We start from the raw sequence: 110,338 nt of genomic DNA, 5'->3' as shown, positions 1-110,338 counted from the left end.
GAAGTACGGGTCGACCTGCATCGAGCTGAAGGTGCCGCTGTCGCCCATGGTCTTCAGGCCGTCGAGGTAGACGTTGTCGACGCTGTTGTCGGCGAAGCCGCGCATCACGATGTAGTCGTAGCGGTTCGAGGCGCCCACCTGGCCGGTGAAGATACCGGGGGTGTAGCGCATGGATTGCTGGACGGTCTTGGAACCCTGGTCGTCGATTTGCTCGCGGGTGATGACCGAGACCGACTGCGAGGTTTCCATCAGCGATTTGCTGGTCTTGGTGGCGATCTGGCTGTGGGTGGCCAGGTAGCCGTCCTCGCTGCCCAGTGCGTTGCCCAGGGCGAATACCTGGGTGCTGGGCACTTCCAGCGCGCTGCCGGCCGGGGTCTCACGCAGCACGAAGCTGCCGCCACCGAGGTTCTCCGCCTGCAGGGAGGTTCCGTCGAGCAGGCGCGCGAGGCCCGCTTCCACCGAGAAGGTGCCGTTCAGGCCATTGCTGTTCAGTCCACGGGTCTGCGCCGGGGTGGCAGAGAGGTTGATGCCGGCCTCGCGGGCGAAGCGGTTCAGCGCCTCATCCAGGGCCCCCGCGGGGATGGCGTAGTTGCGGCTGGCGACGGCGGTGGCCTCTTCGGCGATGGCGGCGCTGGGCAGCAGCGGAGTGGCGAGGGCGACGGACAGCAGGGCGCTGCGAATGGCGACGGCAAGGTGGGAAGCGCGAGGTGCGGTCATGAAAGCATCCGTGGGGATCGGCAAAGGTTAATGGGATTCATTCCCCTTGCCGGGGCAGGCGGCAAAACCCGCCAAAAAAATTCAAATTCGTTCGAAGGCAAAACCTGTAGGGGCGATTTCAATCGCCAAGGGTGGCGCAGCTGCCCCAAAGGAGCTGGACAGGGCAGGCCTTCGGCCTGCTTGGCGAATGAATTCGCCCCTACAGGATCAGCGCCGCCAGGCGGTCAAGCCCGCGCCTCCACCCTCACCCACCACCGTGTGCGGTAGTGCAGTTGCACCGGCAGGGTGCGGGGTAACAGGGCCAGCAGCTTGTCGGTGTCATCCAGGCGGAACACGCCGGACAGGCGCAGATCGGCGATCGCTTCGGCGCAGGCCAGACGACCGTGGCGATAGCGCGCTACCTCGGCGAGGAAGTCCGCCAGGCGCATGTCGCGGGTGACGATCAGGCCGTCGACCCAGGCCCCGGCCTCCATGCCCAGCTCCCGCACCGGATGAATGCCATCCCGGCTCAGGTCGAAGCTCTGTCCCGCTTCGACGACCTGTTTCGACAGGCCATTGGCCGGGTTCAGCACCACGCTTCCCTGCAGCACGCTGAGCCGCGAGGCGGTTTTCCCCTGGCGCAGCACGAAGCGCGCGGCCTGGGATTCCACCAGGCCGTGGACGGTGCGCACGCGCATCGGTGTGGGCTGGATGGCGTTGCTGACGAGAATTTCCCCGCGCCGCAGGTCGATCAGTCGCTGCTGCGAATCGAAGCGGATATCCACCGCCGTGTCGGTGTTCAGTTGCAGTTGGCTGCCGTCGGCCAGTACCAGGCCGCGGCGCTGGCCCGTGGCAGTGGCGAGGTCGGCTGTGAGGCGTTCCCAAGGAGTGATGTCGCGGGTCAGCCAGAGTGCGGTGCCACCCACAGCAGCCCCGGACAGCAGCTTCAGCGCCTGACGCCTGCGCAGGCCGGCTCTGGCGTTATTCAGCACCAGGCCTGCGCCGGGCAGAGCCTTCAGGCCCATGCCCAGCTCGCGGTCGAGTTGCTGCACCCGCTGCCAGGCCAGCTCGTGATTGGCGTCCTGGCCGCGCCAGTGTTCGCACGCCTGCTGCAGCTCGGCGTCGCCATTGCCGCGCAAGCGCATCATCCACTGAATGGCCTGGCGCACTACCTGTTCATCGGGCGCGGTGGTTTGGTTCTGGGCACTCATTCTTCGAACCGCAGCAGGTAGCAGTGATAGAGGGCATCGGCCACATAGCGCTCCACCGAGCGCAGGGAAATGCCCAGGCGCGTGGCGACCTCCTTGTGGGTCAGCCCCTCGCACTGGGCGAGCAGGAAAGCGGTGCGCGCCTTGGGTTTGAGGCAGTCGAGCATCTGCGCGATGCGCTCCAGCAGTTCGAGGATCAGCTCGCGTTCCTCGGGGGAGGGCGCCTCGGCTTCGGGCAGCTGCGCCAGTGCTTCGAGGTAGGCGCGTTCCAGTTCCTCGCGGCGCCAGTGGTCAATCACCAGGCCGCGCGCCACGGTACGCAGGAAGGCGCGCGGTGTACGCAGCTCCAGGCTCTCGCCCTTGCCCATCAGGCGCAGGAAGGTGTCCTGGGCGAGGTCCGCCGCATCGGCGGCATTGCCCAGCTTGCTGCGCAGCCAGTTCTTCAGCCAGCCGTGGTGCTCGCTGTACAGCGCCCGGAGGGTGATGTGAGACGACATGAAGGCCACCGCGAGATGCGATAACAAATGAAAACTAATCGCATTTTCATGATGCGCCTCGGCTTTTGCAACAGCGACTGTAGGTCTTGCCTGATGCGGTCGTCGGAATACGGCACGTTTGTAGGAGCGAGCTTGCTCGCGAAGCATCGAGCGAAGCCTTTGTTCGCGAGCAGAGCTCGCTCCTACCTCTAGCGATACCAGCGCGGTGTGTAGACCCAGTCCTCGCCGTTGCCCTTCGGCACGAGCCGGGTCAGCGAGGAGCCGATGATCACCAGGGTGCGCATGTCCACCTGTTCCGGTGTCAGTTCGCCGAGCGTGGTGAGGGTCAGTTTCTCCGCCGGTCGGCCGATATCGCGGCCCAGCACCACCACCGTTTCCGGCTTGCGATGACGGGCGACGATTTCCAGGGCGCGCCCCAGCTGCCAGGGACGCGCCCTGGAAATGGGGTTGTAGAAGGCCATGGCGAAGTCGGCGGCGGCAGCGTGGTCGAGGCGGTTCTCGATCACGTCCCACGACTTGAGGTTGTCCGACAGCGAGATCAGGCAGAAATCGTGGCCCAGTGGCGCGCCGGCCTTGGCTGCCGTGGCGAGGGCGGCGGAAACCCCGGGAAATACCTGCAGCTCGACCTGCAGCCATTCCGGATCGCGGGATTCATCCAGCGCCTCCAGCACGGCAGCGGCCATGGCGAATACGCCGGGATCGCCGGAAGACACCACCACCACGCGGCGACCGCTGGCGGCCAGTTCGAACGCATGGCGGGCACGCTGCAGCTCTTCGCGGTTGTCGGTGCAATGCGCCACCTGATCGGGGCGCAGCGGCCCGGCCATGCGGATGTAGGTTTCGTAGCCAAGCAGGTCTTCGGCTTCATCCAGGGCCTGGCGCGTGGCGGGCACCATGAACTCGGCGGCGCCGGGGCCGAGGCCGATCACGGTGAGGCGCCCGCGCGGTTGGCCGATCAGGGCTGGGTCCAGCGGTTCGTTGGCGAGATGGAGGCGGATGCCGGCGACTTGCTGGTGCAGCGGCGGCAGCGCGGTCTCGTCGGTGATGAAACGCAGCGGCACGCCCAGTTCGACGGCGGTGGCGGCCAGTCCGGAATCGACCATTCGCGAGCGATCCGCCAACAGGCAGGCCAGGGACAGCGGCGCCAGTCCGGCGTCGGCCAGCGCCTGACGCACCGCTTGCGCGCTGGCCTCGCCATCTACGCGCGCAACGGTCACGCGAGGATGGATCAGCAGCTCATCCCTTGCCGCCGCACGCGCTTGGGCGGTGACGTGGATGACCCGTTGCGCCTCATCCGCCAGGGGCAGACGGACGTCGTCCAGCCAGGGCGCTTCGCCCTGCACCCGTACCGTTTGGCCGCCCAGCAGGTCGGAGACGAAACGCTTGCCCTGCTCGATATCGGCCAGGGCAAAGCCAGCCGGGGGTTCCAGCAGGCAGGTACCGAAACGAAGTTCGCCGCTGGTGGTGATGGCCGGCGCCACCTCCAGTGCGGCAGCGATTTCCCGCGCCATGCGGTTCACCCCGCCGAGGCCGCCGAGCAGCGGCACCACGGCGCTGCCGTCTTCGGCGACTGCCAGTACCGGCGGTTCGGCGCCCTTGCTCGTCAGCAGCGGCGCCAGGGTGCGGATCACGATGCCGGCGGCGCACAGGGCGATGATCGGCGTATCGGTGCGGTAGAGCTCGCGCAGGGTCTCGCCGAACTCCGCGTAGACGTCGTCGGCACGCTCGACGCGCCCGGCCAGACCGAGGATGCGCGCCTGTGGATAAAGCGCCTGGATGCTTCTCGCAATCGGCAGGCCGCCATTGCCGAGCAGGACGATGGCGGGGGCGTTGGACGGTTCCATCATCCCCTCCACTTCTGCCCGGGGATGACGATCATCGAGAAGTAGGGCGAGGCCATCGGGTCCACTTCATCCAGCGGCACGATGCGCTGGTTGGCCATGGTCGCGCGCTCCACGTAATGGGCGCGGCTGGCGATGCCGAGGTCCTGGAGGACGCGGCGTACCTTGTCGAAGTTGCGCCCGAGCTTCATCACCACGGCGGCTTCGGCGTCCGTCAGACGGTCCTTGAGTTCATCTTCCGGCAGCACGCCGGAGAGCACGGAAAGACTCTGGTTGCGGTACACCAGCGGTACGCCGAGCACCGCCGCGCTGCCCAGCATGGAGCAGACGCCGGGCACCACTTCCACTTCGTAGCGCTCGGCCAGGCGGTCGTGCAGGTACATGTAGGAGCCGTAGAAGAAGGGGTCGCCTTCGCAGATCACCGCCACGTCGCGGCCGGCTTCCAGATGCTGGGCCACCTGCTCGGCGGCGGTGTCGTAGAAGTCGCTGATCACGGTTTCGTAGGTCAGCGGCGGTTCCAGCTTTTCGGTGGTCACCGGGTACACCAGGGGCATGCGCTGCTGCGTGTCGGTGAGGTGCTGCTCGATGATGCCGAAGGCGTTGCCGCCCTGGCCCTGGCTGGCTTTCGCCTTGGCCACGAAGTAACCCACCACCTGCGCCGATTGCAGCAGGCGCAGGGCCTTGAGGGTAATCAGTTCCGGATCACCGGGGCCCACGCCCAGGCCGATCAGCCGTCCTTTACCAGTCATCACTCCACCTCCGTGGCCAGGGCGTTGACCGCCGCCGCCGCCATGGCACTGCCGCCGCGACGGCCACGTACGATCACATAGGGCACGCCACGGCTGTCGGCGGCGAGCATGTCCTTGGATTCCGCGGCGCCGACGAAACCCACCGGGAAACCGAGGATCAGCGCCGGTTTCGGTGCGCCGGCATCGAGCATTTCCAGCAGGTAGAAGAGCGCAGTGGGGGCATTGCCGATCACCACCACGCTGCCTTCCAGGTGCTCGCGCCAATGCTCCAGGGCCACCGCCGAGCGGGTATTGCCCAGCTCGCGGGCCAGCTCTGGCACGCCCGGATCGTTGAGGGTGCAGATGACCTGGTTGTTGGCCGGCAGGCGCGCACGGGTGATGCCTTCGGCCACCATGCGCGCATCGCAGAGAATAGGCGCACCGGCGGCGATGGCGGCGCGGCCGGCAGCTCCTGCACCGGGGGAGAAGCGCAGGTCTTCCACCACATCGACCATGCCGCAGGCGTGGATCACCCGCACCGCGAGCTTTTCCAGGTCGGCGGGAATGCCGGCGAGGTTGGCCTCGGCGCGGATGATGGAGAAGGAGTTGCGATAGATCTCCTGACCATCGCGGATGTACTCGATCATGGGGTGGAACTCCAGGTGTCAGGAGAGGCGGCCAGGCGTTCGCCGGCCTCTTGGATGCTGATATCGCGCGACAGCAGACGGCCGAAGCCGGCGCCACCGCGCTGGAAGAGATCGTAGCGGCCGGGGGCGACGGCCAGCAGGGTAAAGGGCGCCACATGGGCGGCGGCGCAGGAGCGCGGGCAGCCGCTGAGGTGGACCACCGCTCCGGGCGGCAGCAGCGGCGTCAGGGTCAGTGCATCGGCCTTGGTGTCGGCCAGGCCCTTGGCGCAGCCGGCGGAACCGGTACAGGCAATCAGGCGGGCCAGGGGCTCATGGGCATCGGTGGCGAAGCCCAGGTCCTGCATGGCGCGCAGGACCGCCTCGGCATCTTCGGCGTTGGGCAGCACGATCGATTGCCAGGGCGTCAGGCGCAGGCTGCCGTCGCCCTGCTGGTCAGCGACATCCGCGAGGGCGACGAGCTGCCCGGCATTCAGTCGGCCGAGGGTTGGCGCGCCACCGACATGGCGGCCCTCGCGAATACCCAGGTGAGCGAAGGGTTGCGGGGCAGCGCGTTGCCAGTCGCCGGCCGGCAGCAGGGGAAATTCCAGTCGTTGTTGCAGACGCAGCAGCAGGTCGCCCGGTGGGTGTCCAGCGAGCAGGTGGCGCATGCGTGTCTGCTCGGGCGTCGCCAGTTCGAGGAACAGTTCCAGCACGGCTTCAACCAGTGCAGGAACCTGGGCGCGCGGCACGGCGGCCAGGGCAGGCGTGTCGTCGCCGGATAGGGGCGGGCAGCCGGCAAGGCCAAAGGCGAACTGCGCGTGGTTGCCGTCACCCATGGCCGAGAGCCAGAGATCGTGGGGGTGTTCCAGCATCGCCATGGCCTCGCCGCCATCCAGCAGCAGGGCGAACTTGGGCGACAGGGCGTGGAAGTGCGACTTGTCCTGCAACAGGCTGAGGATCTGCTCGGCCAGTGGCGAGACATCCACCAGCGCACTGGAATCAAGGCCGGCCAGCGGGCTGACCATCAGGTTGCGAACGTCGTCGGCGCCGGGAGAACCAGCCCCCAGATCGGCGGCTAGCAGGGCGTCGATCAGCGCCGACTCGGCACCAGGCTTCACGCCGCGAATCTGCAGGTTGGAACGGTTGGTGGCCTCGATCACGCCGCCGGCATGGGCCGTCGCGGCGGCGGCCACGGCGCGGGCCTGGCTGGAACGCAGGCGGCCGCAGGGCAGCTTGATCCGGCAGATGCCGCCGTCCTTCGCCTGGACGATGCGCAGCAGCCCCGGGCAAGCCGAGGCGCGAACGGATAGCGATGTGGGTCGGGCGTGCTTCACTCAGGTCACCATGGTTGGCGTCGCGGCGACCCGGTTCCCTAGGCTAGGGACAACGTTGCACCGATACACCCCGCTCGATGCGTACACACGCGACTGGTTCCACCGGCAGGTCTCCTGGCTGGCAGGTCGTCGTCCCGTGCGGCCTTCCCGATAATTCAGTGGCCAGATTGCATGGACTCGCTGCTTACAGTTGCGGGGGCAGCCACGGCTCGACCGTGTTCCCTCTTAGGCTGGGGCTCGTCAGGTGAGCGCCAGCGACCGATGAAGGGCGCTATTATGCCCGCTTTGCCCGGACCGAGGAAAAGGCTGCCTGTCGGAAGCCGAATGACCTTGGCGTTTTCAGAATCGAGGAGAGCAAATGCAGCCCTGGCTGACAGTGGTGGGGATTGGCGAAGACGGTTATGCAGGCCTGGGCAAGGCTGCACGTCATGCCCTGCTGGGTGCCGCCGAGGTGGTGGGCGGCCCGCGCCAGCTCGACCTGCTGCCGCGCTGCATCCGCGCCCGTCGCACGCCCTGGCCCAGCCCCTTCTCGCTGGCGCCGGTGCTGGAACGGCGCGGCACGCCGATCTGCGTGCTGGCCAGCGGCGATCCCATGCTGTTCGGTGTGGGCGCCAGCCTTGCGCGGCAGGTGCCGGTGGAAGAGCTGCGCGTGTTCCCGGCCCCTTCGTCCTATTCCTTGGCGGCGGCTCGCCTGGGTTGGCCATTGCAGGACGTCACCCTGCTCTCGGTGGTCGCGCGTCCCCTGGCGGCCCTCAATGCCCATCTGCACGACGGCGCCCGTCTGCTGGTGTTGAGCAATGACGGCAGCAGCCCGGCGGCCATCGCTGCACTGCTGACCGAGCGTGGCTTCGGCCCCAGCCGGATCACGGTGCTGGAGCACCTGGGTGGCGAGCGTGAGCGACGCATCGACGGCATTGCCTGCGACTGGTCCCTCGGTGAGGTCGCCGCACTCAACCTGGTGGCCGTCGAAGTTCTGCCCGGTGAGGGCACCCGTCCATTGCAGCTGACCACCGGCCTGCCAGACGACGCCTATCGCCACGACGGCCAGCTCACCAAGCGCGACGTCCGCGCCGTTACCCTTGCGCGCCTGGCGCCGCGTCCCGGCGAACTGCTCTGGGATGTGGGCGCCGGCTGCGGTTCCATCGGCATCGAGTGGATGCGCGCGCACCCGGATTGCCGCGCCATTGCCATCGAGGCCAACGAAGGCCGCCAGGCTCACATCCGCCACAACCGCGATGCCCTCGGCGTGCCCGGCCTGCAACTGGTGGCCGGCCAGGCTCCTGCCGCGCTGGAAGGACTGCCCGCGCCGGATGCCATCTTCATCGGCGGCGGCGTCACCGAACCCGGTGTGCTGGACACCTGCTGGAACCAGCTCAAGCCCGGCGGCCGGCTGATCGCCAACGCGGTGACCCTGCAAAGCGAAGCCACGCTGGTGGCTTTCCGTGAGCGGCACGGTGGTGAACTCACCCGTATCGCCATCGCCCAGGCCCAGCCGCTGGGCGGTTTCGACACCTGGCGTTCGGCATTGCCAATTACCTTGCTGGAAGTGGTCAAGGATGCGTAGGTTGGCGCAGAGCGCAGCGAAGCCCAACGTATCGGGATACGGGATTACTCCGACATTGGGGCTCGTCCTCCCGGCGCCAGTCGACATCACCTCCTGAGCAGACCTTAGCCCCATGCGTGACGAAACCCCCGAACAACCCGCACCCCTGCGCAGTGGCTACACCACCGGTAGTTGTGCCACCGCCACCAGCCTGGCGGCGGCGCGCCTGCTGCTGGGCGGCGAGGCGGCCGATGCGGTGGAGATCGTCCTGCCCAAGGGCCAGCAGGTGCTGATGCGCCTGGAGTTCTGTCGCCTGAGTGACGACGGCGCCGAAGCCGGCACCCTGAAAGATGCCGGCGATGATCCGGACGTGACCCACGGCGCGCTGATCTATGCGCAGGTCCGCCTCGGCGCGGAGCCCGGCGTGCGCTTTCACGCAGGTACTGGCGTTGGCACCGTCACCAAGCCGGGCCTGACCCTGGCGGTGGGGGAACCCGCGATCAACCCGGTGCCCCGGCAGATGATGACCGAGCACCTGACCCGCCTCGCCGCCGAGTACCACTACCCCGGCGGCTTCGAGGTGACCATCTGCGTGCAGGGCGGCGCGGAGCTGGCGCTGAAGACCATGAATCCGCGCCTCGGCATCCTCGGTGGCATTTCCATCCTCGGCACCACCGGGATCGTCCGGCCCTTCTCCTGTTCGGCCTACATCGCGTCGATCCATCAGGGCATCGACGTCGCCCGCGCCAACGGTTTCACCCATCTCGCGGCGTGCACCGGCAATGCCAGCGAAGATGCCATGCGCCGTCGCTATCACCTGGATGACACCGCCCTGATCGAGATGGGCGACTTCGCCGGCGCCGTGCTCAAGCACCTGCGCAAGGCGCCTGTGGATAAGCTCAGCCTGTGCGGAGGCTTCGGCAAGATCAGCAAGCTCGCCGCCGGCCATATGGACCTGCACAGCCGCAGCTCCAGCATCGACCTCCCGCTGCTGGCGCAATGGGCTGCCGAACTGGGAGCCAGCGTCGAGTTGCAGGACGCCATGCACGGCGCCAATACCAGCCAGCTGGCGCTGGTCATGGCCCATGACGCCGGCATCCCGCTGGGCAACGCGGTCTGCGCCCATGCCCTGGCCTTCGCCCGCAAGACGGTGCCGGCCAGCGTGGCGCTGGAAGTCTTCGCCATCGACCGCCAGGGCAACATCGTCGGCGAAGCGGTGGAGCCGCGATGAAGCGCATCCTGCTGCTGGGTGGCGTTGCCGAAGCCCTGGCGCTGGCGCGCCGCCTGGGGCCTGAACACGTCTACAGCCTCGCCGGCCTCGGCAAAGTGCCGGAGGACCTCGACTGCCAGGTTCGCGTCGGCGGCTATGGCGGTGCCGAGGGGCTGGCGCGTTTCATCGCCGACGAGGGAATCGGGTTGCTGGTGGATGCCACCCATCCCTATGCCGCGCAGATCAGCCACAACGCGGCGGCGGCTGCCGGCATGGCCGATGTTCCCTGCTGGGCCCTGCGGCGTCCTGGTTGGCAGGCCGGCCCCGATGACGACTGGCGCAACGTGGCCGACTGGGCCGGGCTGATCGAGGCGCTGAAATCCTTCCACCGTCCTTTCTTCACCCTCGGCCGCGAACCGTTGGAGCACCTGCAGGAGATCCCACCAGAGCAGCACTGGACCGTGCGCTGTCTGCAAGGGCAACCAGCCGGGGAACGCTACGAGGTGATCGGCGCCCGTGGCCCCTTCAGCCTCGACGGCGAGCGTGAGCTGTTCCGCCGATTGTGCAGCGACGTGCTGATCAGCAAGAACAGCGGCAGCCAGTCCACTGAACCCAAGCTGCAGGTCGCCCGCGAGCTTGGGCTGCCGGTGCTGATCCTCGAGCGCCCGGAGCTGCCTGCCGTCACCCGCGAATTCGAATCTGTCGAGCGCCTCTGGCAGGCCCTCGCCACCTACCTGGAAACCCCATGAACGCAACACCCTACGCCCGCGTGCTGTTCGCCGGGCCGGACCTCGCCCAAGGCTCCTTCGCTGAGCTGTTCCGCCGTCAGCTTCTGGCATTGCGTGGCGGGTCAGCCTTGGCCGATATCGTCGACACCAGCGCCGGTCACGAACTGCTGTGGCGGCGCGTTCAGGCGAGTCCACGACCCTTGCTGGTGATCGACCTCGAACCGCAATCCTCGTCCCAGCACCTGGACTGGCTGCGCAGCGAGCTGGGCCGGTTGGATGCCCCTGAGCAGCTCTTCGTCGCCAGCCTGCTGGGCCAGTTCGACACCGACCCGGCCGGTGCCGCCTGCGCCCTGGCTGAACGCCGTGAACTGCATCTGACTTGCGTGGACGTAGCTGCACTGCCGGAGAGCCATTCCTGGTCCTGCATCCCGCCCCACGCCCGCCGTCTGCTGCTGTGCAACGGCCCGCGCTGCACCCGCCGGGGTGCCTTGCCGTTGTGGAAGAAAATGCGGGAAACCCTAAAGGCTGCCGGCAAGCTGGAGTGCGAAGGCGGCGTGCACATCACCCGCACCCAATGCCAGTTCCCCTGCGATGAAGGCCCAACTGCCAGCCTCTACCCGGAAGGCGAGTGGTACCGCATTCGCGATGAGGAAGAGGTGCTGCGCTGGGTGCAGGAGCGGATCGTCGAAGATCAGCAGGTGCCGGAGCTGTTGATGCGCTTGCGGTGACCGTCCGGCCCCCGGCTTTGACTGTCGTATTGCTATGCGCATAGGGTATGCGCATAGATTGCCTGGGAAACCTGCTCATGCGTCCCATCTACGATCCTCATGCTCCAAAGAAGGCCGCGAACCTCAGCATCAACAGCGACCTCCTCAACAAGGCGCGGGCGCTGGATATCAATCTGTCCGCCGCACTTGAACACGCCCTGGCGGAAGAGCTGAGGCTCAAGCAGCGTGAATCCTGGCTGGCTGAAAATCGCGCGGCGATTGCCGCCTACAACCAGTACGTGGAAGACGAAGGCGTCTTCAGCGACGATCTGCGGAGCTTCTGATGCCGCAATTCGCCGTTTATCTGAACGCCAATCCTTCGACCCGTACGACCATTCCTTACTTGCTCGATGTGCAGAGCGACCTGATCGCCGAGTTGAGTACCCGTGTCGTCGTGCCTCTCTATACGGCCGAGGTGATGAAGGACAAGGTGCTGAAGACCCTGATGCCGCTCTTCGAGGTGGAGGGAACGCCCGTCGTTATGCTCACTCCACTGCTGGCCGGGGTATCCAGGAAAGTACTGGGCAAGCAGGTCGCCGATCTCTCTGCCATGCGCAATGAAATCATTGCGGCTCTGGACCTGCTGATTACCGGGATCTAGTCCGCAGGATGGAGCGTGGGCGTTCTGCTGAGGAGCGATACCCATCGACTCACAGCTCGGAGATGACCCGGTACTCCGCGCCCAACTCCTCCGCCAACTTCTTCGCCCGCCCCAGCCGAATCGGCCCGCTTTCGATATCCACCAACAGCGTCGGGCAACCCGGCGGCTGCAGTGACGACCAGTCCTTCAAACGCCCATCGGTGAGCACCAGCAAACGCTGTTCCTCGGCCGGCTTCTGCCGCTGTCGGCGGGCCAGCCAGTGGGCGGATTGCTGTAGTGCTTCGATGACGGGCGTACCACCGCCGGCACCGAGTTCGGCGAGCCAGTGGTGCAGGGCGGGGGAGGCCTTCTGGCCCTGCCAGAGCCATCGGGGCTGGTGGCCGGTGGCGTGGAGTACGGCAAGGCGCGCGCGCTCGCGGTAGGCGGCTTCGAACAGATTGGCCAGCAACCCCTTGGCCTGGGCCAGGGCGCCGTGGCGGCGGGTGGAGGCGGAGGCATCCACCACCACCAGCCAGAGCTGGTCGGGGCGCTGGCTGCGTGGCGCACGCACCAGGTCTGAGGCCTTGCGCGGACGGCCACGCAGGAGCGTGGGCAACCACTGGATTGCGCCATTGGCACCCGCACGGCGAGCGCCGCTGCGGCCGTTGCCAAGAGTGCCGGGTCTGGGTTGGGCACCCGCCCCTGTGACCGTGCGCGGGCGGATGCTCAGGGCTTTTTTGGCCAGCGCGGCAGGTCGCGTCGCTCGCCGGTGGGTACCGCTTGCGCGGGCAGTTCGCCCCATTGGCCCTCACCGCCGGAAGCCTGCGACTGCGAGGCGGCCGGTGGAGCTTGCGGCGGCTGCGCGGCGGGTGGTGGCGTGTGGGTGCGACGGTGGGCTAGGGCGAAGTCTTCGACGGCGTCGATGTCTTCGGCTTCGATGCGCTCGGCGCCGCGCCAGGCAGCGTGGGCACGGGCGGCGCGCAGCCAGACCAGGTCGGCGCGCAGGCCGTCGACACCGGCGGCAAAACAGCGCTGGGCGATGTCATCGAGGGCGACATCGTCCAGGGGAATGCCGGGCAGGCGTGCGCGGGCGTCCTGGCAACGTCGGGCCAGGGCCTGTTGTTCGCCGTTCCATTGGGTGATGAAGGCCTGGGGATCGGCATCGAAGGCCAGGCGGCGGCGAACGATCTCGGCACGGTCGGCCGGTTGCGGCTGGCCGTCCTGGCGGACCTTGAGGCCGAAGCGGTCCAGCAGTTGCGGTCGCAGTTCGCCTTCTTCCGGGTTCATGGTGCCGATCAGCACAAAGCGGGCGGGGTGTCGATGGGAAAGACCATCGCGCTCCACCTGGTTCACACCGCTGGCGGCCACGTCGAGCAGCAGGTCCACCAGGTGGTCGGGCAACAGGTTCACTTCATCCACATAGAGCACGCCGCCGTGGGCCTTCGCCAGCACGCCGGGGGAGAAGCGCGCACGGCCTTCGCCGAGGGCGGCGTCCAGGTCGAGGGTGCCGACGATGCGCTCTTCGCTGGCACCCAGGGGCAGGGTGACGAAGGTGGCTTCCGGCAGCAGGTCGGCGATGCCGCGCGCCAGGGTGGATTTGGCCATGCCGCGCGGACCTTCGATCAGCACGCCGCCGATGGCGGGGTCGATGGCAGCGAGGTAGAGCGCCAGCTTCAGTTCGTCGGAACCGACGACCGCGCTCAGGGGAAAGTGGAGAAGGTCGGACATGGCGGGATCCTGGGAAAGCGTGTCGCGCATGGTAGCGAAAGGTCGGGGTGGCCGATAGAAATCAGTGATTGAACGGCGCGCGGCGATCCAGTAGGTTATCCAGCATTCGCTTTGGAGATTGTCATGCCGCAACTCGCTTCCACTTCGCTCACCGCTCGCCAGACTCAGGTCGTGGCGCGTGTGCGTGTGGCCGCTGCGGCCAGCTATTTCTATGGGTATTGGTTTAGCCACGGGCTGGCCTGATACCCAATCAGGCGGCCCACTCCAGCAGGGTCGCCGCCAAAGCTCCACGAAACCCCCGGTCGGCAACCCGACCGGGGGTTTTTGTTTTCCGGCCCACAAGGCCAAACACATGAGATTCGAGGATCGCACCATGATCAGCTACCGCACTTACCAGACCTATTACCGCAACTCCGACTGGCGATTTAGCCGCGCAGGCACCGCTCAGACACCGTTGAATCGAACACCCAGATAGCGCCGCGCGCGGATCAAGCCGCGCCGGCTGAGGATGCCAGTCATGAATTCGCACCAATCCGTTCTGCCCACCGCTGTACAGCCGCTCCATGCCATGGCGCTGGAGGCTGCCCTTCCCCCATCGCGCAGCACCCAGCCGCTGCCCACTCCCGCCGAACTGCGCCAGCGCCTGCCGCTGTCCCATGAGCTCGCCCATCAGATCCGCGCCCAGCGCGAGGCTGTGCGGGCCGTGCTGGATGGCGAGGATTCGCGCCTGCTGGTGGTGGTCGGTCCCTGTTCCATCCACGATGCCGATTCCGCCCTCGACTACGCACGTCGCCTCGCCAGGCTGGCGCCGGAAGTCAGCGACCAGTTGCTGCTGGTGATGCGCGCCTACGTCGAGAAGCCGCGCACCACCGTGGGCTGGAAGGGGCTGGTCTACGACCCGCATCTGGATGGCAGCGGCGACATGGCCGGGGGCCTGGCCCTGAGCCGCCGGCTGATGCTGGAGATGGCTGAGCTGGGGCTTCCGGTCGCCACGGAATTGCTGCAACCGCTGGTGGCCGGCTACCTGGATGACCTGCTGAGCTGGGCCGCCATCGGTGCGCGCACCAGTGAGTCGCAGATCCACCGCGAGATGGTCAGCGGGCTGGACCTGCCAGTGGGCTTCAAGAACGGAACGGACGGCAGCCTCGGTATCGCGACCGACGCCATGCGCTCGGCCGCCCATGCCCACCAGCATTTCGGCATCGACACCCTGGGTCGTCCGGCGCTGGTGCAGACCGCCGGCAATGCGGACACCCACCTGGTGCTGCGCGGCGGCCACAAGGGGCCGAACCATGATGCGTCGAGCGTGCAGGCGGCCCGCGAGGGGCTGGAGAAGCTCGGCATCGCACCGCGCATCCTGGTCGATTGCAGTCACGCCAACAGCGGCAAAGACCCGCTTCGCCAGCCCGCGGTGCTGCAAGATGTGGTCAATCAGCGCCTGGCCGGCCAGGACGCCCTGCGCGGCGTGATGATCGAGAGTCACCTGTTCGATGGCGCGCAATCGCTGTCCTGCGACCTGCGTTACGGGGTTTCGATTACCGATGGGTGCCTGGGCTGGGAAGGCACCGAGCGCATCCTGCGGGAGGCGGCGGAGCGGTTGCGCGGGTGAGGACCCGGCAGGTTTACCCTGTGGTCAATGACTGCCTTCCAGTAGGTGATGGGCAGAAGGCAGGACTGCGTCCTGCGTAGCGATTGAAATCGCCCCCACAGGGTTTGTGCCGATGGAATGGTGGGAGCCAGGTAGGGTGGATGTCGCTTTTCACATCCACCAACGAGGTCAGGCCAACCGACGATGGTGGATCGATGAAGCGTGATCCACCCTACGGCTTACAGGGTTGCTGCGCGATCCATCGCGAATGAATTTGCCCCACAGGTTGCCTGGACCTCAGTACGAATCACTGCTCCTCGATATCCAGCAACAGATTCTCGATCGCTTCGCGGTACTCCCCGGGGTTCTCCCACAACCCGCGCTGCTGGGCTTCCACCAGCCGCTCGGCGATGTCGCGCAGGGCTTCGGGGTTGTGCTGGCGGATGAACTCGCGGGTGTCTTCGTCCAGCAGGTAGGCATCGGCCAGCAACTGGTACTGGTGGTCGTCCACCAGTTCGCTGGTGGCGTCGAAGGCGAACAGGTAGTCCACGGTCGCGGCCAGCTCGAAGGCACCCTTGTAGCCGTGGCGCTTCATGCCGGCGATCCACTTCGGATTGGCGGCGCGGGCGCGGACCACGCGGCCCAGTTCTTCCTTGAGCGAACGGATGCGTGGCAGGTCCGGCTGGCTGTGGTCGCCGTGGTAGCTCGCTACCTTCTCGCCGCGCAGGGTTTCGGCAGCGGCGAGCATGCCGCCCTGGAACTGGTAGTAGTCGTTGGAGTCGAGGATGTCGTGCTCGCGGTTGTCCTGGTTCTGCAGGACGGCCTGCAACCGTTGCAGCCGCTGGGCGAAGCGTTCCCGCGCCGGGGTGCCGGCGTCCTGGGAGCCGTAGGCGTAGCCGCCCCAGTTGAGGTAGACCTCGGCCAGCTCGGCTCGGTCCTGCCACTGGCGCTCTTCGATGGCGCCCTGCACACCCGCACCGTAAGCGCCGGGCTGGGCGCCGAACACCCGCCAGCCGGCTTGCAGCCGCGCATCCTCCACGGCCAGCCCCTCGGCTGCGAGACGTTCGCTTTCCTGTTTCACCCGCGCGGCCAGCGGGTTCATGTCCTCGGGTTCGTCCAGTTCCGCGACCGCCTGCACCGCGGCATCGAACAGGCGGATGAGGTTGGCGAAGGCGTCGCGGAAGAAACCGGAGACGCGCAAGGTCACGTCCACGCGAGGCCGGTCCAGCAGGGACAACGGCAGGATTTCGAAGTCTTCGACCCGCTGGCTGCCCGCCTGCCACACCGGCCGCACGCCCATCAACGCCAGGGCCTGGGCGATGTCGTCGCCGCCAGTGCGCATGGTGGCAGTGCCCCAGACGGAAATGCCCAGTTGGCGCAGGTGATCGCCGTGGTCCTGCAGGTGGCGTTCCAGCAGCAGGCTGGCGGACTGGAATCCCAGGCGCCAGGCCGTGGGTGTGGGCAGGTTGCGCACGTCCACGGTGAAGAAATTGCGCCCGGTGGGCAGTACGTCGAGGCGTCCGCGACTGGGGGCTCCGCTGGGGCCGGGCGGAACGAAGCGGCCATTGAGTGCTGCCAGTACGCCGCCAATCTCAGCGCTGCCGCAGGCATCCAGGGTGGGGGCGATCACGGCCCGCAGGTTGTGGATAACCGCATCGCTGGCGGGACCGATGGAACCGAAATCGGCAGTCTCGATCAGACCCAGCGCCAACAATTCCAGGCGCTCGCGGGTGTCGCCGTTGCTGCGCCAGGGCTCATCGCTGACGGCCTCCAGTACCGCCGGGCGCGGACCTTGCCAAGGCTCGGCCCAATTGAGGTCGAGCGGGTCGGTGCCCAGTTGCAGATCGCTGGCGAGGGCGCGCAGCAGGCTGGCGTTGACCCCCTTGCCGTCGCCACGCGGAATGCGGACCAGGGAGAGCAGGGTGTCGTCGCGCAGGCGTCCGGTTGGGGATTCGCCGAACACATGCAGGCCGTCGCGGATCTGCGACTCCTTGAGGTCGCAGAGGTAGGCGTCCAACTGCGGTAGCCAGCTTTCCGGGTCATCGCTGATGGCGAGGTTCAGCTCGCGGTCCAGGGCGGTGGCCTTCACCAGTTCGAGGATTTCCCCACGCAGCTGCACGGCGCGGCGCGGGTCCAGCAGGGAGGCGTCGTAGTACTCGTCGGCCAGGCGTTCCAGGTCGCGCAGCGGGCCATAGTTCTCGGCGCGGGTCAGCGGCGGCATCAGGTGGTCGATGATCACCGCCTGGGCGCGGCGCTTGGCCTGGGCGCCTTCGCCCGGGTCGTTGACGATGAAGGGGTAGATGTTCGGCAGAGGGCCCATCACGGCGTCCGGCCAGCATTCGGCGGAAAGGCCGACACCCTTGCCCGGCAGCCATTCCAGGTTGCCGTGCTTGCCGACGTGGATCAGTGCATCGGCGGCGAACACTTCGCGCAGCCAGAAGTAGAAGGCGAGGTAGCCGTGGGGCGGCACCAGGTCGGCGTCGTGGTAGATGGCCGCCGGGTCGAGCTGGTAGCCGCGGGCCGGCTGGATGCCGACGAAGGTCAGGCCGAAGCGCAGGCCGGCGATCATCATGCGGCCACTGCGGAACATCGCGTCCTGCTGCGGTTCGCCCCAGCGTTCGCGCACGGCGCGCTGGTTGGCCTCGGGCAGGCGCGCGAAGCAGGTCAGGTAGTCGGCAAACGCGAGACTCTGGGCGCAAGGGCGCAGGTCGAGGCTATCCAGATCGTTGCTGACGCCACCGAGCAGGTTGTGGATAAGTGCTGTGCCGCTGTCCGGCAGGCCCGCGACCGGATAACCCTCGTCTTCGAGGGCGCGGAGGATGTTCAACGCAGCGACCGGGGTGTCCAGGCCTACGCCATTGCCGATGCGGCCATCGCGGGTGGGGTAGTTGGCCAGGATCAGCGCGACGCGCTTGTCGGCATTGGCCTTGCGCGCCAGTTCGCACCAGCGCCGCCCGAGTTCGGCAACGAAGTCCATGCGCTCGCCGTGCGGCAGGTAGCAGACGACGTCACTCTGGCTGCGCTCGCTGCGCCAGGCCATGCCCTTGAAGCTGATGGGGCGGGTGATGATGCGGCCGTCCAACTCCGGCAGGGCGATGTGCATGGCCAGGTCGCGCGGGCCCAGGCCTTGTGGGTTGTCGCGCCAGAGGGGTTCGTTGTCCAGGGAGCAGATGGCCTGCAGCACCGGGATGTCGCGGCGGAACGGGCGAAGGCTGGGGGCATCGGGGTTGGACTGGGCGAAGCCGGTGGTGTTGATGATCAACCCGGCTCCTGCGGCGTCCAGCCAGTTTTCCACAACCTCCAGGCACTCGGCTTCCTTGAGGCTGGCAACCGCGATGGGCAGGGGATTCAGGCCCTGGGCAGCCAGTCGCTCACAGAAGGCATCGATGAAGGCGGTATTCGCCGCCTGCAGGTGCGTTCGATAGAAGAGCAGGGCGGCCACGGGCTGATGCGACAGCCATTCGGCCTGCCAGTCCTGTAGTTGCGCAGGGCGGATGCGTGGGTGGTAGAGGGCGACGCGGGGCAGGACCTGCGGTTCGCGCCAGGGGTAATCACGCTCCAGCCAGCGAGTGGCCAGGCAGTTGAAGAGCTGTCGCGCGTTGTCCAGCCCGCCCTGGCGCAGGTACTGCCAGAGGCGTTCGGCGTCTTCCCCCGGGACGTTGCAGAGACCTGCCAGCTCGGGATCGGGGCGGTCGTCTCCGGGTACCAGGATCAGCGTTGCACCGCGCTCGGCCAGCGCCACCAGTTGTTCGATGCCGTAGCGCCAGTAGCCGACGCCACCGTGCACCGAGATGAGGATGACTTTCGCGTGCTGCAGCACCTCGTCGACGTAAAGGTCCACCGAGGCGTGATTCTGCAGCTGCATGGGGTTGGCCAGGCGCAGGCTCGGGTAGTCCTCCGGCAGTTCGCGGGCGGCTTCTGCCAGCAAGGCCAGGTGCGAATCGCCGCTGCAGAGGATCACCAGCTCGGCGGGTGTCTGAGCCAGGTGGGCAATGCCGTCGTCGGGGACAAAGCCGCCGGGTTGGGTGCGGAGGAGGTGCATGGATCGGACCTTATCGCTCGATGGCAGCACCCTCTCCCCAGCCCTCTCCCTGAAGGGAGAGGGAGCGGTTCGGCATGCGCGGATGGCTCTACGTAGGATGGGTTGAGCTTGCGATACCCATCGATATCGCCCGGTGGGTATCGCTCCGCTCCACCCACCCTACGGTCGTGGGTCAGGAGAGCGCGGTGCGCAGTTCGTTGGCGATGGCTGTCTGGTCCAGCTCCTGGCCGATGACCACCAGGCGGGTGCCGCGGGTTTCGTCGGTCAGCCACTTGCGGTCGAAGTGTTTGTCGAAGCGTTTGCCGACGCCCTGGATCAGCAGGCGCATCGGCTTGCCGGGAATGGCGGCGAAACCCTTGATGCGCAGGATGGCGTGGCGCTCCACCAGTTGGCCGAGGGCGGTGAGCAGCGCGGCTTCCTCGACTTCCGGCAGGTCGACGTGGAAGGAGTCGAACTCGTCGTGGTCGTGGTCTTCATGACCTTCGTGGTCGTGGTGGGTGGGGCGGCTGTCGATGTGCAGTTCGGCTTCGGCGTTCAGCCCGAGCAGGACATCGAGCGGCAGCTTGCCGGCGCGGGCTTCGACGATTTTCACCGCCGGCGGCAACTCCTCGGCCACTTCGGCGCGCACGGCGGCGAGGACTTCGGCGTCGAGCAGGTCGGCCTTGTTCAGCACCACTAGGTCGGCGCTGGCGAGCTGGTCTTCGAACAGCTCGTGCAGCGGGGATTCATGGTCGAGGTTCGGATCCTGCTTGCGCTGTTCGTCCACCTGCTCGGGGTGGGCGGCGAAGGTGCCGGCGGCCACGGCCGGGCTGTCGACCACGGTGATCACCGCGTCGACGGTGCAGGCGTTGCGGATTTCCGGCCACTGGAAGGCCTGCACCAGGGGCTTGGGCAGGGCGAGGCCAGAGGTCTCGATGAGGATCTGGTCGAGGTCGCCACGGCGCGCTACCAGCTCGCGCATCACCGGGAAGAACTCCTCCTGCACGGTGCAGCAGAGGCAGCCGTTGGCCAGTTCGAACACGCGGCCCGCGGCCTCTTCTTCGGTGCAGCCGATGGAGCACTGCTTGAGGATTTCGCCGTCGATGCCCAGTTCGCCGAACTCGTTGACGATCACCGCGATGCGGCGGCCTTCTGCGTTGTCGAGCATGTGGCGGAGGAGGGTGGTCTTACCGGCGCCGAGGAAGCCGGTGACGATGGTGACGGGGAGCTTTGCCAGGGTTTTCATGCGCGCCTCTGCGTGGTCGGTCGGCGGGCATGACGAACGCAGCGGGGCCGGCCCCGCGCAACGGATTCGCCACCGGATCACCCCGCCCGGTTGTCTGGAATGTCGTCGAGGCAGGTCTCCTGGCTCACGACCCTGCGCGTTGCGCGGCACCTTCGCCTTCCCGCTTGCGCAGTGGCATTTCGAAGGGCCTTGGGGGCGTTCACAGTTGCGGGGGCAGCCGTGGCCTTGACCACGTTCCCTCTTAGCTCCGGCGTATATCCGGAGAACCTCGAAAGGGCGAAGGCTACGCAGCGTGCCAGCAGCGGTCAATCGCAGCAGTTGACGCTTGGTCGGACTCGTGATGTCCTAGCACGGTTTTTTCAGGTGCCTTGCGTCGCCGTACGCGAGGTGAAACGGGAAATCGGTGCGTCCATTTTCGGACAAGTCCGACGCTGCCCCCGCAACGGTAAGCGATCGTAGGGTTAAGTACGCCACTGTGCCGGTTCGGCATGGGAAGGCATGCCCATCCAGCCCAAGGCTGGCGTCGCAAGCCCGGAGACCGGCCTGATCACGTTTTGGCAACCCGCGGTGGGCGGGCGCAAGCCGGAAATCTGGGCGCCCGTGCGTCCGCTTCCCTCGCGCGCGTTCCTCTGCCGGTATCACTAGCAACGCAGAGGGAACCTCCATGTCCAGCCGCACCCTGTCCCATTCCGCCGCTTCCTCCTCGACCCTGGCCCAACGCCTGGTGCTGGCCATCGGTGCCGGCCTGGTCGGCCTGTCCCTGGTGTACTTCGCCGGTTTCTCGCACGTCGAGGCCGTGCACAACGCCGCCCACGACACCCGCCACAGCGCCGCCTTCCCCTGCCACTGAGTGATGCATCCATGATCAAGCGCATCGCCCAGACCGCAGGGTTCGCCGGCCTCATCGCGGCCCTGGTGCTGACCCTGCTGCAGAGCCTGTGGGTCACTCCGCTGATTCTCCAGGCGGAGACCTATGAAAGCGCCGAGCCGGCCCCCGTCGAGCAGGTCCACGACCATGAACACGGCGGCGCCGCTGTTCCCCATGTGCATGAACACAATGACGAAGCCTGGGCCCCGGAAGATGGCTGGCAGCGGACCCTGTCCACGGGCGGCAGCAACCTGGTGGTGGCTGTGGGCTTCGCCCTGATCCTTGCCGGACTGTTCAGCCTGCGCGGTCCGACCCGCGCCTGGCATGGCCTGCTGTGGGGCCTGGGCGGTTTCGCCACCTTCGCGCTGGCGCCGTCCCTGGGCCTGCCGCCGGAGTTGCCGGGCACAGCCGCCGCCGAACTGGCCCAGCGCCAGACCTGGTGGATCGGCACCGCCGCCTCCACGGCCGTTGGCCTCGCGCTGATCGCCTTCGGCCGTCATTGGGGGCTGCGCGTGGCGGGCGTCGTATTGCTGGTTATCCCCCATGTAGTGGGCGCGCCGCAGCCGGAGGTGCACTCCAGCCTGGCGCCGGAAGCGCTTGAACACGAGTTCATCGCCGCTTCGTTGATCACCAATGCGGCATTCTGGGCCGTACTGGGCTGGGCGGCCGGTTGGCTGTACCAGCGCCACACCTCGCCCTCCGCTTGAAGCTGGTCGCCGGGCTGGGCTGCCGACGCGGCTGCTCGGCGGATGAGCTGCAAGGCCTGCTACAGCAGTGCCTTGCGGAGGCCGGTGCCTCACTCGATGAGCTGGTCGCCCTGGCCAGCAGCGAGGTGAAGGCGGCAGAGCCGGGGCTGATCGCCCTGGCCGAGCGATTAGGCCTGTCGCTGAATTTCCTGCCTGTGGATATCCTCGCAGCCCGTGAGACATGCCTGAGCCAGCCGTCCGAACGGGTGCGGGAAGCCGTTGGTAGTCCGGGCGTTGCCGAGGCGGCCGCCCTGGCCCAGGCCGAGGCCCTGTTCGGCGGTCACGCCACCCTGCTTGTCGATAAACGCTGCAGCGCCAGCGCCACCTGTGCCCTGGCCTGTGTCCCCCAGGAGGCTGAACAGCCATGACGGTCTATTTCATCGGCGCCGGCCCTGGCGATCCGGAGCTCATCACCGTGAAGGGGCAGCGCCTCATTCGGACCTGCCCGGTGATTCTCTACGCAGGTTCCCTGGTGCCAGAAGCCGTGTTGGCTGGGCATAGAGCCGAGCGGGTGGTGAACACGGCGGAACTGCACCTGGACGGGATCGTCGCCCTGCTTGCCGAGGCCCATGCCAAGGGGCAGGACGTGGCGCGGGTGCATTCCGGCGACCCGTCGCTCTACGGCGCCATTGGCGAGCAGATCCGCCACCTGCGCGAACGGGATATCCCCTACGAAATTGTGCCGGGGGTGACCGCCACTGCCGCGTGCGCCGCGCTGCTGGGATGCGAGCTGACCCTGCCGGACGTGTCGCAGACCCTGATCCTCACCCGTTACGCCAGCAAAACGCGCATGCCCGAAGGGGAAGCGCTGGGCGATCTGGCCCGGCATCGCGCGACCATGGCCATCCACCTGGGCGTGAGCCAACTGGCGAAGATCGTCGAAGAACTGTTGCCGCACTACGGCGCCGAATGCCCGATCGCCGTGATCCATCGCGCCAGCTGGCCCGATCAGGAGCAGGTCACCGGTACCCTCGGCGACATCCTCCCCAAAGTGGCGGCGCGGGACTTCCGCCGTACGGCGCTGATCCTCGTGGGCAAGGTGCTGGCAGCAGATGGCTTCACCGATTCCTCCCTCTACCGCGCCAGCCATGCCCATCTCTACCGCCCGGGCCAGGCGTAACCGCTACGCGGCTAGTGACGTGAGCCGGTGAAACCCGCAGAATGCGGCTCTTATGTGGCGGGCAATTTTCCCGCCAACTCCTTCTAACCGGCTTTAAGCGACCTTTTTCTCTATGCGAATGCGCTTGATGCTGTTGGGTGGCGGCAATTCACTCGGACAGGCGCTGATTCGCCAGGGTGCCGAGGAAGACGTAGGTTTTCTCGCTCCGCGTCCGCCTGAGCAGGGCTGGGACGCCGCCAGCCTGACCCAGCTGCTCGATGACACCCGGCCCGACGCCGTGATCAACCTCGCCTACTACTTCGACTGGTTCCAGGCCGAAGAAGTCAGTGACGTCCGCCTGGCAGCCCAGGAGCGCGGAGTGGAGCGACTTGCCGAGCTCTGCCAGCACCACGGCATCGTCCTGCTGCAACCTTCCAGCTACCGGGTATTCGATGGCTCCCGCGCCACGGCCTACAGCGAAAAAGACGAATCCGTTCCGCTCAGCGACCGTGGCCAGGCCATCTGGCGCATGGAGCAGAGCGTGCGTGCGGCCTGCCCCAAGCATGTGCTGCTGCGCTTCGGCTGGTTGCTGGACGACAGCCGGGAAGGCTCCCTGGGGCGCTTCCTCACCCGTGCCGAGCAAGCGGACGAGATCTGCCTGGCGGATGACCGTCGCGGCAATCCCACGCCGGTGGACGATGCCGCGCGCGTGTTGCTCGCGGTGATCAAGCAGCTGGATTGCCAGGCGCCGCTCTGGGGCACCTATCACTACGGCGGCCACGAAGCCACGACGCCCCTGGCCCTCGGTCAGGCGCTGCTCAGCGAGGCCCGCAGCCTGCACCCGCTGAAGGTGCAGGACATCACCCCGCAGGCCCACGCCGCCCGTCCCGATGCGGCGGACGAACCGCAGAACGCGGTGCTGGCCTGCAAGAAAATCCTCCATACCTTCGGTATCAAGCCGCGCGCCTGGCGCGCCGCATTGCCAACCCTGCTGGACCGTTACTATCGCCATGGTTGATTCCCCCATCCTCATCACCGGCGGCGCCGGTTTCATCGGCTCGCACCTGGCCGATGCGTTGCTTGCCAGGGGCCACGCCGTGCGTGTGCTGGACAACCTCTCCACTGGCAAACGCTCCAACCTGGCTCTGACCAATCCACGTCTGGAACTGATCGAAGGCGATGTGGCCGACGCTGCCCTGGTGGCTCGCGCCATGTCCGGCTGCAAGGCGGTGGCCCACCTGGCTGCAGTGGCTTCAGTGCAGGCGTCGGTGGACGATCCGGTGGCGACTCACCAGAGCAATTTCATCGGCACCCTGAACGTCTGCGAAGCCATGCGCGAGCACGGCGTGAAACGGGTGATCTTCGCCTCCAGCGCCGCGGTCTATGGCCAGAACGGCGAAGGCATGGCCATCGACGAAGACACGCCCAAGGCGCCGCTGACACCCTACGCGGCGGACAAGCTGGCGAGTGAGCACTACCTGGATTTCTATCGCCGCCAGCACGGTCTGGAGCCGGCGGTATTCCGCTTCTTCAACATCTTCGGTCCGCGCCAGGATCCGTCTTCGCCCTATTCCGGCGTGATCAGTATCTTCACCGAGCGCGCCCAGGCCGGGCTGCCGATCACTGTATTCGGCGATGGCGAGCAGACCCGCGATTTCGTCTACGTTGGCGATTTGGTGCAAGTGCTGGTGCAGGCGCTGGAAGCGGAATGGCTGGAAGCCGGGCCAGTGAACGTGGGCCTGAACCGTGCCACCAGCCTCAAGCAGTTGCTCGCCGCCATCGGTGATGTGCTGGGCGAAATGCCAACGGTGACCTACGGCGAAGCCCGCGCCGGGGACATTCGCCATTCGCGGGCCAACAACGCCCGCCTCCTGCTGCGCTACGAATTCCCAGTGGCGACTCCGCTGCGCGAGGGTGTGGCGCGTCTCTTGGGGCGTTGAGCAGCCAACCACGCTTTGCCTGAGCCTGTAGGGCGGTCGTACGCACTGGCAGGCTGGGCTGATCGGGAAGCGAGGTCGGTGCGCGCGGCGCACCCTACGTTAGGTCCCGATGAAGGACGCGGCCCCGCTTCCTCATAAATCTCCAGGCACAAAAAAAGGCGCCCGAAGGCGCCTTTTGGCGGGGGTGTTCCTCTCGTGGAAGAGCCCGCTCAGAACTTGTAGCCGACGCCGACCATGTATACCCACGGGTCCACGTCCACATCGACCTTGACCTTGCCCACGCCGGCCAGGTCGGTGGTGGCAGTGGTGTCGATATCGATGTACCAGACAGCGGCGTTGAGCAGGATGTTGTCAGTCAGCATGTAGTCCATGCCGACCTGCGCGGCCAAGCCCCAGGAGTCGTCCAGGTCCAGGTTGCTGAAGCCTTGGGCTTTGCGCGAGCTGGTCAGGTCTTCGTCGAAGAACAGGGTGTAGTTCAGGCCAGCACCGACATACGGCTGGAACGCGGAGTTCGGGTCCAGCGGGTAGTACTGGAGGCTCAAGGTCGGGGGCAGGTGCTTGATGTCGGCCAGTTTGCCGTCAAGGGCGCCGCCGAGGCCTTTCACGCCTACTTCGTGCTGGAACGGGGTGGCGGCCAGCAGTTCAATACCGACATGGTCGGTCAGCATGTAAGTACCGGTCAGGCCGAGCTGGGTGTCGCTGTCCAGGGTGGCTTTGGTGCCGCCGACCTTGGTGCCGGCCAGGGACAGGTTGGAGCTGTCCTCTTGCGGATCGACGGTGGCTGCGCCTGCGCGGATGATCACGTCGCCGGCCTTGTGGGCATGGGCCAGGGGGGAGGCGATGGCAAGTGCGAGCAGGGAGGCGGCGAGAAGAGGCTTGCGCATGGAAGGCTCCAATGAGTTCTAAATGTGTTGGACTGGAGCCAGTTTCGGTAATTAGGAAGCTTTGTATCTTGATCCAGAGCAATGTCGCGGACGGTCGACAGCAAAAGGCCCGGTAAGACCGGGCCTTTGTGCATTCAGGGATTGAGCGTCCAGGGTCAGTTGCTGGTGGACTCGTAGGGGTAAATCTTGCTCGCGTCCATCTGGTAGCCGGCTTCCGCCAGTTCGCTGCTGCTGGCTTTCACCTGCAGCGGGCCTTCAATCCAGAAGGGTTGGTAGAGGGCATCCATCAGCACACCGAGTTCGCTCTTCACGTGGACGATCTGGTTCGATGGCGGTGGCGGTACGTGGATGCAAGCGCCGAAATAGGGCACCAGGAGGAACTCGGTGACCCGGCCTTCCTCGGTCACATCCAGCGGCACGATGTAGCCCGGCAGCTTCACGTCCTGGCCATCCAGCGCCTTGACCACCGGTGCTGCAGGAGATTGCTGGCTCGCCGCCGGGCCAGCCTCGGCGTTGAGGGCGTCGGACAACTGCGAAAGGTCATGGATGGGGGCGGGCGGTGCGGGCGGCGGCGCGCCTTCCGGGATCATCTCCGCCCAGGTGAGCTCACGTGCCTCGCCGGCCCAGAGCGGGGAGGAAAGGGTCAGCAGCAGGGCCAGCAGGATGCGTCTCATGGGAGTCTCACAGGCGAATGGACAGGCCGTCGGCCAACGACTGCCGGTAGGCACGCCAGGCTGGCACCACGCCCATCAGCAGGGCGGCGGCCAGAATAGCGCCGAGCAGCGTCCACTCATAGGGGCTGGGCAGGGCCAGCGGCAGGTAGAGCCCATAGTTCGCCTGCACATAGCCCTGGCTGAGCCCGATACCGAGGTACAACAGCCCCACGCCCAGTACCGCACCCGCCACGGCCAGGGCGAAGGCTTCCAGCACCAGCAGACTGCCGACGTGCCAGGGCCGTGCGCCCACGGAACGGAGGATGGCCATCTCTCGGCGGCGTTCGTTGAGGCTGGTGAGGATGGCCGTGAGCATGCCGATCAGGCCGGTCAGCACCACGAACAGTGAGACCACGAAGAGCGCCTTCTCGGCCGTGCCCATCAGGCTCCAGAGTTCCTGCAGGGCCACGCCGGGCAGGATCGCCAGCAGCGGCTCGCCACGGTATTCGTTGATCTGCCGTTGCAGCGCGAAGGTGGCGATCTTGCTGTTGAGGCCGAGCATGAAGGCGGTGATGGCCTTGGGTTGCAGGTCCATGGCGCGGGCCTGGTCGGCGCTGACCTTGCCGGCGCCGCGCGCAGGCACGCCGTTTTGCCAGTCGACGTGCAGTGCCTCCATGCCCGCCAGGGAAATGTGCAGGGTGCGATCCACCGGCGTGCCGGTGCGCGCGAGGATGCCGACCACCGTGAACGGCTTGTCGTCGTGCTGTACCAGGCTGACGGTGCTGACGCCGTGGGCCAGCACCAGTTGGTCTCCCAGCTTGTAGTGCAGGGCCTCGGCCACTTCGGCGCCGAGCACCACCTCGAACATATCGGCGAAAGGCTTGCCCTCGGCCAGTCGCAGCGGCTGACTGCGGCCATAGCGGTAATGATCGAAATAGGCGCCGCTGGTGCCCATGACGCGGTAGCCGCGATGGGAGTCGCCTAGGGAAATGGGGATGGCCCACTTCACTCGCTTGTCCTGGCTGATGGCTTCGAAGCTGTCCCAGCGGATGTTGTTGGTGGCGTTGCCGATGCGGAACACCGAATAGAGCAGCAGGTTCACCGATCCGGAGCGGGCGCCGATGATCAGGTCCGTGCCGCTGATGGTGCTGGCGAAGCTGGCGCGGGCCTCGGTGCGCACACGCTCGACGGCCAGCAGCAGGCAGACCGAAAGGGCGATGGCGAAGACCGTCAGCAGGGCGGTGAAACGGCGGTTGGCGAGGCTGGCCAGGGCCAGGCGCAGCAGATACATCTCAATCCTCCTCAATGCGCGCGGCGTGGTTCAGGTCCGCCAGAGACAGGCTGCGGTCGAACAGCGATGCCAGGCTCTGGTCGTGGCTGACGAACAGCAGGCTGGAGCCGGCTTCACGGCATTCGGCGAACAGCAGTTGCAGGAACGCTTCGCGGGCGTCGGCATCCAGGGCCGAGGTAGGTTCGTCGGCGATCACCAGTTCCGGCTGACCGATCAGCGCGCGGGCAGCGGCTACCCGTTGTTGCTGGCCGATGGACAGGGCATCAGCGCGGCGTTGCAGCAGTTCTTCCTTCAGGCCGAGATGGCGCAGCAGGGTGGCGGCGGCCGCATCGACGCTGCCGTGGCGCTGGCGCGCACGTTCGGCGCGCAGACGCGAGAAGCGGCACGGCAGCTCGACGTTCTCGCGCACCGAGAGGAAGGGCAGCAGATTGAACTGCTGGAAGATGTAGCCGGTGTGGTCCACACGGAAATGGTCACGGGCGCTGGCCGAGAGCTTGGCCAGGTCCTGACCGAGCAGACGGATGCTGCCACGGCCGGGTTTCTGCACACCGCCGAGCAGGCCTAGCAGGGTGGTCTTGCCACTGCCGCTGGGGCCTTTGAGGAAGAGGCTTTCGCCGCGTTGCAGGCGGAACTCGGGAATATCCAGCAGTTCCGGGTGACCGGGCCAGGCAAAGCCCAGCCCCTGGAGTTCGATCAGTGTCTGGCTCATGGGAAAACGACCGGGTTGCCCCGGCCGGTTCTAGGGAATTAGAAGCTCAGGTTGGCGTTGGACTTGCTCAGTTCCGCGCCTTGCTGCCCGTTCGGGCCGATCAGTTGTACCTGAATTTTCTCGGTGGCTGGGAAGCGCTTGAACAGCCCGGCGAGGTCCAGGGACTTCAGCGCATCGGGGGTGGAGCACTCGAACCGGTAGTGGGCGTGGACTTCGCTGTGCTCGTGGTCATGGCCCTTGGCATGTTCGTCATGGTGATCGTCAGCGCCGAAGAGCGGGCTTTCCAGTTCCTGGGACGCGACCTTGCAGCTGGCCGCCTGGGGAAGGCCGAAGAGCGCCAGGGGACTTTCCAGCTCGTTACGGACAGCAGCGACTTTGGCTTTGTCGGCATCGCTGCTGGCGGCATGCTCGAAGCCCACCAGGTTCATCGCCGGGCTTTCCAGTTCCAGCTCGAGAGTATTGCCGTCCAGCGCGGCGTTCAGGCGCGCTACGCCGTGCTCGTGGGCGCCGAGGCTGTCGTGATCATGGTCGTGCTCGTGGGCCTGGACAGCGGCCAGGGGCAGCAAGGCGAAGGGCAGGGCAAGCAGCAGGCGGCGCATGGAGGTCTCCCGAGAGGGTTAAAAGATTTCGTTACGTTATAACAAATGTAGGCAGCCCGCCAGCGCCGTGGGAGCATTGCGCATTCGTTTCTGGAGGAGTTGGACATGCTGCGCATACGCGGACAGATCGGCGACTGGCCGGTGGACCTGACGGTCGAAATGGACGCCGAGGACTGGGACCAGTTGGCCAGTCGTCTGTCGCCGGAGCTGGTGGACGGGGCCCAGGCCGCGCCGAAAGCCCCAAGCGCCCCGCGCACCGATGCGCTCTGGGAGACCGCCCAGCAACTCCTGCGCGAAGCCGGACAGATGGAAGGGCCGCGATTGCTGGCCGAACTGGAAGCCCTGACCGGTGGTGTGGCGGCGGGAAAGCGTCTGCTGGTGCGTCTGCGCCACAGCGAGCAGGTGCATGTCGAGGTGCGGGAAGACGCGCCTCTCTATATCTGGCGGGGGTGATGAGCTGTGGGAGCGAGTTCAATCGCGAATGAAATCGCACCCACAGGGTAGAGCGGGTCAGTAGATGGCGTTGTACAGCTTGCGGCGGTAGGTGGTGACCAGCGGGTGGTCGTTGCCTAGCAGGTCGAACACCTGCAGCAGGGTCTTGTGGGGCAGGCCGCTTTCATAACTGCGGTTGCGCACGAAGAGCTTGAGCAGGCTGTCCAGCGCCGGCTCGTACTGCTGACGGGAAAGTTGCTGGATCGCCAGTTGGTAGACCGCTTCGTCGTCACCGGCATCTTGCGCCAGGCGCGATTTCAGGTCGGCGACTTCCGGCAGATCGGCAGCCTGGCGCAGGAAGGTCAGCTGAGCACGGGCACCCGCGATCGCCTGTTTGTGTTCGTCGCTCTTCACCGCATTGAGCACGGTTTCCGCTTCGCCCAGCTCACCGCGTTCGGCCAGGCAACGGGCATAGAGGATCAGCCCGGCAGCGTTGGTGTTGTCTTCGGTCAGCAGTTGCTTGAGCAGGTTTTCGGCTTCGCTGATGCGGCCTTCGCTGAAGGCGGCCTGGGCGGCGTCCAGCAAGTTGCCCTGGGGCGTGGCGGGCATCTGCACATGGGGTTCGAGCATGGCGCGGATAGCCGATTCCGGCTGCGCACCGGCGAAGCCGTCCACCGGCTGGCCGTCCTTGAACAGCACCACGGTGGGCAGGCTGCGGATGCCGAAGCGCATCACGATGTCCTGCTCGATATCGCAGTTGACCTTGGCCAGCAGCAGTTCGCCCTGGTAGGCCTCGGCGATCTGCGCCAGCAGCGGCATCAGCGCCTTGCAGGGGGCGCACCAGTCAGCCCAGAAATCCACCAGCACGGGCTTGTGGAAGGAGTTCTGGATCACCGCCTGGTCGAAGTCGGCGCCGGTGGTATCGAAGATGTAGGGAATGTCGCTCATCTGGGCTCTCGAAGGCACGAAAGGATGGGCGAATCATACGGCTGCCGGCCGGGGATGAATATGCCCTGCACGAGCGCCGGGCTTCCCTGCTACTCGGTCTGCTCTACCCGTAGGGGCGAATTCATTCGCCAAGCGCCCCGCAGGGGCGCCCCAACTCCGAGCTGTACCGGGACGATTCCTTACCTGAAAGGCTATGTCTGCCAGAAGTCAGGAGCCTTGTAGGAGCTAGCTTGCTAGCGAAAAAGGGCCATTCGCTGGCAAGCCAGCTCCTACGGGCGATGCACTGGCCCAGGCTCACCGAATCGCGTGATACAGGCTCACATTGCTGAATTCGGCAGGCTCCGCAAGGTCCGGCCAGGTGCAGGCATCCAGTACGGCGAGGCGGGTGTAGAGCGGGTGCTGGAAGTCACGGACCCGCGAGTCGGCCACCAGGGCCTGGCGGCCTCGGGTGAGGAAGTGGTCGAGCAGCGGCAGGTTGGCGCGGTCGTAGAGCACGTCGGCGACGATGATCAGGTCGAAGCGATCCTCTTCCTGAAAGAAGTCCGCCGAGTAGCTCAGCACCACGCCGTTCAGTTCGGCGTTGGCACGACAGGCTTCCAGGGCCAGCGGGTCTAGGTCGCACGCCACCACTTCAGCGGCGCCGGCCTTGGCTGCGGCAATGGCGGCGACACCCGATCCGGCACCGAAATCCAGCACACGCTTGCCGGCGACCCACTCGGGCTTCTCGGCCAGCCAGCGCGCCAGGGCCAGGCCGCTGGCCCAGCAGAAGCACCAGTAGGGCGGCTCTTCGAGGATGCGCCGGGTCTCTTCCGGGCTGAATGCACGGTCCATGTTGTCGGCGTCGATCAGCCAGAGCTTGAGGTCGGTGCCGGGCAGGGTTTCCGCGCTGAGGCTGGCGTCGCCGAGCAACTGAGTCAGCGCCTGCTGCAGCATCTTCGGGGCGGTCATGGCGCGGGGACCATCTGCAGCGGGCCGAGGGTCTGGCTTTCCGGCTGGAGAATGACGCGGGGTTGCAGCTTGAGGATCAGGCGTCCGGAGAGGCTGGCGCGACCACGCAGTTCCACGCGCTCGCCACGGGGGAAGGATTCCGGGTTGAACAGCAGGCGGAAGGGCAGCGGACCGCCATTGCCGTTCAGTACGAGATTGCCCAGCAAGCGCTGCGGACGGTCGCGGGAATCGATCGACATCAGCGCCAGCTCGACTTCACTGCCGGACGGAGGCGTCTGCAGCACGCCGATGAGCTCGCGCATATGGGCCGGCGTCGCTTCCACCCTGGGTTTCTGCGTCGGCGCGGGCTGTTGCGGGGCGGGCTCTTCGCTGGCACAGGCCGCGAGCATGGCGGCCAGGAGCAGGGGGAGGAGTGGGCGCATCTGGGCTTCCTGATACTGGTGCGCGGGCCTTATAGCGCAAAGCCGCCGGCTTGTCTTGCCTGGGGGATGCGCTACCATGGACCACCTTTTCCGCCGATGCCTCTTCTAACCCATGCACTGTCCCTTCTGCGGCGCCCACGATACCAAGGTCATTGATTCGCGGCTGGTTGCCGAGGGCGACCAGGTGCGCCGTCGCCGCGAGTGCCTGGCCTGCGAAGAACGCTTCACCACCTTCGAGACCGCCGAACTGGTGATGCCCCGGCTGATCAAGCAGGACGGTAGCCGCCAGCCCTTCGACGAAGAGAAGCTGCGTGCCGGCATGCAACGCGCGCTGGAGAAGCGCCCGGTGAGCGTCGAGCGCCTGGAAGCGGCCATCGCCCATATCAAGCACAAGCTGCGCGCCACCGGCGAACGCGAAGTGAAGTCGCGGGTGCTGGGTGAGCTGGTCATGGCGGAGCTGCAGAAACTCGACGAAGTCGCCTACATCCGTTTCGCGTCGGTCTATCGGCGCTTCCAGGACCTCAACGAATTCCGCGAGGAAATCGAGCGCCTGGCCCGCGAGCCATCGAAAGACTGATGGCCGCCAGCGATCAGGCCTACATGGCCCGCGCCCTCGAGCTGGCGCGCAAGGGCATCTGTTCCACCCATCCCAATCCGCGCGTCGGTTGCGTCATCGTTCGCGATGGCCAAGTCGTCGGCGAAGGCTGGCACGTCCGCGCGGGTGAGCCCCACGCCGAAGTCCATGCCCTGCGCCAGGCTGGCGAGCTGGCCCGTGGCGCCACCGCCTACGTCACCCTCGAACCCTGCAGCCATCACGGCCGCACGCCGCCTTGCGCCGATGCGCTGGTGGCCGCCGGCGTAGGGCGCGTGGTGGCGGCCATGCAGGACCCCAATCCCCAGGTCGCCGGCCGTGGTCTGAAACGGCTGGCCGATGCTGGCATCGCCGTCGAAAGCGGCGTGCTGGAGGCTGAGGCGCGAGCGCTGAACGCCGGTTTCATCAAGCGCATGGAGAAGGGACTGCCCTTCGTGCGGGTCAAGCTGGCCATGAGCCTGGACGGACGCACCGCCATGGCGAGTGGCGAGAGCCAGTGGATAACCGGCCCGGCTGCCCGCTCGGCGGTGCAACGCCTGCGTGCCCAAGCCAGCGTGGTGCTGACTGGCGCCGATACCGTGCTCACCGATGCCGCGCGCCTCACCGTCCGCGCCGATGAGCTGGGCCTCGATCCCGAACTCACCGCCCTCGCGGTTAGCCGTCCGCCGCTGCGTGTGCTGGTGGACGGTCGCCTGCGGGTGCCGCTGGCAGCGCCCTTCTTCCAGGCGGGACCGGCATTGGTGGCAACCGCCAGTGATTGCAGCTCGGACGCCTACGCGGGCCACGAACTGCTGGCGCTGCCCGGCGCCGATGGTCGCGTCGACCTGCGCAAGCTGTTGCAGGAACTGGCTAGCCGTGGCGTGAACGAAGTCCTGGTGGAAGCCGGCCCGAGCCTGGCTGGTGCCTTCGCCCAGGCCGGACTGGTGGATGAGTATCAGATATTCATCGCCGCCAAGTTCCTGGGCTCCAGCGCCCGTCCGCTGCTGGACTGGCCCCTGGCGCGGATGGCGGAAGCGCAAGAACTGAACATCGTCGAAATGCGCGCTGTGGGCGACGACTGGCGAGTCATCGCGATACCCCGCGCCACTGCCTGATTTACGCACCAGCGGCATGGCCGCAAAGGCCGATGCAAGTTCGCCACGACTGTGATAAAACGCCTGCCAGCCAGTTAGATGCTGGCTGAAACGTTCTCAGGGCGGGGTGCAAGTCCCCACCGGCGGTAATTGCGCGAAATGCGCATAGCCCGCGAGCGCTTGCTGGAAGAACACTTTTCAGGATTGAGCGAGCTAGAGCGAGACAAGGCAGAAACAGCCGAGGAAGCGGAGTTTACGACTGTAAATGAGCATTCCGAGGCGGTTTTTAACGCCGTATCGCCGACGCGCAGCCAATCCATCCAGTGAGGTCAGCAGACTCGGTGCGATTCCGAGGCCGACGGTAATAGTCCGGATGAAGAGAGAACGGGATTGCCTGCCTGGTCCAGGGTGCGTCCGTGCCCGTGTCCGTCAGATCCCTTTCGATCCGATACGCCCTGTTTTTCACGAAACAGGAGTTCCATCGATGTCAAATGCAACAGTCCACATCCTTCCGGCGTCGGCGGCGTGCCCGCGCGCGGGTGAGGGGCGGGCGCCTATAATGCGTCTTTCACCGGTATCGACCGGTTCGCTGCAAGCTCTGGAGGTCCCATGTTCACCGGCATAATCGAAGCCATCGGCACCATCCGCGCGATCACGCCCAAGGGCGGTGACGTCCGTGTCCTGGTGGAAACCGGCAAGCTGGACCTCGCCGACGTCAAGCTGGGCGACAGCATCGCCGTCAACGGCGTCTGCCTCACCGCCGTAGAACTGCCCGGCAACGGCTTCTGGGCCGACGTCAGCCGCGAGACCCTGGCCCGCACCGCCTTCGACGACCTCAAGCCCGGCAGCCCGGTCAACCTGGAAAAGGCCCTGACCCCCACCAGCCGCCTCGGTGGCCACCTGGTCAGCGGCCATGTCGACGGCATCGGCGAGATCGTGATGCGCGAGGACAACGCCCGCGCTGTGCAATTCCGCATCCGCGCGCCGCGTGACCTGGCCAAATACATCGCCTTGAAGGGCTCGATCACCGTCGATGGCACCAGCCTGACGGTGAATTCGGTGAATGGCGCCGAGTTCGAGCTGACCATCGTCCCGCATACCCTGGCCGAGACCATCATGGTCGACTACCGCCCGGGTCGCCGCGTGAACCTCGAGGTCGACCTGCTGGCCCGCTACCTGGAGCGCCTGCTGCTCGGCGACAAGGCTGCCGAGCCCCAGTCCTCCGGCCTGACCGAAAGCTTCCTCGCCGAACACGGCTACCTCAAACACTGAATTCAGAAGGAGGGCCCATGGCTCTCAACAGCATCGAAGAACTGATCGAAGACATCCGCCAGGGCAAGATGGTCATCCTCATGGATGACGAGGATCGCGAGAACGAAGGCGACCTGATCATGGCCTCCGAGTGCGTGCAGGCCGAGCACATCAACTTCATGGCCCGCTTCGCCCGTGGGCTGATCTGCATGCCAATGACCCGCGAGCGCTGCGAACTGCTGAAGCTGCCGCTGATGGCGCCGCGCAACGGCTCCGGCTTCGGCACCAAGTTCACCGTGTCCATCGAAGCCGCCGAAGGCGTGACCACCGGCATCTCCGCCGCCGACCGCGCGCGCACCGTGCAGGTGGCCGCCGCCAAGGGCGCCAAGGCCGACGACATCGTCAGCCCCGGCCACATCTTCCCGCTGATGGCCCAACCGGGCGGCGTGCTGGCCCGTGCCGGCCACACTGAAGCGGCTTGCGACCTGTCGCGAATGGCTGGCTTCGAGCCTTCCGGCGTGATCTGCGAAATCATGAACGACGACGGCACCATGTCCCGTCGCCCCGAGCTGGAGGCCTTCGCCGCCGAGCACGGGATCAAGATCGGCACCATCGCCGACCTCATCCACTACCGCCTGATCCACGAACGCACCGTCGAGCGCATCGCCGAGCAGCCGCTGGACAGCGAACTGGGCCACTTCAACCTGGTGACCTACCGCGATGCCGTGGAAGGTGATGTGCACATGGCCCTGACCCTGGGCAAGATCTGCCCGGAAGAGCCGACCCTGGTGCGCGTTCACAACATGGACCCGCTGCGTGACCTGTTCATGGTCAACCAGGCTGGCCGCTGGAGCCTGCGCGCCGCCATGAAGGAAGTGGCCGCCGCCGGCAGCGGTGTGGTGCTGCTGCTCGGCACCCCGCTCACCGGTCCGCAGCTGCTCGCGCACCTGGAGCGTCAGTTGGGTGCGGAAACCAAGGTCACCAACCCGACTACCTACAGTACCGTTGGTGCCGGATCGCAGATTCTTCGCGACCTCGGAGTGCGCAAGATGCGCCTGATGAGCTCGCCGATGAAGTTCAACGCGATATCCGGTTTCGACCTGGAAGTTGTAGAATACCTGCCCGCCGAATGATCCCGCAGGGCTCCGACCGTCAAGGCCGGGGCCCTCGCTCTTTAATTGACGAGAACTCGCCCATGTCCCTGAAGACCATCGAAGGTACCTTCATCGCCCCCAAAGGCCGCTATGCCCTGGTGGTCGGCCGTTTCAACAGCTTCGTCGTGGAAAGCCTGGTGAGCGGCGCCGTAGACGCCCTGGTTCGCCACGGTGTCAGCGAAAGCGACATCACCATCATCCGCGCGCCGGGCGCCTTTGAAATCCCGCTGGTGGCCCAGAAGGTCGCCCAGCAAGGCGAGTACTCCGCCATCATCGCCCTCGGCGCGGTCATTCGTGGCGGCACCCCGCACTTCGAATACGTTGCCGGCGAGTGCACCAAGGGCCTGGCCCAGGTTTCCATGGAGTTCGGCGTACCGGTCGCCTTTGGCGTGCTGACCGTTGATTCCATCGAGCAAGCCATCGAACGTTCCGGCACCAAGGCCGGCAACAAGGGTGCCGAAGCTGCCCTGTCCGCTCTGGAGATGGTAAGCCTGCTGGCTGCCCTGGAGGCCAAGTGAGCAACGCAGACGGTTCGGCGCCCAAGGCTCCGAAAGGCAAGATCGCAGCTCGTCGCCAGGCTCGTACCCTGGCGATGCAAGCGCTCTACTCCTGGCACATCGCCGGTCAGCCGCTCAACGAAATCGAGGCGCAGTTCCGCGTCGATAACGATTTCGCCAGCGTCGACGGCGCCTACTTCCACGAGATCCTCCACGGCGTACCGCGCCAGAAGACCGAGATCGACGCGGCCTTCCTGCCCTGCCTGGACCGCGCCCTTGAGGAAGTCGACCCGGTAGAGCTGGCGATCCTGCGCCTGTCCACCTACGAGCTGATGAACCGCGTGGACGTGCCGTACCGCGTGGTGATCAACGAAGGCATCGAGCTGGCCAAGGTGTTCGGCGCCACCGACGGACACAAGTTCGTCAACGGCGTGCTGGACAAGCTGGCGCCGCGCCTGCGCGCCGCTGAAGTCCGTGGCGGCAAGCGCTGATCGCAGCCCAGTGAATGGGTGAGTTCGAGCTGATCCGCCGTTTCTTCGCCTCCGCCGCCTGTGCGGCCGGGGGCGAAGGCATTGCCCTTGGCATCGGCGACGACTGCGCCCTGTTGCAAGTGCCCCCCGGCGAGCAACTGGCGATTTCCACCGATACCCTGGTGGCCGGCGTGCACTTCCCGCAAGTGGCCGACTCCTTCCTTCTCGGTCAGCGCGCCCTGGCGGTTTCCGCCAGCGATCTGGCCGCCATGGGCGCCCAGCCCATTGCCTTCACCCTGGCCCTGACCTTGCCCGACGCACGCGCCGACTGGCTCGAAGGCTTCGCCCGTGGCCTCTGCGCCATGGCGCGGGATTGCGGGATCGGCCTGGTGGGCGGCGATACCACCCGTGGCCCGCTGAGCCTGACCCTCACGGTGTTCGGCCGGGTGCCTGCCGGACTGGTGCTGACCCGCGCGGGTGCGCGCCCCGGCGATCTGCTCTGCGTGGGCGGCAGCCTGGGTGACGGTGCCGGCGCGCTGCCGCTGGTGCTGGGCGAAAGGCAGGACAGCGGCGCGGATGCGGAGTACCTGTTGCAGCGTTACTGGGCGCCGCAGCCTCAATTGGCCCTGGGCCAGGCGCTGCGCGGCCGGGCCACTGCGGCGCTGGACATCTCCGATGGCCTGCTCGCCGACTGCGGCCACATCGCCAGGGCTTCGGGCGTCGCGCTGCTGGTGGAAACGGAGAAGCTGCCGCTGTCGCCAGCGCTCGAACGACTCTTCACCAGTGAGTTCGCGCGCAAATGTGCGCTAGCCGGTGGCGACGACTACCGCCTCGCCTTTACCCTTCCCGCCGCAGAACTGGCCGCTGTTCAGGCGCAGTGGCCGGAAGTGGCGGTGATCGGCCGGGTGGAAGCCGGGCAGGGGGTTCACCTGCTGGATGCCGCCGGTCTCGAACTGCAGCCGCCAGCATTGGGTTATCAACATTTCGGGAGTCAAGGTGACTGATCACGAGTCGGCCACGCCGCAACCCATTCCTCATTCGGTGTGGAGCAACCCCTGGCATTTCATCGCCTTCGGATTCGGTTCGGGCACGCTGCCCAAGGCTCCGGGCACCTGGGGCTCTCTCGTAGCGCTGCCGTTCATCCCGCTCTGGCAGATGCTGCCGGACTGGGGCTATTGGCTGATGCTGGGGCTGACCATGCTGTTCGGCTTCTGGCTGTGCGGCAAGGTGGCCGACGACCTGCGGGTGCATGACCACGAAGGCATCGTCTGGGATGAAATGGTCGGTATGTGGATCACCCTCTGGCTGGTGCCCGAGGGCTGGCATTGGCTGCTGATCGGCTTCCTGGTGTTCCGCGTGATGGACATCCTCAAGCCCTGGCCGATCCGCTGGATCGACCGCCATGTCCATGGTGGCGTGGGCATCATGCTCGATGACGTCCTGGCCGGTGTCTTCGCCTGGCTGGCAATGCAGCTCATCGTCTGGGGTCTGGCCTAATCTTGGTTGGACCCGCAATGGCGAAGGGCTGGTGGAGGGATGCGTGATGCGGAGCTGGTTACTGAAGTTCCTGATCGGCTGCCTGCTGCTGCCGGCGGCCTGGGCGGCGCCGTTCCCGGATAATGAAATCCATCTCGCCAGCGACGTCTGGCCCGAGCACACCGAAGCCGATGGCACCGGACTCGGATGGGACATCCTGCGGCGGGTCTACGAGCCTGAAGGCATCCAGCTGAAGATCCACATCGTGCCCTATACCCGCTCCATCGGCCTGGTGCAGCGAGGTGAGGCCGACGCCTGGGTCGGCTCCTACCGCAACGAAGTCGACGGCGCCTACTATCCGAGATGGCATTACGATGCCGACCAGGTCAGCGCGCTTTCGCTGACCTCCACGCCCGTTCCCACCCTGGCTACCCTCGGCCAGTACCGCTTGGCCTGGATTCGCGGTTACGACTATCAGGACCACCTGCCGAACCTGAAGCACTTCACGGAAATCCAGCGGCGTAGCGGCGTCCTCTCGATGCTCGAACTGGGCCATGTGGACTTCTACATCGATGCCCGTACCGAGGTGGAAGACGTGCTGGACACCGCCACCGACCGCAGCCGCTACCGCATCACTCCGATGGTGCGCTTGCCGCTCTACCTGGGCTTCGCCGATACGCCGCGCGGTCGCCGCCTGGCGGACATCTTCGACCGCCGCATGACGGACCTGGTGGCCAGCGGTGAGTTGCCGCCGCTGTTCAAACGCTGGAAGCAGCCGTATGCCTTCGACAAGGAACTGGAGAAACCCAATGTCACGCCCTGACCTGCGTATCGCCGCCTGCCTGCTGACGCTGGCTCCGCTGTTCGCTGCAGCCACCCAGGTGCAGGTGGTCGGCCTGTTCCCCGGTGCCGCAGTGATCAACGTCGACGGCCAGCGCAAGCTGGTGAAAGTCGGGCAGACCGGCCCCGGTGGCGTCCAGGTGATCAGCGCCGACAGCAAGGGCGCGGTGCTTCGGGTCGACGGCGTCGAACGCAGCTACGGCCTCAGCCGTGAGTACAACCCGGCCGGCAGCGGGGACAGCCCCGGCACCCCGGCGTCACCGCAGAAGGCCCAGCTGAGCATCGCCCGGGGCAATAACGGGCACTACCAGGTCGCTGGTTCCATCGAGGGCCACCCGGTGCAATTCCTCGTGGATACCGGGGCTACCAGCGTCGCCATGAACGAGGGCCAGGCCCGCCGCCTGGGCATCGACTACCGGGTGAAGGGGCTGCCGATGAAGGCCAGCACCGCCAGTGGAACGGTCAACGCCTGGCGGGTGAAATTCGATCGCATCAAGGTCGGCAGCCTCGAAGTGCTGGGCGTGGAAGGCGCGGTAATCGAAGGCGAGGCGCCGGTGGAGGTGCTGCTGGGCATGAGCTTCCTCAACCGCGTGCGCTGGCGCGAGGAGCAGGGCGTGCTGATGCTGGAGTCCAAGTTCTGAGGCCGCGTGCTTCGAGCCATTCGATACTTATCCCCAACTATTCAATCTGACGTGCCGGTTAGCGCTGCTGCTACAATGCCGGCCTTGCCAATTTCCAGGAGCTACACGGTGTCTGTCGTTTTCGTCGCCGCCTCCCAGCTGCCCACCCCGTTCGGCGTGTTCACCATGCACGGCTTTCTTGATGAGGCCAGCGGCAAGGAACACGTCGCCCTGACCTTGGGCGATGTGGCCAGTGGCGAACCCGTCCTGGGTCGTCTGCATTCCGAGTGCCTCACCGGCGACGCCCTGTTCAGCCTGCGCTGCGACTGCGGATTCCAGCTGGAAGCGGCGCTGCGTGCCATCGCCGAAGCCGGTAGCGGTGTGCTGCTCTACCTGCGCCAGGAAGGCCGTGGCATTGGTCTTCTGAACAAGATCCGCGCCTATGAGCTGCAAGACGCCGGTGCCGACACCGTGGAAGCCAACGAGCGTCTGGGCTTCGGTGCTGACCAGCGTGACTACGCCATGTGCCAGCCGATGCTGGAGCACCTGGGCATCTGCGCGGTCAAGCTGATGACCAACAACCCGCGCAAGGTGAAGGCACTGGAAAGCTACGGTCTCAAGGTCGCCGAGCGCGTACCGCTGCAGACCGGCCTGAACAAGCACAACCGCAAATACCTGGCTACCAAGGCCGGCAAGCTCGGTCACATGCTCGGTAACCTGCATCAGGCGGAATCCGAATCGTGACCCGCAAGGAAGTCCGTCGCCGGTTGGCCATGACCTGGTGGCGCCAGGTGGGTTTCACGCTGGTGCCGCTGTTCATCATGGGTTACCTGTTCGGCGATGGGGAGCCGGTGCTGCCGGTATTGCAGATGCCGATCTTCATTGCCGCCCTGGTTTCGCTGTTCCTCAGCCTGCCGATGTTTTCCGCCTACAAGCGCGCCCTCGTAGCCACCGAGGCCTCCCTCGGTCGTGCCGAGGAGCCCGGTGCCTGGCAGGAACTGACCCGCCGTCGCAACAAGGGCTTCCTCGCCGCCGGCCTGCCAGCCTGGATCGCCGCCCTGGCGGTGCTGGTCGGACTCAATACCGTGGCGCTGTTCCTCCTGGCCATGAGCAGCCTGGTACTGCTCTACCTTTACCGAATCCCCCGCCAACTCGGCTGATGCGCCGGCTGCTCGCCTTCCTGCTGCTGTGCCTGGCGCTGCCCGCCACGGCGCAGCTGCGAGTCGTCAGCCTGGCACCCTCCCTGACTGAAATCATGCTCGACCTCGGCGCCGGCGACCTGCTGGTGGGCGTGCTCGATGGTGGCGAGCGCCCGGCCAGCCTCGCCGGTCTGCCGTCCGTGGGGCGCTACGGGCAGCTGCAGCCGGAAAGCCTGCTCGCCCTCAAGCCCGATCTGGTGCTGCTCTGGCCCGACAGCGTGGGCTCGGCCGGGCGCGAACAATTGAAGAAATTCCCGGTTCCGCAACTGGTGGTGGAACCCCGGAGCCTGGAACAACTGGCGAATGCCTTCGCCGAGATCGGTGAGCGGGTCGGCCGCGCCGAACAGGGCCGCCAGATGGCCGAGCGCTTCGAGTCGGGGCTGGCGGAACTGCGCCAACGCCACCATCGCGACGTGCCGTTGAAGGTCTTCTACCAGGTCTGGGACAAGCCGCTCTACACGCTTGGCGGCAAGCAGATCGTCAGCGATGCGTTGAAAGTCTGCGGGGCGGAGAACGTCTTCGCTGACCTCTCCCTGCCGGCGCCCCAGGTGGGCATCGAGGCCGTGATGCAGCGCGACCCGGCGGTGATCCTGGTGAGCGAGCCGAGCCAGGCCACTGCCTGGAAGGCCTGGCCGCAACTGACAGCGGTGAAGCGGGGGCAGGTCTGGCCAGTGCCGGACCGGGGGCTGGAACGCCCAAGTTTTCAAATGCTGGCGGCGACCGGGAAGCTCTGCCGGTTACTGGACTCCGCAAGGTAGCTGCACAAGGCGACAGCCACCAGGCCTGGATGATGGGTTTCGTACCTCAACCCATCCTACAAAACGACGGATTCGCCGTTGGGGTAGGCCTGTCTTTGTAGGATGGGTAGAGCGAAGCGAAACCCATGCTGTGGAAGCGAATGAATTCACCCCCACAGCCTCAGGCGAAGGTCAGAGGTCGAGCAGGGCCATCCGCTTGCGCACCGAGGCTTCGATACCCGCCGCATCCAGCCCGCACTCGGCGAGCATTTCCGCCGGCTTGGCGTGCTCGACGTAGTAGTCCGGCAGGCCCAGGTGCAGCACGGGTTTGATCAGGTTGTCGCGGGCGAGGAATTCGCTGACGGCGGCACCGGCGCCACCCATCACACTGTTTTCCTCGATGGTCACCAGCAGCTCGTGGCTGCCGGCCAGCTCGCGCACCAGCGCTTCGTCCAGGGGTTTGACGAAGCGCATGTCGACCACGGTGGCATCCAGGCCTTCGGCAACCTGCAGTGCCTCGGCCAATTGCACGCCGAACACCAGCAAGGCGACTTTGGAGCCCTGGCGGCGAACCACGCCCTTGCCGATTTCCACCGGCTTCAATTCACGCTCGATGGGGGCGTTGGGGCCGCTGCCGCGCGGGTAACGCACCGCCGCCGGACCTTCGAAGTGGTGGCCGGTGGTCAGCAGCAGGCGCAGCTCGTTTTCGTCGCTCGGCGTCATCACCAGCATGCCGGGGATGCAGCGCAGGTAGGAGAGATCGAAGCTGCCCGCGTGGGTCGGACCGTCCTCGCCCACGAGGCCAGCGCGGTCGATGGCGAACAGCACATCGAGGTTCTGCACCGCCACATCGTGGATCAGCTGGTCATAGCCGCGCTGGAGGAAGGTGGAATAGATGGCCACCACCGGCTTGGCGCCGTCGCAGGCCATGCCGGCCGCCAGGGTCACGGCGTGCTGCTCGGCGATGGCGACGTCGAAGTAGCGGTCCGGGAAGCGTTCGCTGAAGGCCACTAGGTCCGAGCCTTCCTTCATCGCCGGGGTGATGCCCACCAGGCGCGGGTCCTGCCCGGCCATGTCGCACAGCCATTGGCCGAACACGTTGGAGTATTTCGGGCCGGACGGTTTCTTCGGGGCGGCCGGAGCGTTGATCGGCTCCAGCTTGGTGATGGCGTGATAGCCGATGGGGTCGACTTCGGCCGGAGCGAAGCCCTTGCCCTTCTTGGTCACCACATGGAGGAACTGCGGGCCCTTGAGGTCGCGCATGTTGCGCAGGGTGGCCACCAGGGTGGGCAGGTCATGGCCGTCGATGGGGCCGATGTAGTTCCAGCCCAGCTCTTCGAACAGGGTGCCGGGAACCAGCATGCCCTTGGCGTATTCCTCGGTGCGGCGGGCGATTTCCCAGGCGCCGGGCAGGCGCGAGAGCACCTTCTTGCTGCCTTCGCGCATGCTCGCGTAGGTGCGGCTGGAGAGGATCTTCGCCAGGTAGTTGGACAGGCCGCCGACGTTGCGCGAGATCGACATGTCGTTGTCGTTGAGGATCACCAGCATGTCGGCCTGTACGTCCGAAGCGTGGTTGAGCGCCTCGAAGGCCATGCCGGCGGTCAGCGCGCCGTCGCCGATCACGGCGATCGACTTGCGATTGGAACCCTGCATGCGGGCGGCGATGGCCATCCCCAGGGCGGCGCTGATCGAGGTGCTGGAGTGGCCGACGCCGAAGGTGTCGTACTCGCTCTCCACGCGGCGCGGGAAGGCGGCGACGCCGTCCTTCTGGCGCAGGCTGCCCATCTGCTCACGGCGACCGGTGAGGATCTTGTGCGGATAGGCCTGGTGGCCCACGTCCCAGACCAGCCGGTCGTCGGGCGTGTCATAGACGTAGTGCAGGGCGATGGTCAGTTCCACCACGCCCAGGCCGGCGCCGAAGTGGCCGCCGGTCTTGCCGACGGTATAGAGCAAGTACTGGCGCAGTTCGTCGGCCAGGGTTTCCAGCTCAGCCTCACCAAGCCGGCGCAGCGCATCCGGCGTCGCCGCGCGGTCGAGCAGGGGCGTGACGGGGCGTTCGCGGGGAATCTCGTGGAACGTCGTGGGCATCAGGCTAATCGTTATGGGCAAAAAAAGATGGGCAAGTTTACCTGATGCGCCCCTCAGTGCCCAAACACGCTGTCAGTCGGTTCGTAGCAGCCTGTGTGATCGGTTACGCCGGGTAATGCCGGGTCAGAAATTCCAGCAGGTGCGCGTTCACCTGTTCAGGCCGTTCGTTCTGCAGCCAGTGGCCGCAATCGGGCAGGCGATGCTGCTCCAGTTGGGGCACAAGGTCGGCCATGCGCTTGAGCGTGTAGGCCTCCAGCCGCGCCACCGGATCATGGTCGCCGACCATGAACAGCGTGGGTTGGCGGATCTGCTGGCCTGCCAGGTGCTCGGTCTGCTGCCAGTTCAGGGTGAAATTGCGGTACCAGTTCAGCGCCCCGCGAAAGCCGCGAGCGGCAAAGGTGCGTTGGTAGACGGCGAACTCGTCGGCATCGCACCAGTTCGGCAGGGCCGGCGACTCGCTCAGGCCGTCCAGCATTCGCGCATCGGCCGGCCTCTCGCGCAGCACGGCGTCGCCCAGGTCGCTCAGCAGCAGGCGCAGGCTGCGGTCCAGGTCGGCATCCAGCTCCGTTTCGGCCACCCCTGGTTCCTGGAAGTAGAGGATGTAGTTGAAGCGCCCGGCATTCACTTCGCGCATGATCTCGATGGCCGGACGCTTGGGACGGCCACCGAAGGGTACCGACATGGCGCCCACCGCCCGGATGCGTTCTGGCTCCAGCAGGGCCAGGTGCCAGGCCACCGGCGCGCCCCAGTCGTGGCCGACCACGCAGGCCTCGGTCTGACCGAGGCTGTCCATCGCCGCCTGGATGTCAGCGCACAGTGTCAGCAGGGCGTAGTCTTCGATCGCCTCCGGGGCGCTGCTTTCCCCGTAGCCGCGCATCTCCGGCATCAGCACGCGATATCCGGCCGCCGCCAGAGGCTCGGCTTGCTGACGCCAGGAGTACCAGCACTCGGGAAACCCGTGCAACAGCCAGACCGGGCGTCCATCGGCCGGCCCGGCGCTGTAGAGACTCAGGGTGATGCCGTTGACCGGCAGCAGGTGGTATTCGAAAGCGGGCATGGTGACCTCCACGGCTTACCAGGTATCGACGAAGGGGCGTTTCTTGCCGGAGCGCGGAGCCGGCCGCGGCGCGGCGTTCAGCCCGCGTAGCAGCCAGGCACGGGTTTCCTGCGGGTCGATCACGGCATCGATCTCCAGGAAGCTGGCCATGTTGATCGCCTTGCCGTTTTGGTAGGCCTTGGCAACCATCTTGTCGAACAGCTTCTGGCGCTCGGCCGGGTCCTCCACCGCAGCCAGCTCCTTGGCGTAACCCAGGCGCACCGCGCCCTCCAGGCCCATGGCACCGAACTCGCCGCTGGGCCAGGCGATGGTGAACAGTGGCGAATGGAAGCTCCCCGCGGCCATGGCCTGGGCGCCCAACCCGTAGCCCTTGCGCAGGACCACGGTGAAGAACGGCACCGACAAGCCGGCCGCGGCGACGAACATGCGCGAGACGTGGCGCACCGTGGCCTGCTTCTCCGAGTCCGGCCCCACCATGAAGCCGGGGGTGTCGCAGAGCGAAAGCATGGGGATGTCGAAGGCGTCGCACAGCTGCATGAAGCGCGCGGCCTTGTCGCCGGCCTGGGCGTCGATGGCGCCGCCCAGGTGCATGGGGTTGTTGGCGATCAGGCCGAACGCCCTGCCTTCGATGCGGATGAAGGCGGTGATCAGGCCCGGCGCGAACTGCCGGCGCAGTTCCAGTACCGAACCTTGGTCGGCCAGAGTTTCGATCAGAGCGCGGATGTCATAGACCCGCAGGCGGTTCTCGGGGATGGCGTGGCGCAGCAGGCGCTGGTCGGCGCACTGCCAGTCCGCCAGGTCACCCTGGAAGTAGGACAGGTGCTGCTGTGCCACGCGCACGGCCTCGGCTTCGTCTTCCACCAGCACGTCGATCACCCCGTTGGGGCTCTGGACGCTGGTGGGGCCGACTTCCTCCGGCGCGAAGCTACCGAGGCCACCGCCTTCGATCATCGCCGGGCCGGCCATGCCGATGCTGGCGTTGCGGGTCGCGATGATCACGTCGCAGCAGCCGAGCAGCGCGGCGTTGCCGGCAAAGCAGCGGCCGGACACCACGCCCACCAGTGGCACCAGGCCGGACAACTTCGCCATGCCGACGAAGGTGTGGCAGTCCAGCCCCGCCACCCCGACGAAGTCCGAATCCCCCGGCCGGCCTCCGCCGCCTTCGGCGAACAGCACCAGCGGCAGGCGCCATTGTTCGGCGAGGCCGAGCATGCGGTCGGTCTTCTTGTGGTTCATCACCCCCTGGGTGCCGGCGAACACCGTGTAGTCGTAGGCGATGGTCATGCAGCGCGCGGCCTCGTTGCCGAAGCGGGCGGCGTTCACCGTGCCGATGCCGGCCACCAGGCCATCCGCCGGGCTCTGCTCGATCAGTTCTTCCAGCGAACGGCGCCGACGCTGGGCGGCCAGGGCCAGGGCGCCGTACTCGATGAAACTGCCTTCATCGAGCAGGTCGTCGAGGTTCTCGCGGGTGGTGCGTTGGCCGGTCTTGCGCCGCCTGGCCACGGCCTGCGGACGGCGCTCGTCACGGGTGATGGCGTGGCGCTCCAGCACTTCGGCGAGATCGGCGCGGATATGCGCGAGGTCGAGGCTTTCCTCGCTCTGCACCGCATCGCCAGCGACTTCCGCCGGTTCCAGGAACAGCAGCGGCGCGCCTTCGAACAGGCTGCTGCCCGGCGCTACGGCCAGGGCGCGGACGATGCCGCCCTGGGTCGCCTTGATCACGAACTCCATCTTCATCGCTTCCAGCACCGCCACTGGCTGGCCGACGGCGACCGCGTCGCCCTCCTGCACATCGAGGCTCACCAGCACCCCTTGGCTCGGGGCGTTCAGCGGTACGCAGCCGGCGGGCGCCTCCACCTGCCCGGTCCCGGCGACCGTGGCAGCGCCGGTGCCGCTGACGAACAGGTGCGGGTGGGCGGTCTGTTGCGGGGCCAGCAGTTGGCCAATTTCCCGTTCGATGAAGCGGGTATCCACGCCACCGGCCAGTTCCGGGCGGCGCAGCAGGTTCTGCAGGAAGTGGATGTTGCTCGCCACCCCTTCCAGGCGGAATTCGCAGAGGGCGCGGTAGGCGCGGCGCAGGGCGGCCGGCAGGTCATCGCCCTGGACGATCAGCTTGGCCAACAGCGAGTCGTAGCTTGGGCTGGTGGCATACCCGGCGTAGCCATAGCCATCGACACGGATACCGGGGCCGCTGGGGGGGTCATAGGCGCTGATCAACCCGCCGGCCGGTCGCGCACTGCCGTCGGCCTGCATGCTTTCCAGGTTGATCCGCAGTTGCACGGCGAAGCCGCGCGGAGCGACGGGCTTCAGCAAACCCAGCTCGGCCAGGTTGAAACCTTCGGCCAGGCGCAATTGCGTCTGCACCAGGTCGATGCCGGTGACCGCCTCGGTGATGCAGTGTTCGACCTGGATGCGCGGATTGGCCTCCATGAACACGAAGTCGCCACGGCCGGTGTCGACCAGGAATTCGAAGGTGCCGATGCCGCGATAGCCGACGGCGCCGGCCAGGGTCAGAGCGGCGTCGAGGATGCGCTGGCGCAGGCTGGCATCCAGATCGGGCGCCGGGGCGATCTCGATCACCTTCTGATGGCGACGTTGCAGGCTGCAGTCGCGTTCCCAGAGGTGAGTGACCCGTTCACCGTCACCCAGCACCTGGACCTCGATATGCCGGGCGTTCTCGATCAGCCGCTCCACGTACAGGTCGCCATTGCCAAAGGCCGCGCGAGCCTCGGACTGGCAGCGCTCGAAGGCCTGCTCCAGTTCGCCGGCTTCGCGCACCGCGCGCATGCCGCGTCCGCCGCCACCCGCCAACGCCTTGAGCATGATCGGGCCGCCTTCCAGCAGGGCGCGGGCTTCCTCCAGGGAGGTGGCGCGATTGCTCCCGGCGGCCAGCGGCAGGCCGCTGCGCGCGGCCAGTTCGCGGGCGCGGGCCTTGTCGCCGAACAGCTCCAGCGCTTGGGCTGCAGGGCCGACGAAGCGGATGCCGGCCGCCTCGCACTGGCGGGCGAATTCGGCGTTCTCGCTGAGGAAGCCGTAGCCGGGGTGCAGCGCATCGCAACCGTGCTGGCGCGCCAGCTCCACCAACTGCCCGGCATCCAGGTAGGCCGCCGCGCCACGGCCCTTCAGCGGCACCGCGAGGTCGGCCTTGCGCAGGTGCAGGGACTGGTCGTCGTCCTCGGCGTAGACGGCGACGCTGCGAATGCCCAGTTCGGCGGCGGCGCGGGCGATGCGGATGGCGATCTCGCCACGGTTGGCGATCAGCAGGGACTGGATGGCTGTGGTCACGGCGAAGGTCCTTGGCGTGCAATCCAGTGATCTTAGGCAGCCTGGGCCAATCGCCGCAGCCAACTGTGCCGTGACGAATACCCACCTCTCATGGCGGCTGATGATCAGGTGATATGGAATGTCCGAATCGGCCCTTGTGGCGGTCACGCGCCGTGCAGTATCTGTGGCGCCTTCATTTCTTCCACAAGGACCGTCCATGAACGAACTGCTGCACAGCCTGGACTGGGTGCTGCCCCTGCGTAGCGAGGCGCTGACGCCGGTGATGCGCTTCTTCACCCTGCTGGGTTACGAGAAGTTCATCCTGTTCTTCCTGCCGCTGGGCTACTGGGCCTGGAACCGTGGCGTGTTCCTGCGATTGCTGGTGCTGGTGGCCGTGACCGCCTTGATCAACGCCTGGCTCAAGGACTACTGGCAGGACCCGCGTCCGGACATCGCCCTGCGCATGGACCACGAGGTGGGCGACAGCTTCGGCCTGCCCAGCGGCCACGCGCAGATAGCCGTGGTCATCTGGTTCTGGCTGGCCTTCGAGCTGCGCCGCGCCTGGGCCTGGGCGGTCAGTGGCGTGGTGGTGGCGGGGATTATCTTCAGCCGGCTCTACCTCGGCGCCCACGACGTGGAAGACGTGCTGGGCGGTTCCTTGCTGGGTATCGCCACTCTGCTGGTGTTCGCCCAGGTGCGGCACTGGAACTGGTGGCGCGAGGCCCATGGCCTCTGGCATCTGGCGCTGATCCTGCTGGTGTTCCTCGCCGCCTGGCTGACCTGGCCGGGTGTCGCACCCAGCTATGTGCCGCTGCTGGCGGGGTTGATGGTCGGTGTGCTGTGCGGCTATCGCCAGATGGAGTTCTCCGCCGAAGTGGCGACCTGGCGCCGCCTGCTCGCCGCCGTCATCGGTGCGGTGAGCTTCATCCTGCTGCAGAAGGCGCTCAAGCTCGCGGGCACGGCCTGGCCGCTCGACCCGCAGTTGTGGCAAGGGCTGCGTGGATTGGTGATGGGCCTGTTCGTGGCCGCGGCCATGCCCTGGGCTCTGGTTCGACTGAATCTGTTGAAGTCGGCCGGAAAGTTGAAGGCCGACGTGCTGGCCGGGTCCGCCGCCTGAAGACCGTGAGGTAACTGTCGGACGGCGAGCTTAGCTGCGCCGTTCGACGATGTAGCGGGCCAGCGCGCGCAACGGCTCGGCGGCATCGCCCAGGTTGGCGGTGGCGCGCAGGGCCTGGTCGCGCAGTTCCAGCGCATAGGCCTTGGCGTTATCGAGGCCGAGCAGGGAAGGGTAGGTGGGCTTGTCGTGGGCCTGGTCCTTGCCCTGGGTCTTGCCCAGGGTGGCGGTGTCGCTCTCCACGTCGAGAATGTCGTCCTGCACCTGGAAGGCGAGGCCGATTGCGCGGGCGTAGATGCGCAGTGCCGCCAGGGAGGCCGGGTCGGCCTGACCGCTGGACAGGGCGCCGAGACGCACGCTGGCTTCGATCAGCGCGCCGGTCTTGTGCCGGTGCATGGCCTCCAGGGCTCCCTGGTCGAGTTTCAGTCCAACCGAACCGAGGTCGATGGCCTGACCGCCAACCATGCCGGCGGGGCCGGCGGCGTGGCTGAGGCTGGCGATCATCGCCAGGCGGGTTTCGGCGTCCTGCGGGTTGCGCATGGGATCGGCCAGCACTTCGAAGGCCAGCGCTTGCAGGCCGTCGCCGGCGAGGATGGCGGTCGCTTCATCGAAGGCGATATGGGTGGTGGGCTGGCCACGGCGCAGGTCGTCGTCGTCCATGGCCGGCAGGTCGTCGTGGACCAGGGAATAGGCGTGGATCAGCTCCACCGCGCAGGCCGCGCCATCGGCACGGGCCACATCACCGCCGAGGGCTTCGCAGGCGGCGTAGACCAGCAGGGGGCGTACGCGCTTGCCACCGTTCACGACGCTGTAGCGCATGGCCTGGTAGAGACGTTCGAGCGGGGCGAGCGGGGGGATGAAAAGCTCGGCGAGGGCGGCGTCCACGCGTTCCTGGCAGCGCGCCTGGTAGCTGGCGATCATGCTTGCTCGTCCGCGTCGAAGGGCGCTTCTTCCAGTTGGCCGTCGCGCTCCAGCAGGATCTGCACCTTCTGCTCCGCCTGGGTCAGCGAGGCCTGGCACTCGCGGGTCAGGCGAATACCCTGCTCGAAGGCGCTGAGGGAGTCCTCCAGCGACAGTTCACCGCTTTCCAGGCGCTCCACGAGGGCCTGAAGGTCGGCGAGGGACTGTTCGAAATCGGGGGTGGCTTTCTTGCGGGCCATGATGCTGTCTCGCGGCGGTCGAATCGGGCGCGACACTAGCAGAGCCGCACCTTGCGGGCAAATGAAGGGGGCGGATGGTTGCGCCGGGGGGCGGGATTCAATTGTGGGGGCGAATTCATTCGCTAAGCAGCCCGCAGGGTTGCCCGACCGCCTCAGGGGAACGCTGCGCGTTCCATCGCGAATGAATTCGCCCCCACAGGTAGCCCACCCTACAAGGGAGTCCGGATCAGATTATGGCGACGTAGCAGCCCGTAGGATGTGGTGGAGCGGAGCGATACCCATCACGACGACATCGATGGGTATCGCAAGCTCGCGGATCGCCGCCCGACCCATCCTGCAAAAGCAGCCGCGCCTGCCAGGGCCGGGTCAGGTGATGGCGAAGTAATACGCCGTCATCCCCGTTCCTACCGCAATCACCAGCCAGCGCAGCCACCGGGTCGGCAGTTTCCGCGCCAGCGCACCGCCGCAGTAGCCGCCGCAACTGGCCGCGCCCAGCAGTACCGCCAGCTCGCTCCAGCTCACCCGGCCCGCCGCCACGAAGGTCACCACCGCGACGCTGTAGATGGTGCTGGACAGCAGATTCTTCAGCGCGTTGGCGCGCAACAGCGGATGGCCTTCGATGGAGAACGCCGCCAGTTGCAGTATGCCCATGCCGGCGCCGAAGTAGCCGCCGTAGAGGGCGACCAGGGTGTGGCTCAGGCCGCTGCCGATGCCGTGAGGCGGCAGGTCTCCGGCCTGAAGTCGGCGGTTGATCAGCCTGCTCAGCCAGGGGCTGGCGGCGAACAGCAGGGTGGCGGCCAGCAACAGCCAGGGAATCAGCCGCCGAAAGGTTTCGTCGCCGCCAGCGAGCAACAGCAGGCCGCCGCCCAGGCCGCCCAGCAGAGACAGCAACACCAGCGGCACCACGTAGCGCCCCAGCGGACGCAGCTGTTCCCGCGCGGCCCAACTGGCGGCCAGGCTGGCGGGCCAGAGGGCCACGGCATTGGTGGCGTTGGCGGTCACCGGCGGCAGGCCGGCGGCGAGCAGGGCGGGGAACGAGAAGAAGGTGCCGCCGCCGGCAAGGGCGTTCATGCCCCCGGCGGCAAAGCCGGCGACCAGCAGCAGGAAGAAATCGTGAAGGCTCATGTTCGGACGCGCAAAAGCGGGCAGGTTAACCCTGGGGGTGAGCGGTGGCAAAGAAGGGGCGAACGGTTGCCGGCCTGACTGCCTGCCGACCAGTGAGCCGAATCGCTGATGAGTGGAAATACGCGAAATCGCGGTAGCAGTATCCTGTGAACAACTCGTATGGGGCGGGGGCAGTAGCCGCACGGAAGCCCACTCCACGAGCCTTCCCGAGCAGTAATAGCGGAAGGCGAACAGGCAAAGTTCCACGCATTAGCGTCAGACCGGAATCGGGTTCAGCAGTCCCGCTTCCGGTCTTTTTCATTTGTGGGTGGGAAACTACCCGCCGGGGCCTGTCGGGTAGGGTGCGCCGCGCGCACCAACGGTCGACCGATGTGCAATGCCCTACTTGCCCGGGGGTTCGTCCGCGAGCAAGGCAAAGCCTTCGCGATTGTCGCTGACGATGCGGAAACGCTCGCTCTGGCCCGGCTCGATATGTGCGGCCTTTTCACGACGGAGGCGGCCCTTGGAGCAGAGGGTGTCGTCGGTTTCGTCGATGCCGATGCCGACGATACGGTCGCCCGGTGGAACCTGGAAGCTGGCGACTTCGCCTATGCCGATGCGAGCCGCCAGTTGGCGGTCCACATGCACGGCGATGTAGCAGCCGCTACCCAGCCCGCCCATGTCGCGGTTCACCACGATCTGACCTCCGCCCTCTACCGGTTCCTGGAACGCCAACAGGCGGTCAGCGGGGACCTGGGTGATCTGGCCCGGGTCCGTGCGGTAGGACGAACAACCCGCGAGCAGGAGCAGAGAAACGGCGGCACAGATCAGACGCATGGAGCCCTCCTTGGGCGGAAAAGCGGAAGTGCTGGTGGAACTCTAGTGGATGCCCCGGGCTTTGCCATGGGAATCCCTGCGCGGATGCGTCAGCGATGGTCCGCCGCATCCTCCGTTGGCAACTTCTTCAGCCGGTAGGCCAGCGCGGGGCGGGTCATACCCAGCAGCCGCGCAGCTTCGGACACGTTGTTCTGCGCGCGCTTCATCGCGCCCTGCATCAGCGCTTCTTCCACCGAATCCAGGCTGACGCCGCTGTCGATCAGGCGTTCCACCCAGTCCGGCTCGACGCTCGGCACCGCTTCCACCAGCGCGCCGCTGCTGGAAAGACCGATGCTCTGGGCCTCGTGGGACAAGTGTGGGAAGAGCGCGTCGGCGCTGATGCTCTGGTTGGCATCGGTGATGATCACCCCGCGTTCGACGAGGTTCTCCAGCTCGCGGATGTTCCCCGGCCAGTCGTAGCGCATGCAGGCTTCCAGCGCCCGGTCGGAGAGGCCCAGGGTGTGCTTGCCATAGGCGGTGTGCAGGCGTGCGAGGAAGTGATCCACCAGCAGCGGAATGTCTTCCTTGCGTTCGCGCAGGGAGGGAATGAACACCGGGTAGACGTTCAGCCGGTAGTAGAGGTCGGCGCGGAAACGGCCGTCCTTCACCGCCCTGGCCAGGTCCTCGTGGGTGGCCGCGATCACCCGGACGTTCACCTTGCGGGTCTGCGAGTCGCCCACCCGTTCCAGTTCTTCCTCCTGCAGCACCCGCAACAGGCTGGCCTGGGCGCGTGGCGTGAGCTCCACCACTTCGTCGAGGAACAGGGTGCCGCCGTTGGCGCGTTCGAAACGGCCCATGCGCGATTGTTGGGCACCGGTGTAGGCGCCGCGCTCCACGCCGAACAGCTCGGCTTCGATCAGGTCCGGTGGAATGGCCGCGCAGTTCAGCGCGACGAAGGGGCCGCCGGCGCGTTCGCTGCGCAGGTGCAGGCTGCGCGCCATGACTTCCTTGCCGACGCCGGTTTCCCCCAGCAGCAGGACCGAAGCCTTTCCCGGCGCGGCCTTGTCGATCAGGGTGCAGGCCTTGCGGTAAAGCGGCGCCTTGCCGATGCCGTAGTACTGGCCTGCGTCCTGCTCCAGGCGCTGGCGCATGGTCGCGACCTGAAGCTGCAGGGCCTGGAGTTCTTCGATGATGGGGTCGCTCTGGAAGTAGCGCATGAACTCTTCGGCGTCGTCCCATTCCTCCACCGGCTTGCCGATGATGCGGCAACGCGAGTCCCCACAGCCGCGGCAGCTGACCTCCTTGTAGAGCACCTGGCGACCGAGGAAGAACGACGAGTAGCTGATGGCATAGCCGAGCAGGGTCCAGCACACCGGCTGGTCGGACTGGAGGCCTTCGGCCCGGCAGTTTTCCACCTCGTAGGAGTTCTGCCATTCGAGGTCGGCGTAGAACTGGCCGTTCTCGATGTCGATGTTCATCGAAAGCGGCTCGACCTTGACCATGCCCTTGAGGGAATGGAGCTGCGGGCCGGTGAGGAACATCTCCACCGCATCGGCGTCGGGGCGCAGCTTGCGCGCCAGCTCGGCGTCCTTCAGGCCGGACTGGTAGCCCAGGCGCAGGAACAGGCCCTTGGCGCGTTCCTCGCCGAGCATCTCCACCAGCTCGCGGCGGAACGAGCCCATGGCGGCGGACTGGAGCAGCAGCATGCGCTGCTCGTCGAGCCAGATCTTGCCCTCGTTGCCGAGGAAGCGGACCCGGTCGGTCAGGTCCTTCAGGGTCGGGCTGTGCTCCGACGCCTTGTAATCAACTTTCATCGTGCTGCACCCCAGATTGTTCTTGTGCGGGGAGGCCGGCGAACCACCGCTCAGGCGGGCGGTTTGGACGGTTCGACCGGGCGGCCGGTGGACGCAAGGAAGGGCCGCGTTCTTTTTTCTAAGCGGCCTGAAAGCCACTCAAAAGTCAATCGGCTGTGTGGCAGGGGAGGGCCGATTGGCGATTTGCTCAAAGCGCCCTGGGGCAATTGCGCAAATGGTGAAGGGTCATCGTCTGGGCAGGCCTGTTCAGGTCGCGCCTCCTGCACGTTGATGCTCATGAAAGATCAATTAAAACAAAGGGTTGAGTTATTTGTGGCGGAGCTTTCAAGGCCCTGGCACAGCCGTTGCTCTACCCCAGGTAACCCGCCCATGGAGTTGCCTTGCATGAGCCAGCCAGTGACCCGCTTCGATCAACTGTCGCGCTACGTCCGGGTGCGCAGCGAGCCCGACGCCACCTTCGTCGAGTTCGACTTCGCCATCGGCTATCCCGACCTCTTCGTCGAGCTGGTTCTGCCGCGCGCCGCCTTCGCCAGCTTCTGCGAACAGAACCGGGTTCAACACATGGACGCGCAGATGGCCGACGCCATCGACGCCGACATGGAGAAGTGGCGCTACGGCGAGAGCCGTGGCCAGGCCGACTGACCGCCCCGCAACGACGCGTCGGTTCCTCACAACAACAAGTACAGGACGCCCTGCATGAGTATCGAGATCAAGACGGCGACGGCCGAGCCGATCCGCCAGACCTTCAGCCACATCCGCCGGCGTTTCGGCGACAAGCCTGCCAGCCGTTACCAGGAGGCAAGCTTCGACATCGAGGCCGCCACCAACTTCCACTACCGCCCGCTGTGGCAGCCCGACAAGCTTCTCAACGATGCCACCCGCACCGCCGTGCGCATGGCCGACTGGTACGCCGTCAGCGACCCGCGCCAGTTCTACTACGGCGCCTACGTGCAGACCCGCGCCCGGATGCAGGAGAACGCCGAGCACGATTACGCCTTCTGCGAGAAGCGCAACCTGCTGGCCGGCCTCGATGCCGGCAGCCGGGAGCAGATCGCCCGCCTGCTGCTGCCCCTGCGCCACGCCGAACTCGGCGCCAACATGAACAACAGCGGCATCGCCGCCGACGGTTTCGGCACCAGCCTGACCCAGCTGCACATGTTCCAGGCCATGGACCGTCTCGGCATCGCCCAGTACCTGTCGCGCATCGGCCTGATGCTCGACGACGGCGGCACCGACCTGCTTGCAGAGGCCAAACAGCAATGGCTGCAGGACCCGGCCTGGCAGGGCCTGCGTCGCTACGTGGAAGACACGCTGGTGGTGCGTGACTGGTTCGAGCTGACGCTGGCGCAGAACCTGGTCAGCGACGGCCTGCTCTTCCCGCTCATCTTCCACAAGTTCGACGAGCAGCTTTGCGCCCAGGGTGCCGGTCAGGTGGGAATGCTCACTGAGTTCATGCGCCTGTGGTTCGCCGAGACCCAACGCTGGGTCGATGCCCTGGTGAAAACCGTGGTGGCCGAAAGCGCGGAGAACCGCGCGTTGGTGGAAGGCTGGGTCGGCCAGTGGCAGGCCCGCGCCCTGGAAGCCCTGGCCCCCCTTGCCGCCATCGGCCCGGGTGCCGCAGCCCTCGACACCGTGGCCGGCGAGTTCGCCGCCCGCCTGAAGAAACTCGGCCTTGCAGGAGCCGCGCAATGACCTCCCTCGTCTACATCGCCTTCCAGGACAACGACAACGCCCGCTACATCGTCGACGCCATCGTCCAGGACAACCCCCACGCCGAGATCCAGCACCAGCCGGCCATGATCCGCGTCCAGGCCGAAGGCCGCCTGGAGATCAACCGCACCACGGTGGAAGAGAAGCTCGGACGCGAATGGGACGTGCAGGAAATGCTCATCGACGTCATCACCCTCGGCGGCAACGTCGAGGAAGACGAAGACCGCTTCGCCCTGCACTGGAACTAACCCCGCGTACAACGACAAGAATCGGGAGAGCCACCATGGCCGCCAAACGCCTGAACCAGAAAGACAAGTACCGCTGCCTGACCCGCGACCTGGCCTGGGAGCCGAGCTACCAGAGCAAGGACGACATCTACCCCTACGAGCGCTTCGAAGGCATCAAGATCACCGACTGGGACAAGTGGGAGGATCCCTTCCGCCTGACCATGGACGCCTACTGGAAATACCAGGCCGAGAAGGAGAAGAAGCTCTACGCCATCTTCGACGCCTTCTCCCAGAACAACGGCCATACCAACCTGTCCGACGCGCGCTACGTCAACGCGCTGAAACTGTTCCTCTGCGGCGTGACCCCGCTGGAGTACCAGGCCTACCAGGGCTTCGCCCGCGTCGGTCGGCACTTCGGTGGCGCCGGGGCGCGGGTCGCCTGCCAGATGCAGGCGATCGACGAGCTGCGCCACGTGCAGACCCAGATCCACGCCATGAGCCACTACAACAAGCACTTCAACGGCCTGCATGACTTCGCCCACATGCATGACCGGGTGTGGTTCCTCTCGGTGCCCAAGTCCTTCTTCGAAGACGCACGCACTGCGGGCCCGTTCGAGTTCCTCACGGCCATTTCGTTCTCGTTCGAGTACGTGCTGACCAACCTGCTGTTCGTGCCCTTCATGTCCGGCGCCGCCTACAACGGCGACATGGCCACCGTCACCTTCGGCTTCTCGGCCCAGTCCGACGAAGCCCGGCACATGACCCTGGGGCTGGAGGTGATCAAGTTCCTGCTGGAGCAGCACGAAGACAACGTCCCGATCATCCAGCGCTGGATCGACAAGTGGTTCTGGCGCGGTTACCGCCTGCTGACGTTGGTGGGGATGATGATGGACTACATGCTGCCGAACAAAGTCATGTCCTGGGCCGAGGCCTGGGAGGTGTACTACGAGCAGGCCGGCGGTGCGCTGTTCAAGGACCTGGAGCGCTACGGCATCCGTCCGCCGAAGTACGTCGAGCAGACCACCATCGGCAAGGAACACATCAGCCACCAGGCCTGGTCGATCTTCTACCAGTACAGCCAGGCCACCAACTTCCACACCTGGATGCCCACCGACGAAGAACTGGACTGGCTCTCGGCCAAGTACCCGGACACCTTCGACCGCATCTACCGCCCGCGCTACGAGCACTGGCGCGAGATGCAGGCACGTGGCGAGCGCTTCTACAACAACGCGTTGCCGATGCTCTGCCAGATCTGCCAGATCCCGTTGTCCTTCACCGAGCCGGATGCGGATACGACCTTGAGCCACCGCAGCGTGGTGCACGGCGGCGAGCGCTTCCATTTCTGCTCCGACGGATGCTGCGACATCTTCCAGTACGAGCCGGAGAAGTACGTCCAGGCCTGGCTTCCGGTGCACCAGATTCTCCAGGGCAACTGCGGCGGCGCCGATGTCGAGGCGGTGGTGCGCGACTACTACAACATCGCCTTCGGCCAGGACAACTTCGACTACCAGGACTCGCCCGAGCACCAGCGCTGGCGCGAGTGGCAGGGCGACAAGCCCGCCGACCTCGCCAAGGTCGGCTGAGCCCCATGGCGGGTGCCACGCGCCCGCCAACTCCCCCATTACAAGAAGGACAGCGTCATGCCCGTGACTGCCATCGGCGCCTATGCGGCGCAATCCCTGGACCGCCAGGAAAACTTCAACGGCCTGCAACTGGTGTACCTCTGCTGGGAACGCCACCTGATGTTCTGCGCCCCCTTCACCCTGCCGCTGCCGCCGGACATGCCCTTCGGCGACTTCATCGAGAACGTGGTCAAGCCCTCCATCGCGGCGCACCCGGATGCGGCGAAGGTGGATTTCACCCAGGTGCTCTGGCGCCTCGACGACGCGGACTTCCAGCCCGACCTGAAGGCCGGACTGGCCGCCAACGGCATCGGCCACAAGAGCCTGCTGCACCTTTCCACCCCAGGCCTGGATGGCCTCAACGGCAGCTTCAACTGAGGAGGTCGCCATGAGTTACCAGGTCACCATCGAACCCACTGGCGAGCAGATCGAAGTCGAAGAAGGCCAGACCATCCTCCAGGCCGCGCTGCGCCAAGGCGTCTGGCTGCCCTTCGCCTGCGGCCACGGCACCTGCGCCACCTGCAAGCTGCAGGTGCTGGAAGGGGAGGTGGACATCGGTGCCGCCTCACCCTTCGCCCTGATGGACATGGAGCGCGACGAGGGCAAGGTGCTGGCCTGCTGCGCCATTCCGCAGAGCGACCTGGTGATCGAGGCCGACATCGATGTCGACCCCGACTTCGCCGGCCACGCAGTGCAGGACTTCCAGGCAACGGTGGTCGCCCTGGACGACCTCTCGCCCACCATCAAGGGCCTACGCCTGAAACTGGATCGCCCCATGGCATTCCAGGCCGGGCAGTACATCAACCTGCAGATTCCGGGTATCGACGGCACCCGCGCCTTCTCACTGGCCAATCCGCCGAGCCGTGCCGACGAGGTGGAATTGCACGTGCGCCTGGTCGAGGGCGGGCAGGCCACCGGGTTCATCCATGACGGGCTGAAGGTGGGCGATGCGCTCGAACTCTCCGGTCCCTATGGCCAGTTCTTCGTGCGTGGGTCGCAGGCTGGCGACCTTATCTTCATCGCTGGCGGCTCGGGGCTGTCCAGCCCGCAATCGATGATCCTCGACCTGCTGGAGCAGGGGGACACGCGGTGCATGACGCTGTTCCAGGGCGCGCGCACCCGGGCCGAACTCTACAACCGCGAACTCTTCGAACGCCTGGCCGAAGAGCACGAGAACTTCACCTACGTACCGTCTCTCAGCCAGGCCGCTGATGACACCGAGTGGACCGGTTTCCGGGGGTATGTGCACGACGCGGCGAAGAAGCATTTCGACGGTCGCTTCACGGGCAACAAGGCCTACCTCTGTGGGCCGCCACCGATGATCGACGCGGCCATCACCGCGCTGATGCAGGGGCGGCTGTTCGAGCGCGACATCTTCATGGAGCGCTTCCTCACCGCCGCCGACGGCGCCGGCGAGAGCACCCGCTCAGCCCTGTTCAAACGCATCTGACCCGTTTCATTCGCTGCTCCGCGCCACGCGCGCGGACGGCGGCTCACGCCCATAAAAACAAGAAGGTATTGCTGATGAGTGCCAAACTGCGTGTCCTTTCCTGCTGCATCCTCGCCGCCCTGGGCCAGGTGGCCCACGCCACCGAAGGCGGCGGTTCCACCTACCCGATGGGCGCCGAGAACTACATGTCCGGCGCCATGCCGCCACCTGGTTTCTACGGCCAGGTGTTCTCCACTCACTACGAGGCCGACACCCTGCGCGGCAACGACGGCGACAGCCTGCCGGTGGACTTCCGCGTGCGCGCCAACGTCATCGCGCCACGCCTGATCTGGGTGAGCGAGCAGCAACTGTTCGGCGGCAACCTGGCCTTCGCGGCGCTGTTCCCGTTCGTCGACCTGAAGGTGGAAGTGAACGGCCAGTCTCAGAGCAAGAAAGGCCTGGGCGACATCATCTTCGGCCCCGCCCTAGGCTTTCATCACAGCGACAAGCTGCACAGCATCTTCGCCCTGGACTTCATCGCACCTTCGGGCGAATACGACCGCGGCGACCTGGCCAACATCGGGCGCAACTACTGGACCGTCGAGCCGGTTTGGGCGATCTCCTACATCGACCCCACCGGGCTCAACGCCAGCGTGAAGCTGATGTACGACTTCAACCAGGAAAACCCCGCCACCGACTACCGCTCCGGCCAGGAATTCCACTTCGATTACGCCGTGGGTTGGGGGCTGGGCAAAGGCTGGGTGCTGGGCGTGGGCGGCTACTACTACCGCCAGACCACCGACGACCGTCAGGACGGCGACCGCATCGACGACAACAAGGGTCGCGCCTTCTCCATCGGTCCGTCGATCATGTACAGCAACAAGGACGGCTGGTTCCTCACCGCCAAATGGGAACAGGAAACCCAGGTGCGCAACCGTGCGGAAGGGGATGCCTATTGGCTGAAGTTGACGGTGCCGTTCTAGATCAGGGCAGGCCTGCGGCCTGCTTGGCGAATGAATTCGCCCCTACAGAAAAGCGGAGGACTGCCCGGCTGGCACAAACTGCCCCCTCTCCCTCTGGGAGAGGGTTGGGGTGAGGGTTGCGAAGCCCCCCGCGCGGTATTGGATCGCATCCATGCCAATTCGTAGGTTGGTCAGAGCGCAGCGAAGCCCAACGTCTTGCCAACCGGCTGGCGCCGAAGCCTCCGACGTGAGTCACCCCTCTCCCTCTGGGAAAGGGGCCGGGGGTGAGGGAAACGGAGCCCCGCTCGGACTCCCGGCAACTACCCCCGCCGAAACACCAACGCCTTCAACCCCGCATCCTCATCGATATCCGCGAACTCCGGCGGATTCTCCAACCGCTCCACAAACCGCAATTCCGGCGCTTCCGCCTGCATCCCCTGAACGAGGAAGTCCGGCCCAATGGCAGGATCATTCACACAGGCCAGCACCACCCCGTTCTCGGTCAGCAACTCCGGCAGGCGACGCAGGATCTTCTGGTAATCGCGGGTCAACGCGAAGCTGCCCTTCTGGAAGGATGGCGGATCGATGATCACCAGGTCGTATGGCCCGGTCTTCTTCACCTTGCCCCAGGACTTGAACAGCTCATGGCCAAGGAAACTCACACGGCTCAGATCATGGCCATTGAGCCTGTGATTCTCCCGCCCCCGGCTCAACGCCGAACTGGCCATGTCCAGGTTCACCACATGCTCCGCGCCGCCCTCGATGGCCGCCACCGAAAAACCGCAGGTGTAGGCGAACAGATTGAGCACTCGCTTGCCTTGCGCATTGGCGCGAACCCAGTCGCGGCCATAGCGCATGTCGAGGAACAGGCCGTTGTTCTGCTTCTTGCCCAGGTCCAGCTTGAAGCGCAGGCCCGCCTCGCTGACCACGCACTCATCCACCGCCTCGCCCCAAAGCAACTCCACGGTGCTCTCCAACAGGTAGCGATGCTGCAACAACAGGCTCCGCGCACCGATGCGCTGCCAGACCGGCGATTCGGTGAGGCGCAGCAACATGGCCCGCAGTGCAACGAGCTCGTCTTCCTCGACTTCGCGGAACAACGACACCAGCACCACGCCCTGCAACCAGTCCACGGTCACCTGCTCCAACCCCGCCCAGCGCCGCCCACGGCCGTGGAAGATGCGACGGACTTCGTCCGGCAGATGCCCAAGGGCGGAAGTCAGTTGCTGTTCCAGGGTGGCGATGGCGTCGAGATTCATGGCGAGCGGTTCGAGGGAAAACGAGGGGCGGCATTCTAACCCGAGCATCCCGTCGACTGCCGTGGCACGGTGTGCGGCCATTGGTCGTTATTCGGCTCAAGCAGGGACGTGAAGATGCGAGGGAAACACCAGAAGGGCGCCAGGCCCCGACCAGGCGGCGCATTCAACGACACTCTCACCGGCAATGCCGGGGTCAACACCTATGACGGCGGCACCGGCAGCGATGTGCTGATCGGTGGTCTGGGCGTAGAGCGGTTCATCGGTGGCGCGGGGGCGGATCGATTCGATTTCAATGCCTTTGGCGAGATGGGGGCTGGGCCCTGAGAAATCTGGTGACTGTCCCGCCCCATTCAATTTTTGTAACGCCAAAGACACAGGCCAGTCCGCTCCCACTCAGCCACCAGTGCCGGCCGGCAGCCGCTTGGTTGGTCAAAACGGCTGTTCGTCGACCGCCTACCCAACACCCGTCTAGGCGATGAGGCGCGCCGCGCCGCCGTCGTCAAGGTCCGGAGGCGTGTCGCCAGTCCCTGGCGGATGTGAGCAAGATGCAATCTGCGTGGCTTAGCGGCAGTTGCCGGCGAGAGGACCTGGGCGCTCGCTCATCCGGACGAGCAATGACGCGAGCGGTTTCTCGCCGTGTCGGAGGCCCGCCCCCCGCTGGTACATGGCCATGTGGCATCTATCCTTATAAGTCCCTGAGGCGCCGAGGCTCGATGCAGGTGGTGCACCATGGCTATTCCTGTCATTCAAGTACGGCGCGCAGTCGTCGGTGAACTGAATTCGGAACCGACGCAATTCATCGTCTGGCTCAGCGAGCCGAGCGCCACCCCCATCACGGTCAACTGGTCACTGCTCGCGCACACGGCGACAGGAGGTTCGGACTTCACCGCGGCCAGCGGCACGCTGACCTTCGACGCGGGTGTTACTGAGCTGACAGTGCCCTTCGTGGTAAACAACGACGCAACTCCGGAGGGTGTGGAAACCCTCAAGCTGCAGCTGTCCGCGCCCAGCGTGAACGCGCTCATCGGCGACACGGAAACTACCGCGACCATTATCGACAACGACACCCCGACGGCCACACCAAGGGTGTCGATCAGCGATTTCGTGGTGGACGAGGCAAGCCGCGAGGCCTGGTTCGCCGTCAGCCTGGACCGCGCCGGGACCAATGTGGTGACGATGAACTACACCACGCAGAACGGCACCGCGCTGGCAGGCTCGGACTACGTGGCACAGAGCGGCAGCCTCGCCTTCGCCGTCGGCGAGACCGTCAAGACGATCAAGGTCGGCCTGATCAACGACTCACTGGCCGAACTGTCCGAACGCTTCAACTTGGTGCTTTCGGGCCTCACCGGCGGTGCCACGACGCTGGACGCTGTGGGGACGGCCACTCTCCACGAGAACGACGCCACCCCGGTGGCCACTTCCACCATCACGGTGGACGACCTGGTGGTCGGCGAGAGCGAGACCTATGTCGACTTCCAGGTGCGGCTTAATGCGCCGAACCTGGAAGCGGTGAGTGTGCGCTACCAGACGCTGAACGAGACCGCGCGCAATATCGACGGCGACTTCGTCGGCGATGCCGGCACCCTGACCTTTGCCGCCGGCGAGACCTTCAAGACCGTGCGCATCACCCTCGGCTCGGCGACGGCGGAGACCGCCGTCGATCGCATCGAGAACTTCAAACTGCAACTGTTCACCCCCAGCGCCAACGCGACCATCGCGCGTGACGTGGCGACGGCCACCATCATCGATAATGACAACCCCACGGCCACACCGCGGGTGTCGATCAGCGACTTCGTGGTAGACGAGGAAAGCCGCGAGGCCTGGTTCGTCGTCAGCCTGGACCGCGCCGGGACCAATGTGGTGTCGCTGAATTACACGACGCAGAATGGCACCGCGCTGGCGGGTTCGGACTATGTGGCGCAGACGGGCAGCCTCGCCTTTGCCATCGGCGAGACCGCCAAGACCGTGCGGGTCAGCCTGATCAACGACAACCTGAGCGAGCTGTCGGAGCGCTTCAGCCTGGTGCTCTCTGGCCTCACCGGCGGTGCCACCACGCTGGATGCGGTGGGCACGGCCACCCTTCACGAGAACGACGCCACACCGGTCGCCACCTCCACCATCACGGTGGATGACTTGGTGGTCGGCGAAAGCGAAACCTATGCCGAGTTCCAGGTGCGCCTCAATGCACCGAACCTCAACGTCGTGAGCGTGCGTTACCAGACGCTCAACGAAAGCGCGCGCAATATCGATGGCGACTTCTTCGGCGACGCCGGCACGCTGAATTTCGCCGCCGGTGAGATGGTCAAGACCGTGTGCATCACGCTCGGCCCCCTGGGGCTGGAGAGCGACGTCGACCGCATCGAGAGCTTTAAGCTGCAACTGTTCAGCCCCAGCGCCAATGCGACCATCGCCCGTGACGTGGCGACGGTTACCCTAATCGACAACGACAGCCCTACCACCACGCCACGGGTGTCGGTCAGCGATCTGATTGTGGACGAGGGAAGCCGCGAGGCCTGGTTCGTCGTCAGCCTGGACCGCGCCGGCACTAGCGTGGTGTCGCTGAATTACACCACCCAGAACGGCACCGCCCTGGCGGGTTCGGACTACCTGGCGCAGACCGGCAGCCTCGCCTTCGCCATCGGCGAGACCGCCAAGACCGTGCGGGTCAGCCTGATCAACGACAGCCTCGCCGAGTTGTCGGAGCGCTTCAACCTGGTGCTCTCGGGCCTCACCGGTGGCGCCACCACGCTGGATGCCGTGGGCACGGCCACCCTCCACGAGAACGACGCCACGGCGGTCGCCACCTCCACCATCACGGTAGATGATCTGGTGGTCGGTGAGAGCGAGACCTATGCCGAGTTCCAGGTGCGACTCGATGCACCGAACCTCAACGCCGTGAGTGTGCGCTATCAGACGCTGAACGAGACCGCGCGCAATATCGACGGCGACTTCTTCGGCGACGCCGGCACGCTGAATTTCGCTGCCGGCGAGATGGTCAAGACCGTGCGCATCACCCTTGGCACCCTAGGTCTGGAAGCCGCCGTCGATCGCATCGAAAACTTCAAGCTGCAGCTGTTCAGCCCAAGCGCCAACGCGACCATCGCCCGCGACGTGGCGACGGCCACCGTTATCGACAACGACAGCCCCACCACCACTCCGAGGGTCTCGGTCAGCGATCTGATTGTGGATGAGGCGAGCCGCGAGGCCTGGTTCGTCGTCAGCCTGGACCGTGCCGGAACCAGTGTGGTGTTGCTGAATTACGCCACGCAGAACGGCACCGCCCTGGCAGGCTCGGACTACGTGGCGCAGACCGGCAGCCTCGCCTTCGCCATCGGCGAGACCGCCAAGACCGTGCGGATCAGCCTGACCAACGACGCCCTGGCAGAGTCATCCGAAAGCTTCAACGTCCTGGTTTCGGGCCTCACTGGTGGGGCTACCGCCCCGGATGCGGTGGGGACGGCCATCATCCACGAGAACGACGCCACGGCGCTGGCCACTTCGACCATCACGGTGGATGACCTGATGGTGGGCGAGAGTGACACTTATGCGGAATTCCAGGTCAGGCTCAACGCACCGAACCTGAGCGCCGTGAGTGTGCGCTACCAGACGCTGAACGAGACCGCGCGCAATATTGATGGCGACTTCGTCGGTGACTCCGGCACGCTGAATTTTGCCGCAGGTGAGACGGTCAAGACCGTGCGTATCAGTCTAGGCACCCTGGGCCTGGAGGCCGGTGTCGATCTCGTCGAGAACTTCAAGCTGCAACTGTTCAGCCCCAGCGCAAATGCAACCATCGCAAGGCCGTTGGGTACCGCCACCATCATCGACAACGACTCGCCCGTGGTCACACCGACCCTGTCGGTTGGCGATCTGGTTATCGACGAGGCCAGCTCCCTCGCCCAGGTCACCGTCAGGCTCGACAGGCCGGGTGTCGCTCCGGTGATGGTGAACTACGGGATCCAGGGCACCACAGCTGCCAGCGGCGTGGACTATCGCCAGCTCTCCAGCGGAGTGATTTCCTTCGCTCCCGGCGAAACCGTCAAGACCATCTGGATCACACCACTGAACGATGCCCTGGCCGAAGGCCCCGAGTTGCTCGACGTAACCTTGTCGAGCGCGGTCGGCGCCACGCTGGCTGATGCCAATGCGCATGTGGTCATCGCTGACAGCAACGGGCCGGCGTCGGGCAGTCCCAGCATCACGGTATCCAACGCGGTCGCCCTGGAGGGCAGCGGCTATCTGGACTTTCTGGTGGCGCTGGGCAATCCCGCCACCTCGGAGGTTTCGGTCAACTACAGCGCTGCCAATGGCACCGCACTGGCCGGGCTCGCTGCCGACTACATCGGCACTTCCGGCACCCTCAGGTTCGCGCCGGGGGACATGGTCAAGACAGTACGCGTGGCCCTCAATGACGACCTGGCGGCCGAAGCGGTCGAGACCTTCAGCCTGCGGCTGGCTACCGCTGTCAATGCCGTGATCGGCACGGCGACGGCCACAGGCTCCATCCTCGACAGCGAAAGCGCCCTGCCCGCCGTGTTCGCCCTGGCCGGCACCGCTGGGCAGGATGTGCTCAGTGGTACCCCCGTGGCCGACACGCTCACCGGCGGAGCCGGTGATGACGTGCTGATCGGTGCCGTGGGAGCCGATGTCATGGACGGCGGCGCCGGCAACGACACCTATGTCATCGATAGCGCGGCCGACAGTGTGACGGAGGCCGCGGCCGCCGGTGTGGACCGGATCCTTTCGGCGATCACCTACACTCTCGGCGCGAATTTCGAGAACCTGTTCCTCACCGGTACCGCCGCCATCAACGGCACGGGCAACGCCCTGGCGAACGTGATCACCGGTAACGCCGCGAACAACGTCCTCAACGGTGGGGCGGGCGCCGACCGCCTGGTGGGTGGCCTAGGCAACGACACCTATGTGGTGGACAACGTCGCTGACGTCGTGGTGGAAGCGGCCGCCGGCGGCACGGATACGGTACTGTCCGCCGCCAGCTTCACCCTCGGTACCGAAGTGGAGAACCTGACCCTGACCGGCGCGGCCGCGATCAACGGCACGGGCAACGCCCTGGCCAACGTGATTACCGGTAACGCCGCGAACAACGTCATCGATGGCGGCAGCGGGATTGATCGCCTGGTGGGTGGCCTGGGCAACGACACCTACGTGGTGGAAAACGCTGCCGACGTAGTGGTCGAGGCAGCGGCTGCTGGCATCGATACCGTGCAGTCTTCCTTCAGCTATGTCCTTGGCGCCGAAGTGGAGAACCTGAACCTGACCGGTGCCGCCGCCATCAACGGCACGGGCAATGCCCTGGCCAACGTGATCACCGGTAATGCCGCGAACAACGTGCTGGACGGTGGCGCGGGGGCTGACCAGTTGGTGGGAGGCCTGGGGGCCGATCGTCTGGTGGGCGGGCTGGGCAATGACACCTTCGTGGTAGATAACGTCGGCGACGTCGTGGTCGAAGCCGCGAGCGGCGGCGTCGACGCCGTGCAGTCGAGCATCACCTACACCCTCGGCGCGGAGCTGGAGAACCTGACGCTCACCGGCAGCGCCGTCATCAATGGCACCGGCAATGCCCTGGCCAACGTGATCACCGGCAATGGTGTGAACAATATCCTCAATGGCGGCGTCGGCGCCGACCGCTTGGTGGGCGGCCTGGGCAACGACACTTATGTGGTGGACAACGCCAGCGACGTGGTGGTGGAAGCGGCTGCCGGCGGCACCGACACCGTGCAGTCCAGCGTCAGCCATGTCCTTGCTGCAGAAGTGGAGAACCTAGTCCTCAGTGGCTCCGCCGCCATCAATGGCACCGGCAATGCCCTGGCCAACGTGATTACCGGCAACGCCGGGAACAACATCCTCAATGGCGCCGCTGGCACCGACCGCCTGGTGGGCGGCCTGGGCAACGACACTTATGTGGTGGACAACGTCGGCGACGTAGTCGTGGAAGCAGCCGCCGGCGGCACGGATACCGTGCAGTCCGCCATCAACTATGTACTTGGCGCGGAGCTGGAGAACCTGACCCTGATCGGCACGGCGGCCATTAACGGCACCGGCAATGCCCTGGCCAACGTAATCACCGGCAACGCCGGGAATAACATCCTGAATGGCGCCGCGGGCGCCGACCAAATGCTCGGGGGATTGGGCAACGACACCTACGTGGTGGACAACGCCAGCGATGTCGTGGTCGAGGCGGTGGGTGGTGGCGTCGACGCCGTGCAGTCGAGCATCACCTACATCCTCGGCGCCGAGTTGGAGAACCTGACCCTGACCGGCGCGGCGGTCATTAATGGTACCGGCAACGTCCTGGCCAATATGATCACCGGCAACGCCGCGAACAATATCCTCAATGGCGGCGTTGGCGCCGACCGCTTGGTGGGGGGACTGGGCAACGACACCTATGTGGTGGATAACGCCGGCGATGTCGTGGTGGAAGCGGTGGGTGGTGGCGTCGACACCGTACAGTCTGGTGTCAGCCATGTCCTCGGTGCCGAGCTGGAGAACCTGGTCCTGACCGGCGCGGCCGCTATCAACGGAACTGGCAATGCCCTGGCGAACGTGGTCACTGGCAACGCCGGGAACAATAGCCTCAACGGCGGTGCGGGCGCCGACCGCCTGGTGGGGGGACTGGGCAACGACACCTATGTGGTGGATAACGCCGGCGATGTCGTGGTCGAGTCGGCGGGCGGCGGAGTCGACACTGTGCAATCCGCAATCACCTACGTGCTCGGTGCCGAGTTGGAGAACCTGACCCTGATCGGTACGGCGGCCATCAACGGTACCGGCAACGCCCTGGCCAACGTGATCACCGGCAACGCCGGGAATAACATCCTCAATGGCGCTGCGGGTGCCGACCAATTGCTCGGGGGATTGGGCAACGACACGTACCTGTTGGACAACGCCGGCGATGTCGTGGTCGAGGCGGCTGCCGCCGGCACCGACACCGTGCAGTCCGTCATCAGCCACGTGCTGGCCGCCAACGTGGAGAACCTGACGCTGGCCGGCGCGGCCGTCATAAACGGCACGGGCAACACCTTGGCCAACGTGATCACCGGCAACGCTGCGAACAACGTGCTCAATGGTGGCGCGGGCGCCGACCGCTTGGTGGGCGGGCTGGGTAACGACACCTATGTGGTGGACAACGTCGGCGACGTGGTGGTGGAAGCGGCCGCCGGAGGTGCGGACACCGTGCAGTCCGCCATCACCTACACACTCGGCGCCGAGCTGGAGCAACTGACCCTGATCGGCACTGCAGCCATCAACGGCACCGGCAATGCCCTGGCCAACGTGGTCACCGGCAACGCCGCGAACAACGTCCTCAACGGCGGCGCGGGCGCCGACCGCCTGGTGGGCGGGCTGGGCAGCGACACTTATGTGGTGGACAACGTCAGCGATGTGCTCGTCGAGCTGGCTGGTGGTGGCGTGGATATGGTGCAGTCCGCCATCGGCTTCACCCTCGGTGCCGAACTCGACAACCTGACTCTAACCGGAAGTGCCGCCATCAACGGTACCGGCAACGCGCTGGCGAACGTGATCATTGGCAATGGAGGCGCCAACGCACTGGTAGGCGCTGCGGGGAATGATGTGCTCAACGGCGGCACCGGCAACGACAGCCTGAATGGTGGCCTGGGTCAGGACACTTTCAGGTTCGCGTCGGCGCTGAACCAGACGACCAACGTGGACACTCTGGTCGATTTCGCCACCGGCGTGGACACGATCTCCTTGAGCCGCGCAGTCTTCAGCGCCATCAGCGATGCAAGCTTGGTATCCGGGGGCTTTTTCCGGGCCGGCAGCGCGGCTCTGGATGCCGATGACCGGATCGTCTACGACCGGACGACTGGCGCCCTGGCCTACGACTCCGATGGGACGGGGGCGGCCACCGCGGTCCGGATCGCCATCGTGGGCACCACCGTGCATCCAGCAGTAGCGGCGGCTGACTTCGTGCTTGCCTGACGGATTGGCGGACGCCCCGCCTGATCAGGAGGCTGGATCGTGATACGGCCAGGCGCGCGTCCACTCCTGCGCCCTGGACTTCTGGGACGAGGATGGGGAAACGTCGCGGCTGGGAGCGGAAAGCCAATCGACGGCCAAGATAGTGGCCAGCGGATGTCTACTCTGAATTTAAAACCTGCGAGTCCGCCGGCCACAACTGCCCGGTACGCTCGCCGACGAGTTGGCGCGAACGGTGGCTGAGATGAAGCGCCTGACCGTGGGAGCAGATGGAGCGAGACCTCTCCGGCGTGGCAGTGGATTGGCCAAAGCTCCTGAGGTGACCGGTTTTTGGAAGGTTTATGTCCCACTTGGCAACCGCAGTTGAGGTACAGGTCTACGAATCCCCATGCTGAATAGCAAAGCGTATTGCCAATGCCTCGGATTTCCCTCTGATGCAAATGTATGGGCTGGAGTTCTGGTGGCTGTGAAACCCTTGGATTTCCTGGCTTCAGGCAATAAAAAAGCCGGCTTGTGGCCGGCCTTATTCACTCTGTAGGTCGCGTAAAATGCGGGTTTTGCCTGTTTGGTGTGATTTGTTCCCCCAGTTGTTCCCCCATTTTTTCTCCGCGTGATGCGCCCCCCCACCCATCCAACTGCTAGCGCTGTGCTTGGCGATTCAGCCAGCGGCTCGTCTAGGAGCCCGACAGGATCGGTAGGCGCGCCAATGGTGTGTCCCTGGATTTCATGCGGCTGGCACTCCAGCAGGGCGAGAACGTCCGGACCCTGGTGATTGAGCACGTTGGCACCAACGAGGTGGTGAGCCGGTTACCGCACTATCGGCGTTACATTCGCCTCACTGACGTCCAGGCCGACCTGCTGTACCAGGCCTTCGACGCGCTTACGAGGATCCCGGCCGAGGAGGCGTGAGGGTGGCCCTCCCAATGGGATCTGCGCAACTCGCAACTTTTCCCGCCAGTCCGTTCGGCGCCAGGATCAGGTCCACCAGGCGTTGCGCCGGCGGCGACAGGGTGCGTCCCGCCAGTCGCACGATGGCGCACTCGATGTGCAAGTCCGATGGCGAAAGTTCGGGGCGCAGCAAGGGGGACAGGGTAACCAGGCCGTCGTTGCGGTCGTCGCGATCGATCCAAGAGCTCCAGGTGAAGAGGATGTTGTCGCTGCACAACGTCAGTTCGCTAGGTGCTTAGCCGTGGCCACGCTGCGAGAAGCCGGACGGCTTTCAGCCAAGCAGTTTGCTGTAGCAGTCCGTCACTGCGTTGTAGCATTCGCAGGCAGCTGCTTCGAGCCCGGCACGATCGAGGATGGTGATCTCACCGCGGCTGTAGTGAATGAGGTGTTGCTGCTGCAACTCCCCCGCAGCCACGGTGATGCCACTCCGACGCACGCCGAGCATATCGGCGAGAAACTCATGGGTGAGGTGGAAATGATCGGCCTGCGCCCGATCGTGGGTCATCAGCAGCCAGCGCGCCAGCCTTGGCTGGATCTCATGAAAGTGGATGCAGGCGGCCCCTTGCGACAGTTGCGCCATCAGTACGTAGAGGTAGCGATTCAAACTGCGTTGCAGCTCGGGGCACTCGTGCAACTCGCGCAGAAGCTGGCTGGAGGTGATGCGCAGGGCGTTTCCGGCGCCTTGCACCACAGCGCGGATGGGCGCCTTGCGCACGCCCAATATGAGCGTGACGCCCAGCATGCCCTCGCTGCCGATCAGGCCCATTTCCAGCGGCCGATGGGCATCCAGGTGCGCCACCAGCGAAATGAAGCCGGTAAGCGGGAAGTAGGCATGGCTGTATGGCTGGTCTGTCTCGCAAAGCAGGCTGCCGAAGACCAGCTCTACCGACTCGCAATGATTGAGCACCCGGTTGCGCTCTCTGCTCGGGATGCCACTGAGAAGATGGTTGGACACTGTGGTCGCCTCCCTTTTGCCCTGCAGCACGCGCAGGTCCCGGGCGGTGCAAGAAGGCTGCTGAGTTTTCTCATGCTGCACTCTTGCGCAATGTGGTGGCGACGGTCTGTTCGTTAGTGCACGCACGCGGGATTGATTGCAATGGAGGGCAGCCGGGAAGTGCTCCGCCGGTCTGTGCGGGGTGAAACTGCCTGTCTTGAGTGCGATACCGTACAGACCGTCCCTGGGCTCGGATGCAACCTGCAAGGAGGCAGGTCATTGCCATGCCGCAGCAGGAGAACGGAAATGTTCGAATTCGTCGTAATCGGATTGTTGGCTCTGTGGGTGGTGGGACTGCTTACTTCCTTCTACATGGGGGGACTCATCCATATCCTTCTGTTCCTGTCGATCGCGCTGGTCGTGTTCCGCTCCAGGCTGGCACGGCGTGAGTGAGCTCTAAGCCTCCTTGCAGTCAGAGCGCCTCTGCCAGGAGGGGCGATGCCACTCACTCCCACCCCGCGTTTCCGTAGAAGCGGCTGATCTGCATTTGCCAGCGCTGGTCGGCCATGTCAGGCCAGTGGTTCTTGTCGAATCCTGGGGCATCCTTCAGTTGGTACCGATCAATATCGAGCGTGAAGCGCTTGTGCTCGGTATCCAGTGCCAATGCCCTCCAGGGCACGGCGAAAAGTTTTTCACCCAGACCCAGGAACGACGTGAACGACAGCACCGCATAGATGACGCGGCCACTGCGCATGTCCAGCATGATTTCCTTGATTACCCCGAGGTCATCTCCCACGAGGTTGTAGACATCGTTGCCGATGAGCCTGTCTGCGCCCATCAGTTCAGGTCCAGGCCCTGTTCGAGTGGCTGGGCCGGCTACGTTGTCTTCGTTACTGGCGTTTTTTTCCTGATGGTTCATGGGTACCTCCCATAGCAGAAAGGTTGGCCGGTCCTTTCCCTGGAATGCCTGCGTACGGGGAACGAAGGCAGTGCAGGGGAAGGGGAGCCAATCAGGGAAACGGGTCAAGACCCCTTGGTGATGTCCTCTCTGCTGTCGCCGACCTTCTCCTGGATATTGCCGGCGGCATTTTGTGCCTTGCCTGCGTTTTCCAGCCGTTGGTTACCGAAAAGCCTGCCAGTGGTTTCCTTGATTAGGCCCTTCACTGATCGACCTTTCCTTCGAATTGATCTTTGTTCATGAGCTTGCTCCATGGGCGGCGAGAGCGGTGACGCTTTGGATGTGCACAGCTCGCGCACGATTGCGGTGAGCGGAGTAATGACTTTGTCGGCAACCGGAAGGCATGTCTGTGCGTTGGCGCACCGACGCCCCTTAATCAGTCGAACAGCCGTTGCTCAAACCAGCTTTTGCCAAACTTCAGCATCGGCCAGTTGTTCCTGGCTGGCATGCTTGCGCTCGCCATGGATCGGGCTGAGTTCATAGATGCCGCCCGCCTCGGAAATCGCCGCATAGCGGACACCTGTGAGTTTGTGCAAGTAGCGTAGCAGCGGTTGGCACTGCGCATCGATGCGCTGGAACAAGGTCGAGTCGTACGTTCCATTCATGGCCAGTGCCTGCTGCAGCCGATGCTGCTCTGCCTTTGTTTCATTCTGTACCGTCCGTGTGTTCCGTTCTGTACGCCATCGCACCTTGCGCCGGTGATCGGCTATGAGCGCTGGCGCACCGACGGCGCACCGGCCATTGGCCATGGTGTGCGTCCGGCGTCCCGCAACCCTGCGGGACAACTGGTCGGGAGGTGGTGATGAAATGGCCTATAGCGTCAACCTGCTGCTGCTCACCGGACAGCTATAGCTGAGGCTGCAGGAAGGCGGCTTGAAGTGGCATTCGCCGGATGATCGCTGGATCAGCAGTGGCCTGCCCACCTACCACGATCACCCCCTGCGCCAGCCCACCCTCTGGATCTGGATCTAGACGGGATGTGGCCATGGCCGGCGCTTCTGAGGGCGGTGGCGCCCAGCCGCGTCCCACGGCGTTCCCGGCAGATAAGCGCGGCAGCGCACCGACGGATTGAGCTGTTCGCTGCCACAGTACTGATCCCCACGACCAACCTCAGAGGTTGACATGAGCAAGCACAGCAAACACATCCCGAGCAGCGGTGCGGCCAACAGCGCCACCCCGGCCAGGCAACTCGGCCAGGGCCCCGGCGCCACGCCTTCCGTCAAGCCCGAACGCACGGCTGATGCCAAGAACCCCGACCGCGAGGAGGCCAGAAGGGCGCCGCCGCGGGATGCGGACAAACCACTTGCCAAGGCCACCGCGAAAGAGCCGCCACGCGCGGCCAAGGGCGATGACGACCTCATGAGCCAGGGCCCCAGGAAATCGTGAGCCTGCCCGGCACGGGCCCACTCATCTGAGACACACGCGTCCTGAGCCGAACAAGATCCCCTGATGCACCGCCACGCGGTGTGTCAGGCGGCCCAAACCAGCGGCCCAGTCATCTTCGGGTTCCCGGTTCGGATCGATCCCTTACCCGAATGGTGAAACCAGATGCACAGACAATCCCTCAAGCTACTCCTGGCCGCCAGCATCGCCCTGGCGCTGGGAACCTCGGGCGGTATGGCCGCCGCTGATTCACAGTCCTTCACCGCCGCCCGCCAGGAAACCCAGATATGGACGACTTACGCGTTGAATCCTCATCTGCGGGCCAACGATCTCAAGGTGTCGGTGGTGAATGGCAAGGCCACTCTCACGGGCAACGTCGAGGAAGAGGTCAACAAGGACCTGGCCAAGGAAATTGCGCTGGGCGTCAGTGGCATCGACTCCGTGGACAACCAGATTGTGGTCAAGCCCGACTACGTTCCGCAGAAAGCGGGCCCGGAGCGGAGCTATGGCGTCATGGTCGATGACGCCACCATCACCGCCGCGGTCAAGTCAAAACTGCTGTGGAGCAAACAGGCCAATGGCATGACCACCAGCGTCTCGACTCGCTCGGGCAAGGTGACGCTGACCGGAAATGCCGACAGCCAGGCGGACAAGGATCTTGCCGGGCGTCTGGCGATGAGCACCAATGGCGTTGCCTCGGTGGACAACCAACTGGTGGTGGATGCCGCAAAACCGACGCCGGTCGACAACGCCAAGAGCGCCGCGAAAGGGGCCGGGACCGATATGGCCGACAGCTGGATCACCACCAAGGTGAAATCCACCCTGATGTACTCCAGCAATGTCAGCAGTTCTGACATCTCGGTAAGCACCAACGCCGGCATCGTCACCCTCAGTGGCCTTGTCGACAGTGGCGCCGAGCGCGACCTGGCGATCGAGCTGGCGCAGAATGTGCGAGGCGTGAAGAGCGTCCAGTCCAGCGAACTTCGCTATTGAGGACCCGTCGCCAGCCAGTCCCGAGGAACGGGATCGCTGACGACTCCTGCCGGCAGGTCGTGCCTGCCCTGCCGGCGGCCCCTTAACTTGCCGACTCCTCACGGCGCGTTCGCTCCAGTGGCGATGGCACCCCTGCTACTCAGTGCGGAGTCGCACAGACCCGCGAGCCCCCCGCTATCAAGCTGGCGGTACGCACCCTCGCGCGGCGCCATCTCAAGGAAATCACCATGGACCTGAAAACACTGTTGATCGCGGCAACGCTCGCCGCTGGTATCCCCTTCATCGGCGGATGCGCGCATCCCGGACACGAGCAGAGCAGCAGCGAAGTCCTCTCCGACATTGCCCTTACCACCAGAGTCAAATCCGCGCTGTTGATGGAGAACGACGTGAACTCGTTCGCCATCAAGGTCAAGACGTTCAACGGCACGGTGCAACTGACGGGTTTCGTCGACTCCCAGTGGCAGATCGACAAGGCGGTGCAGGTCGCCGCGGCCGTCGATGGTGTCCGCCAGGTGAAGAACGACCTGGTCCACAAGCCGGCCCAGTAAGCACCGGATGAAAAAAAGGCCCTTCCTTCGAAGGGCCTTTTGCCGGCTGCTTCCGTGGGGATCACAAGCCGCTGGATCCCGCAGGCCTGGCAGGCTGGTAGTAGGCATGGATTTCCTTCTGCCATGCCTGGTCGGCCATGTCGACATCGACCATGACTTCGGACAGATGGCTCTTCTGCAGGTGTTCCTCGGCCTGCTCCAGGCGTAGATGGTCGTTTCCAGTCAGGTAAAACTGGATGTCCTCCACCGGGGTGGACCGCTGCTCTGTGCTGGTCTTGCACCAGCCTTCGATGGTCAAGGTACTCATGGCTTTGCCCCCTTGGGCTGATACCCGGCCGGGATTGGCTGGGAACAGTAGGGTGGCGGCCATCACCCGAGGGGTCGGTACGCTGGCCAACTTAGTCTTCGTGACCGCATGCGTACGCCGACGCACAGACCGCCCGGGGCCAGTGCCGCCAGACTGGACCTGTCGCTACGGCTACCCGGTAGCCCATGGAGGTGCGGTCATGGTCGGTGCATTTGTGATTCTGCTGTTAGCCCTGTGGGCGCTGGGGCTGATCACTTCCTACACGCTGGGAGGTTTCATCCACATCCTGTTGCTTGTGGTGCTGGCTGGCCTGGTGTTCCTGATGCGGCAAGGCCGGCGATTCTGATGACGCGTCGGCCGCGCCTGTCGGTCCCGGAGTGGGTACGGGCGAGGTGACCTCATGTCCGGCATGTTCGATTTGTCCGTCTGGCAGTTGGTGGTCGTCACTCTGCTTCTGACCCACCTGACCATAGTGGCGGTGACCCTCTATCTGCACCGCTACTCGGCGCACCGCACCTTGGAGCTGCATTCGGCACTCAAGCATTTCTTCCGCTTCTGGCTGTGGCTGACCACGGGGATGACCACCCGGGCCTGGACCGCCATCCACCGCAAGCACCACGCCAAGTGCGAAACCGCCGAGGACCCACACAGCCCGCGCTACAAGGGCCTGGCCACGGTCGTCTGCAAGGGCGCCGAACTGTACCGCGAGGAAGCGCGGAACGAGGAAACCCTGAGCATCTATGGCAAGCACTGCCCGGATGACTGGATCGAGCGCAACCTCTATAGCCGTTTCCCCATCGCCGGGGTGAGTCTGATGGCGCTGATCGACCTGGCCCTGTTCGGCGTCATCGGCATCAGCGTATGGGCGATCCAGATGATCTGGATCCCGTTCTGGGCCGCCGGGGTGGTCAACGGCCTTGGCCATGCGGTCGGCTACCGCAACTTTGAATGCCGCGACGCCGCCACCAACCTGGTGCCCTGGGGCATCCTGGTCGGCGGAGAGGAGCTGCACAACAACCACCATACCTATCCGGGCTCGGCCAAGCTGTCGGTGACGACATGGGAGTTCGACGTCGGCTGGGCCTGGATCTGGCTGCTGTGTCTCCTGCGCCTGGCCAGGGTCATGCGCATGGCGCCCGTCGCCAACCGGGTCAAGGGCAAGCGCAGCCTGGATGTGGACACCGCCATGGCCATCCTCAACAACCGCTTCCAGGTCATGGCGCAGTACCGCAAATTGGTGATCGCGCCACTGGCCAGGCAGGAACGCGCCAAGCTCGACGCGTCGCTGCGTCGTGCCAGGCGGCTCCTGTGGCGCGAGTCGAGCCTGCTCGACGAGCGGCAACGGGCCCTCATCGGGGCGGCGCTGGAGAAGAGCCAGGTGCTCAGGGTTGCCTACGAGAGGCGCATCGCCCTGCAGCGGATCTGGGGCGACGTCAGCTCCGGGGGCCTGGACATACCCGAGGCCATCCGGCAGTGGGTGCATGAGGCCGAGGCCAGCAATATCCGGGCGTTGCGCGAATTCGCCAAGATGCTCAGGACCTATGCGCTGCCGTAGGTTCCCACTGACCGAAAGGACTCCCGTAGTGCCTCGCCGGAGCCCGGGAACTCCATCGGCCCGCTTCCGCCGGCGGCATGCACGGCCTGGCCTCAACCGGCCGGGCGAGCAGGGACGTAGGGCAGCAGGCGATCGGTTTCCCGCCTCACCACGGCGTAGCATTCACAGCTCAACTGCTCGAGCCGCTGCCGGTCGAGCACGGTGATATGCCCACGGCTGTATTCGATGACGCCAAGCTTCTGCAGTTTGCCGGCCGCCTCGGTCACCCCTTCGCGACGGACACCGAGCATGTTGGCGATCAGTTCCTGGGTCATGACCAACTGGTTGCTTGGCAGGCGATCCAGCGACAGCAGCAGCCAGCGGCACAGTTGCTGGTCGATCGAATGATGGCGATTGCAGACCGCCGTCTGCGCCATCTGGGTGATCAGGGCCTGGGTATAACGGAGCATCAGCACCAGCAGTTCGCCATGGCGGTTGAACTCATTCTTGAGCAACTGCCCAGGGAGTCGAAACGCATGCCCGCCACTCTGCACGACGGCCCGGCTCGGAGTGCTTTCTCCCCCCATGAACAGGGCGATTCCGACCAGCCCCTCGTTGCCGACCACGGAGATTTCCGCCGAGGCGCCGCTCTCCATCACGTAGATCAGGGAGATGATCGAGTCGGTGGGGAAGTAGACATGGCGCATGGTATGCCCCGACTCGTACAGCACCTTGCCGAGTGGCAATGGCACCCGTTCGAGATGGCAGAACAGACGCTGCTGAACGTCCTCCGAAAGGGCCGCCAGCAGATGGTTCTGCCGCGGCATGGGCAGCTCTGACATTGGCTCCTCCCGACAAGAGTCGATATGTCCGTCTGGCGCCGCACGCCAGTGGAATCGTGCTCGATTGGTACGCTATAGCACAAACGAGAGGCTTGCCGCAGGTCCTCTCATCCGGGATCGCCGCCGTTCCGGCGGCGTTCCCCCGAGCTGTCCGGGGTGGCTCCCACCGTGAGGCATCAGTGACCTTCGCGAGGGTGGTTCCCTGGCGCGGCTATCAGCGTCAGCAGCGCGAGACCGGCCACCGCGGAAAAGACCGAGGCTGCGAAGATGCCCAGCTTGGCGCTGTCGATCAGGCTCTCGGGGAATGCCAGGTTGGCGATGAACAGGGCCATGGTGAAGCCGATTCCCGCCAGCAGGCCGCCGCCGGCCAGCAAGGCCCAGCCAAGGTCCGGAGGGCGTATGGCGATACCCCAGCGCACCGCCAGCCAACTGAAAGTCAGTACGCCAATGGGTTTGCCGAGTGCGAAGCCGATGAACACGGCCAGCGTGACGGAGTTGCCGATATCCGCCAGGGACCAGGGCAAGCCGGCATTGGCGAAAGCGAAGAGCGGCATGATGACAAAGCCGACCCAGGGGTGCAGGGCAAGCTCCAGCCGCTCCACCGGGGACAGGGTTTCGCGCGCGGCGATCTCGGCTGCCAGCAAGGTCTTGCGATCCTTTGTATTGCCACTTGTTTCGTCATCGCTGGGGTGCGCAACGACCTGGCTCAGGATGGCGTACAGACGCCTGTCGCTGACCCAGCGGCGGGCCGGCGTCATCAGACCGAGCAGCACGCCGGTGATGGTCGCGTGTATCCCGGAGGCATCCACTGCGACCCAGATGAGTCCTCCCATCAGGAAGTAGATCGGGAAACCGCGGAAGCCGACCCGCGACATGAGGTGGACGCTCGCCAGGCCACATGCGGCCAGGGCGAGCATGCTCCAGGCGATGTGCTCGCCGTAGCCGATGGCCACGACCAGGATGGCCCCGATATCGTCGACGATCGCCAGCGAAAGCATGAATACGCGCAGGATCGGCGGGATGCGTGGGCCCAGGAGCGCCAGGCAGCCGATGACGAATGCCGTGTCGGTCGCCATTACCGTGCCCCAGCCATGCTGGCCAGGCTGTCCCTGTTGCAGCAACCAGTAGAGCGCGGCGGGCACCAGCATGCCGCCGAGGGCGGCCGAGATCGACAGGGCCGCCATGCGCGGGTTCTGCAGTTCGCCAAGTACCAGCTCGCGCTTGAGTTCCAGGGCCACCAGGAAGAAGAACAGTGTCATCAGGCCGTCATTGATCCAGCCTTTGAGCGAGCGCATGTACTCCAGCGAGCCGATGCGAAAACCACCCTGGATCTCCCAGATGCCCAGGAAGGAATGTGCCCACGGCGAGTTGGAAAGGAGGAGGGCGGCCAGGGTGAACAGCAGCAGGACGCCGGCAGCGGCGGTCTCGATGTGCAGGAAACGGAAGAAAGGCTTGGTCAGCCGGTCGGCCAGCACCTTTGGCAGTCGGATGGGATCTCTATCGGTCTGCCGTTCTTGCTTCATGGGGGTTCGCAACACTTGGCCAAGGGGCTCCGGACGGAGCCTTCAGCGACATGGCGGACCCGGAGTGGCCAGTATAGGGAGACTACCGGCGATATCTGTGCGTCATCGAACATATCCCCGCCCAGGCGATCGAGTGGCGGTCCGCCCCTCGGAATATCCCCGGCGCCGCGGCGCCCCTATGCGTGTCAACGTACCGACGGCACGCCCGTTCACTGCCACTGTGGCTCCGTCCCGGTTCCGCGCAATGACCCGGTTCTCACGGCGATCCAGAGGCGAGTATGAACACCTACAGCAAACCCAACGCCACCAGTGGCACGGCGAAGACCGTGGATCCGGCACAGAACACCGGTCCGAACAGCACGTCACCCAGCCCGAGCGCATGCCCGCTCCCGAGGCCAGGGCCCGGGAAGCCGCGAAAAAGGGCGTGCCCAGGGAAAAAGTGGCGGGGAAGGGCAAGGATGCCCCCGCGGAGTCCGGAAAATCATGAGGGCGGCGACTGCCGCTGCGCTTGCCAGGGGGCGGGAGTCGCCACGCACCCGGCCTGCCGCGACGCCGTGACCCCCTGTACTGCCGAAAGGGTGCCGAATGAGCCTGCATTCCATCTGGAGTGGCGTGCGTATCCCATTGGCGCTGTGCCTGGTGTTGCTCCTGGTATTGCTGATTTCCTGCAGTTCCCTGCCGACCCTGGTGCCTGACATGGCACGCGCGCCCGCAGCCCCTGTGCCGGTAGATGGGCTACAGGGCCCGCTGTCGGCGGCGCGCAGCAAAGCCATTCTCGATCGACTCAAGTCCGGCGGAGCGCCCACCAGTATCTTCAGCCTGCATCTGGCGATCGAGGAGACCATAGTCGGCAGCCCGCTGACCGAAGGCAACAAGGTCGAGCTGCTGCAGGATGGCCCGAATACCTACCAGGCGATGATCGAAGCCATAAACGCGGCGCGCGACCATATCAACATGGAGGCCTACATCCTCGACGACGAGGTCGGACAGCGCTTCGCCGAAGCCCTGATCGCCCGGCAACGCAAGGGGGTGCAGGTCAACCTGATCCGCGACAGCGTCGGAACGCTTGGAGCTCCGCCGGAGTTCTTCGAGCGTCTCAGCGCAACGGGAATCAAGGTCCTGGAGTACAACCCGGTCAATCCGATGACGGTCAAGTCCGGCTGGGACGTGTGAACCAGCGCGACCACCGCAAGCTGCTGATCGTTGACGGCAAGGACGCCTTCCTGCGCCAGCAAAGGGCAATGATCGGGCGCGTCGATAGCCGCGGGTCACTTCTCCTTGTCCAATGCCCAACCCTTGTCCTGTGCGGGCGCGAAGATGAGTTGACGCCAGTGGCGCTGCACCAGGAGCTGGCGGCCGGCATCAGGGGGGCGAAGCTGGTAGTGGTGGAAGCGTGCGGCCATCTCTCGACGCTGGACCAGCCCCGTGAAGTGACCGCGGCGCTCAGGCAATGGGTATCGGCCCTGGAGTCCTGAACGTGGCGGGTCGCTGGGTCGGTCAGCCCCGACGGGCCAGTGCCAGGCCCAGCAGGAAGGCAGCGGCGGCGCTGGCGCCTATCACTTTCCAGGGCTGTTCGTGGACGTATTCGTTGGTGGCCGTGGCGGTCCGGCGGCCTTGCAGGGCAAGGTTGTCGCCCAGTTCGCCGATCGATTCCCTGGCCGCCGAGATGCGTTCGATGATCCTGACCCGGGTCTTCGCCAGTTCGTCGCCGGTGAGCTCCGTGGTTTCCTTGACCAGGCCTTCGACATCCGCCATGAAGTTGTAGAACTCCCGTGACAGGTCCTGGCTGGTGCTGCTCCTGCCGGAGCCGAGGCCGTTTGATTTGATGGACGTGGGTAACTCCTAATGCTGGGGTGGGCGGATCCGTTTGCCGGTCTCGTGCTTTCGCCCGAAGGAGGCTCGGCATGGTCGGGTATCCACATTGGCCTGGTCCCGCGGCCCTGTCTGTTCGCTGAAGCGCTTGGCCCGAGCTTCGCTCGCCACAAAAGAAAGCCCGCACGGGCGGGCTGTGGAAGCGTGGCCTCGGCAGCTATGAGTCAGCCATAAGGTCCACCATGGCCGCGCTGATGAAATCGACGCAGGCCTCTAAGGTTCACCACCCTGTTCAGCGGCATTCCGCTGGGTCGAAAGCGATGGCTTCCGGGGCGTGGTCCACTTGTGATACGCGCTTGGCTACATGCAACTTCACGGGGGCATCTGGTTTCGTCCCGGCCTCGTTCCGAGGCAGGACGGTAGATGTCCACTATCTACCCTCCGGCCGGCCATTGCTTGCCTTTGTCGGTAAATCGGACCAGGGGGCAGCGCTCGCCAGTCTCGCCTTGGGTGCGTTGCCATACAGACTGGCCGCCGGCTTTGGAGCAGCCTGTAGGCAGGCAGATCATTGCCGTGTTGCTGAAGGAGAACCGAAATGCTCCAAGCCCTTGTTGTGGTGTTGTTGGTTCTATAGGTGCTGGGACTGGTCACGTCCTACTCCATGGGGGGGTTGATCCATATCCTCCTGGTCGCAGCGATCGTGCTGTTCCTGCTCCAGTTCATTCAGGGGCGGCGTTCGTGACCTTGGCGCAAGGCGCTCAACGAGCTTCTTGCCACTGAGCCTGTGTAATCCGGCTGCCAGGGCCTCGCACAGGGGCCAACCCTCCTGGCGCCCGGATTCCACCTGATCCTTCCACTTTCTCGCTTTACGAGCGGCAGCCATTCGCCTGCCGGCGGCTATGCCGTGCCGTCCGTGCGCCCCGGCACCTGCGCAATGGCGTTCTCGGGCCAGGCCCGGGGCTGCGCCGGCCCGCAGGGTTGGCAGTGGACTTCGACATGGTGGTCCTGGCCATCGTCCACCAGGGGCACCCGGCGATCTTCGAGCCTTTCGCCATCGAGGCTGACCTGCTGACCGCCCGCTACGCTGTCGGTCTGCACCAGGTCGATGTGATACAGCGTCGAGCCGAAGCGGTAGCGCAGCCTGTAGCCCGGCCAGGCGGCCGGCAGCACGGGCGCGAAGCGCAGGCTCGCACCTTCGCGTTGCACGCCAAGCAGTGACTCGAGGATGAGGCGATACATCCAGCCGGCGGCACCGGTATACCAGCTCCAGCCGCCGCGACCTTCGTGCGGGGCCATGGCATAGACATCGGCCGCCAGTACGTAGGGCTCGACCTTGTAAGTCTCGATAGCGTCAGCGAGCCCGTGGCTCACCGGGTTGATCATGTCCAGCAGCTCCCAGGCCCGCGCGCCGTCGCCCATCTCGGCGAAGGCCATGCTCGCCCAGACCGCGGCATGGGTGTACTGGCCACCGTTCTCGCGCACGCCGGAGACGTAGCCCTTGATATAGCCGGGGTCGGGCAGTGAACGTTCGAAAGGCGGCGTAAGCAGCAGGATCAGGTGGGAATCTCGGCGCACCAGGTGCTCGAACAGCGAGTCCATTGCCTGGCGCCGCCGCTCGTAAGGGGCTACGCCCGAAAGCACTGACCAGCTCTGGGCAATGGAGTCGATTCGGCACTCGTCGTTGGAAGCCGAACCCAGGGCGGAACCATCGTCGAAGTAAGCCCGTCGATACCAGGCACCATCCCAGCCGTGCTGCTCGAGGTTTACGCGCAGTTCCGCGGCCTGCGCGTTGCAGCGTACGGAAAAGGCGGCATCGTCATGATCCAGTGCGATGGCCGCGAACTGTTCCAGCACCGCGTGCTGGAAGAAGCCCAGCCAGACGCTTTCGCCCTGACCCAGGACGCCGATCCGGTTCATGCCGTCGTTCCAGTCGCCGCTGCCTATCAGCGGCAGGCCGTGAGAACCTCGGGCCATGCCGCACTCCAGGGCCCGCAGGCAATGCTGGTAGAGGCTTTCCTGCAGCGTCGAGCGCTCCGGCAGGTCGTAGTAGGACTCCTCGCCGGTATTCAGTTCCCGGCCTTCGAGGTAGCTTACCGGCTCGTCGAGCACGGTCCGGTCGCCGGTCAGCCGCACGTAACGGCTGACGGCCAGGGGCAGCCACAGGTAGTCGTCCGAGCAGCGCGTGCGTACGCCTCGGTCGAAAGGCGGGTGCCACCAGTGCTGCACATCGCCTTCCACGAATTGATGGGCGGCGCACAGCAACAGGTGCTGGCGTGCGCTTTGCGGGGCCGTATGCAACATGGCCATGCTGTCCTGCAACTGGTCACGGAAGCCGTAGGCGCCGCCAGACTGGTAAAAACCGCTACGCGCCAGGAAGCGCGAGGCAATGACCTGGTACAGCAGCCAGCCGTTGAGCATCAGATCCACCGCGGGCTCCGCCGTTTCCACGCGCACCTGGCCCAGGGTTTCGCGCCAGTGCTCGCGTACCGCCCGCAAGGCGGCATGGGCCGCGACAGGGCTGAGGGCGTTGCGCAGAAGGCCCACGGCGGCTCCGGTGTCTTGCGCGGCGCCCAGACAGAACACCAGCTCGCGTGAGGCTCCGGGGGCGAGATCGATACCGGTCTGGAGGGCTGCGCAGGGGTCGAGGCCGCCACCACAGTGCCCGAGGAGCTGCTTCTGCGTCATAGCGGCCGGCGCCTGGAGGTTGCCGTTGCGGCCGATGAACTCGCTGCGGTCCGCGGTGTGGCTACGACAGGGCGGGTCCATCGCGAAGAAGGCTACCCGCCCCGGGAACTCCATCGAATAGGGATTGCGCGCGAGCAGCGCGCCAGTGCCGTTGTGGACCTCAGTGACCAGGTGCATCGCCGTCTTGTCCCGCAGATCGCCCAACACCCATTCGACATAGCCGGTGATGGACAGCTTTCGGGGGTGCCCGGACAGGTTGCGGACTTTCAGCAGGGAGTACTTGATCGGCGTGTCGAGTGCCACGTAGACCCAGAGTTCGCTTTCGATACCTTCTTCGCGATGCTCGAAGCAGCTGTAGCCAAAGCCGTGGCGTATCACGTACGGGCCGTTGCCGTGTCTGGGCAAGGGGGTGGCTGACCAGTAGTGGCCGGTCTCATCGTCGCGCAGGTAAAGGGCCTCGCCACTGGCATCACGGACCGCATCGTTCTGCCAGGGCGTCAGGCGGAATTCGTGGGCGTTCAGGTTCCAAGTGTAGGCGCTTCCGCTTTCCGAGATGACGGTGCCGAACTGCGGATTCGCCAGCACATTCACCCAGGGGGCCGGGGTGGCGACACCGGGTTCCAGCTTGAGTACGTACTCGCTGCCGTCGCGACTGAAGCCGCCATAGGCGTTGGCCAGGCACAGGGCAGGATCGGCAGCGCCGGCTGCCGGTATCGGAGGCTGTGCCGGCGGGAGTATGAGGTTGGGGTCGAAGCGCGGCCACGGCGCCTTGGGCTGCCGGCGAAGGATCTGGTCGTGCAAGGTGCCGGCTGTGTCGCTGAGGATGATCCGCGCAACCGCCTTGATCAGGGTGCGATCTTCCTGCGACAGCTGTTGCGCCGGCCGTACGAAAATCCCACCCGATCGGTCGATCAGGCTGGCTTCGGCGCCGGAGGTGATCAGGCCCATGATCAGGTCTTGCAGTTGCTGCCGGTATCCGGCGCTGTCTTCGTTCCAGATCACCAGATCTACCGCCAGGCCCTTTTGCCGCCAATAGGCATGAGCCTGAACCAACTGGCGCACCAGCTCGATGTTGATTGCATCGGCGATCTGCACCAGCACGATCGGGAGGTCACCGGAAATCGCCTGGCCCCACAGGCCGGTTTGGTTGCGCTGATTGCTGGTCAGGGCGCCGTTCTTCGCCCTCAGCGCGGCATTGGCGTAGAGGATGGAGGCGGCCATCTGCTCGTAGAGCCAGGCGTCGGCCAAGGATGCGTTGAGCTGGCGAAGCAGCACCTGGCTGTGGGTCCAGGCGAGGTCGAAGACCCGGTCGGCGAGGTGGCGGTCACGGTATTTGTCTATCAGTTGCAGGCAGCCCTCGCGGCTTTCGCTGATGCCGCTGATCAGGTCGATGGTGGCGGCCTGGCCCGCATCGAGAGTGACGCGGCAGCGGATCGCGACAATAGGGTCGAGCACCGGGCCAGAGGTCCCACCCAGTATCTCCGCGCCGGCATCCATGGCCGTCGGGTGAACCAGGCCGCGACCTCGACCAATGAAGCGCGCGCGGTCGGTCTCGTAGGAAATGCTATCGAGGTCTGCTCCATGGACCGCCATCAGGTGGCAGAACCAGGGCGCCTGTTCCTCGCTCGAACGCGGCCGACGCGTGCAGAGGATCGCCTGCAACGGCTTGAGTAATTCCGTCTGCACGAAGAGGTTGCTGAATGCACGGTGCAGCGCATCGCTGACGGCCGACGCCAATACCACTTCGGCGTAGCTGGTGAGCTCGATGCTGCGCCGCGTACGGGCACGGTTGGTCAGGGTGATCCGTCGCAGTTCGATGTCATCTTCCGGGGATACGACGATTTCGCTGTGGGCGTCGAAGTCCCGGTGGCGAACGCGGAACTCCGCGCGGGCGTCGGAGAAGATGGCTTCGTGGTGGTCCGGACGCTTCAGCGTCGGCTGGTGTGCGGTGGACCAGAACTCGCCACTGGCGATATCGCGCAGGTAGCAGAACATGCCCCAGTCATCGCAGGTGGCGTCCTCATGCCAGCGGGTCACGGCCAGCTCGCGCCAGCGGCTGTAACCACCGCCGGCGCTGCTGACCATCACGTGGTAGCGACCATTGGAAAGCAATTGCACGGCGGGATGACGGCGTCCCGGATCGGCGTATACCCGCAGCCTGTTTTCGATGGTCCGGGTGGCGGTGCTGCTGGCCTGGAGGTCCTGGATGTACTGGTATTCCTGTGCGCTCCTGGGCACGCGTTCCTGCAGAAGCAATGCGCTCGCCTGGAACTGCGGATCCGACTCGAAGCGCTTCTGCATGGGGCGCTCCAGCAGCAGGCTGGCCAGTGCCAGCAAGCTCATGCCCTGGTGGTGGGCCATGAACGAGCGAACCACCGCGGAACTTTGTCCGAGCGGAATGCGCGCCTGGGTGAAGTCGATGGCTTCGTACAGGCCGTAACGTCCGGCCAGGCCTTGTGCCGCCAAGGTTTGCAGATTCCGGCAGGCCGGCTCCGGGGCCACCAGCAGGGCGAGTGCCGAGGCGTAGGGCGCTACCACCATGTCGTCACCCAGGCCTCGTTTGAGCCCCAGGCCAGGCACTCCGAAGGCTCGGTACTGGTAGTTGAAGTGCGCGTCCAGGGTGTTGTAGCCGGATTCCGAGACGCCCCAGGGAAGCCCCATCTGCTGGCCGTACTCGATCTGCCGGGCGACGGCGGCGCAGCAGGTCTGGTCGAGCAGGGTGCCTTCGTATCTGGGCATCACCAACAGCGGCATCAGGTACTCGAACATCGAGCCGGACCAGGACAGCAGCACCGGTACGCCACGGGTGCTGGTGAGCAACCGGCCGAGGCTGAACCAGCTGGCCTGGGGCAACTGGCCCTGGGCGATGGCCACGAAGGTGCTCAGCCTCGCCTCGGACGCGAGCAGGTCGTAGTAGCTGGCATCCAGGCGGCGCTCGTCGACGTTGTAGCCGATGCAGAACAGATTGCGCTCACTGTCGTAGAGGAAACCGAAATCCATTTTCGCCAGACCTGCCGCTGTTTCCGCCAGGCGCTCGGCATCGCTGATCCGTGCGGCTGCATGACGGCGAACTGCAAGGACGCGGTCGAGCATTGATTCCGGCCACAGCCCGGCGTCGAGTTGGGCGAGCTGGCGCCAGGAGGGCAGGGGCATGAGGTTTGTGCTGGCGGCCTCATCATCCGAGCTGGGCAGCAGGCAGAGGCGCAGCTGGTCATGCTGCTCCGCACACTGCACGCGCAGGGCTTTCAACCAGAACGCGGCATCGCTGCCGGGGGCGGCTTCGCTGGCCGTCGCCAGCTCCTCCGCGCGGTCGCGCAGCGTTTGCAGGCAGCCGACGGCTGCCGCCAGAGATGTCGGCGGTTCGGCCAGTACGGCATCCAGCATGTCGCGAAGCCTGCGCAGGGCCGGCCTTGCGTGCTCATCGTCGGCGTAGGTGGCCTCCAGCACATCGAGGGTGTCTTCGAGGCCGCGCAACTGGCTTGGCTGGAAGGGGCAGTCGCCGGCCAGCGCCAGAAGCCCCGGGCTCAGGGTGAGCAACATGCCCGCCAGGTTGCCGCTGTCCACGGTCGATACGTATTGCGGGGCCAGGGGCTGCAGGGTCAGGGTGTCGTACCAGTTGTAGAAGTGCCGGCGATGGCGGTCGAGGCCCGCCATGGTGGCCAGGGTCTGTTCGCATCGCTTTAGCAGGCGCGCCGCGCTCAGGTAGCCGAAGTCATAGGCGGCCAGGTTGGCCAGGATGGCGACCCCTATGTTGGTTGGCGACGTGCGGTGGGCGAGAGTGGCGGTGGGATGCTCCTGGAGATTGTCGGGTGGCAGCCAGTTGTCCTCGGGGCCGACATGCTGGTCGAAGAATGCCCAGGTCTGGCGCGCCAGGTTGCGCAGGAAACGCAGGTCTCCCGCTGATGGGGCAAAGCGCCTGGGCGTTGAAGGCCTGCTCAGCCACCAGGCGATAACCGGGCTCGCCAGCCACAGCAACAGCAGGGGAGAAGCGGCCGCCAGGGCCAGGGGGTTCATCACCAGCGGTGCCACAAGCAGCAAGGCCAGCGCCGGGCCGATCCACATCATCCGGTACAGGCCGTTCAGGTGATTGGTGCTGGTTCGCTCGACCTCCCGTGACGGGCTCCACTGCAACAGCCGGGATTTGCTGACGTATAGGCGCCACAGGGTGCGCAGGATGGCGTCGAGGCTGTAGTGGGTCTCGTGGGGCAACCAGGCCAGGCTCAGCAAGGCGCGGGAAAAATGCTGGGAGGAGGCGCGCAGGGTGGTCGTGAGGTGCTGCGCCAATGACATGTCGTGGGGCTTGCGCAGCAGATCGAGCAATGAGGCGAGCAGCGGCGTGAGCATGCCGATGGCCAGTACCGCCAGGGTCCAGGCCAGAGGCTGGTCCACCAACAACCAGCCCGCCAGGAACATGGACAGGAATGCGGCGGGTTCCAGGCTGCGTCGCAGGTTATCGGCGATCTTCCAGCGCGACAGGGCGGATAGGTTGTTGCGCTCGTGGCGACCGTGGGCGTTCGGTGCCCAGGGCAGGGTCCAGGGCAGCAGTTGCCAGTCGCCGCGAATCCAGCGGTGGCGGCGTTTCACGTCGCTGCTGTAGCGCGACGGGAATTCCTCGTAGAGCTGCACGTCGCTGAGCAACCCTGAGCGTGCGAAGCAGCCTTCGATCAGGTCATGGCTGAGGATGCTGTTATCGGGGAAGTGGCCGTTAAGGGACCGCTCGAAGGCATCTACCGCATAGATGCCCTTGCCAATGAACGAACCCTGCTGGAACAGGTCCTGGTACACATCCGACACGGCGCGGGTATAGGGGTCGACCCCGGCATCGCTGCCGAGCAGTTGGGCGTAGGCGGAGCGAGCGGTACTCGGCAGGCTGATGCCAACCCGTGGTTGCAGGATGGCGTAGCCACCGATGATGCGTTGCCCCTGGGGGTCGACACGGGCGCGGTTGAGCGGGTGGGCCAGGGTACCGACGAACTGCCGCGCCGCATCGCGGGGTAGCTGGGTATCAGTGTCGAGGGTGATGACGTAATTCACCTGCCGGAGGATGTCGATCCTGCCGACGATCAGGGCGAAGCGTTCCAGGCCGGTGCCGCGCAACAGGGCGTTGAGTTCGGAGATCTTGCCGCGCTTGCGCTCGAAGCCCATCCAGGCTCCTTCGGCGGGGTTCCAGCGACGCGCGCGATGGAACAGGAAGAACCTGTCCACGGCCGCGTCGGGGTACTTGCGGTTCAGCGCTTCGATGCGCTCCCGCGCCAGGGCCTGCAACTCGGCATCCTGTTCCTGGACCTCGGTGCTCGCATCCAGGAAATCGCTCAGCAAGGCGAAATGCAGGTTGTTGTCGCGGTTGGCCAGGAAGCGGACTTCGAGGCCTTCGCAGAGCTCGTCGATGTCCCTGGCGCTGCCGATCAGGGTGGGTACCACCACCAGGGTTCGTGCCTCGGCGGGGAGTCCCTTGCTGTAGTCCAGCCGCGGGAGCTGGTGCGGAGCCACGGTGAGGGTAACCAGCCAGTTCACCAGGCTGACCGCCAGCCGGCTCGCCATCAGGAAGGCTGAAAGGGCCAGCAGGGCCGTTGCAAAGGACGGCAGGGCGCTGGCCAGCGCCCAGTGGATGAAGGGCCAGGTCAACCCCAGGGACAGCAGCACCACCGGACCCAGGTAGAAGAGCAGGGGGGCACTCTGCAACAGGCGCTCCCAGCGTTCCCGGACTGTCAGTCCTACAGCCAGGCGTTGTTCGAGTTCAGGCCGTCCCTGGTCGATCAGGTAATAGCCGACATGGCCGGCGATCTCCTCGGGTGGGGCGCGTCCTGCCAGATCGAGGGCGGTACGGACTACGGTGGTTTCCGAGCTTTCGCAGTGTTTGGCCAGGTGTTCCACCACATGCCGATAGAGGTCGCGGGTGGCGAATTCCATGGCGCCGTACACGCCGGCCGGGTCTTCGTGCAATGCCTGTTCGACGTGGCTCATGGCCTCGACGAAATCTTGCCAGTTGGTTGCTGACAGCAGGCGCAGGCTGGCAATGCTGTTGCTGACCGCCACCTGATCCGCGGCTTGCTGCTGGGCATCGGCCGATACCAGGCGCTCGATGCTCAGCCCCGATTCGGCCAGGTGCTGTTCGATCCAGCTGAGCGGCAATGCCAGCGCCGCGCTCTGGCCTTGAAGTCGCCGGGCCAGCTCGGCGACGAAAGAGCTGGTCATCGGTGGCGCGGCACGTGCCATGTCCGCCACCGTCAGCACGACGCTCTTGGGGTCCTGCTCGGCGATCTCGGCCAGCCGATCGGCCCAGTCATCGGCCAGGTTGCGATCATCCCAGTTGGCCATGACGCGCGAGGCCACGCGGCGCAAGTTCTCGATCAGCGCCAGGCGCAGCATGATGGGAATGGCCCAGAGTTCGCCGAGCTTGAGCGGCGTCATGGCCTGGTAGGCGGTGACGAAGCGGCTGAGGCTGTCGCAGTCCACCCGCCCATCGCCGTGGGAAATGGTCTCCAGCGCAATGTCATAGACCCGCGGCAGTCCTTCGGAACCGCCGGAGGCCAGGTGCGGCAGTTCGCGGCAGTACCCCTTGGGCAGGTGTTTGCGTGCGGTGCGGATCTGCTCTTCGATCAGATAGTGGTTGTCCAGCAGCCATTCTCCGGCAGGCGTGATGCGTCGGCTGGACAGCGAGGCGGCGGTGAGGATTCGGCAACTGCTGGCCAGGGTCGCCTCGTTGTCGGCCAGCCGCTGCAACAGCCCGTCCGGGGTCCGGTGCGGGCTCAGTCGGTGCAGCCCGGCCAAGAGCGGGCCGTGCTGCTCCATCTGTTCCGCGCTGAAGAGGTCCGAGCGCAAGTCGGGCTCGTACTCGAACTGTCGGAAAGCCGTTCGCCAGCGCGAGAGGAGGGCGTTGAGGCTGGGGGGCCGGAGCGATGCCAGGGCACGAAGAATGTTCATCCCGGAGGCCTGAGGTAGTGGTCGCCGTGTCAGCGATCGGCCCGCTGGTCGCGGCTGCGATCGAGCAGGAAGCTGCACAGGAGGCCGGTGCCGAAGGCGGCCGCGCTCCAGGGGGCCAGTGCCAGCGCCACGGGCATCAACAGGAACGCACCGATCAGCGCGGAGTTCGCCAACAGCGTCGGGATGCTCGCGCGCACGCCCGACTGCTGGGGCCATGGCGTGTATCGACGCAGCATTGCCTTGATGGGAACCCATGCCGCCAGGCCGATCATGGCCAGGACACAGCCTTCCAGCCAGGGATCTTGCGGGCCCGAGAACAGCAGGAAGGCCGTCAGCACGATCGCTGCACTGCCATTCATCAGCAGATCAGCCCGATGCGCAGGCTGGCTGCGCTTCGGCAAATAAATGTTCATCGTGGCTCACCCCGGCCAAGTGCTGTGCAGAGTTGCCTTGTCGAGTCTGGGTGGAGTGTCCGAGGGCGTCTGTCTGCTAGCGCACACAGGTGAGCGTTGCGTCGCTGTGTCGGGCCGGGAGATATGGCTGGGGACGAATCGTGGATCAGACGATCCGGCACGAATTCTGAGGTTTGGCGTTGTTGGCCTTGGCCAGCCGGGTGACGCTTTGCAGGCTGATCAGATCCTCGCCGGACGCGTAGCAGTCTTCATAGCGCAACAGGCTGGAGCTCGACACCGGGACATTGATAACGGTTGGAGTATCGTCTGGCGGACGCTCGCGCCAAGTGATCCGGATGATGTTGCCGGAACTCCTGGAAACTACGAAGTATGCAGAGATCATGGTGAGCTCCTTTGCCAGGCTAGTCCTTCAGGTGGTGCTGGCAGCTAGAGGGTGCGGCTTCTCTCGAAAAAGCTGATCACTTGCTTCTCGGCCTCTTCATGGGTCATCTCGTAGCGCTCCTGGATCAGGTTGGCCAGTTTCTGGGTGTCGCCTTCGGAGCCAATCAGTTCGGCTACGGTCAGTTCATCCCATACGACCCTGGCACTGCCCACCAGCTCCCGCCATTTGCTCTTGATGATGTCTGCAAGAATCCTGCTCATGGTCTGACCTCAGTCATTGGATGGAGTACTCGCGAACGGGCGAGTCCTGATCAGAACCAGCATGGCAGCGGCGATATGATCGGTCGGTGCGCCATCGCGCTTAGCACCGGCTGTCTTGCGAGGAGCCTGGCCGTTGCAGCGAAGGCCAGTGCCTGACGGGGAATCAGCGCTTGGGAGCCTCGACGGGGGCTAAGCCGGTGAGCTCGTCATCACCACGTGGAGTGATGGACTGGTCGAAGCATGGATTTTGCTGCATTTCCTGCCGCAGAGGCTGCTCGCCGACGGCTTTATTCTCGGCTGGGCGTTCTGGTAGCAGCTCGCATCTTTTCTTGATGACCGCGTCGATCTTGTCGAGGAAATGGTAGAGGGCGCGTGTTCGTTGTCTGCGCGCGGGGCCATCCGCTTCCTGCGCAGCGCTATCGAGAGCATCGGGAGTGTGGCTATCGGTTTCGTCGGTCATATCTGCTTCGCTCAGGCGGAATTGCGTACTGCGGGCATGGTGTCAGGCACGGCGCGCGGGGTCGGTGCGTTGAACCACATAGCCCTCCGTGGGCTGGCGCACCGAAGGGGCCCCCTGGACCTGCAATGATCGGCAGAAGGCACCGCATCCCGCAGCGCCTCCGATCCAGAGGTCGTCATGCACACCTACATCGATCCCAACCTGCAACGAAAACCTGGCAAGCGCCGCTCTCAGCGACCGCCATTCTTGAGAACGTCCGGCCAGCAGCTACTCGACCATGTCGACGAGGCGAACGACGCGGCACGCGTACCAAAGAGCGACGAACTGCCGCAAGGGACCAAAACATGAGCCTTGCACGCTGTCAGGCATGAGTACGGCAGCGCACCGACGCAGGTCTCTCACTCTGCAATGCTCATGTAACCGGCCCGCCATATTCCGGGCCTTATCGAGAGCACCATGAGCATCTCAAGCTGCACCGAAAAAACTACCTGGCTCCAAAGGCCCGCTGATCTTGGAAAGTTGCACGAGGGCACGCCACGCTTGCCGGTCTTCTCCCGGGCGGAACTTTATTCGTTCCCGGTGCCGGAAGATGACGTAGAGGCCGACCTGATCGTCGTACCCACATGCCCGGAGGCCCCTCCGGCAAAACCTCCGACCCCGTAATCACACACCTACACAGCGGGCTTGTGGCGCCAGGCCGGTCCCATCACCTTGATGGATGTGTTATCCGCATCTGCGCTTGTACGCGTTACGCACCGATGCAAGGAGAGACAACATGAAATGCGTGAACTGCTTAGGTGAGGCGCGAACGATTGACGCTCAGATGAATGGGATTGAGATCAATTGTCCCAACTGCGGGCATTTCTCTGTGTCTGCAAGCGTTCTAAGGCAGAGACCTGGGCGGTCACTGGACGCCGAGAAAACCCGGGTGTTTCTCCACAACGAACTCGATATCAACCCAGGACATCTCCCCGTGATCAATAGCGAGAACGTGATCTGGGCACCAACCGGCTAGCCTTTGCCCGAGTGGATTGATCGTCCTTTCCGGGCTTCCGCCATCTTGCGATCAGCCACCTTTGACTACCTGCCCGTGAACTTCGAGGGTCAACAGCTCGATGCGCTCTGTCAGCTCCTTGGTCAGTTCCGTGAGCCGGGTATTTCGTTCCAGCAACTCCAGCAACTGGGCGCTGCTCTGCGCTGCGATGGCTTGCCGCTGCTCATTGGCGATGGCAAGCGTCTCCCGGTGTTTTGCATCTGCTTCGGCATGTGCCTTGTCCCGGGCGGCTTGGCGCGTTTGCGCGAGCAGGATTAGCGGTGCCGCGTAGGCCGCCTGGAGACTGAAGGCCAGGTTGAGCAGGATGAAAGGGTAGGCGTCAAAATGGACCAGGCCCACAAGGTTCGCAGCAATCCAGACCAAGACAATTGCAGTTTGTGCCCCCAGGAAAAGCGGTGTGCCAAAGAACCGCGCGAATGCTTCGGCCTTGAGGGCGAACGAATCATTGCCAAAGGTCGGTGCCAGGTGCTCATGGGGGCGATGGAAACGCATGTGGTCATTGGCGACTTGGGTGGTCGATAACGACGCGGTGTTGGAGGGGGGCGTTTTCATTGGACTCTCCTGCTGGGCCCTGCCGGCTACCTTCCATGAGTCTGAGCGCCCGGATACCTGTGTAGTGTTCCGAAGTCGCATCCCGAATCGGCCCCAAGCTACCTGCGCATTGCCTATCTGCAGGTTGTGGCGTATCGAACTGCGCTATCGCCACTCCATCATCCAGCAATTCGCGTCCGGCATCGATTGATGCTCATTCCTACCTGCCCATCGAAACCAAGCCTTTGAAGCCTTCTCGGGGCATCTGGACGGTCTGTGGCGGTACGGTCTGGGGCAATTCAAACTGCTGGCTTGCCCTGGCTATTTCGAACCCAACTGGCCGCTGATCCGAAAGGACGTGGGGGGCGATCTGCTGGTGGACTGGCTACTGGAGGAAACCGAGTACAGCCTGCCATCACCAAGATGGAGTAGTGCACCGATATGTATATCTCCACTCTGCGCAGCACATCGAGGCCATGGGCGGACAGCTAGAGGTGATTTGGCATGGAAGCGCTGGAGTTTGAGTCGCCCTACATTTCTCGTTTGATACGCAGGACGGTAGTTGTAGAACAGTCGGCATGCCGCGCCGTAGATCTAATGCCGAGACCCGCCCTCAGAAGCTCGGCGACCCGCTTGTGCAGATCGGCGTCGACCGGGCGCCCCTTGTACTTGCCTTCATCCTTGGCTTTCTTGATGCCCTGGGCCTGGCGCTCGCGGCGCTGCTCATAGTCCTTGCGGGCGATGGCAGCCATCATCTCCACCAGCATCGAATTGATGGCGCCGAGCATGCGCCTGGTGAACTCGTCACCCTTGGTGTCGGCGATACCCTGGTGGCTGGTGGGCAGATCGAGCGCGACGATGCGCAGGCCCTTGGAGTCGATGGCAGCCTTCAGCTTCTGCCAATCCTCGGCAGGCAGGCGGGAGAGGCGGTCGATGGATTCCACCAGCAGCACGTCACCCTTGCGCGCATCCTTCAGCAGGCGCAGCAGCTCCGGCCGGTCGGCCTTGGCGCCGCTGGCGTTCTCCAGGTACTCCGCGGCGATCACGCGATCATGGCGGGCAGCGAACTGCTCCAGGACCTCGCGGGCTCGGCTGGCATCTTGCTCGAAAGTGGAGGCGCGGAGGTAGGCACGGACGAACATGATTCCTGGCTCCTGTATCATTTGAGGTGCTTTTTAAAAACTGTTGCACTTTGGGTGTTACTTTTAAATGAATCAGTACGAAGAAATCCCCGTCGCGCCGTTTGTAATTAGGTATGCCTTTTTGAAAACGAACAACAGAGTCGGCCAGAAGCAGCCAACAGCGGCTTCGGCGGTGGCCGCTGGCGATTTCGAGAAGGAATAAAGTGACCAGTCAAAGCCTGTTTTGGCGCCCGAAAACGAGGTGCGTTCGTCCATGAGAAGGGAGGCGAGATACTCCTCTGCAGAGACTTCGTTCTGCTCCCTGGCACAGAGGTACTCACCAGAAGTAGAGGTCAGGCCATAATAGCCTTCCGCTTTCTTCGCAGTGCCGCCGCCCACCTGCAGCCCGGCGGGCGCACCTGGCCCGGCTGAACTAGGAGTGCGCAATTTTGCGCAGTCGTTCTGCACCGGCCAGATAAAGTGACTAGACGGCTACTTTTACCAATCCGGCTACTTCCTTTTTTTGACTAATCTGCCCTCGGTCTACAAATAGCTCTTATCTATTGGATGTTTGATTTTTTGAGCGTAAAATCTATCATCAGTTTTAGATTGTGCCCCTATGCGCGCCACCTCCGAAGCCCGGCCCCTGTCGGGCTTTTTCATGTCCGCCGCCAGAACCATTGGAGCGACCAGACGAAGCCGTAAAGCCAAGGCTGCTGCCTGCGCGAAGGGCGCGGCGAACTGACGAGGTGCCAATATGCGCAAGAAGAACCCCAGCAAGACCCCCACCGACAACCCGGCGGCCAAGCCAGCGGAGCCGACTAAGCCCAAGCGCGGCCCCGGCCGCCCGACCACCTACAGTGCGGAAATGGTCGAGCGCATCTGTGCCGCGCTGATGGAGCCCTGTTCGCTGAACCGCCTGTGCAAACGCCCAGGCATGCCGGCGCGTGCAGTGGTCTGCCGCTGGTTAATCAGGCACGAAGAATTCCGCCTCGCCTACCAGGCGGCCATGGCGGTGCGTATTGATCTGGTCGTCGATGAGACGCTCGACATCGCCGACGACGCAGAGCTTGATCCGGCGGCGATCAGCAAGGCCAAGCTGATGATCGACAGTCGTTGGCGGATGGCCGAGCGCCTGGCCGCGCGCAAGTACGGAATCAAGCAGCAGGTTGAAACCAGCGTCACCCAGCTGACCCATGAGCAGTGGCTGGAACACCTGACTTGACCGCAGGGCTCGACGGGCTGGCGATCCGGCAGCGCCTGAAGGATGACTTCCTCCACTACGCGCCGCGCTGCCTGAACATCCGCACCAAGGCGGGCGGGGTGACGCCGTTCACGTTGAACTAGGCCCAGGTCTACCTGCACAACATCGCAGAGCGGCAACTGCGCAAGCAGGGCTATGTGTCTGCGCCTGAATAGTCCGCAAGCCACTCGTCAACGCTTTGGTCCTCCGGTCTCTTATGTTGATAGGGTGGAATGCTCGCTCCCGTAAACCCGCGCCCCTTAATCACCTTGTTACCGTAATTCTTGTCGCTCGTAGTTTGTTTTGCTTGAAAGGCATGTGCTCCCTGGCTTTGAGCGAAATCCTTGTCCGGCATTCTTGTCTGGACGCTGTCCGGAATGTGTCTGGGTGTTGTCTGCAACTTGTCCGGCAGAATTGCGGCGTGCACAAGGCGCGAAGGTACAGTCAACGGACGTAGCGAACTGGCATCCATGCGGTCGTTCTGCACGGTCGCAGTAAACAGAATCCCCTTCAGGTTGCCCATATAGTCGTGGAACGACGAGAGGCGTTTGGGCTCCGGAAGCTCTGTTGATCTCCAGAAGCGATAGAAGTGGCTGCGTTTGCCGATACGAAAATGTCCTTTCGGCAATGCTGTCCCCTTCTTGGCAGCTCCGACATTCCGGCAGCGGGTAAGCTCTGCATTGAAAATGACATAGGGCGATGCGTCTGTTGTTGGCGACAGAAACTGTAGGGTTACGCCAGGGGCTTTATGTGGACCGTAGTGGCCTGTCGTGTAACCGCAAAATTCATAGGCCTCCAATCCAAGTGCGGTCAGGATTTCTCGGGCAAGGCCGGCCGTATGCTTCTTCAGCCATTCAGGTGGGACCGGTTTCCCACTTGCAGGTTGGATGATGATGCGTCCAAGTTCGATGCTAATTTCATCACCACGGCGGAGTAGCTTCGAGGCGAGAGGCGTCATGGGCTACCCCTGGCTTTTATGGTCCAGCAGGCCGAGAGGACTGTGTGGGGCGTCGCAGCGCTGACGTGCGAGGACGGACAAACACACCTGCAGAGCAAGCGAGATAATGGTGCCTGTGACTGCGGGTGGTTCGCCGGCCGTGGAGGAAGTCCGAATGCGGGCATTCGTGCTTACGACGGGAGTGAGGCGGGATGCTTGGCTCATTCTGCGTCCCGCGCTTCGATCTTGGCAGCCAGCCACCCCTTTCGCTCCAGGTAGGCGTTCATAATGTTCAGCTCCCGGCGGGCAGCGATGCTGTCCACCAGGCTAAGGTACAGATGCTCCAGCAGGTGAATGCACTGGGCTGCGGTGCTGGTATCATGGCCGTGCGACGGGCTGCGTTCTTCTTCGGGAGGCGTGGCCTTTTTCATTTAGGCGTCCTCGCCCAGCTGCTCGGCAACCCAGGCCTCAATCTCCCAGCTGTCCCAGCCGACGATGTGCGAACCAGCGATGCGGCGGCACTTCGGGAAGCGCCCCTCTTTCATCAGGTCGTAAATCATGGTGCGGCCCAAGCCGGATTTTTCCTTCACAGTCGGCAGGCGCATGATACGGCGGGACTGTTGAGTCTTTGCGGCCATCGTCGTTACCTCTAGGTAAGCCCCGGTGTGGGGCGGACGACCGCATGAAATCAGGCTTTTCTGGGTAAGCCCTATGCACCCAACCCACTAATTTCTCACCCAACCCACTTACCCAGCGGACAGGGCTTTGCGGATGGTTTCGAATGAGTCGGGCAGATTGAGATGCTGTTTTACCAGTTCGGCAAGCAGTCTTTTGCTGGCTGGCTCCTTTCTCGCCGCCTGAATCTCCGCGGCCTTCGCTCGCCATCGCTGGCGCTCGATCTCCCTGGCCGAGCGGTCTTCGCGCGGCTTGGCTGCCGAGTCCTTGCGAATGCTTCGTAGCTGGGCGCCAAGGGAGGCATCCGACTCGCATGGGACGTTGATCGCGGGGTTGGTGCTCACAAAACGCTCATACTCAGTCTGGCTTACCAGAAGATCAGAGGCCTGGAAACGAATGCCGTCTGGCGCAGTGCTAGAGAGAGGCGTGCACACCGTCTGGCTGTCGTCCGAGTATCGCACCAGGCTGGCAGGCTCCAAGTTGAGCGAGTAGACCGTGACAGACCCTTCGGCTAGGCATTCGCAGGCTTCTCGCGTTGAGAGACGGCCGTAACTCCCTGGAAATTGCCTTGCATGCCTGGGCTCTTCATCCCATAGCCCGGCTACACGCCACAGCCCGAGCTGGGGTGGCGCGTTCACGCAAACGCTCAGCCGGCCCGCCGTAACCAACTGAACCAATTCTTCTTGCTCGTCCCTTAGCATGCGAGCCACGTTGGCCAACGGAAGTGCCTTAGCCTGCGATCCCCAAGCTTCTACTGTCTTGCTCAATCTCTTGCTCTCTCAGGTGCCCCACTTTTTGAAGTAGCCGGCCAACCAGGCGGGTGGGAAGTCCGCTGTTTGTCACGTCGGACTAGGCTGGCCGGTGCTCAGTCAGGCGCGCTTGAAGCCGCCCTGAATCACGTTCCCCGCTGGCGGGGTGGTCGCGTACTGCGCCCAGTCGGCCATCAAGGCGCGGCGTTTCTCGAAAAAATCGGATCGGGAATAGGCGCCCTCGGTCTGGTCGCGCTCGTCATGGGCCAGCGCCAGCTCGCAGACTTCGCGCGGATAATGGGTGCGCTCGTTTGCCCAGTCGCGGAAGCTCGACCGGAAGCCATGGCGGGTGATGTCTTCATGTCCCAAGCGGTGCAACAGGTTGCGGATTGCGTTGGCGTGCAGTACGCCGGTCTTGCCCTGGCCGGGGAACAGATACTGGCTGCCCTCAATGCGTGGCATGGACTCCAGCAACTCGACCACTTGCGCAGGCAGGGGAATATCGAAGGCTTGGCGCACCTTCATCCGGTCGGCGGGCAACGACCATACGCCGGCTGCCAGATCGAATTCAGGCCAGGCAGCAAAGCGGATCATTTTCAAGCGGGCGCCAGTCAGGATCAGCAGGCGGGCGGCCAGTGCGTCCCGGCCTTCGATCTGCGCCAGCCGTACCATCAGTCCCGGCACGTCGCGCCAGTTCATCGCGGGGAAGTGCTGGCGTTTGCGAGCTTTCTTCTTCTCGGCCCGGCCCAGCAGGTTCTCCAGGTTCCCCCGCCAGAGCGCAGGGTTGTCGCCGTCGCGCAGTCTGCGGGTCTTGGCGGCGGCCAAGACGGCTTCAATTTGGCCACGTACTTCATCAGCCGTGCGGGTCTTGGTCGCCCATATCGGTTTCAGCACCTGCAAGATGTGCTCGGTGTCGATGGCGCTGGCGGGGAGAGTGCCGATAACGGGGAAGGCGTACAGCTCCAGTTTGCGCATCCAGCCCTTGCGCCATTTGTCCGACCAACTCGCCCCATGGGCCTCCATGTACTCGGTCGCCAGCGACTTGAAATCACGGCGCTTGGCTTCCTGCTGGCGCTGAGCCTCGCGCTGCCGCTCGCGTTCGGCGTCACGGGCTGCCATGGGGTCGGCACCCGCGGCCAGCAGCTTGCGCTGATCGGCAGCGGCCAGGCGGGCTGCCTTCAAGCTCACCTCGGGAAAGCCGCCTAGCCCCATCTCCCGACGCTTGCCGTTGAGCTGAAAGCGCAGCACCCATGACTTTCGCCCGGTGGCCTTCACCACAAGGCGCAGACCGTCGCCATCTTCGTAGGTCCCAGGCTCGAACAAGTTCTCGACTTTTTTGGGGTTCAGCTTGCCCATGCTCTGCTCCGTCCCGCCGTTTCTGTTCCCCCACTTGTTCCCCCACTTTTTCGCGGCAAGGGGTGGGGCGGGGTGAACGTCTACGGACAATTATTAGGCTGAAAGCCGCGTAGAATCTAGGGTTTGCGGAAAGTAGCGAAAAACTGCGGACAATAAAAAAGCCGGCTTGTGGCCGGCTTTTCATGAGAGGTCGGGGCTTACTTTTGGTAGGCCGCAACCGCTTTAGTAATTTCAGCGCGGGCAGCGTCAGCGTTGCCCCAGCCTTCAACTTTCACCCACTTGCCTTTTTCGAGGTCTTTGTAGTTCTCGAAGAAGTGCTTGATCTGCTCCAGCAGCAGGGCCGGCAGGTCGGTGTATTCCTTCACGTCCTTGTAGAGGACGCTCAGTTTGTCGTGGGGAACGGCCAGCAGTTTGGCGTCGCCACCAGCTTCGTCGGTCATGTGCAGGACGCCGACCGGACGGGCGCGGATTACGGCACCCGGAGCGACCGGGTAGGGGGTGACGACCAGTACGTCCAGGGGATCGCCGTCGTCAGCCAGGGTGTTCGGGATGTAGCCGTAGTTGGCCGGGTAGAACATCGGGGTGGCCATGAAACGGTCGACGAACAGGCAGTCGCTGTCCTTGTCGATTTCGTATTTGATCGGCGCGTGGTTGGCCGGGATTTCGATGGCGACGTAGATGTCGTTCGGCAGGTCTTTGCCAGCCGGGATCTTGCTGTAGCTCATGGTCAACTCCCTGGGGTGGGGCCAAAAAAGTGGGCGCGATTATAGGCACATTCCGGGGCCGATGCTACGCCGTTGTGCTCATCCATTGGTCGCGTCGCGATAGTCAGGGTGGGTGTCCTGCAAGTGCTTCAGGCGGTCCAGCGGGTCCTGGCGGTAGAAGGCCTGGAGCTGGCGGTAGACAGCGGGAAAGGCCTGGTCCAGCAGGTCCGGCGCGGTGAAGAAGTACTCGCTGGCGACGGCGAAGAACTCCGCCGGATCTTCAGCCGCGTAGGGATCGATCGGCGTTTCGGCGTCCGGGTTGCGGTCGAGCTGGGCGTTCAGCTCGTCGTAGGCGGTCTTCATGGCGAGCGCCCAGTCGGACTGGCGCATGTCGCGGTGCAGGGGCGGCAGACCATTGGGCGAGCCGTTGAGCATGTCGAGCTTGTGCGCCAGCTCGTGGATCACCAGGTTGTAGCCATCCCAGCCACCGCTGGCCTTCACGCCGGGCCAGGCGAGGATCACCGGGCCGTACTGCCAGGCTTCGCCGCTGCGCTCGTCGTCGTATTCGTGCTCTACACCCGCCGCGTCGCGGTGGCGCTGGGGGCTGACGAAGTCGTCGGGGTAGAGCACCAGTTCGTGGAAGCCCTGGTACCAGTTGAGGTCCGGCAGGTGCAGCAGGGGCAACTGGGCCAGCGCGGCGAGGGTCAGGCGGTCCTCGCGGGTGAGTTCGACGCCGGGCAGAGCGGTGATGCGCTTTTCATGCAGGAAGAGCACGCTGCGCTCGCGCAGGCGCTGGTTTTCCGCTTCGTCCAGGCCGTCGAGGATCGGCAGGCGTTGCTTCACCACCGCCCACTGCTGGGCGGTGAACGGGTTGCGGGCGAGGATCCGCCGGCGGCGCCAGCTGCGATAGGACCACATGGGACGCGGGTCAGCTTGAGTGCTCGGCGCCTTTGCCAGAGGGGCGAAAGTGGCTCCGGGCGAAGCCGATCGCCATCGGCAGCAGGGACACGCCGATGATCGCGATCACCATCAGCGAAAGGTTCTGCTTGATGAAGGGCACGTTGCCGAAGAAGTAGCCCAGGGTCACCAGGCCGCCCACCCAGAGGATGGTGCCCAGCACGCTGAAGGCCAGGAAGCGGGCGTAGGGCATACGGCCCACGCCGGCGACGAAGGGGGCGAAGGTCCGCACGATGGGCAGGAAGCGCGCCATGGTCACGGTCTTGCCGCCGTGGCGGTCGTAGAACTCGTGGGTGCGCTGCAGGTAGTCGCGGCGGAAGATTTTCGAGTTGGGGTTGCTGAACAGGCGCTCGCCTGCGGTGCGTCCGATCAGGTAATTGGTGCTGTCGCCGGTGATGGCCGCGAACATCAGCAGGCCGCCGAGCAGCCAGGGGTCCATGCCGCCGGTGGCGCAGACGGCGCCGGCAATGAACAGCAGGGAGTCGCCAGGCAGGAAGGGCGTTACCACCAGGCCCGTCTCACAGAAGATGACCAGGAAGAGGATGGCGTAGATCCAGGTTCCGTAATTGGTGACCAGCAGGTTGAGGTATTGGTCCAGGTGCAGGATGAGGTCGATCGGGTTGAAATCCATGAGACGCCTTGTGGGTGACTGCGGCGGGTGAGGGCGCTTATCGACGCATTATAGGGGGAAGTTTCCCTGCAACGGCGAGCGGTTGTCCGAATCGTGGACGGCAGGAATGCTACGACTGTTTCGAGTGATTTCCCTTACAAGGATGCGCATTCACGCACTTGTAATTGCAGGAAAGGACGACTTACGGACTTGGGCGGCGCAGCAAGCAGCTTTTACGGTCGCGCAATTGCTGGTGCTGGGGGAGGCAGAGGCCCGGCTCGCTAGCCGGGCCTTGGCAGCGGGGTTAGTCGCTGTTGATCGGCAGGATGTAGTTCTTGAACTCGGTGTCTTCGTGGAAACCGATGGATTCGTACACCTTGTGCGCCACTTCGTTGCTTACGCTGGACGACACGCGCATACGCACGGCGTTGGTTTCCCGAGCCATTTTCTTCGCGGTCTGCAACAGGCGGTCGGCTACCAGTTGGCGGCGGGCGTCTTCGGCGACGTAGATGTCGTTGAGAATCCATACCCGCTTCAGGGCCAGCGAGGAGAAGCTCGGATAGAGCTGGCAGAAGCCCAGCAGGCGGCTCTCGTCATCATCGGCGAGGGCCAGGTAGATCACTGACTCCTTGCGGCTCAGGCGCTTTTCCAGAAACTTCTTCGAGGACTCCGGGAACGGCAGTTCACCATAGAACTCACGGTACTTCACGAACAGCGGCGTAAGCAGGTCCAGGTGCTCCAGGGTGGCTTGGACGATGCGCATGATGGGCCTCGGTATCTGTGGATTGACGTGATTGGCGATGCAGGGGCTGTGCCAGCCAACGTACTCGATGCTGCACCAGAAAATGTGGAAAGCGCAATCCAAGCAAGCGTTTGAACGGTTGGGTCGTCTCGTGACTGCCCATTGCTGCCACGAGACGGGTACGGGTCAGAGGATGTTCAACGGGTATTCGATGAAGGCACGCACTTCGTTGAGGTCCGGCCCCACCTGGTTGTCGGCACGGTAGATGGAGTTGCGCAGCTTGAAGGACAGGTCCTTCGCCGCGCCGTCCTGCACCACGTACTTGAACTGGTTGAACAGCTCGCGCTCGGTGCCGTCGTTCTCGCCGCCGGCGACGATGTCGGTGCCGCGCACGTAAGCGACCTTGTAGGTCAGGCCCGGCACGCCGTAGCCGCCGAAGTCCAGCTCGTAGCTGGCTTGCCAGGACTGCTCGTCTTCCAGGTTGAAGTCGGAGAAGTAGGAGTTGGCCACGTAGATGGTGCTGCCGCCGTCGCCGAAGTCGTAGGCGTAGCCTGCATCACCGGTGTTGCGTTGGTGCGCGACGATGAAGGCGTGGGCGCCGATGCTGTATTTGGCCGCCAGGCTCCAGATCGTGTTCTTGTCGTCCTGGCCATCGCCGCCGAACGCCAGCGCGGCCTCGGAGCCGTCGTCGTATTTGGTGCGGTAGGCATTGAAGTCGAAGTTCAGCGCCTGCTCGTCGCTGAACGGGATGTTGTAGTTCAGGTTGGCGTAGTACTTCCTGAACATGTCCTCCACATCGGAGTGGTACAGCGACACGCTGAAATCGTCGGTGACGGCGTAACTGCCGCCGACCACGTCGATGCTCTTCAGGTGGTTGGGGTCGCGCGCCGGGTCGCCCATGGGACTGTCGCCGGTGAAGTGGCCCGCGTTGAACTCCAGACCCGCGATTTCCTTGCTGGTGAGCAGCGTGCCGGTGAAGGCCTGGGGCAGCAGACGGCTGTCGTCATGGGCCAGCACGGGCAGGTTGGGGAACTGGTTGCCGTATTTCAGCACGGTGTTGGACGCGCGCAGCTTGACCACGCCACCAGCTTCGGAGAGGTCATCGACCGGGTGACCGTCGCTGTCGGTGTCGAAGAAGGCCGTGTAATTGCGCCCACGGCCGCTGTCCAGCTTCACGCCAAGCAGGCCGTAGGCGTCGACGCCGAAACCAATGGTGCCTTGAGTGAAGCCTGACTCAAAGGTGCCGATGAAGCCCTGACCCCAGACCTTGGCGTCGGCGGCGCCGTCCTTGAAATCACGGTTGAAGTAGGCGTTGCGCAGCAGCAGGGTAGCGTTGGCATCTTCGACGAAACCCTGGGATTCGGACTGCTCGCTGGCAAGGGCGGGCAGGCTGAGAGCGGCGGAAACCGCGAGCGCCAGAGCGCTCAGTTGGGTCGCTTGCATCGCAGTGCTCCTGATGGTGTTCGAGGCTGCCGACTTCTGGGACGGCTTGATTTGTGTCTAGCCGACGATCTGGCACCGCGCGTTTCGCGGCGACCAGCGGTTCAGAGCGGTCGCAGGGCCGGTCGAGTGCGGTCAACGACCGTCGGGGCCACCGGTGAGTGCAGCGAGCACTGGAGCAGGAGCGAGAATTTTACGGCGGCGCGTCTGCGCCGAGGGTTCAGTGGTGGTCGGTGGCCAGCAGGAAATTGCCGGCCAGGGCGCGGTCCGGTTCGCCGGAAAGGCTCGGTACTTCGGCCTCGTCCTTCAGGTTCACCCCGGACAGCTGGCGACGGCAGGCTTCGCGCATCAGGTAGAGCAGACGATGCGCCGCCATGCCGTAGCTGAGACCCTCCAGGCGGACGTTGGAGATGCAGTTGCGATAGGCATCGGTGAGGCCCACTTTCGGCGCCCAGGTGAAGTACAGGCCGAGGCTGTCCGGCGAGCTGAGACCGGGGCGTTCGCCGATCAGGATCACCACCATCTTCGCGCCGAGCAGTTCGCCGATCTCATCGGCCACCGCCACGCGCCCTTGTTGCACCAGCACCACGGGCGAGAGCGACCAGCCTTCGGCCGTCGCCTGTTCTTCCATGCGTTCCAGGAAGGGCAGGCTGTGACGTTGAACGGCGAGGGCGGAGAGACCGTCAGCCACCACTACCGCGAGGTCGTAACCGTTAGGGTTGGCCCGGGCATGCTCCTGCAGTTTTTCCCGGGAGGCCGAATCCAGGCGCCGACCGAGGTCCGGGCGTTGCAGGTAGGTGTCGCGGTCCGCTGCGGCGCTGTGCAGCAGCAGGGTGTCACGGCCGCGTTCGGCCAGTGAGGCGCTGAGGCCTATGTGGTCGAACGGCAGGTGTACCGCGTCCCGCGCCTGGGCGTGGGCGTACTGGAAATTCAGCTGCGCGTGGGTGGGCAAGCTGATGCCGGCGCGCCCCAGGGCGATGCGCGCCGGGGTGAGGCGGCGCAGCTCTTCCCAAGGGTTGGCGGTGTGGCCGGAGGTGGGGCGTGGAGTTTTCATACATCTCTCCTCGGGGTCAGGCCAGTCGTGCAATGGCCTGACGGAAGGCGGGCGGCAACTGGTCGCCGAGCATGACCCGGCCATCGCTCTGCACCAGGATTCCCATGCGTTCCAGCCAGGTCTCGAACTCCGGAGCCGGCTTCAGGCCCAGGCTCTGGCGGGCGTAGAGGGCGTCATGGAAGGAGGTGGTCTGGTAGTTGAGCATCACGTCGTCGGAACCGGGGATGCCCATGATGAAGTTGATACCGGCCACACCGAGCAGGGTAAGCAAGGTATCCATGTCGTCCTGGTCGGCTTCGGCGTGGTTGGTGTAGCAGATATCGCAGCCCATGGGCACGCCGAGCAGCTTGGCGCAGAAGTGGTCTTCCAGGCCGGCGCGGATGATCTGCTTGCCGTTGTAGAGGTACTCCGGGCCGATGAAGCCGACCACGGTGTTCACCAGGAACGGGTTGAAGTGCCGGGCAACCGCATAGGCGCGGGTTTCGCAGGTCTGCTGGTCGACGCCGTGGTGGGCGTTGGCCGACAGCGCGCTGCCCTGGCCGGTCTCGAAGTACATCAGGTTGTTGCCCAAGGTGCCGCGCTTCTGCGACAGGCCGGCTTCGTAGCCTTCCTGGAGAATCTTCAGGCTGATGCCGAAGCTGGCGTTGGCCGCCTCGGTGCCGGCGATGGACTGGAACACCAGGTCCAGCGGCACCCCGCGCTCGATGGCGGCGATGGAGGTGGTGACGTGGGTCAGCACGCAGGCCTGGGTGGGAATCTCGTAGCGCTGGATGATCGCATCGAGCATTTCCAGCATCGCGCAGATGGAGGAAATGCTGTCGGTGGCCGGGTTGATGCCGAGCATGGCGTCGCCGTTGCCGTAGAGCAGGCCGTCGAGAATGCTTGCAGCGATGCCGGCAGGTTCGTCCGTGGGGTGGTTGGGCTGCAGGCGGGTGGAGAGCCGGCCGCGCAGGCCCATGGTGTTGCGGAAGCGGGTGATCACGCGGATTTTCTGCGCCACCAGTACCAGGTCCTGCACGCGCATGATCTTCGACACGGCGGCGGCCATTTCGGGCGTCAGGCCCTTGGCCAGGGCGCGCAGGCTGGCTTCGTCTGCATGCTCGCTGAGCAGCCAGTCGCGGAAGCCGCCGACGGTGAGGTGGCTGACCGGGTCGAAGGCTGCGCGGTCGTGGCTGTCGATGATCAGCCGGGTGACCTCGTCTTCTTCGTAGGGAATCAGCGCCTCGTCGAGGAAGTGCTTGAGGGGAATGTCGGCCAGGGCCATCTGCGCGGCGACCCGCTCGCCGTCGCTGGTGGCGGCTACACCGGCCAGGTAGTCGCCGGAGCGCGCCGGGCTGGCCTTGGCCATGACTTCCTTGAGGCTGTCGAAACGCCAGGTTTCGCCGCCGACGCTGTGGGAAAAACTGCTCACTCGAAGCTCTCCTTGATAAGGCGCCCCAGCTTTCTTGCACTGGGGCGCGGGAGGGTCAGGCGCGGTTCAGCAGGGCATCCGCCGGGGCATCGGCGCGATGGTGGGCGGTGAACTGGAAGTAGATATACCCCGCCGCCATGAAGCCAAGGAAGATGAATCCGATCAAGGTGTTGAACCAGGCCATCGCCAGCAGGCAGACCACGGCCAGCACCAGGGCGATGGCGGGGACCACCGGATAGCCCGGCGCGCGGAAGGTGCGCTCCAGGTTCGGTTCGCTGGCGCGCAGCTTGAACAGGCTGAGCATGCTGATGATGTACATCACGATGGCGCCGAACACGCTCATGGTGATCATCGCAGCGGTCAGGGTCATGCCCTGCAGGTTAACCAGGCCGTCGCTGTAGATGGCGGCGATGCCCACCACGCCACCGGCGATGATCGCGCGGTGCGGGGTCTGGAAGCGCGACAGCTTGGCCAGGCCACGGGGCAGGTAGCCGGCGCGGGCCAGTGCGAAGAACTGGCGCGAGTAGCCGAGGATGATGCCGTGGAAGCTGGCGACCAGGCCGAACAGACCGATCCACACCAGCATGTGCATCCAGGTGGAGTCATTGCCGACCACGGCTTTCATGGCCTGGGGCAGCGGGTCGTTGATGTTCGACAGTTGGCGCCAGTCGCCCACGCCACCGGCCATGATCATCACGCCGATGGCGAGGAATACCAGGGTGAGGATGCCGGCGATGTAGGCACGCGGGATGGTGCGTTTCGGGTCCTTGGCTTCCTCGGCCGCCATGGCCGCGCCCTCGATGGCGAGGAAGAACCAGATGGCGAAGGGGATGGCGGCGAAGATGCCGGAGAGGGCCTCGCCGCTGAACTCATTGGAGCCGGCCCAACCATTCAGCACGAAGTTGGAGAAGCTGAAGCCCGGCGCCACCACCCCCATGAACACCAGCAGCTCGGCCACGGCCAGCACGGTGACCACCAGTTCAAAGGTGGCTGCGATGCTGACGCCGAGGATGTTCAGGGTCATGAACACGATATAGGCGCCCACTGCTGCGTGCTTCGGGTCCAGCTCCGGGTACTGGACGTTGAGGTAGGCGCCGATGGCCATGGCGATGGCCGGCGGGGCAAAGACGAACTCGATCAGCGTGGCGATCCCGGCGATCAGTCCGCCCTTCTCACCGAAGGCGCGACGGCTATACGCGAAGGGTCCGCCCGCGTGGGGAATGGCGGTGGTCAGTTCGGTGAAGCTGAAGATGAAACAGGTGTACATGGTGGCTACCAGCAGGGCGGTAACCAGGAAGCCGAGGGTGCCGGCCGTGCCCCAGCCGTAGCTCCAGCCGAAGTATTCACCGGAGATCACCAGGCCGACTGCGATGCCCCAGAGGTGCAGGGTGCCGAGCGTTGGTTTTAGTTGTGTTGTGCTCATCGGGACTCCTCGCCCCAAGGGGCGTCGTTGGTGGAAGGCCAGGTCCGATCTTATCCAGCGACCCCGCGCAGGACTTGACCCTGGAACGCCATGTGCGGCCTGTGCGGTCAAGTTGTGTCCCTTTGTTACCCATCGCCCCACGAGCCCTGCTCCGGCGTGGGGCACGAACCTGTGGAATGCACGGATTTGGCTCCGAAATGGCCCTCGCGCGCGGGCCGCGGCCAATGTCTGGAAGGCACGGCGCGAGGGCATGGGTTTTGCTTGAACGTGTGATCAAAAAAAGACTTGGTAGTCCGTGATGAACCAGCCCCTGTTCTCCAGTGCCAGCCTGCAGGCGCACATGACCAACAACGTCGGTGTGCTGTCGGCTGCCGCCAGTGGTCTCGACCGTTTCATCACGGATCAGGGCGGCGACCTCGACCGCATCTTCGGCCGCGCCGGCATCGACCCGGAGCAGCTGCTGCACCCGACCCTGAGCCTGGCATTGCCCAACTATTGCCAGGTGCTGGAAGAGGCCGCGCGGCAGTCGGGTTGCGACAACTTCGGCTTGCGCTATGGCCAGCAGTTCCAGCCCCGTGCGTTGGGGCTGCTGGGCTATGTCGGGCTCAGCTCGGCGACCCTGGAAGACGCGCTGAAGAACTTTGCGGCGGCCTTCCCCTATCACCAGCACAGCACCCTGATCCGTCTGGTGGATTGCGGCGAGTGTTTCCGTTTCGACTACCAGGTTCGTCACGGCGCGATCCTCGACCGCCGCCAGGACGCCGAACTCACCATGGGCATGGCGCTCAACCTGATTCGCCATGCGCTGGGCCGCGACTGGTCTCCGCGCGCGGTGGCCTTCGAGCATGACCGGCCGGAGGGCTGGCAGGAGCACAGCCAGGTCTTCGGTGCGCCGGTGCAGTTCGGCCGGCCATGCAATTTCCTGTTGGTGCCCAAGGGCGATGTGCAGGGCAAGCCGATGCCCGAGGCCGATCCCAATCTGCTGTTCCTGTTCCAGGATGTGATCCGTCGTCTGGGCGAGCAGGGCTGCGGGCCGAGCCTCCTGGAAGAGGCGGGCACGCAGATTCGTCTGGCCTTGAGCCTTGGCGAGCCCAGCCTGGAACAGATCGCCGAGCGCCTGGAGATGACTCCGGCTGGCCTGCAGCGCCGCCTGCGCGAAGAAAACCTCAGCTTCAGCCAGCTGGTGGAGCAGACCCGCCGCGACCTGGCGCTGCATTACCTGCGGCAACGTCAGCGGCCAATCTCCGAGCTGGCACCCTTGCTCGGATACTCCGAAACCAGCGCCTTCTCCCGCGCCTTCCGCCGCTGGTTTGGTGTGAGCCCGAGGCAGTGGCGGGGGGATGAGCGCTGAGGTCTGGATAACTTTCTGTGGTGCAGGGCGGAGCAGGCGGGAGTCACCCCTCTCCACTTCAGGGAGAGGGGCTGGGGGAGAGGGTGAATGCATTTGCACGGAGTTCGAAGGGCAGCCCTTCGGCCTGCTTGGCGAATGAATTCGCCCCTACAGGTTTAGTGCCCGGGGTGGGGATGTAGGAGCGAGCTCTGCTCGCGATTCGGTATGAAGTGGTCAAGTAAAACTGGACACCGGTTTAGGTCTATCCGGCCAGCGCTTCGCGCTGTACCGGTGTCTGGTAACTGTTGTAGCTGTGCGGCCGTCGGTGGTTGTAGTAGTCGGTCAGGTAGCGCAGTACGTCAGCCTCTGCTTCGGCTTGGCTGGCGTAACCCGAAGCCGGTATCCATTCGGATTTGAGGCTCCGGAAGAAACGCTCCATCGGGGCGTTGTCCCAGCAATTGCCGCGACGACTCATGCTCTGGCGGATTCGATGCCGCCAGAGCAATTGTCGAAACTCCTGACTGCTGTAGTGGCTGCCCTGGTCGGAGTGAAACAGCACTCCGCCGGGGCAACCGCGAGCCTCATAGGCCACGCGCAAAGCACGTCCGGTGAGCTGCGAGTCCGGACGATCGGACATTGCCCAACCCACAATCCGCCGCGCATACAGGTCCATGACCGCGGCCAAGTAGATCCAGCGCCCGCCGGCCCAGATGTACGTCAC

The 110,338-nt window shown here is 65.1% G+C and carries 109 protein-coding genes, 1 pseudogene and 4 riboswitches (1 of these 114 cut by a window edge); of the genes and pseudogenes, 52 read left to right on the top strand and 58 right to left on the bottom strand.

Annotation, left to right across the window (positions count from 1 at the left end; genetic code table 11):
• The 7 genes from E8F06_RS04775 to cobG all read right to left on the bottom strand — a co-directional run.
• A protein-coding gene (locus E8F06_RS04775; protein ID WP_280364773.1) for a TonB-dependent siderophore receptor crosses the window boundary here: on the bottom strand, positions 1-717 show its 5' portion. The gene continues 1,698 nt to the left of window position 1, outside the view; 717 of the gene's 2,415 nt are visible here — the first part of the coding sequence; its start codon is at positions 715-717; its stop codon lies beyond the left edge, outside the window.
• A gap of 224 nt (positions 718-941) precedes the next feature.
• Complete coding sequence (locus tag E8F06_RS04770; RefSeq protein WP_280364770.1) at positions 942-1,907, bottom strand: FecR family protein; 966 nt, start codon at positions 1,905-1,907, stop codon at positions 942-944.
• Complete coding sequence (locus tag E8F06_RS04765) at positions 1,904-2,401, bottom strand: sigma-70 family RNA polymerase sigma factor (RefSeq protein WP_280364768.1); 498 nt, start codon at positions 2,399-2,401, stop codon at positions 1,904-1,906. Before E8F06_RS04765 ends, E8F06_RS04770 begins: the two co-directional genes overlap by 4 nt.
• Positions 2,402-2,589: 188 nt before the next feature.
• Positions 2,590-4,245, bottom strand: coding sequence for a precorrin-3B C(17)-methyltransferase (cobJ, locus tag E8F06_RS04760; RefSeq protein WP_280364766.1), 1,656 nt, complete (start codon positions 4,243-4,245; stop codon positions 2,590-2,592).
• Positions 4,245-4,991, bottom strand: a complete 747-nt coding sequence (locus tag E8F06_RS04755; protein WP_280364763.1) for a precorrin-2 C(20)-methyltransferase — start codon at positions 4,989-4,991, stop codon at positions 4,245-4,247. The genes cobJ and E8F06_RS04755 overlap by 1 nt, the downstream gene beginning before the upstream one ends.
• Positions 4,991-5,617, bottom strand: coding sequence for a precorrin-8X methylmutase (locus E8F06_RS04750; RefSeq protein ID WP_226283405.1), 627 nt, complete (start codon positions 5,615-5,617; stop codon positions 4,991-4,993). The genes E8F06_RS04755 and E8F06_RS04750 overlap by 1 nt, the downstream gene beginning before the upstream one ends.
• Positions 5,614-6,930, bottom strand: coding sequence for a precorrin-3B synthase (cobG, locus tag E8F06_RS04745; RefSeq protein WP_280364759.1), 1,317 nt, complete (start codon positions 6,928-6,930; stop codon positions 5,614-5,616). The genes E8F06_RS04750 and cobG overlap by 4 nt, the downstream gene beginning before the upstream one ends.
• Positions 6,931-7,016: 86 nt before the next feature.
• Positions 7,017-7,208, bottom strand: a riboswitch (cobalamin riboswitch).
• 80 nt (positions 7,209-7,288) lie between these two features.
• On the opposite strand from cobG, the gene cbiE reads away from it, so the two are divergent.
• The 6 genes from cbiE to E8F06_RS04715 all read left to right on the top strand — a co-directional run bounded on the left by cbiE (position 7,289) and on the right by E8F06_RS04715 (position 11,779).
• The gene (gene cbiE / locus E8F06_RS04740; protein WP_280364756.1) at positions 7,289-8,494 is read left to right on the top strand and encodes a precorrin-6y C5,15-methyltransferase (decarboxylating) subunit CbiE; all 1,206 of its coding nucleotides are present in this window, start codon (positions 7,289-7,291) and stop codon (positions 8,492-8,494) included.
• A 112-nt stretch (positions 8,495-8,606) separates the two neighbouring features.
• Positions 8,607-9,704, top strand: a complete 1,098-nt coding sequence (locus tag E8F06_RS04735; protein ID WP_280364754.1) for a cobalt-precorrin-5B (C(1))-methyltransferase — start codon at positions 8,607-8,609, stop codon at positions 9,702-9,704.
• Positions 9,701-10,432 (top strand): cobalt-precorrin-6A reductase, encoded by a 732-nt coding sequence (locus E8F06_RS04730; RefSeq protein ID WP_280364751.1) that lies wholly within the window; start codon positions 9,701-9,703, stop codon positions 10,430-10,432. The genes E8F06_RS04735 and E8F06_RS04730 overlap by 4 nt, the downstream gene beginning before the upstream one ends.
• Positions 10,429-11,139 (top strand): (2Fe-2S) ferredoxin domain-containing protein, encoded by a 711-nt coding sequence (locus E8F06_RS04725; RefSeq protein WP_280364749.1) that lies wholly within the window; start codon positions 10,429-10,431, stop codon positions 11,137-11,139. Before E8F06_RS04730 ends, E8F06_RS04725 begins: the two co-directional genes overlap by 4 nt.
• 77 nt (positions 11,140-11,216) lie before the next feature.
• On the top strand, positions 11,217-11,462 hold the full coding sequence (locus tag E8F06_RS04720; RefSeq protein ID WP_280364746.1) for a type II toxin-antitoxin system CcdA family antitoxin: 246 nt from the start codon (positions 11,217-11,219) through the stop codon (positions 11,460-11,462).
• The gene (locus E8F06_RS04715; RefSeq protein ID WP_280364743.1) at positions 11,462-11,779 is read left to right on the top strand and encodes a CcdB family protein; all 318 of its coding nucleotides are present in this window, start codon (positions 11,462-11,464) and stop codon (positions 11,777-11,779) included. Before E8F06_RS04720 ends, E8F06_RS04715 begins: the two co-directional genes overlap by 1 nt.
• Before the next feature lie 49 nt (positions 11,780-11,828).
• Here the strand turns inward: E8F06_RS04715 and E8F06_RS04710 are convergent, their stop codons facing one another.
• Together E8F06_RS04710 and E8F06_RS04705 are read right to left on the bottom strand one after the other, a co-directional pair.
• Positions 11,829-12,560: a VWA domain-containing protein gene (locus E8F06_RS04710; RefSeq protein ID WP_280364741.1), complete on the bottom strand. Its 732-nt coding sequence runs from the start codon at positions 12,558-12,560 to the stop codon at positions 11,829-11,831.
• The gene (locus tag E8F06_RS04705) at positions 12,485-13,486 is read right to left on the bottom strand and encodes an AAA family ATPase (protein ID WP_280364738.1); all 1,002 of its coding nucleotides are present in this window, start codon (positions 13,484-13,486) and stop codon (positions 12,485-12,487) included. Before E8F06_RS04705 ends, E8F06_RS04710 begins: the two co-directional genes overlap by 76 nt.
• A 517-nt stretch (positions 13,487-14,003) precedes the next feature.
• Between E8F06_RS04705 and E8F06_RS04700 the strand changes: the two genes are divergently transcribed.
• Positions 14,004-15,095 carry a 3-deoxy-7-phosphoheptulonate synthase gene (locus E8F06_RS04700; RefSeq protein WP_280364735.1) on the top strand — a complete coding sequence of 364 codons (1,092 nt, stop codon included), beginning with the start codon at positions 14,004-14,006 and terminating at the stop codon, positions 15,093-15,095.
• Positions 15,096-15,381: 286 nt separating this feature from the next.
• Here E8F06_RS04700 and cobN read toward each other — a convergent pair whose 3' ends face one another.
• Entirely contained in the window at positions 15,382-19,116 is a 3,735-nt protein-coding gene (gene cobN, locus E8F06_RS04695; RefSeq protein ID WP_280364732.1) for a cobaltochelatase subunit CobN, read from the bottom strand.
• Between the two features lie 172 nt (positions 19,117-19,288).
• Positions 19,289-20,341 carry a cobalamin biosynthesis protein CobW gene (gene cobW, locus E8F06_RS04690; protein WP_280364730.1) on the bottom strand — a complete coding sequence of 351 codons (1,053 nt, stop codon included), beginning with the start codon at positions 20,339-20,341 and terminating at the stop codon, positions 19,289-19,291.
• Positions 20,342-20,432: 91 nt separating this feature from the next.
• Positions 20,433-20,627: riboswitch (cobalamin riboswitch) on the bottom strand.
• A gap of 58 nt (positions 20,628-20,685) precedes the next feature.
• Positions 20,686-20,903, top strand: a riboswitch (cobalamin riboswitch).
• 102 nt (positions 20,904-21,005) lie between these two features.
• On the opposite strand from cobW, the gene E8F06_RS04685 reads away from it, so the two are divergent.
• The 6 genes from E8F06_RS04685 (at position 21,006) to E8F06_RS04660 (ending at position 24,994) form a co-directional block, all read left to right on the top strand.
• Positions 21,006-21,191 carry a CbtB-domain containing protein gene (locus E8F06_RS04685; RefSeq protein ID WP_280364728.1) on the top strand — a complete coding sequence of 62 codons (186 nt, stop codon included), beginning with the start codon at positions 21,006-21,008 and terminating at the stop codon, positions 21,189-21,191.
• 11 nt (positions 21,192-21,202) lie between these two features.
• Positions 21,203-21,916, top strand: coding sequence for a CbtA family protein (locus tag E8F06_RS04680; protein WP_280364726.1), 714 nt, complete (start codon positions 21,203-21,205; stop codon positions 21,914-21,916).
• Positions 21,913-22,323: a cobalamin biosynthesis protein gene (locus E8F06_RS04675; protein WP_280364725.1), complete on the top strand. Its 411-nt coding sequence runs from the start codon at positions 21,913-21,915 to the stop codon at positions 22,321-22,323. Before E8F06_RS04680 ends, E8F06_RS04675 begins: the two co-directional genes overlap by 4 nt.
• Entirely contained in the window at positions 22,320-23,075 is a 756-nt protein-coding gene (gene cobM / locus E8F06_RS04670; protein ID WP_280364722.1) for a precorrin-4 C(11)-methyltransferase, read from the top strand. Before E8F06_RS04675 ends, cobM begins: the two co-directional genes overlap by 4 nt.
• Before the next feature lie 112 nt (positions 23,076-23,187).
• Positions 23,188-24,072 (top strand): sugar nucleotide-binding protein, encoded by an 885-nt coding sequence (locus tag E8F06_RS04665; protein ID WP_280364719.1) that lies wholly within the window; start codon positions 23,188-23,190, stop codon positions 24,070-24,072.
• Entirely contained in the window at positions 24,065-24,994 is a 930-nt protein-coding gene (locus E8F06_RS04660) for an NAD-dependent epimerase/dehydratase family protein (protein ID WP_280364717.1), read from the top strand. The genes E8F06_RS04665 and E8F06_RS04660 overlap by 8 nt, the downstream gene beginning before the upstream one ends.
• A 209-nt stretch (positions 24,995-25,203) precedes the next feature.
• On the opposite strand, the gene E8F06_RS04655 is transcribed toward E8F06_RS04660, so the two are convergent.
• The 5 genes from E8F06_RS04655 to E8F06_RS04635 all read right to left on the bottom strand — a co-directional run bounded on the left by E8F06_RS04655 (position 25,204) and on the right by E8F06_RS04635 (position 29,130).
• Positions 25,204-25,878 carry an OmpW family outer membrane protein gene (locus tag E8F06_RS04655; protein ID WP_280364715.1) on the bottom strand — a complete coding sequence of 225 codons (675 nt, stop codon included), beginning with the start codon at positions 25,876-25,878 and terminating at the stop codon, positions 25,204-25,206.
• A 155-nt stretch (positions 25,879-26,033) separates the two neighbouring features.
• Entirely contained in the window at positions 26,034-26,552 is a 519-nt protein-coding gene (locus E8F06_RS04650; protein WP_280364713.1) for a DUF3299 domain-containing protein, read from the bottom strand.
• A gap of 7 nt (positions 26,553-26,559) precedes the next feature.
• Complete coding sequence (locus E8F06_RS04645) at positions 26,560-27,822, bottom strand: ABC transporter permease (RefSeq protein ID WP_280364711.1); 1,263 nt, start codon at positions 27,820-27,822, stop codon at positions 26,560-26,562.
• A 1-nt stretch (position 27,823) separates the two neighbouring features.
• Positions 27,824-28,531, bottom strand: coding sequence for an ABC transporter ATP-binding protein (locus tag E8F06_RS04640; RefSeq protein ID WP_280364709.1), 708 nt, complete (start codon positions 28,529-28,531; stop codon positions 27,824-27,826).
• 38 nt (positions 28,532-28,569) lie between these two features.
• A complete protein-coding gene (locus E8F06_RS04635) occupies positions 28,570-29,130 on the bottom strand; it encodes a DUF2796 domain-containing protein (protein ID WP_280364707.1) in 561 nt (186 codons plus the stop codon).
• Between the two features lie 105 nt (positions 29,131-29,235).
• Between E8F06_RS04635 and E8F06_RS04630 the strand changes: the two genes are divergently transcribed.
• A complete protein-coding gene (locus E8F06_RS04630) occupies positions 29,236-29,583 on the top strand; it encodes a hypothetical protein (protein WP_280364706.1) in 348 nt (115 codons plus the stop codon).
• Positions 29,584-29,640: 57 nt separating this feature from the next.
• On the opposite strand, the gene trxA is transcribed toward E8F06_RS04630, so the two are convergent.
• The 3 genes from trxA to E8F06_RS04615 all read right to left on the bottom strand — a co-directional run bounded on the left by trxA (position 29,641) and on the right by E8F06_RS04615 (position 31,880).
• Positions 29,641-30,510: a thioredoxin gene (gene trxA, locus E8F06_RS04625; protein WP_280364704.1), complete on the bottom strand. Its 870-nt coding sequence runs from the start codon at positions 30,508-30,510 to the stop codon at positions 29,641-29,643.
• A 294-nt stretch (positions 30,511-30,804) separates the two neighbouring features.
• Positions 30,805-31,458, bottom strand: coding sequence for a 50S ribosomal protein L11 methyltransferase (locus E8F06_RS04620; protein WP_280364701.1), 654 nt, complete (start codon positions 31,456-31,458; stop codon positions 30,805-30,807).
• Entirely contained in the window at positions 31,455-31,880 is a 426-nt protein-coding gene (locus E8F06_RS04615) for a YbaY family lipoprotein (RefSeq protein ID WP_280364698.1), read from the bottom strand. Before E8F06_RS04615 ends, E8F06_RS04620 begins: the two co-directional genes overlap by 4 nt.
• Before the next feature lie 112 nt (positions 31,881-31,992).
• On the opposite strand from E8F06_RS04615, the gene nrdR reads away from it, so the two are divergent.
• From nrdR to E8F06_RS04550, 13 genes are all read left to right on the top strand, one after another.
• On the top strand, positions 31,993-32,457 hold the full coding sequence (gene nrdR / locus E8F06_RS04610) for a transcriptional regulator NrdR (protein WP_151138642.1): 465 nt from the start codon (positions 31,993-31,995) through the stop codon (positions 32,455-32,457).
• Positions 32,457-33,566: a bifunctional diaminohydroxyphosphoribosylaminopyrimidine deaminase/5-amino-6-(5-phosphoribosylamino)uracil reductase RibD gene (gene ribD, locus E8F06_RS04605; protein WP_280364695.1), complete on the top strand. Its 1,110-nt coding sequence runs from the start codon at positions 32,457-32,459 to the stop codon at positions 33,564-33,566. The genes nrdR and ribD overlap by 1 nt, the downstream gene beginning before the upstream one ends.
• Positions 33,567-33,654: 88 nt before the next feature.
• Positions 33,655-33,935, top strand: a riboswitch (FMN riboswitch).
• A 219-nt stretch (positions 33,936-34,154) separates the two neighbouring features.
• Entirely contained in the window at positions 34,155-34,817 is a 663-nt protein-coding gene (locus E8F06_RS04600) for a riboflavin synthase (protein ID WP_280364692.1), read from the top strand.
• A 17-nt stretch (positions 34,818-34,834) separates the two neighbouring features.
• Positions 34,835-35,929: a bifunctional 3,4-dihydroxy-2-butanone-4-phosphate synthase/GTP cyclohydrolase II gene (gene ribBA, locus E8F06_RS04595; protein ID WP_280364689.1), complete on the top strand. Its 1,095-nt coding sequence runs from the start codon at positions 34,835-34,837 to the stop codon at positions 35,927-35,929.
• Between the two features lie 62 nt (positions 35,930-35,991).
• Positions 35,992-36,468 carry a 6,7-dimethyl-8-ribityllumazine synthase gene (gene ribE, locus E8F06_RS04590; RefSeq protein ID WP_044872640.1) on the top strand — a complete coding sequence of 159 codons (477 nt, stop codon included), beginning with the start codon at positions 35,992-35,994 and terminating at the stop codon, positions 36,466-36,468.
• Positions 36,465-36,938 carry a transcription antitermination factor NusB gene (nusB, locus tag E8F06_RS04585; protein WP_151131620.1) on the top strand — a complete coding sequence of 158 codons (474 nt, stop codon included), beginning with the start codon at positions 36,465-36,467 and terminating at the stop codon, positions 36,936-36,938. Before ribE ends, nusB begins: the two co-directional genes overlap by 4 nt.
• A 14-nt stretch (positions 36,939-36,952) precedes the next feature.
• Positions 36,953-37,921, top strand: coding sequence for a thiamine-phosphate kinase (thiL, locus tag E8F06_RS04580; protein ID WP_280364687.1), 969 nt, complete (start codon positions 36,953-36,955; stop codon positions 37,919-37,921).
• Positions 37,914-38,414 carry a phosphatidylglycerophosphatase A gene (locus E8F06_RS04575; RefSeq protein ID WP_151131622.1) on the top strand — a complete coding sequence of 167 codons (501 nt, stop codon included), beginning with the start codon at positions 37,914-37,916 and terminating at the stop codon, positions 38,412-38,414. Before thiL ends, E8F06_RS04575 begins: the two co-directional genes overlap by 8 nt.
• Positions 38,415-38,460: 46 nt before the next feature.
• Entirely contained in the window at positions 38,461-39,216 is a 756-nt protein-coding gene (locus tag E8F06_RS04570; RefSeq protein ID WP_280364684.1) for a transporter substrate-binding domain-containing protein, read from the top strand.
• The gene (locus tag E8F06_RS04565; protein ID WP_280364682.1) at positions 39,203-39,874 is read left to right on the top strand and encodes a TIGR02281 family clan AA aspartic protease; all 672 of its coding nucleotides are present in this window, start codon (positions 39,203-39,205) and stop codon (positions 39,872-39,874) included. Before E8F06_RS04570 ends, E8F06_RS04565 begins: the two co-directional genes overlap by 14 nt.
• 108 nt (positions 39,875-39,982) lie before the next feature.
• On the top strand, positions 39,983-40,597 hold the full coding sequence (ribA, locus tag E8F06_RS04560; protein ID WP_190826580.1) for a GTP cyclohydrolase II: 615 nt from the start codon (positions 39,983-39,985) through the stop codon (positions 40,595-40,597).
• The gene (locus tag E8F06_RS04555) at positions 40,594-41,013 is read left to right on the top strand and encodes an MFS transporter (RefSeq protein ID WP_190826582.1); all 420 of its coding nucleotides are present in this window, start codon (positions 40,594-40,596) and stop codon (positions 41,011-41,013) included. The genes ribA and E8F06_RS04555 overlap by 4 nt, the downstream gene beginning before the upstream one ends.
• A complete protein-coding gene (locus tag E8F06_RS04550) occupies positions 41,013-41,810 on the top strand; it encodes a cobalamin-binding protein (protein WP_280364680.1) in 798 nt (265 codons plus the stop codon). The genes E8F06_RS04555 and E8F06_RS04550 overlap by 1 nt, the downstream gene beginning before the upstream one ends.
• Before the next feature lie 171 nt (positions 41,811-41,981).
• Here E8F06_RS04550 and dxs read toward each other — a convergent pair whose 3' ends face one another.
• The 3 genes from dxs to E8F06_RS04535 form a co-directional block, all read right to left on the bottom strand.
• A complete protein-coding gene (dxs, locus tag E8F06_RS04545) occupies positions 41,982-43,877 on the bottom strand; it encodes a 1-deoxy-D-xylulose-5-phosphate synthase (protein ID WP_280364678.1) in 1,896 nt (631 codons plus the stop codon).
• Between the two features lie 103 nt (positions 43,878-43,980).
• On the bottom strand, positions 43,981-44,934 hold the full coding sequence (locus E8F06_RS04540; RefSeq protein WP_280364676.1) for an alpha/beta hydrolase: 954 nt from the start codon (positions 44,932-44,934) through the stop codon (positions 43,981-43,983).
• Positions 44,935-44,949: 15 nt separating this feature from the next.
• Entirely contained in the window at positions 44,950-48,219 is a 3,270-nt protein-coding gene (locus tag E8F06_RS04535; RefSeq protein ID WP_280364673.1) for a carboxyl transferase domain-containing protein, read from the bottom strand.
• Positions 48,220-48,415: 196 nt separating this feature from the next.
• Between E8F06_RS04535 and E8F06_RS04530 the strand changes: the two genes are divergently transcribed.
• Positions 48,416-49,315 carry a phosphatase PAP2 family protein gene (locus E8F06_RS04530; protein WP_280364671.1) on the top strand — a complete coding sequence of 300 codons (900 nt, stop codon included), beginning with the start codon at positions 48,416-48,418 and terminating at the stop codon, positions 49,313-49,315.
• Positions 49,316-49,345: 30 nt separating this feature from the next.
• On the opposite strand, the gene ispA is transcribed toward E8F06_RS04530, so the two are convergent.
• From ispA to E8F06_RS04505, 5 genes are all read right to left on the bottom strand, one after another.
• A complete protein-coding gene (ispA, locus tag E8F06_RS04525; RefSeq protein WP_280364669.1) occupies positions 49,346-50,233 on the bottom strand; it encodes a (2E,6E)-farnesyl diphosphate synthase in 888 nt (295 codons plus the stop codon).
• Positions 50,230-50,472 carry an exodeoxyribonuclease VII small subunit gene (locus tag E8F06_RS04520; protein ID WP_190826621.1) on the bottom strand — a complete coding sequence of 81 codons (243 nt, stop codon included), beginning with the start codon at positions 50,470-50,472 and terminating at the stop codon, positions 50,230-50,232. The genes ispA and E8F06_RS04520 overlap by 4 nt, the downstream gene beginning before the upstream one ends.
• Before the next feature lie 366 nt (positions 50,473-50,838).
• The gene (locus tag E8F06_RS04515) at positions 50,839-51,597 is read right to left on the bottom strand and encodes a sulfite exporter TauE/SafE family protein (protein WP_280364667.1); all 759 of its coding nucleotides are present in this window, start codon (positions 51,595-51,597) and stop codon (positions 50,839-50,841) included.
• Between the two features lie 381 nt (positions 51,598-51,978).
• Positions 51,979-52,413, bottom strand: a complete 435-nt coding sequence (locus tag E8F06_RS04510) for a 3-isopropylmalate dehydratase (protein ID WP_280364665.1) — start codon at positions 52,411-52,413, stop codon at positions 51,979-51,981.
• Between the two features lie 89 nt (positions 52,414-52,502).
• A complete protein-coding gene (locus tag E8F06_RS04505; RefSeq protein WP_280364663.1) occupies positions 52,503-54,206 on the bottom strand; it encodes a sigma-54-dependent Fis family transcriptional regulator in 1,704 nt (567 codons plus the stop codon).
• Between the two features lie 384 nt (positions 54,207-54,590).
• Between E8F06_RS04505 and E8F06_RS04500 the strand changes: the two genes are divergently transcribed.
• The 7 genes from E8F06_RS04500 (at position 54,591) to E8F06_RS04470 (ending at position 60,177) form a co-directional block, all read left to right on the top strand.
• Positions 54,591-54,848 (top strand): phenol hydroxylase subunit, encoded by a 258-nt coding sequence (locus E8F06_RS04500; RefSeq protein WP_280364660.1) that lies wholly within the window; start codon positions 54,591-54,593, stop codon positions 54,846-54,848.
• Between the two features lie 54 nt (positions 54,849-54,902).
• Positions 54,903-55,898 carry an aromatic/alkene monooxygenase hydroxylase subunit beta gene (locus E8F06_RS04495; RefSeq protein WP_280364658.1) on the top strand — a complete coding sequence of 332 codons (996 nt, stop codon included), beginning with the start codon at positions 54,903-54,905 and terminating at the stop codon, positions 55,896-55,898.
• Positions 55,895-56,164, top strand: coding sequence for an MmoB/DmpM family protein (locus tag E8F06_RS04490; protein WP_151131651.1), 270 nt, complete (start codon positions 55,895-55,897; stop codon positions 56,162-56,164). The genes E8F06_RS04495 and E8F06_RS04490 overlap by 4 nt, the downstream gene beginning before the upstream one ends.
• 35 nt (positions 56,165-56,199) lie before the next feature.
• Positions 56,200-57,726 carry an aromatic/alkene/methane monooxygenase hydroxylase/oxygenase subunit alpha gene (locus E8F06_RS04485; protein WP_280364656.1) on the top strand — a complete coding sequence of 509 codons (1,527 nt, stop codon included), beginning with the start codon at positions 56,200-56,202 and terminating at the stop codon, positions 57,724-57,726.
• 57 nt (positions 57,727-57,783) lie between these two features.
• A complete protein-coding gene (locus tag E8F06_RS04480; RefSeq protein WP_280364654.1) occupies positions 57,784-58,143 on the top strand; it encodes a phenol hydroxylase subunit P4 in 360 nt (119 codons plus the stop codon).
• Between the two features lie 10 nt (positions 58,144-58,153).
• The gene (locus tag E8F06_RS04475) at positions 58,154-59,215 is read left to right on the top strand and encodes a phenol 2-monooxygenase domain-containing protein (RefSeq protein ID WP_280364652.1); all 1,062 of its coding nucleotides are present in this window, start codon (positions 58,154-58,156) and stop codon (positions 59,213-59,215) included.
• 74 nt (positions 59,216-59,289) lie between these two features.
• On the top strand, positions 59,290-60,177 hold the full coding sequence (locus E8F06_RS04470; protein ID WP_280364650.1) for a transporter: 888 nt from the start codon (positions 59,290-59,292) through the stop codon (positions 60,175-60,177).
• A gap of 299 nt (positions 60,178-60,476) precedes the next feature.
• Here the strand turns inward: E8F06_RS04470 and E8F06_RS04465 are convergent, their stop codons facing one another.
• Complete coding sequence (locus tag E8F06_RS04465) at positions 60,477-61,415, bottom strand: class I SAM-dependent methyltransferase (protein ID WP_280364648.1); 939 nt, start codon at positions 61,413-61,415, stop codon at positions 60,477-60,479.
• Between the two features lie 114 nt (positions 61,416-61,529).
• On the opposite strand from E8F06_RS04465, the gene E8F06_RS04460 reads away from it, so the two are divergent.
• The 3 genes from E8F06_RS04460 (at position 61,530) to E8F06_RS04450 (ending at position 70,283) form a co-directional block, all read left to right on the top strand.
• Complete coding sequence (locus tag E8F06_RS04460) at positions 61,530-61,739, top strand: hypothetical protein (RefSeq protein ID WP_280364646.1); 210 nt, start codon at positions 61,530-61,532, stop codon at positions 61,737-61,739.
• A 405-nt stretch (positions 61,740-62,144) separates the two neighbouring features.
• Positions 62,145-69,377, top strand: coding sequence for a Calx-beta domain-containing protein (locus E8F06_RS04455; protein WP_280364645.1), 7,233 nt, complete (start codon positions 62,145-62,147; stop codon positions 69,375-69,377).
• A gap of 708 nt (positions 69,378-70,085) precedes the next feature.
• The gene (locus E8F06_RS04450) at positions 70,086-70,283 is read left to right on the top strand and encodes a DUF3156 family protein (RefSeq protein WP_280364643.1); all 198 of its coding nucleotides are present in this window, start codon (positions 70,086-70,088) and stop codon (positions 70,281-70,283) included.
• 310 nt (positions 70,284-70,593) lie between these two features.
• On the opposite strand, the gene E8F06_RS04445 is transcribed toward E8F06_RS04450, so the two are convergent.
• Positions 70,594-71,277, bottom strand: coding sequence for a Crp/Fnr family transcriptional regulator (locus tag E8F06_RS04445; protein ID WP_016490652.1), 684 nt, complete (start codon positions 71,275-71,277; stop codon positions 70,594-70,596).
• A gap of 285 nt (positions 71,278-71,562) precedes the next feature.
• On the opposite strand from E8F06_RS04445, the gene E8F06_RS04440 reads away from it, so the two are divergent.
• Positions 71,563-71,709, top strand: coding sequence for a lmo0937 family membrane protein (locus E8F06_RS04440; protein WP_016490653.1), 147 nt, complete (start codon positions 71,563-71,565; stop codon positions 71,707-71,709).
• A gap of 52 nt (positions 71,710-71,761) precedes the next feature.
• On the opposite strand, the gene E8F06_RS04435 is transcribed toward E8F06_RS04440, so the two are convergent.
• The 3 genes from E8F06_RS04435 to E8F06_RS04425 form a co-directional block, all read right to left on the bottom strand.
• Positions 71,762-72,175, bottom strand: coding sequence for a PRC-barrel domain-containing protein (locus E8F06_RS04435; RefSeq protein WP_016490654.1), 414 nt, complete (start codon positions 72,173-72,175; stop codon positions 71,762-71,764).
• Positions 72,176-72,279: 104 nt separating this feature from the next.
• On the bottom strand, positions 72,280-72,420 hold the full coding sequence (locus tag E8F06_RS04430; RefSeq protein WP_280364640.1) for a CsbD family protein: 141 nt from the start codon (positions 72,418-72,420) through the stop codon (positions 72,280-72,282).
• A gap of 189 nt (positions 72,421-72,609) precedes the next feature.
• Positions 72,610-72,963 (bottom strand): hypothetical protein, encoded by a 354-nt coding sequence (locus E8F06_RS04425; protein WP_280364638.1) that lies wholly within the window; start codon positions 72,961-72,963, stop codon positions 72,610-72,612.
• 373 nt (positions 72,964-73,336) lie between these two features.
• Here E8F06_RS04425 and E8F06_RS04420 point away from each other — a divergent pair, with 373 nt between their 5' ends.
• The 3 genes from E8F06_RS04420 (at position 73,337) to E8F06_RS04410 (ending at position 75,138) form a co-directional block, all read left to right on the top strand.
• Entirely contained in the window at positions 73,337-73,600 is a 264-nt protein-coding gene (locus E8F06_RS04420) for a hypothetical protein (protein ID WP_280364636.1), read from the top strand.
• A gap of 162 nt (positions 73,601-73,762) precedes the next feature.
• Positions 73,763-74,590, top strand: coding sequence for a BON domain-containing protein (locus E8F06_RS04415; protein WP_280364634.1), 828 nt, complete (start codon positions 73,763-73,765; stop codon positions 74,588-74,590).
• Between the two features lie 227 nt (positions 74,591-74,817).
• The gene (locus tag E8F06_RS04410; protein ID WP_280364632.1) at positions 74,818-75,138 is read left to right on the top strand and encodes a BON domain-containing protein; all 321 of its coding nucleotides are present in this window, start codon (positions 74,818-74,820) and stop codon (positions 75,136-75,138) included.
• A 61-nt stretch (positions 75,139-75,199) separates the two neighbouring features.
• On the opposite strand, the gene E8F06_RS04405 is transcribed toward E8F06_RS04410, so the two are convergent.
• The gene (locus E8F06_RS04405) at positions 75,200-75,445 is read right to left on the bottom strand and encodes a hypothetical protein (protein ID WP_280364812.1); all 246 of its coding nucleotides are present in this window, start codon (positions 75,443-75,445) and stop codon (positions 75,200-75,202) included.
• Positions 75,446-75,644: 199 nt separating this feature from the next.
• Here E8F06_RS04405 and E8F06_RS04400 point away from each other — a divergent pair, with 199 nt between their 5' ends.
• Together E8F06_RS04400 and E8F06_RS04395 are read left to right on the top strand one after the other, a co-directional pair.
• Positions 75,645-75,791 (top strand): lmo0937 family membrane protein, encoded by a 147-nt coding sequence (locus tag E8F06_RS04400; RefSeq protein ID WP_280364629.1) that lies wholly within the window; start codon positions 75,645-75,647, stop codon positions 75,789-75,791.
• A 54-nt stretch (positions 75,792-75,845) separates the two neighbouring features.
• Positions 75,846-77,000: a fatty acid desaturase gene (locus tag E8F06_RS04395; protein WP_280364628.1), complete on the top strand. Its 1,155-nt coding sequence runs from the start codon at positions 75,846-75,848 to the stop codon at positions 76,998-77,000.
• A gap of 92 nt (positions 77,001-77,092) precedes the next feature.
• Here the strand turns inward: E8F06_RS04395 and E8F06_RS04390 are convergent, their stop codons facing one another.
• Complete coding sequence (locus E8F06_RS04390) at positions 77,093-77,821, bottom strand: Crp/Fnr family transcriptional regulator (protein WP_280364626.1); 729 nt, start codon at positions 77,819-77,821, stop codon at positions 77,093-77,095.
• A gap of 176 nt (positions 77,822-77,997) precedes the next feature.
• Positions 77,998-79,344, bottom strand: a complete 1,347-nt coding sequence (gene nhaA, locus E8F06_RS04385; RefSeq protein WP_280364624.1) for a Na+/H+ antiporter NhaA — start codon at positions 79,342-79,344, stop codon at positions 77,998-78,000.
• A gap of 585 nt (positions 79,345-79,929) precedes the next feature.
• On the opposite strand from nhaA, the gene E8F06_RS04380 reads away from it, so the two are divergent.
• Together E8F06_RS04380 and E8F06_RS04375 are read left to right on the top strand one after the other, a co-directional pair.
• Positions 79,930-80,517, top strand: coding sequence for a hypothetical protein (locus E8F06_RS04380; RefSeq protein WP_280364622.1), 588 nt, complete (start codon positions 79,930-79,932; stop codon positions 80,515-80,517).
• Positions 80,514-80,819 carry an alpha/beta fold hydrolase gene (locus E8F06_RS04375; protein ID WP_280364620.1) on the top strand — a complete coding sequence of 102 codons (306 nt, stop codon included), beginning with the start codon at positions 80,514-80,516 and terminating at the stop codon, positions 80,817-80,819. The genes E8F06_RS04380 and E8F06_RS04375 overlap by 4 nt, the downstream gene beginning before the upstream one ends.
• 22 nt (positions 80,820-80,841) lie before the next feature.
• On the opposite strand, the gene E8F06_RS04370 is transcribed toward E8F06_RS04375, so the two are convergent.
• On the bottom strand, positions 80,842-81,099 hold the full coding sequence (locus E8F06_RS04370) for a hypothetical protein (protein WP_280364618.1): 258 nt from the start codon (positions 81,097-81,099) through the stop codon (positions 80,842-80,844).
• A 691-nt stretch (positions 81,100-81,790) separates the two neighbouring features.
• On the opposite strand from E8F06_RS04370, the gene E8F06_RS04365 reads away from it, so the two are divergent.
• A complete protein-coding gene (locus E8F06_RS04365; RefSeq protein WP_280364615.1) occupies positions 81,791-81,898 on the top strand; it encodes a lmo0937 family membrane protein in 108 nt (35 codons plus the stop codon).
• A gap of 155 nt (positions 81,899-82,053) precedes the next feature.
• On the opposite strand, the gene E8F06_RS04360 is transcribed toward E8F06_RS04365, so the two are convergent.
• The 5 genes from E8F06_RS04360 to E8F06_RS04340 all read right to left on the bottom strand — a co-directional run bounded on the left by E8F06_RS04360 (position 82,054) and on the right by E8F06_RS04340 (position 92,280).
• Positions 82,054-90,765, bottom strand: coding sequence for a glucoamylase family protein (locus tag E8F06_RS04360; protein WP_280364613.1), 8,712 nt, complete (start codon positions 90,763-90,765; stop codon positions 82,054-82,056).
• A 29-nt stretch (positions 90,766-90,794) separates the two neighbouring features.
• Positions 90,795-91,178 carry a hypothetical protein gene (locus E8F06_RS04355; RefSeq protein WP_280364612.1) on the bottom strand — a complete coding sequence of 128 codons (384 nt, stop codon included), beginning with the start codon at positions 91,176-91,178 and terminating at the stop codon, positions 90,795-90,797.
• Positions 91,179-91,323: 145 nt separating this feature from the next.
• Complete coding sequence (locus tag E8F06_RS04350) at positions 91,324-91,560, bottom strand: hypothetical protein (protein ID WP_280364610.1); 237 nt, start codon at positions 91,558-91,560, stop codon at positions 91,324-91,326.
• Positions 91,561-91,604: 44 nt separating this feature from the next.
• Positions 91,605-91,820 carry a CsbD family protein gene (locus tag E8F06_RS04345; protein ID WP_280364607.1) on the bottom strand — a complete coding sequence of 72 codons (216 nt, stop codon included), beginning with the start codon at positions 91,818-91,820 and terminating at the stop codon, positions 91,605-91,607.
• A 163-nt stretch (positions 91,821-91,983) separates the two neighbouring features.
• Positions 91,984-92,280, bottom strand: a complete 297-nt coding sequence (locus tag E8F06_RS04340) for a hypothetical protein (protein ID WP_280364605.1) — start codon at positions 92,278-92,280, stop codon at positions 91,984-91,986.
• A 177-nt stretch (positions 92,281-92,457) separates the two neighbouring features.
• Between E8F06_RS04340 and E8F06_RS04335 the strand changes: the two genes are divergently transcribed.
• Positions 92,458-92,628 (top strand): hypothetical protein, encoded by a 171-nt coding sequence (locus E8F06_RS04335; protein WP_280364603.1) that lies wholly within the window; start codon positions 92,458-92,460, stop codon positions 92,626-92,628.
• Between the two features lie 718 nt (positions 92,629-93,346).
• On the opposite strand, the gene E8F06_RS04330 is transcribed toward E8F06_RS04335, so the two are convergent.
• Positions 93,347-93,886 carry a DUF1003 domain-containing protein gene (locus E8F06_RS04330; RefSeq protein WP_016490683.1) on the bottom strand — a complete coding sequence of 180 codons (540 nt, stop codon included), beginning with the start codon at positions 93,884-93,886 and terminating at the stop codon, positions 93,347-93,349.
• Between the two features lie 124 nt (positions 93,887-94,010).
• Here E8F06_RS04330 and E8F06_RS04325 point away from each other — a divergent pair.
• Positions 94,011-94,271 (top strand): annotated as a pseudogene (locus E8F06_RS04325) (hypothetical protein); the annotation flags it as partial.
• 124 nt (positions 94,272-94,395) lie between these two features.
• Here E8F06_RS04325 and E8F06_RS04320 read toward each other — a convergent pair.
• Positions 94,396-95,007: a recombinase family protein gene (locus E8F06_RS04320; protein WP_016490684.1), complete on the bottom strand. Its 612-nt coding sequence runs from the start codon at positions 95,005-95,007 to the stop codon at positions 94,396-94,398.
• A gap of 72 nt (positions 95,008-95,079) precedes the next feature.
• The gene (locus E8F06_RS04315; RefSeq protein WP_280364598.1) at positions 95,080-95,433 is read right to left on the bottom strand and encodes a hypothetical protein; all 354 of its coding nucleotides are present in this window, start codon (positions 95,431-95,433) and stop codon (positions 95,080-95,082) included.
• 310 nt (positions 95,434-95,743) lie between these two features.
• On the opposite strand from E8F06_RS04315, the gene E8F06_RS04310 reads away from it, so the two are divergent.
• Together E8F06_RS04310 and E8F06_RS04305 are read left to right on the top strand one after the other, a co-directional pair.
• Positions 95,744-96,211, top strand: a complete 468-nt coding sequence (locus E8F06_RS04310; protein WP_016490686.1) for a hypothetical protein — start codon at positions 95,744-95,746, stop codon at positions 96,209-96,211.
• A complete protein-coding gene (locus E8F06_RS04305) occupies positions 96,208-96,333 on the top strand; it encodes a hypothetical protein (RefSeq protein ID WP_280364594.1) in 126 nt (41 codons plus the stop codon). Before E8F06_RS04310 ends, E8F06_RS04305 begins: the two co-directional genes overlap by 4 nt.
• 50 nt (positions 96,334-96,383) lie before the next feature.
• Here the strand turns inward: E8F06_RS04305 and E8F06_RS04300 are convergent, their stop codons facing one another.
• From E8F06_RS04300 to eat, 13 genes are all read right to left on the bottom strand, one after another.
• Entirely contained in the window at positions 96,384-97,187 is an 804-nt protein-coding gene (locus E8F06_RS04300; RefSeq protein ID WP_280364592.1) for a hypothetical protein, read from the bottom strand.
• Positions 97,188-97,387: 200 nt separating this feature from the next.
• Positions 97,388-97,597, bottom strand: coding sequence for a hypothetical protein (locus E8F06_RS04295; protein ID WP_016490688.1), 210 nt, complete (start codon positions 97,595-97,597; stop codon positions 97,388-97,390).
• The gene (locus tag E8F06_RS04290) at positions 97,598-97,804 is read right to left on the bottom strand and encodes an AlpA family phage regulatory protein (RefSeq protein WP_016490689.1); all 207 of its coding nucleotides are present in this window, start codon (positions 97,802-97,804) and stop codon (positions 97,598-97,600) included.
• Positions 97,805-97,912: 108 nt separating this feature from the next.
• A complete protein-coding gene (locus E8F06_RS04285; RefSeq protein WP_144276941.1) occupies positions 97,913-98,185 on the bottom strand; it encodes a hypothetical protein in 273 nt (90 codons plus the stop codon).
• A 525-nt stretch (positions 98,186-98,710) separates the two neighbouring features.
• Positions 98,711-99,946, bottom strand: coding sequence for an integrase arm-type DNA-binding domain-containing protein (locus tag E8F06_RS04280; protein WP_280364585.1), 1,236 nt, complete (start codon positions 99,944-99,946; stop codon positions 98,711-98,713).
• A 197-nt stretch (positions 99,947-100,143) separates the two neighbouring features.
• Complete coding sequence (ppa, locus tag E8F06_RS04275) at positions 100,144-100,671, bottom strand: inorganic diphosphatase (RefSeq protein ID WP_280364583.1); 528 nt, start codon at positions 100,669-100,671, stop codon at positions 100,144-100,146.
• Between the two features lie 78 nt (positions 100,672-100,749).
• On the bottom strand, positions 100,750-101,568 hold the full coding sequence (locus E8F06_RS04270) for a zinc-dependent peptidase (RefSeq protein WP_280364580.1): 819 nt from the start codon (positions 101,566-101,568) through the stop codon (positions 100,750-100,752).
• 10 nt (positions 101,569-101,578) lie between these two features.
• Positions 101,579-102,238, bottom strand: coding sequence for a DedA family protein (locus tag E8F06_RS04265; RefSeq protein ID WP_280364578.1), 660 nt, complete (start codon positions 102,236-102,238; stop codon positions 101,579-101,581).
• 283 nt (positions 102,239-102,521) lie between these two features.
• Positions 102,522-102,980, bottom strand: a complete 459-nt coding sequence (locus E8F06_RS04260; protein ID WP_280364576.1) for a GNAT family N-acetyltransferase — start codon at positions 102,978-102,980, stop codon at positions 102,522-102,524.
• 165 nt (positions 102,981-103,145) lie between these two features.
• Complete coding sequence (locus E8F06_RS04255; protein ID WP_280364573.1) at positions 103,146-104,402, bottom strand: OprD family porin; 1,257 nt, start codon at positions 104,400-104,402, stop codon at positions 103,146-103,148.
• Positions 104,403-104,619: 217 nt separating this feature from the next.
• Entirely contained in the window at positions 104,620-105,453 is an 834-nt protein-coding gene (eutC, locus tag E8F06_RS04250; protein WP_280364572.1) for an ethanolamine ammonia-lyase subunit EutC, read from the bottom strand.
• A gap of 16 nt (positions 105,454-105,469) precedes the next feature.
• Positions 105,470-106,864, bottom strand: a complete 1,395-nt coding sequence (locus E8F06_RS04245) for an ethanolamine ammonia-lyase subunit EutB (protein WP_280364569.1) — start codon at positions 106,862-106,864, stop codon at positions 105,470-105,472.
• A 55-nt stretch (positions 106,865-106,919) separates the two neighbouring features.
• On the bottom strand, positions 106,920-108,287 hold the full coding sequence (gene eat / locus E8F06_RS04240; protein WP_280364566.1) for an ethanolamine permease: 1,368 nt from the start codon (positions 108,285-108,287) through the stop codon (positions 106,920-106,922).
• Between the two features lie 298 nt (positions 108,288-108,585).
• Between eat and E8F06_RS04235 the strand changes: the two genes are divergently transcribed.
• Positions 108,586-109,638 carry an AraC family transcriptional regulator gene (locus E8F06_RS04235; protein ID WP_280364564.1) on the top strand — a complete coding sequence of 351 codons (1,053 nt, stop codon included), beginning with the start codon at positions 108,586-108,588 and terminating at the stop codon, positions 109,636-109,638.
• Between the two features lie 241 nt (positions 109,639-109,879).
• On the opposite strand, the gene E8F06_RS04230 is transcribed toward E8F06_RS04235, so the two are convergent.
• Positions 109,880-110,338 (bottom strand): IS3 family transposase (locus E8F06_RS04230; protein WP_280364562.1); only part of this gene is annotated, 459 nt, incomplete at its 5' end.

The organism is Pseudomonas sp. BN411, assembly GCF_029871235.1.
Taxonomy (GTDB): Bacteria; Pseudomonadota; Gammaproteobacteria; order Pseudomonadales; family Pseudomonadaceae; genus Metapseudomonas.
Note: the sequence above shows the minus strand (reverse complement) of the source record. Positions and strands in the feature narration are given on the sequence as shown.

What these genes read in the sequence shown, in the direction of transcription:
- E8F06_RS04515 (WP_280364667.1), bottom strand. Translation starts at nt 51,597, where the DNA reads ATGAGCCTTCACGATTTCTTCCTGCTGCTGGTCGCCGGCTTTGCCGCC.
- E8F06_RS04235 (WP_280364564.1), top strand. Translation starts at nt 108,586, where the DNA reads ATGAACCAGCCCCTGTTCTCCAGTGCCAGCCTGCAGGCGCACATGACC.
- cobW (WP_280364730.1), bottom strand. Translation starts at nt 20,341, where the DNA reads ATGAAAACCCTGGCAAAGCTCCCCGTCACCATCGTCACCGGCTTCCTC.
- E8F06_RS04335 (WP_280364603.1), top strand. Translation starts at nt 92,458, where the DNA reads ATGCACACCTACATCGATCCCAACCTGCAACGAAAACCTGGCAAGCGC.
- E8F06_RS04720 (WP_280364746.1), top strand. Translation starts at nt 11,217, where the DNA reads ATGCGTCCCATCTACGATCCTCATGCTCCAAAGAAGGCCGCGAACCTC.
- E8F06_RS04640 (WP_280364709.1), bottom strand. Translation starts at nt 28,531, where the DNA reads ATGAGCCAGACACTGATCGAACTCCAGGGGCTGGGCTTTGCCTGGCCC.
- E8F06_RS04480 (WP_280364654.1), top strand. Translation starts at nt 57,784, where the DNA reads ATGCCCGTGACTGCCATCGGCGCCTATGCGGCGCAATCCCTGGACCGC.
- E8F06_RS04725 (WP_280364749.1), top strand. Translation starts at nt 10,429, where the DNA reads ATGAACGCAACACCCTACGCCCGCGTGCTGTTCGCCGGGCCGGACCTC.
- E8F06_RS04440 (WP_016490653.1), top strand. Translation starts at nt 71,563, where the DNA reads ATGTTCGAATTCGTCGTAATCGGATTGTTGGCTCTGTGGGTGGTGGGA.
- E8F06_RS04570 (WP_280364684.1), top strand. Translation starts at nt 38,461, where the DNA reads ATGCGGAGCTGGTTACTGAAGTTCCTGATCGGCTGCCTGCTGCTGCCG.
- trxA (WP_280364704.1), bottom strand. Translation starts at nt 30,510, where the DNA reads ATGAGCGACATTCCCTACATCTTCGATACCACCGGCGCCGACTTCGAC.
- E8F06_RS04465 (WP_280364648.1), bottom strand. Translation starts at nt 61,415, where the DNA reads ATGAATCTCGACGCCATCGCCACCCTGGAACAGCAACTGACTTCCGCC.
- E8F06_RS04425 (WP_280364638.1), bottom strand. Translation starts at nt 72,963, where the DNA reads ATGGCCAATGGCCGGTGCGCCGTCGGTGCGCCAGCGCTCATAGCCGAT.
- E8F06_RS04410 (WP_280364632.1), top strand. Translation starts at nt 74,818, where the DNA reads ATGGACCTGAAAACACTGTTGATCGCGGCAACGCTCGCCGCTGGTATC.
- E8F06_RS04735 (WP_280364754.1), top strand. Translation starts at nt 8,607, where the DNA reads ATGCGTGACGAAACCCCCGAACAACCCGCACCCCTGCGCAGTGGCTAC.
- ribBA (WP_280364689.1), top strand. Translation starts at nt 34,835, where the DNA reads ATGGCTCTCAACAGCATCGAAGAACTGATCGAAGACATCCGCCAGGGC.
- E8F06_RS04770 (WP_280364770.1), bottom strand. Translation starts at nt 1,907, where the DNA reads ATGAGTGCCCAGAACCAAACCACCGCGCCCGATGAACAGGTAGTGCGC.
- E8F06_RS04485 (WP_280364656.1), top strand. Translation starts at nt 56,200, where the DNA reads ATGGCCGCCAAACGCCTGAACCAGAAAGACAAGTACCGCTGCCTGACC.
- nrdR (WP_151138642.1), top strand. Translation starts at nt 31,993, where the DNA reads ATGCACTGTCCCTTCTGCGGCGCCCACGATACCAAGGTCATTGATTCG.
- E8F06_RS04685 (WP_280364728.1), top strand. Translation starts at nt 21,006, where the DNA reads ATGTCCAGCCGCACCCTGTCCCATTCCGCCGCTTCCTCCTCGACCCTG.
- E8F06_RS04755 (WP_280364763.1), bottom strand. Translation starts at nt 4,991, where the DNA reads ATGACTGGTAAAGGACGGCTGATCGGCCTGGGCGTGGGCCCCGGTGAT.
- E8F06_RS04630 (WP_280364706.1), top strand. Translation starts at nt 29,236, where the DNA reads ATGCTGCGCATACGCGGACAGATCGGCGACTGGCCGGTGGACCTGACG.
- dxs (WP_280364678.1), bottom strand. Translation starts at nt 43,877, where the DNA reads ATGCCCACGACGTTCCACGAGATTCCCCGCGAACGCCCCGTCACGCCC.
- E8F06_RS04650 (WP_280364713.1), bottom strand. Translation starts at nt 26,552, where the DNA reads ATGAGACGCATCCTGCTGGCCCTGCTGCTGACCCTTTCCTCCCCGCTC.
- cobM (WP_280364722.1), top strand. Translation starts at nt 22,320, where the DNA reads ATGACGGTCTATTTCATCGGCGCCGGCCCTGGCGATCCGGAGCTCATC.
- E8F06_RS04400 (WP_280364629.1), top strand. Translation starts at nt 75,645, where the DNA reads ATGGTCGGTGCATTTGTGATTCTGCTGTTAGCCCTGTGGGCGCTGGGG.
- E8F06_RS04330 (WP_016490683.1), bottom strand. Translation starts at nt 93,886, where the DNA reads ATGAAAACGCCCCCCTCCAACACCGCGTCGTTATCGACCACCCAAGTC.
- eat (WP_280364566.1), bottom strand. Translation starts at nt 108,287, where the DNA reads ATGAGCACAACACAACTAAAACCAACGCTCGGCACCCTGCACCTCTGG.
- E8F06_RS04475 (WP_280364652.1), top strand. Translation starts at nt 58,154, where the DNA reads ATGAGTTACCAGGTCACCATCGAACCCACTGGCGAGCAGATCGAAGTC.
- E8F06_RS04495 (WP_280364658.1), top strand. Translation starts at nt 54,903, where the DNA reads ATGAGTATCGAGATCAAGACGGCGACGGCCGAGCCGATCCGCCAGACC.
- ppa (WP_280364583.1), bottom strand. Translation starts at nt 100,671, where the DNA reads ATGAGCTACAGCAAGATCCCGGCTGGCAAAGACCTGCCGAACGACATC.
- E8F06_RS04255 (WP_280364573.1), bottom strand. Translation starts at nt 104,402, where the DNA reads ATGCAAGCGACCCAACTGAGCGCTCTGGCGCTCGCGGTTTCCGCCGCT.
- E8F06_RS04750 (WP_226283405.1), bottom strand. Translation starts at nt 5,617, where the DNA reads ATGATCGAGTACATCCGCGATGGTCAGGAGATCTATCGCAACTCCTTC.
- E8F06_RS04565 (WP_280364682.1), top strand. Translation starts at nt 39,203, where the DNA reads ATGTCACGCCCTGACCTGCGTATCGCCGCCTGCCTGCTGACGCTGGCT.
- cbiE (WP_280364756.1), top strand. Translation starts at nt 7,289, where the DNA reads ATGCAGCCCTGGCTGACAGTGGTGGGGATTGGCGAAGACGGTTATGCA.
- E8F06_RS04680 (WP_280364726.1), top strand. Translation starts at nt 21,203, where the DNA reads ATGATCAAGCGCATCGCCCAGACCGCAGGGTTCGCCGGCCTCATCGCG.
- E8F06_RS04300 (WP_280364592.1), bottom strand. Translation starts at nt 97,187, where the DNA reads ATGACGCCTCTCGCCTCGAAGCTACTCCGCCGTGGTGATGAAATTAGC.
- cobN (WP_280364732.1), bottom strand. Translation starts at nt 19,116, where the DNA reads ATGCACCTCCTCCGCACCCAACCCGGCGGCTTTGTCCCCGACGACGGC.
- E8F06_RS04345 (WP_280364607.1), bottom strand. Translation starts at nt 91,820, where the DNA reads ATGAGCAGGATTCTTGCAGACATCATCAAGAGCAAATGGCGGGAGCTG.
- E8F06_RS04295 (WP_016490688.1), bottom strand. Translation starts at nt 97,597, where the DNA reads ATGAAAAAGGCCACGCCTCCCGAAGAAGAACGCAGCCCGTCGCACGGC.
- E8F06_RS04355 (WP_280364612.1), bottom strand. Translation starts at nt 91,178, where the DNA reads ATGAACATTTATTTGCCGAAGCGCAGCCAGCCTGCGCATCGGGCTGAT.
- E8F06_RS04645 (WP_280364711.1), bottom strand. Translation starts at nt 27,822, where the DNA reads ATGTATCTGCTGCGCCTGGCCCTGGCCAGCCTCGCCAACCGCCGTTTC.
- E8F06_RS04460 (WP_280364646.1), top strand. Translation starts at nt 61,530, where the DNA reads ATGCGAGGGAAACACCAGAAGGGCGCCAGGCCCCGACCAGGCGGCGCA.
- E8F06_RS04540 (WP_280364676.1), bottom strand. Translation starts at nt 44,934, where the DNA reads ATGCCCGCTTTCGAATACCACCTGCTGCCGGTCAACGGCATCACCCTG.
- E8F06_RS04615 (WP_280364698.1), bottom strand. Translation starts at nt 31,880, where the DNA reads ATGCGCCCACTCCTCCCCCTGCTCCTGGCCGCCATGCTCGCGGCCTGT.
- cobJ (WP_280364766.1), bottom strand. Translation starts at nt 4,245, where the DNA reads ATGGAACCGTCCAACGCCCCCGCCATCGTCCTGCTCGGCAATGGCGGC.
- ribD (WP_280364695.1), top strand. Translation starts at nt 32,457, where the DNA reads ATGGCCGCCAGCGATCAGGCCTACATGGCCCGCGCCCTCGAGCTGGCG.
- E8F06_RS04405 (WP_280364812.1), bottom strand. Translation starts at nt 75,445, where the DNA reads ATGAGTACCTTGACCATCGAAGGCTGGTGCAAGACCAGCACAGAGCAG.
- E8F06_RS04390 (WP_280364626.1), bottom strand. Translation starts at nt 77,821, where the DNA reads ATGTCAGAGCTGCCCATGCCGCGGCAGAACCATCTGCTGGCGGCCCTT.
- E8F06_RS04310 (WP_016490686.1), top strand. Translation starts at nt 95,744, where the DNA reads ATGCGCAAGAAGAACCCCAGCAAGACCCCCACCGACAACCCGGCGGCC.
- E8F06_RS04660 (WP_280364717.1), top strand. Translation starts at nt 24,065, where the DNA reads ATGGTTGATTCCCCCATCCTCATCACCGGCGGCGCCGGTTTCATCGGC.
- ribE (WP_044872640.1), top strand. Translation starts at nt 35,992, where the DNA reads ATGTCCCTGAAGACCATCGAAGGTACCTTCATCGCCCCCAAAGGCCGC.
- E8F06_RS04765 (WP_280364768.1), bottom strand. Translation starts at nt 2,401, where the DNA reads ATGTCGTCTCACATCACCCTCCGGGCGCTGTACAGCGAGCACCACGGC.
- E8F06_RS04705 (WP_280364738.1), bottom strand. Translation starts at nt 13,486, where the DNA reads ATGTCCGACCTTCTCCACTTTCCCCTGAGCGCGGTCGTCGGTTCCGAC.
- E8F06_RS04505 (WP_280364663.1), bottom strand. Translation starts at nt 54,206, where the DNA reads ATGAAAGTTGATTACAAGGCGTCGGAGCACAGCCCGACCCTGAAGGAC.
- E8F06_RS04435 (WP_016490654.1), bottom strand. Translation starts at nt 72,175, where the DNA reads ATGAACCATCAGGAAAAAAACGCCAGTAACGAAGACAACGTAGCCGGC.
- E8F06_RS04620 (WP_280364701.1), bottom strand. Translation starts at nt 31,458, where the DNA reads ATGACCGCCCCGAAGATGCTGCAGCAGGCGCTGACTCAGTTGCTCGGC.
- E8F06_RS04380 (WP_280364622.1), top strand. Translation starts at nt 79,930, where the DNA reads ATGAGCCTGCATTCCATCTGGAGTGGCGTGCGTATCCCATTGGCGCTG.
- E8F06_RS04550 (WP_280364680.1), top strand. Translation starts at nt 41,013, where the DNA reads ATGCGCCGGCTGCTCGCCTTCCTGCTGCTGTGCCTGGCGCTGCCCGCC.
- E8F06_RS04665 (WP_280364719.1), top strand. Translation starts at nt 23,188, where the DNA reads ATGCGAATGCGCTTGATGCTGTTGGGTGGCGGCAATTCACTCGGACAG.
- ispA (WP_280364669.1), bottom strand. Translation starts at nt 50,233, where the DNA reads ATGATCGCCAGCTACCAGGCGCGCTGCCAGGAACGCGTGGACGCCGCC.
- E8F06_RS04360 (WP_280364613.1), bottom strand. Translation starts at nt 90,765, where the DNA reads ATGAACATTCTTCGTGCCCTGGCATCGCTCCGGCCCCCCAGCCTCAAC.
- thiL (WP_280364687.1), top strand. Translation starts at nt 36,953, where the DNA reads ATGGGTGAGTTCGAGCTGATCCGCCGTTTCTTCGCCTCCGCCGCCTGT.
- E8F06_RS04490 (WP_151131651.1), top strand. Translation starts at nt 55,895, where the DNA reads ATGACCTCCCTCGTCTACATCGCCTTCCAGGACAACGACAACGCCCGC.
- E8F06_RS04280 (WP_280364585.1), bottom strand. Translation starts at nt 99,946, where the DNA reads ATGGGCAAGCTGAACCCCAAAAAAGTCGAGAACTTGTTCGAGCCTGGG.
- E8F06_RS04600 (WP_280364692.1), top strand. Translation starts at nt 34,155, where the DNA reads ATGTTCACCGGCATAATCGAAGCCATCGGCACCATCCGCGCGATCACG.
- E8F06_RS04415 (WP_280364634.1), top strand. Translation starts at nt 73,763, where the DNA reads ATGCACAGACAATCCCTCAAGCTACTCCTGGCCGCCAGCATCGCCCTG.
- E8F06_RS04270 (WP_280364580.1), bottom strand. Translation starts at nt 101,568, where the DNA reads ATGTGGTCCTATCGCAGCTGGCGCCGCCGGCGGATCCTCGCCCGCAAC.
- E8F06_RS04635 (WP_280364707.1), bottom strand. Translation starts at nt 29,130, where the DNA reads ATGCGCCGCCTGCTGCTTGCCCTGCCCTTCGCCTTGCTGCCCCTGGCC.
- E8F06_RS04730 (WP_280364751.1), top strand. Translation starts at nt 9,701, where the DNA reads ATGAAGCGCATCCTGCTGCTGGGTGGCGTTGCCGAAGCCCTGGCGCTG.
- E8F06_RS04370 (WP_280364618.1), bottom strand. Translation starts at nt 81,099, where the DNA reads ATGGCGGATGTCGAAGGCCTGGTCAAGGAAACCACGGAGCTCACCGGC.
- E8F06_RS04350 (WP_280364610.1), bottom strand. Translation starts at nt 91,560, where the DNA reads ATGATCTCTGCATACTTCGTAGTTTCCAGGAGTTCCGGCAACATCATC.
- E8F06_RS04420 (WP_280364636.1), top strand. Translation starts at nt 73,337, where the DNA reads ATGAGCAAGCACAGCAAACACATCCCGAGCAGCGGTGCGGCCAACAGC.
- E8F06_RS04500 (WP_280364660.1), top strand. Translation starts at nt 54,591, where the DNA reads ATGAGCCAGCCAGTGACCCGCTTCGATCAACTGTCGCGCTACGTCCGG.
- E8F06_RS04265 (WP_280364578.1), bottom strand. Translation starts at nt 102,238, where the DNA reads ATGGATTTCAACCCGATCGACCTCATCCTGCACCTGGACCAATACCTC.
- E8F06_RS04710 (WP_280364741.1), bottom strand. Translation starts at nt 12,560, where the DNA reads ATGGGGCGAACTGCCCGCGCAAGCGGTACCCACCGGCGAGCGACGCGA.
- eutC (WP_280364572.1), bottom strand. Translation starts at nt 105,453, where the DNA reads ATGAAAACTCCACGCCCCACCTCCGGCCACACCGCCAACCCTTGGGAA.
- E8F06_RS04290 (WP_016490689.1), bottom strand. Translation starts at nt 97,804, where the DNA reads ATGGCCGCAAAGACTCAACAGTCCCGCCGTATCATGCGCCTGCCGACT.
- E8F06_RS04260 (WP_280364576.1), bottom strand. Translation starts at nt 102,980, where the DNA reads ATGCGCATCGTCCAAGCCACCCTGGAGCACCTGGACCTGCTTACGCCG.
- E8F06_RS04715 (WP_280364743.1), top strand. Translation starts at nt 11,462, where the DNA reads ATGCCGCAATTCGCCGTTTATCTGAACGCCAATCCTTCGACCCGTACG.
- E8F06_RS04455 (WP_280364645.1), top strand. Translation starts at nt 62,145, where the DNA reads ATGGCTATTCCTGTCATTCAAGTACGGCGCGCAGTCGTCGGTGAACTG.
- E8F06_RS04700 (WP_280364735.1), top strand. Translation starts at nt 14,004, where the DNA reads ATGAATTCGCACCAATCCGTTCTGCCCACCGCTGTACAGCCGCTCCAT.
- E8F06_RS04395 (WP_280364628.1), top strand. Translation starts at nt 75,846, where the DNA reads ATGTCCGGCATGTTCGATTTGTCCGTCTGGCAGTTGGTGGTCGTCACT.
- E8F06_RS04530 (WP_280364671.1), top strand. Translation starts at nt 48,416, where the DNA reads ATGAACGAACTGCTGCACAGCCTGGACTGGGTGCTGCCCCTGCGTAGC.
- E8F06_RS04520 (WP_190826621.1), bottom strand. Translation starts at nt 50,472, where the DNA reads ATGGCCCGCAAGAAAGCCACCCCCGATTTCGAACAGTCCCTCGCCGAC.
- nhaA (WP_280364624.1), bottom strand. Translation starts at nt 79,344, where the DNA reads ATGAAGCAAGAACGGCAGACCGATAGAGATCCCATCCGACTGCCAAAG.
- E8F06_RS04510 (WP_280364665.1), bottom strand. Translation starts at nt 52,413, where the DNA reads ATGCGTCTGATCTGTGCCGCCGTTTCTCTGCTCCTGCTCGCGGGTTGT.
- E8F06_RS04320 (WP_016490684.1), bottom strand. Translation starts at nt 95,007, where the DNA reads ATGTTCGTCCGTGCCTACCTCCGCGCCTCCACTTTCGAGCAAGATGCC.
- E8F06_RS04340 (WP_280364605.1), bottom strand. Translation starts at nt 92,280, where the DNA reads ATGACCGACGAAACCGATAGCCACACTCCCGATGCTCTCGATAGCGCT.
- E8F06_RS04470 (WP_280364650.1), top strand. Translation starts at nt 59,290, where the DNA reads ATGAGTGCCAAACTGCGTGTCCTTTCCTGCTGCATCCTCGCCGCCCTG.
- E8F06_RS04655 (WP_280364715.1), bottom strand. Translation starts at nt 25,878, where the DNA reads ATGCGCAAGCCTCTTCTCGCCGCCTCCCTGCTCGCACTTGCCATCGCC.